Source organism: Streptococcus suis, from assembly GCF_019856455.1.
Taxonomy (GTDB): Bacteria; Bacillota; Bacilli; order Lactobacillales; family Streptococcaceae; genus Streptococcus; species Streptococcus suis_AE.
Genome location: NZ_CP082205.1, coordinates 1786384 through 1901726 on the forward strand (window position 1 = coordinate 1786384; position 115343 = coordinate 1901726).

113 protein-coding genes, 3 pseudogenes and 1 riboswitch (2 of these 117 only partly in view) are annotated in these 115343 nt (G+C 41.8%); of the genes and pseudogenes, 18 read left to right on the forward strand and 98 right to left on the reverse strand.

Annotated elements, in window-relative coordinates:
• The 3 genes from K6969_RS08555 to rplK form a co-directional block, all read right to left on the reverse strand.
• On the reverse strand, nt 1-12781 hold the 5' portion of the coding sequence (locus tag K6969_RS08555; RefSeq protein ID WP_321537394.1) for a Rib/alpha-like domain-containing protein. It extends 2927 nt beyond the left edge of the window; the window shows 12781 of its 15708 coding nt (coding positions 1-12781); the start codon lies at nt 12779-12781; the stop codon falls past the left edge of the window.
• A gap of 560 nt (nt 12782-13341) precedes the next feature.
• Nucleotides 13342-14031, reverse strand: a complete 690-nt coding sequence (rplA, locus tag K6969_RS08560) for a 50S ribosomal protein L1 (RefSeq protein WP_004194879.1) — start codon at nt 14029-14031, stop codon at nt 13342-13344.
• Nucleotides 14032-14071: 40 nt separating this feature from the next.
• The gene (gene rplK / locus K6969_RS08565) at nt 14072-14497 is read right to left on the reverse strand and encodes a 50S ribosomal protein L11 (RefSeq protein WP_002935890.1); all 426 of its coding nucleotides are present in this window, start codon (nt 14495-14497) and stop codon (nt 14072-14074) included.
• 154 nt (nt 14498-14651) lie between these two features.
• Here rplK and K6969_RS08570 point away from each other — a divergent pair, with 154 nt between their 5' ends.
• Complete coding sequence (locus tag K6969_RS08570; protein ID WP_004194874.1) at nt 14652-15020, forward strand: DUF3397 domain-containing protein; 369 nt, start codon at nt 14652-14654, stop codon at nt 15018-15020.
• 631 nt (nt 15021-15651) lie between these two features.
• On the opposite strand, the gene K6969_RS08575 is transcribed toward K6969_RS08570, so the two are convergent.
• The 11 genes and pseudogenes from K6969_RS08575 to K6969_RS08625 form a co-directional block, all read right to left on the reverse strand.
• The gene (locus K6969_RS08575; RefSeq protein ID WP_321537345.1) at nt 15652-16773 is read right to left on the reverse strand and encodes an IS110 family transposase; all 1122 of its coding nucleotides are present in this window, start codon (nt 16771-16773) and stop codon (nt 15652-15654) included.
• Nucleotides 16774-16995: 222 nt separating this feature from the next.
• Nucleotides 16996-17382, reverse strand: coding sequence for a VOC family protein (locus tag K6969_RS08580; protein WP_029174348.1), 387 nt, complete (start codon nt 17380-17382; stop codon nt 16996-16998).
• Nucleotides 17382-19751: an FtsK/SpoIIIE family DNA translocase gene (locus K6969_RS08585; protein WP_171942768.1), complete on the reverse strand. Its 2370-nt coding sequence runs from the start codon at nt 19749-19751 to the stop codon at nt 17382-17384. The genes K6969_RS08580 and K6969_RS08585 overlap by 1 nt, the downstream gene beginning before the upstream one ends.
• Before the next feature lie 122 nt (nt 19752-19873).
• Nucleotides 19874-21226, reverse strand: coding sequence for a glycoside hydrolase family 32 protein (locus K6969_RS08590; protein ID WP_171942767.1), 1353 nt, complete (start codon nt 21224-21226; stop codon nt 19874-19876).
• Between the two features lie 18 nt (nt 21227-21244).
• Nucleotides 21245-22860 (reverse strand): annotated as a pseudogene (locus K6969_RS08595) (ABC transporter substrate-binding protein).
• A 151-nt stretch (nt 22861-23011) separates the two neighbouring features.
• Complete coding sequence (locus tag K6969_RS08600) at nt 23012-23899, reverse strand: carbohydrate ABC transporter permease (RefSeq protein WP_023369721.1); 888 nt, start codon at nt 23897-23899, stop codon at nt 23012-23014.
• Between the two features lie 9 nt (nt 23900-23908).
• The gene (locus K6969_RS08605; protein ID WP_024379864.1) at nt 23909-24829 is read right to left on the reverse strand and encodes an ABC transporter permease; all 921 of its coding nucleotides are present in this window, start codon (nt 24827-24829) and stop codon (nt 23909-23911) included.
• 158 nt (nt 24830-24987) lie between these two features.
• A complete protein-coding gene (locus K6969_RS08610) occupies nt 24988-25974 on the reverse strand; it encodes a LacI family DNA-binding transcriptional regulator (RefSeq protein ID WP_029174344.1) in 987 nt (328 codons plus the stop codon).
• 156 nt (nt 25975-26130) lie between these two features.
• Nucleotides 26131-26676 (reverse strand): hypothetical protein, encoded by a 546-nt coding sequence (locus K6969_RS08615; RefSeq protein WP_029174343.1) that lies wholly within the window; start codon nt 26674-26676, stop codon nt 26131-26133.
• Entirely contained in the window at nt 26677-27054 is a 378-nt protein-coding gene (locus K6969_RS08620; RefSeq protein ID WP_024417350.1) for a VOC family protein, read from the reverse strand.
• Nucleotides 27055-27138: 84 nt separating this feature from the next.
• Nucleotides 27139-27531, reverse strand: a complete 393-nt coding sequence (locus K6969_RS08625) for a DUF2500 domain-containing protein (RefSeq protein WP_314733773.1) — start codon at nt 27529-27531, stop codon at nt 27139-27141.
• Nucleotides 27532-27634: 103 nt separating this feature from the next.
• Between K6969_RS08625 and K6969_RS08630 the strand changes: the two genes are divergently transcribed.
• Complete coding sequence (locus K6969_RS08630; protein ID WP_105129212.1) at nt 27635-28438, forward strand: peptidylprolyl isomerase; 804 nt, start codon at nt 27635-27637, stop codon at nt 28436-28438.
• 54 nt (nt 28439-28492) lie between these two features.
• Here K6969_RS08630 and K6969_RS08635 read toward each other — a convergent pair whose 3' ends face one another.
• The 19 genes from K6969_RS08635 to K6969_RS08725 form a co-directional block, all read right to left on the reverse strand.
• Nucleotides 28493-29038, reverse strand: a complete 546-nt coding sequence (locus K6969_RS08635; RefSeq protein WP_024376767.1) for an ECF transporter S component — start codon at nt 29036-29038, stop codon at nt 28493-28495.
• On the reverse strand, nt 29035-29883 hold the full coding sequence (locus K6969_RS08640) for a pyridoxamine kinase (protein ID WP_318816428.1): 849 nt from the start codon (nt 29881-29883) through the stop codon (nt 29035-29037). Before K6969_RS08640 ends, K6969_RS08635 begins: the two co-directional genes overlap by 4 nt.
• Nucleotides 29884-30079: 196 nt before the next feature.
• Nucleotides 30080-30769 (reverse strand): 5'-methylthioadenosine/adenosylhomocysteine nucleosidase, encoded by a 690-nt coding sequence (locus K6969_RS08645; RefSeq protein WP_318816429.1) that lies wholly within the window; start codon nt 30767-30769, stop codon nt 30080-30082.
• 8 nt (nt 30770-30777) lie between these two features.
• Nucleotides 30778-31098: a cell wall synthase accessory phosphoprotein MacP gene (macP, locus tag K6969_RS08650; protein ID WP_024376764.1), complete on the reverse strand. Its 321-nt coding sequence runs from the start codon at nt 31096-31098 to the stop codon at nt 30778-30780.
• Between the two features lie 10 nt (nt 31099-31108).
• Nucleotides 31109-31654: an NUDIX hydrolase gene (locus tag K6969_RS08655; RefSeq protein ID WP_318816430.1), complete on the reverse strand. Its 546-nt coding sequence runs from the start codon at nt 31652-31654 to the stop codon at nt 31109-31111.
• A gap of 8 nt (nt 31655-31662) precedes the next feature.
• Nucleotides 31663-33045, reverse strand: a complete 1383-nt coding sequence (glmU, locus tag K6969_RS08660; RefSeq protein WP_318816431.1) for a bifunctional UDP-N-acetylglucosamine diphosphorylase/glucosamine-1-phosphate N-acetyltransferase GlmU — start codon at nt 33043-33045, stop codon at nt 31663-31665.
• A gap of 110 nt (nt 33046-33155) precedes the next feature.
• Nucleotides 33156-33470 (reverse strand): hypothetical protein, encoded by a 315-nt coding sequence (locus K6969_RS08665; RefSeq protein WP_172020526.1) that lies wholly within the window; start codon nt 33468-33470, stop codon nt 33156-33158.
• Between the two features lie 66 nt (nt 33471-33536).
• Nucleotides 33537-34010: an ASCH domain-containing protein gene (locus K6969_RS08670; protein WP_172020525.1), complete on the reverse strand. Its 474-nt coding sequence runs from the start codon at nt 34008-34010 to the stop codon at nt 33537-33539.
• Nucleotides 34007-34288, reverse strand: a complete 282-nt coding sequence (locus tag K6969_RS08675; RefSeq protein WP_172015660.1) for a hypothetical protein — start codon at nt 34286-34288, stop codon at nt 34007-34009. Before K6969_RS08675 ends, K6969_RS08670 begins: the two co-directional genes overlap by 4 nt.
• Before the next feature lie 11 nt (nt 34289-34299).
• Nucleotides 34300-34998, reverse strand: a complete 699-nt coding sequence (locus K6969_RS08680) for a 3-oxoacyl-ACP reductase (protein ID WP_029174792.1) — start codon at nt 34996-34998, stop codon at nt 34300-34302.
• Entirely contained in the window at nt 34991-35227 is a 237-nt protein-coding gene (locus tag K6969_RS08685) for a DUF2829 domain-containing protein (RefSeq protein ID WP_004194840.1), read from the reverse strand. Before K6969_RS08685 ends, K6969_RS08680 begins: the two co-directional genes overlap by 8 nt.
• An 80-nt stretch (nt 35228-35307) precedes the next feature.
• Nucleotides 35308-36132 carry a hypothetical protein gene (locus tag K6969_RS08690; protein ID WP_248029794.1) on the reverse strand — a complete coding sequence of 275 codons (825 nt, stop codon included), beginning with the start codon at nt 36130-36132 and terminating at the stop codon, nt 35308-35310.
• A 1-nt stretch (nt 36133) separates the two neighbouring features.
• Nucleotides 36134-36928, reverse strand: a complete 795-nt coding sequence (locus K6969_RS08695) for a hypothetical protein (protein ID WP_172101315.1) — start codon at nt 36926-36928, stop codon at nt 36134-36136.
• Nucleotide 36929: 1 nt separating this feature from the next.
• Entirely contained in the window at nt 36930-37247 is a 318-nt protein-coding gene (locus tag K6969_RS08700) for a PadR family transcriptional regulator (RefSeq protein ID WP_172101316.1), read from the reverse strand.
• Complete coding sequence (locus K6969_RS08705) at nt 37244-37408, reverse strand: hypothetical protein (RefSeq protein WP_172101317.1); 165 nt, start codon at nt 37406-37408, stop codon at nt 37244-37246. Before K6969_RS08705 ends, K6969_RS08700 begins: the two co-directional genes overlap by 4 nt.
• Before the next feature lie 299 nt (nt 37409-37707).
• Entirely contained in the window at nt 37708-39720 is a 2013-nt protein-coding gene (locus K6969_RS08710; protein ID WP_321537395.1) for an ABC transporter permease, read from the reverse strand.
• Nucleotide 39721: 1 nt separating this feature from the next.
• Nucleotides 39722-40480, reverse strand: a complete 759-nt coding sequence (locus K6969_RS08715; protein WP_172101319.1) for an ABC transporter ATP-binding protein — start codon at nt 40478-40480, stop codon at nt 39722-39724.
• Between the two features lie 95 nt (nt 40481-40575).
• A complete protein-coding gene (locus K6969_RS08720; protein WP_228381415.1) occupies nt 40576-41574 on the reverse strand; it encodes a sensor histidine kinase in 999 nt (332 codons plus the stop codon).
• On the reverse strand, nt 41549-42232 hold the full coding sequence (locus K6969_RS08725; RefSeq protein WP_029174787.1) for a response regulator transcription factor: 684 nt from the start codon (nt 42230-42232) through the stop codon (nt 41549-41551). Before K6969_RS08725 ends, K6969_RS08720 begins: the two co-directional genes overlap by 26 nt.
• A gap of 137 nt (nt 42233-42369) precedes the next feature.
• Here K6969_RS08725 and K6969_RS08730 point away from each other — a divergent pair, with 137 nt between their 5' ends.
• Complete coding sequence (locus K6969_RS08730; RefSeq protein ID WP_321537396.1) at nt 42370-42801, forward strand: Mbeg1-like protein; 432 nt, start codon at nt 42370-42372, stop codon at nt 42799-42801.
• A gap of 373 nt (nt 42802-43174) precedes the next feature.
• On the opposite strand, the gene K6969_RS08735 is transcribed toward K6969_RS08730, so the two are convergent.
• The 3 genes and pseudogenes from K6969_RS08735 to K6969_RS08745 all read right to left on the reverse strand — a co-directional run bounded on the left by K6969_RS08735 (nt 43175) and on the right by K6969_RS08745 (nt 45250).
• Nucleotides 43175-44296: an IS110 family transposase gene (locus K6969_RS08735; protein WP_321537345.1), complete on the reverse strand. Its 1122-nt coding sequence runs from the start codon at nt 44294-44296 to the stop codon at nt 43175-43177.
• 103 nt (nt 44297-44399) lie between these two features.
• A pseudogene (locus K6969_RS08740) lies at nt 44400-44522 on the reverse strand (quinone oxidoreductase); the annotation flags it as partial.
• Between the two features lie 71 nt (nt 44523-44593).
• Complete coding sequence (locus K6969_RS08745) at nt 44594-45250, reverse strand: protein-ADP-ribose hydrolase (RefSeq protein ID WP_174851971.1); 657 nt, start codon at nt 45248-45250, stop codon at nt 44594-44596.
• A gap of 7 nt (nt 45251-45257) precedes the next feature.
• Here K6969_RS08745 and K6969_RS08750 point away from each other — a divergent pair.
• Nucleotides 45258-45383, forward strand: a pseudogene (locus tag K6969_RS08750) (winged helix-turn-helix transcriptional regulator); the annotation flags it as partial.
• Nucleotides 45384-45410: 27 nt separating this feature from the next.
• Here the strand turns inward: K6969_RS08750 and K6969_RS08755 are convergent.
• Genes K6969_RS08755 through hprK form a run of 4 tightly spaced genes read right to left on the reverse strand, consistent with a single transcriptional unit; the run spans nt 45411 to nt 48066 of the window.
• Nucleotides 45411-45947, reverse strand: coding sequence for a YtxH domain-containing protein (locus K6969_RS08755; protein ID WP_014637092.1), 537 nt, complete (start codon nt 45945-45947; stop codon nt 45411-45413).
• On the reverse strand, nt 45931-46341 hold the full coding sequence (locus K6969_RS08760; RefSeq protein WP_024381624.1) for a DUF948 domain-containing protein: 411 nt from the start codon (nt 46339-46341) through the stop codon (nt 45931-45933). Before K6969_RS08760 ends, K6969_RS08755 begins: the two co-directional genes overlap by 17 nt.
• Nucleotides 46342-46354: 13 nt before the next feature.
• Nucleotides 46355-47131: a prolipoprotein diacylglyceryl transferase gene (gene lgt / locus K6969_RS08765; RefSeq protein WP_029174781.1), complete on the reverse strand. Its 777-nt coding sequence runs from the start codon at nt 47129-47131 to the stop codon at nt 46355-46357.
• A gap of 2 nt (nt 47132-47133) precedes the next feature.
• Nucleotides 47134-48066, reverse strand: a complete 933-nt coding sequence (gene hprK, locus K6969_RS08770) for an HPr(Ser) kinase/phosphatase (RefSeq protein ID WP_002936769.1) — start codon at nt 48064-48066, stop codon at nt 47134-47136.
• Between the two features lie 216 nt (nt 48067-48282).
• On the opposite strand from hprK, the gene manA reads away from it, so the two are divergent.
• The gene (gene manA / locus K6969_RS08775) at nt 48283-49224 is read left to right on the forward strand and encodes a mannose-6-phosphate isomerase, class I (RefSeq protein WP_029174780.1); all 942 of its coding nucleotides are present in this window, start codon (nt 48283-48285) and stop codon (nt 49222-49224) included.
• A gap of 148 nt (nt 49225-49372) precedes the next feature.
• On the opposite strand, the gene K6969_RS08780 is transcribed toward manA, so the two are convergent.
• The 6 genes from K6969_RS08780 to K6969_RS08805 all read right to left on the reverse strand — a co-directional run bounded on the left by K6969_RS08780 (nt 49373) and on the right by K6969_RS08805 (nt 54601).
• The gene (locus K6969_RS08780; RefSeq protein ID WP_002936774.1) at nt 49373-49645 is read right to left on the reverse strand and encodes a PspC domain-containing protein; all 273 of its coding nucleotides are present in this window, start codon (nt 49643-49645) and stop codon (nt 49373-49375) included.
• Nucleotides 49635-50396 (reverse strand): hypothetical protein, encoded by a 762-nt coding sequence (locus K6969_RS08785; protein WP_171942690.1) that lies wholly within the window; start codon nt 50394-50396, stop codon nt 49635-49637. Before K6969_RS08785 ends, K6969_RS08780 begins: the two co-directional genes overlap by 11 nt.
• Nucleotides 50397-50465: 69 nt before the next feature.
• A complete protein-coding gene (locus tag K6969_RS08790) occupies nt 50466-50900 on the reverse strand; it encodes a SprT family protein (RefSeq protein WP_004194799.1) in 435 nt (144 codons plus the stop codon).
• On the reverse strand, nt 50887-53043 hold the full coding sequence (locus tag K6969_RS08795; RefSeq protein WP_171942691.1) for a Tex family protein: 2157 nt from the start codon (nt 53041-53043) through the stop codon (nt 50887-50889). Before K6969_RS08795 ends, K6969_RS08790 begins: the two co-directional genes overlap by 14 nt.
• 81 nt (nt 53044-53124) lie before the next feature.
• Complete coding sequence (locus K6969_RS08800) at nt 53125-53967, reverse strand: aldo/keto reductase (protein ID WP_029174264.1); 843 nt, start codon at nt 53965-53967, stop codon at nt 53125-53127.
• Between the two features lie 115 nt (nt 53968-54082).
• Nucleotides 54083-54601: a QueT transporter family protein gene (locus K6969_RS08805; RefSeq protein WP_004194794.1), complete on the reverse strand. Its 519-nt coding sequence runs from the start codon at nt 54599-54601 to the stop codon at nt 54083-54085.
• A riboswitch (PreQ1 riboswitch) is annotated at nt 54599-54700 on the reverse strand. It overlaps the preceding gene by 3 nt.
• A 28-nt stretch (nt 54701-54728) precedes the next feature.
• On the opposite strand from K6969_RS08805, the gene K6969_RS08810 reads away from it, so the two are divergent.
• Nucleotides 54729-55166, forward strand: coding sequence for a GtrA family protein (locus K6969_RS08810; protein WP_171942692.1), 438 nt, complete (start codon nt 54729-54731; stop codon nt 55164-55166).
• A gap of 46 nt (nt 55167-55212) precedes the next feature.
• On the opposite strand, the gene K6969_RS08815 is transcribed toward K6969_RS08810, so the two are convergent.
• The 8 genes from K6969_RS08815 to K6969_RS08850 form a co-directional block, all read right to left on the reverse strand.
• Nucleotides 55213-56136: a YihY/virulence factor BrkB family protein gene (locus tag K6969_RS08815; RefSeq protein ID WP_024376735.1), complete on the reverse strand. Its 924-nt coding sequence runs from the start codon at nt 56134-56136 to the stop codon at nt 55213-55215.
• A 47-nt stretch (nt 56137-56183) separates the two neighbouring features.
• Entirely contained in the window at nt 56184-57044 is an 861-nt protein-coding gene (locus K6969_RS08820) for a methionyl aminopeptidase (RefSeq protein ID WP_024376734.1), read from the reverse strand.
• Nucleotides 57041-57613 (reverse strand): GNAT family N-acetyltransferase, encoded by a 573-nt coding sequence (locus tag K6969_RS08825; RefSeq protein ID WP_044672162.1) that lies wholly within the window; start codon nt 57611-57613, stop codon nt 57041-57043. Before K6969_RS08825 ends, K6969_RS08820 begins: the two co-directional genes overlap by 4 nt.
• Nucleotides 57614-57707: 94 nt before the next feature.
• A complete protein-coding gene (locus K6969_RS08830) occupies nt 57708-58967 on the reverse strand; it encodes a UDP-N-acetylglucosamine 1-carboxyvinyltransferase (protein ID WP_171942693.1) in 1260 nt (419 codons plus the stop codon).
• Between the two features lie 129 nt (nt 58968-59096).
• Nucleotides 59097-60296, reverse strand: coding sequence for a methionine adenosyltransferase (gene metK / locus K6969_RS08835; protein ID WP_171942694.1), 1200 nt, complete (start codon nt 60294-60296; stop codon nt 59097-59099).
• A 612-nt stretch (nt 60297-60908) separates the two neighbouring features.
• Entirely contained in the window at nt 60909-61376 is a 468-nt protein-coding gene (locus tag K6969_RS08840; RefSeq protein WP_024411854.1) for a deoxycytidylate deaminase, read from the reverse strand.
• Nucleotides 61377-61394: 18 nt separating this feature from the next.
• Complete coding sequence (locus K6969_RS08845; protein WP_029174259.1) at nt 61395-62132, reverse strand: hypothetical protein; 738 nt, start codon at nt 62130-62132, stop codon at nt 61395-61397.
• A 1-nt stretch (nt 62133) separates the two neighbouring features.
• Complete coding sequence (locus K6969_RS08850; RefSeq protein WP_029174258.1) at nt 62134-63168, reverse strand: M42 family metallopeptidase; 1035 nt, start codon at nt 63166-63168, stop codon at nt 62134-62136.
• 64 nt (nt 63169-63232) lie between these two features.
• Here K6969_RS08850 and birA point away from each other — a divergent pair, with 64 nt between their 5' ends.
• Entirely contained in the window at nt 63233-64189 is a 957-nt protein-coding gene (gene birA / locus K6969_RS08855; RefSeq protein WP_029174257.1) for a bifunctional biotin--[acetyl-CoA-carboxylase] ligase/biotin operon repressor BirA, read from the forward strand.
• Here birA and K6969_RS08860 read toward each other — a convergent pair.
• The 7 genes from K6969_RS08860 to udk all read right to left on the reverse strand — a co-directional run bounded on the left by K6969_RS08860 (nt 64155) and on the right by udk (nt 70485).
• Entirely contained in the window at nt 64155-64343 is a 189-nt protein-coding gene (locus tag K6969_RS08860; RefSeq protein WP_029174256.1) for a DUF3272 family protein, read from the reverse strand. The genes birA and K6969_RS08860 overlap by 35 nt on opposite strands.
• A gap of 408 nt (nt 64344-64751) precedes the next feature.
• The gene (gene dnaX / locus K6969_RS08865) at nt 64752-66419 is read right to left on the reverse strand and encodes a DNA polymerase III subunit gamma/tau (protein WP_024386423.1); all 1668 of its coding nucleotides are present in this window, start codon (nt 66417-66419) and stop codon (nt 64752-64754) included.
• Nucleotides 66419-66916, reverse strand: a complete 498-nt coding sequence (locus K6969_RS08870) for a GAF domain-containing protein (RefSeq protein ID WP_024380064.1) — start codon at nt 66914-66916, stop codon at nt 66419-66421. Before K6969_RS08870 ends, dnaX begins: the two co-directional genes overlap by 1 nt.
• 97 nt (nt 66917-67013) lie before the next feature.
• Nucleotides 67014-68786, reverse strand: coding sequence for a hypothetical protein (locus K6969_RS08875; protein ID WP_171942695.1), 1773 nt, complete (start codon nt 68784-68786; stop codon nt 67014-67016).
• A 171-nt stretch (nt 68787-68957) separates the two neighbouring features.
• Nucleotides 68958-69227, reverse strand: a complete 270-nt coding sequence (locus tag K6969_RS08880) for a DUF1294 domain-containing protein (protein ID WP_012775285.1) — start codon at nt 69225-69227, stop codon at nt 68958-68960.
• An 87-nt stretch (nt 69228-69314) separates the two neighbouring features.
• Nucleotides 69315-69854, reverse strand: coding sequence for a PadR family transcriptional regulator (locus K6969_RS08885; protein ID WP_024376722.1), 540 nt, complete (start codon nt 69852-69854; stop codon nt 69315-69317).
• Between the two features lies 1 nt (nt 69855).
• On the reverse strand, nt 69856-70485 hold the full coding sequence (gene udk, locus K6969_RS08890; protein WP_002936217.1) for a uridine kinase: 630 nt from the start codon (nt 70483-70485) through the stop codon (nt 69856-69858).
• A gap of 83 nt (nt 70486-70568) precedes the next feature.
• Here udk and K6969_RS08895 point away from each other — a divergent pair, with 83 nt between their 5' ends.
• The gene (locus tag K6969_RS08895) at nt 70569-71555 is read left to right on the forward strand and encodes a Gfo/Idh/MocA family protein (protein ID WP_171942696.1); all 987 of its coding nucleotides are present in this window, start codon (nt 70569-70571) and stop codon (nt 71553-71555) included.
• On the forward strand, nt 71545-72627 hold the full coding sequence (locus K6969_RS08900) for a DEAD/DEAH box helicase (RefSeq protein ID WP_171942697.1): 1083 nt from the start codon (nt 71545-71547) through the stop codon (nt 72625-72627). Before K6969_RS08895 ends, K6969_RS08900 begins: the two co-directional genes overlap by 11 nt.
• A gap of 66 nt (nt 72628-72693) precedes the next feature.
• Here the strand turns inward: K6969_RS08900 and K6969_RS08905 are convergent, their stop codons facing one another.
• The 4 genes from K6969_RS08905 to K6969_RS08920 form a co-directional block, all read right to left on the reverse strand.
• A complete protein-coding gene (locus K6969_RS08905) occupies nt 72694-74091 on the reverse strand; it encodes a polysaccharide deacetylase family protein (protein ID WP_171942698.1) in 1398 nt (465 codons plus the stop codon).
• A 355-nt stretch (nt 74092-74446) separates the two neighbouring features.
• On the reverse strand, nt 74447-75733 hold the full coding sequence (locus K6969_RS08910; RefSeq protein ID WP_029174773.1) for a DUF6161 domain-containing protein: 1287 nt from the start codon (nt 75731-75733) through the stop codon (nt 74447-74449).
• A gap of 14 nt (nt 75734-75747) precedes the next feature.
• Nucleotides 75748-76731, reverse strand: coding sequence for an adenine-specific methyltransferase EcoRI family protein (locus tag K6969_RS08915; protein ID WP_029174088.1), 984 nt, complete (start codon nt 76729-76731; stop codon nt 75748-75750).
• The gene (locus K6969_RS08920) at nt 76718-77572 is read right to left on the reverse strand and encodes an EcoRI family type II restriction endonuclease (protein WP_029174087.1); all 855 of its coding nucleotides are present in this window, start codon (nt 77570-77572) and stop codon (nt 76718-76720) included. The genes K6969_RS08915 and K6969_RS08920 overlap by 14 nt, the downstream gene beginning before the upstream one ends.
• Before the next feature lie 689 nt (nt 77573-78261).
• Between K6969_RS08920 and K6969_RS08925 the strand changes: the two genes are divergently transcribed.
• Complete coding sequence (locus tag K6969_RS08925) at nt 78262-78444, forward strand: DUF4368 domain-containing protein (RefSeq protein WP_079269552.1); 183 nt, start codon at nt 78262-78264, stop codon at nt 78442-78444.
• A 67-nt stretch (nt 78445-78511) separates the two neighbouring features.
• Here the strand turns inward: K6969_RS08925 and K6969_RS08930 are convergent, their stop codons facing one another.
• Both K6969_RS08930 and K6969_RS08935 read right to left on the reverse strand, forming a co-directional pair.
• A complete protein-coding gene (locus K6969_RS08930; RefSeq protein ID WP_029173692.1) occupies nt 78512-78895 on the reverse strand; it encodes a VOC family protein in 384 nt (127 codons plus the stop codon).
• Between the two features lie 105 nt (nt 78896-79000).
• Nucleotides 79001-79693: a phosphoglycerate mutase gene (locus K6969_RS08935; protein WP_002936226.1), complete on the reverse strand. Its 693-nt coding sequence runs from the start codon at nt 79691-79693 to the stop codon at nt 79001-79003.
• A gap of 225 nt (nt 79694-79918) precedes the next feature.
• Between K6969_RS08935 and K6969_RS08940 the strand changes: the two genes are divergently transcribed.
• Both K6969_RS08940 and K6969_RS08945 read left to right on the forward strand, forming a co-directional pair.
• On the forward strand, nt 79919-81103 hold the full coding sequence (locus K6969_RS08940) for an acetyl-CoA C-acetyltransferase (protein WP_029174771.1): 1185 nt from the start codon (nt 79919-79921) through the stop codon (nt 81101-81103).
• 28 nt (nt 81104-81131) lie between these two features.
• Nucleotides 81132-82301 carry a hydroxymethylglutaryl-CoA synthase gene (locus K6969_RS08945; RefSeq protein ID WP_029173691.1) on the forward strand — a complete coding sequence of 390 codons (1170 nt, stop codon included), beginning with the start codon at nt 81132-81134 and terminating at the stop codon, nt 82299-82301.
• Nucleotides 82302-82988: 687 nt separating this feature from the next.
• Here K6969_RS08945 and K6969_RS08950 read toward each other — a convergent pair.
• Nucleotides 82989-84110 (reverse strand): IS110 family transposase, encoded by a 1122-nt coding sequence (locus K6969_RS08950; RefSeq protein WP_321537345.1) that lies wholly within the window; start codon nt 84108-84110, stop codon nt 82989-82991.
• A 175-nt stretch (nt 84111-84285) separates the two neighbouring features.
• On the opposite strand from K6969_RS08950, the gene K6969_RS08955 reads away from it, so the two are divergent.
• Complete coding sequence (locus tag K6969_RS08955) at nt 84286-85572, forward strand: hydroxymethylglutaryl-CoA reductase, degradative (RefSeq protein WP_029174056.1); 1287 nt, start codon at nt 84286-84288, stop codon at nt 85570-85572.
• Nucleotides 85573-85711: 139 nt separating this feature from the next.
• On the opposite strand, the gene K6969_RS08960 is transcribed toward K6969_RS08955, so the two are convergent.
• From K6969_RS08960 to xseA, 12 genes are all read right to left on the reverse strand, one after another.
• On the reverse strand, nt 85712-86179 hold the full coding sequence (locus K6969_RS08960; protein ID WP_024376715.1) for a GNAT family N-acetyltransferase: 468 nt from the start codon (nt 86177-86179) through the stop codon (nt 85712-85714).
• Nucleotides 86180-86301: 122 nt separating this feature from the next.
• On the reverse strand, nt 86302-86481 hold the full coding sequence (locus tag K6969_RS08965) for a hypothetical protein (protein ID WP_029174770.1): 180 nt from the start codon (nt 86479-86481) through the stop codon (nt 86302-86304).
• A gap of 198 nt (nt 86482-86679) precedes the next feature.
• Nucleotides 86680-86955 (reverse strand): HU family DNA-binding protein, encoded by a 276-nt coding sequence (locus tag K6969_RS08970; protein WP_029174769.1) that lies wholly within the window; start codon nt 86953-86955, stop codon nt 86680-86682.
• Between the two features lie 89 nt (nt 86956-87044).
• Nucleotides 87045-87641: a YpmS family protein gene (locus K6969_RS08975; RefSeq protein ID WP_029174768.1), complete on the reverse strand. Its 597-nt coding sequence runs from the start codon at nt 87639-87641 to the stop codon at nt 87045-87047.
• Nucleotides 87613-88446, reverse strand: coding sequence for an SGNH/GDSL hydrolase family protein (locus tag K6969_RS08980; protein ID WP_029174767.1), 834 nt, complete (start codon nt 88444-88446; stop codon nt 87613-87615). Before K6969_RS08980 ends, K6969_RS08975 begins: the two co-directional genes overlap by 29 nt.
• Entirely contained in the window at nt 88439-89272 is an 834-nt protein-coding gene (locus tag K6969_RS08985) for a DegV family protein (RefSeq protein WP_002936253.1), read from the reverse strand. The genes K6969_RS08980 and K6969_RS08985 overlap by 8 nt, the downstream gene beginning before the upstream one ends.
• Nucleotides 89273-89365: 93 nt before the next feature.
• A complete protein-coding gene (recN, locus tag K6969_RS08990) occupies nt 89366-91027 on the reverse strand; it encodes a DNA repair protein RecN (RefSeq protein ID WP_029174766.1) in 1662 nt (553 codons plus the stop codon).
• Between the two features lie 2 nt (nt 91028-91029).
• The gene (locus tag K6969_RS08995; RefSeq protein ID WP_002942941.1) at nt 91030-91455 is read right to left on the reverse strand and encodes an arginine repressor; all 426 of its coding nucleotides are present in this window, start codon (nt 91453-91455) and stop codon (nt 91030-91032) included.
• Nucleotides 91448-92269, reverse strand: coding sequence for a TlyA family RNA methyltransferase (locus tag K6969_RS09000; RefSeq protein ID WP_014637114.1), 822 nt, complete (start codon nt 92267-92269; stop codon nt 91448-91450). The genes K6969_RS08995 and K6969_RS09000 overlap by 8 nt, the downstream gene beginning before the upstream one ends.
• Nucleotides 92262-93134 carry a polyprenyl synthetase family protein gene (locus K6969_RS09005; RefSeq protein WP_014637115.1) on the reverse strand — a complete coding sequence of 291 codons (873 nt, stop codon included), beginning with the start codon at nt 93132-93134 and terminating at the stop codon, nt 92262-92264. Before K6969_RS09005 ends, K6969_RS09000 begins: the two co-directional genes overlap by 8 nt.
• Entirely contained in the window at nt 93134-93349 is a 216-nt protein-coding gene (locus K6969_RS09010) for an exodeoxyribonuclease VII small subunit (protein ID WP_014637116.1), read from the reverse strand. Before K6969_RS09010 ends, K6969_RS09005 begins: the two co-directional genes overlap by 1 nt.
• Nucleotides 93324-94667 carry an exodeoxyribonuclease VII large subunit gene (xseA, locus tag K6969_RS09015; RefSeq protein ID WP_014637117.1) on the reverse strand — a complete coding sequence of 448 codons (1344 nt, stop codon included), beginning with the start codon at nt 94665-94667 and terminating at the stop codon, nt 93324-93326. The genes K6969_RS09010 and xseA overlap by 26 nt, the downstream gene beginning before the upstream one ends.
• Nucleotides 94668-94832: 165 nt before the next feature.
• Here xseA and K6969_RS09020 point away from each other — a divergent pair, with 165 nt between their 5' ends.
• Nucleotides 94833-95741 (forward strand): neutral zinc metallopeptidase, encoded by a 909-nt coding sequence (locus K6969_RS09020; RefSeq protein WP_029178827.1) that lies wholly within the window; start codon nt 94833-94835, stop codon nt 95739-95741.
• A 208-nt stretch (nt 95742-95949) separates the two neighbouring features.
• Here the strand turns inward: K6969_RS09020 and K6969_RS09025 are convergent, their stop codons facing one another.
• The 3 genes from K6969_RS09025 to K6969_RS09035 form a co-directional block, all read right to left on the reverse strand.
• A complete protein-coding gene (locus K6969_RS09025; RefSeq protein WP_024418639.1) occupies nt 95950-96501 on the reverse strand; it encodes an isoprenylcysteine carboxyl methyltransferase family protein in 552 nt (183 codons plus the stop codon).
• Nucleotides 96502-96899: 398 nt separating this feature from the next.
• A complete protein-coding gene (locus tag K6969_RS09030) occupies nt 96900-98270 on the reverse strand; it encodes a sensor histidine kinase (protein ID WP_174852210.1) in 1371 nt (456 codons plus the stop codon).
• A gap of 1 nt (nt 98271) precedes the next feature.
• Nucleotides 98272-98922 (reverse strand): response regulator transcription factor, encoded by a 651-nt coding sequence (locus K6969_RS09035; protein WP_024376704.1) that lies wholly within the window; start codon nt 98920-98922, stop codon nt 98272-98274.
• 228 nt (nt 98923-99150) lie between these two features.
• Here K6969_RS09035 and K6969_RS09040 point away from each other — a divergent pair, with 228 nt between their 5' ends.
• Entirely contained in the window at nt 99151-99852 is a 702-nt protein-coding gene (locus K6969_RS09040) for a CPBP family intramembrane glutamic endopeptidase (protein ID WP_015647212.1), read from the forward strand.
• Between the two features lie 252 nt (nt 99853-100104).
• Here K6969_RS09040 and K6969_RS09045 read toward each other — a convergent pair whose 3' ends face one another.
• From K6969_RS09045 to K6969_RS09070, 7 genes are all read right to left on the reverse strand, one after another.
• Nucleotides 100105-100590, reverse strand: coding sequence for a hypothetical protein (locus K6969_RS09045; RefSeq protein ID WP_171942559.1), 486 nt, complete (start codon nt 100588-100590; stop codon nt 100105-100107).
• Between the two features lie 242 nt (nt 100591-100832).
• Entirely contained in the window at nt 100833-101405 is a 573-nt protein-coding gene (locus K6969_RS09050; protein ID WP_171942558.1) for a hypothetical protein, read from the reverse strand.
• Complete coding sequence (locus tag K6969_RS12395; RefSeq protein ID WP_079267632.1) at nt 101365-101505, reverse strand: YSIRK-type signal peptide-containing protein; 141 nt, start codon at nt 101503-101505, stop codon at nt 101365-101367. The genes K6969_RS09050 and K6969_RS12395 overlap by 41 nt, the downstream gene beginning before the upstream one ends.
• Before the next feature lie 240 nt (nt 101506-101745).
• Complete coding sequence (locus tag K6969_RS09055) at nt 101746-102594, reverse strand: bifunctional methylenetetrahydrofolate dehydrogenase/methenyltetrahydrofolate cyclohydrolase (RefSeq protein ID WP_029174040.1); 849 nt, start codon at nt 102592-102594, stop codon at nt 101746-101748.
• A gap of 233 nt (nt 102595-102827) precedes the next feature.
• Complete coding sequence (locus K6969_RS09060; RefSeq protein ID WP_002943067.1) at nt 102828-103562, reverse strand: amino acid ABC transporter ATP-binding protein; 735 nt, start codon at nt 103560-103562, stop codon at nt 102828-102830.
• Nucleotides 103555-104244, reverse strand: coding sequence for an amino acid ABC transporter permease (locus K6969_RS09065; protein WP_002938702.1), 690 nt, complete (start codon nt 104242-104244; stop codon nt 103555-103557). The genes K6969_RS09060 and K6969_RS09065 overlap by 8 nt, the downstream gene beginning before the upstream one ends.
• Nucleotides 104245-104369: 125 nt before the next feature.
• Entirely contained in the window at nt 104370-104600 is a 231-nt protein-coding gene (locus tag K6969_RS09070; protein WP_002938704.1) for a DUF1797 family protein, read from the reverse strand.
• A 223-nt stretch (nt 104601-104823) separates the two neighbouring features.
• Between K6969_RS09070 and K6969_RS09075 the strand changes: the two genes are divergently transcribed.
• From K6969_RS09075 to K6969_RS09085, 3 genes are all read left to right on the forward strand, one after another.
• On the forward strand, nt 104824-107052 hold the full coding sequence (locus K6969_RS09075; RefSeq protein ID WP_029174039.1) for an ATP-dependent Clp protease ATP-binding subunit: 2229 nt from the start codon (nt 104824-104826) through the stop codon (nt 107050-107052).
• A gap of 185 nt (nt 107053-107237) precedes the next feature.
• On the forward strand, nt 107238-107699 hold the full coding sequence (locus K6969_RS09080; RefSeq protein WP_029174038.1) for an NUDIX hydrolase: 462 nt from the start codon (nt 107238-107240) through the stop codon (nt 107697-107699).
• Nucleotides 107700-107753: 54 nt separating this feature from the next.
• On the forward strand, nt 107754-108062 hold the full coding sequence (locus K6969_RS09085; RefSeq protein WP_002938710.1) for a DUF1827 family protein: 309 nt from the start codon (nt 107754-107756) through the stop codon (nt 108060-108062).
• A 170-nt stretch (nt 108063-108232) separates the two neighbouring features.
• Here K6969_RS09085 and ileS read toward each other — a convergent pair whose 3' ends face one another.
• The 8 genes from ileS to ftsZ all read right to left on the reverse strand — a co-directional run.
• The gene (gene ileS / locus K6969_RS09090) at nt 108233-111022 is read right to left on the reverse strand and encodes an isoleucine--tRNA ligase (protein ID WP_171942557.1); all 2790 of its coding nucleotides are present in this window, start codon (nt 111020-111022) and stop codon (nt 108233-108235) included.
• Nucleotides 111023-111032: 10 nt separating this feature from the next.
• Nucleotides 111033-111476 carry a GNAT family N-acetyltransferase gene (locus tag K6969_RS09095; protein WP_171942556.1) on the reverse strand — a complete coding sequence of 148 codons (444 nt, stop codon included), beginning with the start codon at nt 111474-111476 and terminating at the stop codon, nt 111033-111035.
• 232 nt (nt 111477-111708) lie between these two features.
• Nucleotides 111709-112398, reverse strand: coding sequence for a DivIVA domain-containing protein (locus K6969_RS09100; RefSeq protein WP_029174035.1), 690 nt, complete (start codon nt 112396-112398; stop codon nt 111709-111711).
• An 8-nt stretch (nt 112399-112406) separates the two neighbouring features.
• Nucleotides 112407-113198, reverse strand: a complete 792-nt coding sequence (locus K6969_RS09105; RefSeq protein WP_043025131.1) for an RNA-binding protein — start codon at nt 113196-113198, stop codon at nt 112407-112409.
• 2 nt (nt 113199-113200) lie between these two features.
• Entirely contained in the window at nt 113201-113464 is a 264-nt protein-coding gene (locus K6969_RS09110; protein ID WP_002943042.1) for a YggT family protein, read from the reverse strand.
• A 4-nt stretch (nt 113465-113468) separates the two neighbouring features.
• Nucleotides 113469-114032 carry a cell division protein SepF gene (locus K6969_RS09115; protein ID WP_024379581.1) on the reverse strand — a complete coding sequence of 188 codons (564 nt, stop codon included), beginning with the start codon at nt 114030-114032 and terminating at the stop codon, nt 113469-113471.
• A 16-nt stretch (nt 114033-114048) separates the two neighbouring features.
• The gene (locus K6969_RS09120; RefSeq protein WP_171942555.1) at nt 114049-114720 is read right to left on the reverse strand and encodes a YggS family pyridoxal phosphate-dependent enzyme; all 672 of its coding nucleotides are present in this window, start codon (nt 114718-114720) and stop codon (nt 114049-114051) included.
• A gap of 6 nt (nt 114721-114726) precedes the next feature.
• Nucleotides 114727-115343, reverse strand: partial view of a cell division protein FtsZ gene (gene ftsZ, locus K6969_RS09125; RefSeq protein ID WP_024379583.1) — the 3' portion only. The gene runs 613 nt beyond the window's last position; only the last 617 of its 1230 coding nucleotides appear in the window; its start codon lies off the right edge, out of view — the gene reads right to left on this strand; the stop codon is at nt 114727-114729.

A 115343-nucleotide genomic window follows, 5' to 3' on the forward strand; every position in this document is an offset into this window, starting at 1 on the left:
TCTTAACAGCTTCTTTCTCTGCATCAGTAAGCTTGTCTGGGTTCTTCACTTCTACTGGCTCAGTTAGACTTGGGGTTAATTGACCTGCGCTATCTTGACCTGCTGGAGTTGAAGATGGATCTGTGGCATTTGTACCTGCTTTCTCCTCTTCCGTATCAGTGAAGCCATCCTTGTCTGTGTCCTTAGCGACTTTGACTGTCTCTGCTGGCTGGATAGTATCTGTGGACTTGTCTGGGTAAGTAACTGTAACTGTACCATTGTCTGAGACTGTAACCTCTGTTCCCTCTGGCAAGTCGTTTGAATCCTCAACAGCTTTCTTAACAGCGTCTTTCTCTGCATCAGTAAGCTTGTCTGGGTTCTTCACTTCTACTGGCTCAGTTAGACCTGGGGTTAATTGACCTGCACTATCTTGACCTGCTGGAGTTGAAGATGGATCTGTGGCATTTGTACCTGCTTTCTCCTCTTCCGTATCAGTGAAGCCGTCCTTGTCTGTGTCCTTAGCGACTTTGACTGTCTCTGCTGGCTGGATAGTGTCTGTGGACTTGTCTGGGTAGGTTACTGTAACTGTACCATTGTCTGAGACTGAAACCTCTGTTCCCTCTGGCAAGTCGTTTGAATCCTCAACAGCTTTCTTAACAGATTCTTTCTCTGCATCAGTAAGCTTGTCTGGATTCTTCACTTCTACTGGCTCAGCTAGGCTTGGTGTTAATTGACCGGCGCTATCTTGACCTGCTGGAGTTGAAGCTGGGTTAGTTGCGTCTGTACCTGCCGTTGCCTCTTCTGTATCAGTGAAGCCATCCTTGTCTGTGTCCTTAGCGACTTTAACTGTCTCTGCTGGCTGGATAGTGTCTGTGGACTTGTCTGGGTAGGTTACTGTAACCGTACCACTGTCTGAGACTGAAACTTCTGTTCCAGCTGGTAAGTCGTTAGTTTCCTCAACAGCTCTCTTAACAGATTCTTTCTCTGCATCAGTAAGCTTGTCTGGGTTCTTCACTTCTACTGGTTCAGTTAGACCTGGATTTAGACGATCTGCACTATCTTGACCTGCTGGAGTTGAAGATGGGTCTGTTGCGCTTGTACCTGCCGTTGCCTCTTCTGTATCAGTGAAGCCATCCTTGTCTGTGTCCTTAGCGACTTTAACTGTCTCTGCTGGTTGGATAGTGTCTGTGGACTTGTCTGGGTAGGTTACTGTAACTGTACCATTGTCTGAGACCGTAACCTCAGTTCCCTCTGGCAAGTCGTTTGAATCCTCAACAGCTTTCTTAACAGATTCTTTCTCTGCATCAGTAAGCTTGTCTGGATTCTTCACTTCTACTGGTTCAGCTAGGCTTGGTGTTAATTGACCGGCGCTATCTTGACCTGCTGGAGTTGAAGATGGGTCTGTTGCGCTTGTACCTGCCGTTGCCTCTTCTGTATCAGTGAAGCCATCCTTGTCTGTGTCCTTAGCGACTTTAACTGTCTCTGCTGGTTGGATAGTGTCTGTGGACTTGTCTGGGTAGGTTACTGTAACTGTACCATTGTCTGAGACCGTAACCTCAGTTCCCTCTGGCAAGTCGTTTGAATCCTCAACAGCTTTCTTAACAGATTCTTTCTCTGCATCAGTAAGCTTGTCTGGATTCTTCACTTCTACTGGTTCAGTTAGACCTGGATTTAGACGATCTGCACTATCTTGACCTGCTGGAGTTGAAGCTGGATCTGTTGCGCTTGTACCTGCTTTTTCTTCTTCCTTGTTGCTGAAGCCATCCTTGTCTGTATCAGTGTCCACTGGAACGAAAATCTTATCTTTCGAACCATCTTGGTAGGTCACTGTTACTTCGACACCTGCTTGGCCATTCTTCTGAAGAACAACTGGATTTTCAATTGAAAGATCCACAGCTGGCTTGTCACCATCTGCTGTCAAGGCAGGAACGTCAACATTTGCCAAGATCTTAGCCTGATCAGCTTCTGGAACAGCTGTACCATTGTCAGTCGCTACAGAAACCAGAACAGGATCAGTAGACTTCAAGACAGGAGTGTAGGTCACATTGTCCGCTGTCTTAATCGGAACAAGAATAGTATCTGCCGTACCATCTGGGTAGGTTACTTTAACCGCAACAGCTGGCTGGTTGTTTGGACCTTCTACAATCGTAGGATCCTCAATGCTTGCTGTACCACCCTTGGTATCTACATTGTTCTTGATCGCTTCAAGATCTGCTGGCTCTTCTACTTGAGCACCTACCGCCGGAGCATCCATAACGCCAACTGGAGTTTGGCTCTTCAAGCTTGGCTCTTTGGCCACATTGTCCGCTTGTTTCACAGGAACCTTGATGATATCTTTCGAACCATCTGTATAGGTCACTGTCACAGGAAGAACTGGTTGGTCACCATCCATTTCCACTACAGCGTCATCAGCGATGCTTGCCTTGCCACCTTCTGGAACGACAACCTTGTCAAGGATAACATTCTGATCTGCTGGATCAGTGATGCTTGCACCTGCTGTAGGATTTTCTGTAATAACAGCTTGAGCTGGTTTGCCCGCTTCAGCTTCTTTCAGACTTGGTTCCTTGGTTGCACTTACTTTTTGTACAATCGGAACATCCACTGTATCTGTCGTACCATCTGCATAGGTCACAATAGCCTTGACAACTGGCTGACCGTTAACTTCTTCTACCCGTGGATTTTCTGGAAGGCTGACAACAGGAGCTTTCTCACCAGCAGCCACTTTCGGTACTGGTACCGCTGCAATAATCGCATCCTTGTCATCCTGGCTAGTAATAGCTGTACCTGGAGCCGTCGCAGCATCAACCTGAACAGGATCTGTCACTTGACTTGGTGTGTACTTGCTATTGTCTGCACGTTTGACCGGAACAGAAATCGTATCTGTCGTACCGTCTGGGTAAGTCACTGTTACTGGCACAACTGGCTGACCATCTTCACGGACAACAGTAGCGTCATCAGCAATCGTAGCATTTGCACCTTCAGGAACTTTAACCTTAGCAAGAATAGCTTGCTTGTCATCCGCAGGAACTGTTGTACCTGTTGTTGCAGCTGCCTGGATTGGCACTGGAGTCTGGTCTGTCAAGCTTGGCTCTTTGACAACGTTGTCTGCCTGTTTAACTGGCACTTCAATCGTATCTTGAGTACCGTCTGGATAGGTTACAAGAACATTGACAACTGGTTGACCAGCATGAGGACCATCTTCCTTACCAGCAACAATGGTATTATTCACCACTTCAGCCTTACCTGTCTTCGGATCTACCTTAGCAACAATAGCATCCAAGTTGGCCTTATCTGACACCGTCAAACCAACAGTCGCTTCTGTCAGAATTGGCACTGGATTGGTATCTTTCAGACTTGGATCCATAGCCAAATTATCAGCCTGTTTCACAGGAACATTGATGGTTTCAGAAGTACCATCTGGGTAAGTCACTGTCACTGGAACAACTGGTTTGTTGGTCAATGGATCGTTGGCAACAACTGCACCATCCGCAACCTCAGCTGTCGTACCTGCTGGCAACTTGCTCAAGTCAACCTTAGCAGCAATAGCTTCCTTGTCCATTGGGTTGTTGATTGCTACACCTGGAGTTGGATCGATGGCTACCAAAACTTCAGCTGGTTTGCCAACTTCTGGATCTTTCAGGCTTGGAGTATTTGTCTGGTTATCTGCTTGTTTCACAGGAACTGGGACAATATCTTTAGTGCCATCTGGGTAGGTCACTTCTACATTGACAACAGGATTGCCAGCTTGATCCAGAACCACCTTAGCAGGTTCTGCTACTTTGACAGATTGAGGAGGGTTTGGAAGACCAGCTACATTGACCTTGTCTGTAATCAGTTTCTTATCTGCATCTGTCTCTACTGGAGTATTTTCAGCGACTGGAACACTGATTGGAGCTGGTTTTTCAGGAGCTGTAACCGTTGGGGTGTTGGCTTCATTGTCCTTCTGGTTAACTGGAACAGGAATCACTTCGCTGGTCTTATCTGGGTAAGTCACTGTTACTTCAACGAATGCCTTGCCATCAACCACCTTCACTGGTGATGTGATTTCCTTAGTAACCTTAGGAGCCTGACCACCATCTACAGCTGGGACTGTCACACTATTTAGGATAGCTGGCTTATCAGCTTCCGCAATCGGTGCATCTGGCGCATCTGAACCAGTAATGGCTACCGGTGCTTCTGCAGCTGGTGCTGTTGGGGTGTAGGTCTCGCTATCTTTCTGGTCAACTGGAACCTTGATGATTTCAGAAGTACCGTCTGGGTAGCTTACAAGAACTGGGACAACTGGTTTGTCACCATCAAGCTCAACCTTAGCTCCATCTGGAACCTTAGCTGTGGTATTTTCTGGCAACTTGCTCAAGTCAACCTTAGCCGCAATAGCTGCCTTATCTGTATCTTGTACAGGTGTTTCAGCCTTAGCTGGTGTATCGGTCAAGACAGGTTGATCCGCATCTGTCAAGCTTGGTGTGTGCTTCACACTGTCTTTTTGAACTACAGGAACATAAACTGTATCTGTCGTATTGTCTGGATAAGTCACGGTCACTGGAACAACTGGTGTACCATTTCGATCAATAACCTTGGCATCTGCTGGTAGGCTTGCTTGACCACCTGAACCTTCTGGAATCACCACAGTATCCTTGATGGCTTTCTTATCATCTTCTGACAAGGTGCCGTCTTGAACAGCTGGTGCATCCACTTGAACAGCCTTTTCTGGTACTGTTGGGTTGTGGGTTTCGTTATCTTTCTGGTTAACAGGGACATTGACGGTTTCAGAAGTGCCGTCTGGGTAGCTTACCTTCACTGTCACATACGGACCATCTGGGCCTTCTGTCACTGGCGAAGCGATTTCCTTAGTTACTTGAGGAACTTGACCACCATCTACAGCAGGAACTGTCACGCTATCAAGGATCGCTGCCTTATCTGTAGGATCAGTGATTTCTGTACCTTGAGTTTGTGGAGAAGTAATCGCTACAGCATTGTCCTTGTCCGGTGCTTCTGGGTTGTAAGTCAAGTCATCCTTCTGGTCAACTGGAACCTTGATGATTTCAGAAGTACCGTCTGGGTAGCTTACAAGAACTGGGACAACTGGCTTGCCATTTTCAAGCTCAACCACAGAATCATCTGGCACCTTAGTCTCTGTACCTGGAGGAAGAGTTGTCTTATCAACCTTGGCTGCAATAGCTGCCTTATCAGTTTCTTGAACTGGCTCATTTGCCTTAGCAGGTGTGTCGGTCAAAACTGGGCTGTTTGCCTCTGTCAATACTGGGGTATGCTTGGTGCTGTCTTTTTGGACAACAGGGACATCCACTGTTTCAGTCGTGCCGTCTGGGTAGGTCACAGTCACTGGAACAACTGGGGTACCATTTCGGTCAACAACCTTGGCATCCTCTGGAAGACTTGCCACACCGCCTGAACCTTGTGGAATCGTCACAGCATCCTTGACAGCCTGCTTATCAGCATCGGACAAGCTAGTGTCGGTCGTTGCTGCTACGTCCAATTGAACTGGCTTAGTAGGAGCTTCTGGGTTGTGGACTTGGTTGTCAGCGTGTTTGACAGGAACTTCAATCTTCTCTTTAGACTTATCTGGGTAAGTAATTTCTACTTCGACAACTTTCTTACCTTGATTTGTACCTGTACCGTCTTTGACTGGCGAAGCAATCGTCTTAGTCACTTCTGGCTTAGTGCCATCTGGAGTCGCTGCTGGGACATCTACATTGGCAAGAATAGTTGCGTCATCTGGGCTGGTAATCTGAGTGTCGTTTGTTGGCTCTACAGAGATAGGAACCTCTTTAGGATTTACCAAGTTTGGTGTGTAAACAGCTCTGTCATACTGGCGAACTGGTACCTGAACCTTATCAACTGTGCCATCTGGGTAACGAACTTCTGCTTCAACGACAGGCTTATCGCCAACCAATTTAACAGCTGCCTTTTCAGGGACATGAATCTCACCATTTGAACCTGCTGGTACATTGACACCGAACTTCAAGGCTTCTCTTTCTTCAGCAGAAAGGGTTTGACCTGGCGTCACTGGACTATCCAATGGTACTGGTGTTTCTTTAGCAGTCGCATCGTACTTGGTGCTATCTTTTTGGACAACTGGTACTTCTACAATGTCAGTCGTACCATCTGGGTAGGTCACCGTGGCTTTGACAACTGGATTACCGTTCACAAGCTCAACCTTAGCATCTGGTGCAAGACTTACCTCACCACCAGAGTTTGCTGGCACAGTCACTGCATTCTTGACAGCTTGCTTATCAGCATCTGATAGGGTGCTGTTGGCAGTAGCTGGGGCATCCAATTTGACAGATTCAGCTGGTGCTGTTGGGTTGTGGGTTTCATTATCCTTCTGATCTACTGGGACATAGACAGTGTCTGTTGTCTGGTCTGGGTAGGTCACCGTTACCTTGACAACTTGCTTGCCATCTCGTTCTTCAACCACAGGATTTTGGTCAAGACTTGGTGTGCCATTAGAACCTGTCGGAACAGAAACCTTGGCAAGGATAACATTCTTATCATCCTGTTCTGTGATTTGTGTACCAGTCTCATGGCTAGCCTTAATAGCAGCTGGAGTGTCTGGATTTGTCACAGTCGCATCATGCTTAGCAGTATCTCTCTGACGAACTGGTACTTCAACGTTTTCTCTTGAACCGTCTGGGTACTCAACTGTCGCTACAACAACTGGCTTGCCTGTATTGCCATTTGTGCCATCTGTCACACGAGCGTCCGCTGGAACTGTAACGGTTGGCTGACCACTACCTGAGTAGGTCGGAACAGTTACCGCTACCTTGACTGCATTGCGCTCTTCTTCTGTCAATCCTGTACCTGCCGTTGCAGCAGAGTTGATCGGTGTTTCAGTCACTACTGGTGTGTGCTGAGCACTGTCTTTCTGCTTGAATGGTACGGTCACCGTTTCAGATGAGCGGTCTGGGTAAGTGATGGTCACTCTGCCGTCTTCGGCAACACTAAAGTCTGTATTTTCAGGGAATTTAGATGTGCCTTCTGGAGTTTTGTTTGCCTCTTTGAGGGCATTGATCAAGGCAGTCTTATCTGCGTCTGTCGTTGGACGTGCGCTATCGATAAGGGCTGGAGCTGTGTCAGCTGGTGGGGCAACCTCAATGTGAGCTGCCTGAGTTGGCCATGTAGCTCGAACCGTCACTGTCTTTTCTTGAGATACAAAGGACTGCTTGAAGCTATCTGGTGCACTTGCATGGGCTTTTGTGCGAATGGTTACTGAAACCTCTACATTCTGACCACTTGTAGGAGTATTCGTTGGAATAATGACATCAAAATCAATCATATTGTTCTGACCTGTACCAACGTCGAAGTTGATCTTAGGTCTAACATCCTCAGGAGTCAGTGCTTGACCAAAGACTTTTGAAATAGCTGTCTCTGGCTGGTTAACAGTGGCATCAACAATACGAACAGCGAAATCATTTGTCGCAGCACTTGCTTGATCTAAGTTATCCAAGGCACGAAGCTTACGGGTATGTTTGCCGACAGCAGAATTTGTTTTACCAGAAATCAAGGCTGCTTTGCCATTATTTTCCTTGTCTTTTTCACCAACCGTCAAGCCCATCTCATCTGGAGTTCTTCCATCCGGAGAGACGATTTGGACATCCTTAATTGATTCGTTGTCCATAAAGCCTCCCAACTCCACTGGGGTGGTCATATCTGTATTTTTGAAGACAACCAAATCATGTGGTTGGGTAGTTACTGTTGGAAAACCTGATTTAAGCGGTACATTTACGACTTCACTAGACCCATCACTGTACCTAACCGTCACCGCACCATTAGGAGCAACATCATAATTGGTATCTGCTGGTAGTTTCCCTGGGTTGGCTGCTTTAAGTGCATCGATGATGGTTTGTTTTTCATCCTCTGCTACAGTTGTTCCCTTGACTTGAACAGCTTCTGGTGCTACCAAATCAGTACGAGCCGCAAGGGTATCTTGATAAACCACCTTCACATAGTTCTTAATGGTTTGTCCCCAAATGTTGGTCGTGGTTACTTCTGCAAAGTAGGTACCTTGGGTTGGAAGACCTGCTACACCATTTGTAACTGGTGTTACACCTTGTCCATCATTTGTAGAGCTGTAACCAGTAATGGTACGGGTGTACTGAGCTTTTTCAGCTGAGTTGCTGCCGTCTGGAACTGTAAAGGTCTCTGGAACAGAAGTATCACCACTGCGCGCATCAATGGTCAACTTTTCAAATATAGCTGTTTCCGTCAATGGCTGACCATAGGTACCAGCCACAGGATTTGCCTGAGTGCTATCCACCAACTTGTCGGTATAAGATCTGAAGTGGAAGTAAACTGGCGCACCTTGCTTGCCATGTTGGTCGACAGGCTTGACCATAGCAACCCAACCTTGACCTGGATTAAGAACATTGCTAGGTGTTCCTGATAGGGTGCCGTTTGGAGACACTTTTATACCGATTGAGCGACCATCAATGTTTATAATATTGATTTCTCGAAGGGTATCTCCATCTGGATCCGTCATCTTAAGGAAGCCCATATTGCCAGCTTCAAGTTCTTGTCTGGTCTTACTTGCACGACCTTCTGGAATTGATTGGTTTGCAAATACGAAGACAGTTGGACGGTTGTAGTCCGTACGATTATTATCTGGAATTTCATTAACGCTGATCCAACGTTTTGGTCCAAACTCTTCAACATGTGCTACTGGAGCTTGGTTGGTTTTTGATACCTGCTGTGCTGTAAGCGTATCTGTCTTGCCACCATGTGGGTAGGTAACGGTTACCTGACCGTTGTTTGCAACTACGATCCGTACTTGCTTAGATTGCTCGCCATTGGCAACAGCGTCAATCGCTGCGATGTGTGGGTTGGCAGTTCTGACAGCCTGCTCAATAGCAGCCTTCTCAGTAGGCGACAAACTGCTTGGGTTGTTGACAGAGACTTTGGCACTTTCTTCTGGCACTACCAGAGGAGCCACAACCGTGAAGGTGATATTGGCAAAGGATAGGTTTTCAGGCATCTTATGACCTTTATTACTATCCGCTACTCGCAACTGGTAGGTTGTCCGTGTCAAAGTATTTGTAGCAGTCCCTGAGAAACCGAGGGTCCCAGTGTTTGAACGATTTCCTCTATTAGGGAATGGCTGAGGATTGGTTGGGGTCACTGTCCAAGCATTGTTATTATCACCATTTGTAATACCCAAAACCGCTGGTGTCCGTGACTCAGCATTGGCAAGTTCACCATCACGATTTATCTTAATACTGATAGAATCTTTATCAATATTTCCATCCGTACCAAAGAGAGAGTTGTCACTGATTGGAACGCTGATGTTATACGATTGATCTTTAATCAAAACATGCTCCGTCTCAGCTACCGTCGGTGCAATGTCATCCTTCATATTGTACCTGAAGGTGAACTGATTAGAACGAGCATTGTCTACGTTTGCAACCGTGAATTTCAACTCAAGGTTTTCTGCACCTGTTTCTTTCAAGGTACCATTTGGATCAATGGTTGTGAAATAACCAATTGCTTTGTTTTCTTTTTGTTCTGGATAAGCTACAAACTTGATACCCACCATGGTCATCAAATTCTTAGACTCTTCTGTGAATTCCACACTAGCTGGACTCACTGCAGACTCATTATCGACTACAATCATCTCTACCAGACCAGTTGTGTTCTGACCATAATCTTCAGCAGTTGCTGTAGCTACTGTATCTGGAGTTGCTATCTTTTTACCAATGGTGCTGACACCATGGATTGGTACATCACTGTAATTCGTTAGATTTGCACCACCTAATTCAGACGGTGGAGTTTGATCCACTACTCGTTCTGGTGCATGACCATCTAGGGCAATTCGGGCTGCCTGAAGTTTCCCTAGGGCTTCGTCAACTTCAGCCTGAGTTGCTGCTGGGTTAGCCTTGTCATGAACTTCTCTAGCCTTGGTAAGGGCTTGTTCATAGGCTTGTTTCTTGTCCTCGCTAGCATAGATATACTCTGCATTGGCTGAGTCTTTCACCTGACTAGAGCGATCAATCTCAGCCTTGAGGTTGGTCTTGTCTACATCCTTGGTGACTGGTTGAGTTGAGCCACCCAAGCCACGGATTGCATCGGTCAAGTCTGAGATCAATTGGCTAACTGGTACCGTTGGTAATTCTCCGCCTTTTGGCGTTACCTTCTTGGCAGCATCCAAGGCAGTATTAAAGGCATTTTGCTTAGCACTATCTGCTCTTGAATAATCACTTGACTGCTTGATTGTTTCTGCTTGCGCCTCCAAATCCTTCAAGTGCTTCATATCACCATCTAAGCTACGGGCGGTCGCTAATGTATCTGTCACACCTTCTTGAGATTTATCCGCTTCCAATCTTGCTAACAAATCTTCTTTTTGTTTGTCATTGAGGTTGGTAAGTTTGTTGATTTCTTCCTTGGCTTTGACATAATCACTGTAAGCTCGGGCTTGATCTACCGCATTGGTAATCTCTGCTGGAGTTTGGGCGTTATCAACCGTTCGGATAAACTCATTTTTCTTGTCTTCTGGTAGACCAGAGATAGCATTGATATCACGTTTGGCCTGATCTTTCAGAACCTCCGCCTTGGCACTCTCTAGGATGGCTTCAATCCGTTCAGCTGGGGTTTTACCATCTGAGCTGATGTCATTACGGTTGATATTATTGAGATTTTGGAGCAATTCATCCTTGTTGCTTGGGGCTGAATCCATATTATTAAGCTGATCCAGAGCGTTTTGTTTTAAGTTATCAAAGGATGCTTCTTCAATAATAGCTTTGATTTCCTCTGGTGTATTTGCGCTGTTGATTCGATCCAAGAAAGGACGTTTTTGATCATCATTTAATTTATTAAGACCGTTGATGGTTTCCTTGGCCTTATTCCTCATATTTGTTTTGTTGAGGTTCTTGGCTTCATCGAGTTTCTGCTCAATTGCAGTAGTAGCCGTCGCACTAGTGACGGCATTGATTGCTTGGGTCTTCTCATCATTAGAAAGGTGAGGAAGGGCATTGATTTCCTTGATAGCCACTTCTTTTTTCTTATCTAAGGCATTCTTCTCATTACGTGCCTCGGCAATAATCGTTTCAATAGCCTGCTGGCTTTGAGCCTCATCGATTCTACGCTTCCATTCAGCAGATTTACCGTTGATGTTACCAATACTGTCGATGGTTTTCTTAGCTTCATCCTTAGTTGTCTTCAATGGATCTTCTTGGTAGAAAAGCATAGCTGGTGTCAAGAGACCGTAGACTTGCGTATTGACTCCATTACGAGGTTTTATATTCACATTCTCGTATTCCTTAGTAGGTCCGCTGAGTTCAATCCCCTGAATACGCTTATTGTTGCTTCCTTCAACATATTTAATCTGAGCTGTTAGAAACTCTGCCTTCCAGTTTTGTGTACCATACAAACGTGCTCCATTATAGAATCCCCACGCATTACTCCAGCTTTGGAACGTTTTGTTCAAGCCGAGGAATGCTGTCATCTGTTCATTCCACTTATTAAGGTAAAGATCTGCATTCTCGATGTTAATCAAAGAGTCAACTGGTTTCTTAGCCGGCAGGTTTAATTGATGGTTTTCATTAGCTAAACCAACCATCTCATATCCTGCTATTCCTTGTCCCTTATTGACAAAAGCAGTCTGTACCGGCGAAGCTGTTGCTGTTCCACCTGTCGCATTATTAATTTTATAAACCAACTGGTTCATCGGGATAGTCTTTTGTGATCCATCCTTGAAGTAAAGGGTAGCATTGCCACCGATACCATCAGTTGATACCGTCACATTTGTAACCAGTGGATGTATACCATAGAAGAGGTCTGGGTTGGCATTTTCGATATTTTGCTTGATAGTATTCCGTGTCTGGCTACCTAGGTCTTCTAGTTTGGTCACCCCATGACGAGCAGATGGGTTAATGATGGACTTGTCTGCTAAAGTGCGGGTATCTGGCGTTGTTCCATACTGAGCCAAGAAGTTAGCATGACCATTAGCAATATCAACATTGACACCCAAGATAAAGTTCATCGGAGCGTTGCCATCTTTGACACGTGCTCGGAACTTGTAGACAAACTTATCCGTTGACGCTGGATATCTATTGAGATAAAAAGTCCGTGATTTGTCTTTAAAATCACGATTCACAGTTTCACGAACATCTACACCATTGGTGTTGAAATACGAGAATAGGCGGGCCCAATCTTGGTTATTCCACTTATCTTCACTTTGCCAACCAATAGTATCCTTGACCGCATTGTCAGGGCCTGTAATTTTTTTGTATGAGTCTCCTGACAGCAAGTCTGGTCTACCGGCGATGAAACGGGCATCTGCATAAGCTGGCCAAGTCCCCCACCAGGTTGTCCCAACAGATGGCTGAGTATGCCACCATGTACTAAAGGTTGTTTTTTCTTTCAGTGCCTGATTTCCACCGGCATTGTAATAGATTTCCCTAGTAATAGACTCTGGTTCGTAGAGGGAATCCGGAATATTAAAACCGATAAAACGGCGGTTAGTATAGTTGTCTCCGTCTTCGTTAAATGTCAAGGTAACATCAACATAGTGTACTACTTGTCCATTTTCAAAAACCTCTACAGGACTAGTGTCAATTTTAAAGTCTCCTGCACTTGATAAGGCTTTAGGGGAACCGTTACGAGCATAACGAATTTCCACACCCGGCTCATAGTCAGTACCGGCATAGACTTGTTCAACACCATTTAACACCATTCCACTACCGATAACCAGTGAAACAACACCGATTGTCAACTTACGAATACCAAATCGACTGCGCTTTTCAAAGTTAAAAGCTTCTTGACGATTCAACTTATTTCGTTTAATTTTAAACAAATTCATTTCCTCCTATTTTTGGCATTGACGGAAAAGGAACTAGACTGTAGACAATTAAATCTAGAACTAGTTCAGTTCACACATCTTATAAGTATCCTCCTCTCTTTTCCAACTGAAGCAACGACAAAAGGCGGAAACTTCTGTCCGAAGTCCGCCACAAAAAAACTATAGAAGATTAAAAAGACAGTCTACACCTGTCTGTCTGTCTGTCTGTCTGTCTGTCTGTCTGTCTGTCTGTCTGTCTGTCTGTCTGTCTAATAGTAAGATAAATCATAAGAACTGTCAACTCCTTATATCAATGCACTACGCTTATTTTACCATACATTTTAATTTTTTTCAAATATTTTTGCGATCGATTACAGAATCGCAGACAAAACTTTCGAGCAAGCGTATGTTTTATAGTAATTTGAATTAAGAGAAAGACGTTTTTGAGTTATAGTATCAGTAACCCATTTCTAAAATAACTTTAGAGTTCTCAAATTGATAAACTCAGATGTGTACTGTTTCTAATTCCTATTCCTTATAGAAAAAAGATTGCCCTAAGACAATCTTTTTATTGATTAAAGTGAGTTAGGATCAACTTTGATACCAACACCTTGTGTTGTTGTAATAGATACTGAAGTCATGTAAGTACCTTTAGCTGTAGCTGGTTTAGCTTTAGCCATTACATCGTGGAAAGCTTTGAAGTTTTCAACGAGTTTGTCAGCGTCAAATGATACTTTACCGATAAGAGCTTGTACAATACCTGCTTTGTCAGCACGGTAAGTGATTTTACCACCTTTAGACTCTTCAACTGCTTTAGCAACATCCATTGTTACTGTACCAGTTTTAGGGTTTGGCATCAAGTTACGTGGACCAAGTACACGACCAAGACGTCCAACAACAGCCATCATATCTGGAGTTGCGATAACAACGTCGAAGTCCAACCAACCACCGTTGATTTTAGCAACGAGGTCATCTTCACCAACAAAGTCTGCACCAGCAGCTTTTGCTTCTTCTGCTTTAGCACCACGTGCGAAAACAAGAACGCGTGAAGTTTTACCAGTACCGTTTGGCAATACCATTGCACCACGGATTTGTTGGTCTGCTTTACGTACGTCGATGTTCAAGTTGTAAGCAACTTCAACTGACGCATCAAATTTAGCGAAGTTAGTTTCTTTTGCAAGAGCAACAGCTTCTTCTACGCTGTAAAGTTTTGTGCTGTCGATTTTTTCAAGAGCAGCACGCAAGTTTTTGCTTTTTTTAGCCATGTTATATGTCTCCTTGTAATCAGATAATCTTGGGTGCTACTTAGTCAGTAACAGTGAATCCCATAGAACGAGCAGTACCTTCGATCATACGCATTGCTGCTTCAAGAGATGCAGCGTTCAAGTCAGGCATTTTAGTTTCAGCAATTTCTTGTACTTGTGCACGAGTAACTGTTGCAACTTTAGTTTTGTTTGGTGTACCTGAACCTTTTTCAACACCTGCAGCTTTTTTCAAAAGAACAGCAGCTGGTGGTGTTTTAGTGATGAAAGTGAATGATTTATCTTCATACACAGAGATAACTACTGGGATGATCATACCAGCTTGGTCAGCTGTACGAGCGTTAAACTCTTTTGTGAATCCCATGATGTTGATACCTGCTTGACCAAGTGCTGGACCGACTGGTGGAGCTGGAGTAGCTTTACCTGCAGGAATTTGAAGTTTTACGAGTTTTTCGACTTTTTTAGCCATGATATAAAATCCTCCTATTGTGGTTTTGGCGGTAATTAAAGATTTTTACCTCCCACAAATATGTGTTTTACACATACCTTTTCATTATACACGAATTTCAAAGAAATGCAAGCTTTAGGTTTACTTTTTTTCACATTTTTTATAGAATGAATGTATGTTTGAATCGATTATATTTTTAAAAATAGTAGCCTTTCTATTTATCTTTCTAACCTTGGCCATTTCGATAATTGCTGTCAAGTTTTTTAGGTTGCAAAACCGAGGATGGAACTTTGCAGACATTGCCTTTCCTCTCTATGCAATTGAATTTTATCTGATTTCGGACAAGGCCTACTATAACAGTCTACTGCCTCAGCTTGTCCTAGCCCTCTCACTACTAGCGATTGGTCTTTGTGGTTTCTTCCTTTTAAAGAAAAAGAATTTTTTATATCGCCGTTTCTTCAAGGTTTTCTGGCGAGCTAGTTTTATCTTGACTTTTTTGATGTATCTAGCTTTGGTTATTGCGGTCTTCACTTTAAAATCCTAAAATCATCCATCCTTTCATAGATGGCATAATAAATCCCCATTGCAGGCGCAGTGGGGATTCTTTTTTATACTAAATCAGACAAGGCGACGTAGATGTATAGTCGAATGAATTAGCTTTCAAACAAGGAACTGAGGTGCAGGTTGCTAGCACAGCCTAGTGGCTGTGCTAGGTTGGAGATATAACTTGCAAAGCAAGTCACTTCTGCAGAGTACGGCAATCCGAAAGTGACGATGTTTCAAAGTTAATTCAAATGACTGATATGTAAAGCCCTTTGTCAAGTAAAAACAATCGAACTGATTAAAAAATGAAAAGTATCTAGAAAGAGCCTAGTTCTTAGCTTCGGGCATTGGCCACTCTGATATTCGTGGATTGGTTACCTACAGGTCAATGGTTCTGCCGCGAGTCCTACTCTCTATAAGCGTGGATCACAATTGTGCCACTTAGTCGTTTCGTAGATGACTCAAACCTTGAAGTCCTAAACTCCTTCAAGATACTTTCCATTCAAACATGATTTCAATCCTTATTTCTGTCCAAATTCACCCAGTGATTTTGGATAGAAATAGGGATTCCTCATCGCTCTGCGATGATAAAACTTAATGGTCAAAAGTGTACATGAAAACAAGCGCTAACTTCAAGCTATTCTTCCTGTCATCATCCCCCAAATAAAACCAGACAATTCTCGTGCAATAGCTGTTTTAGCAACATTTTGTTTCTTATTTTTTCCTAGAACAAGTGTGCGATAACGTCTTCTTAAGCGTTCATTAGCCTTATCCGCATAAGCAATCACCTCCACTCGGTTTCCACTTTGTCTCCTTTTCAATTCTTTGGATTTATACCCAATCGTCCCCTTAGCCAATGATTGTGCAGCTTCTATCAGAAGTCGTCTCACATGGCTATTCCCAGCTTTGGTGATAGCACCTCTTCTCTCCTTGTCGCCGCTAGAATTTTCGCTAGGAGTTAGCCCAAGATAAGAAGCAAAATGTTGAGCTGTCGCAAAGCGATTAAAATCACCGATTTCTGTCACAATGGAAAGAGCAGTTAGTGTTTTAATGCCAATAAAGCAAGAAAGCCGTGAGACCTTCTCTTGATAACTGTCGCTTTGACCCAGTTGCTCAATTCGTGCATCATACCGTTCTATTTGATCTACTAATTTCTCATAGGTCAATAGATATTCTGTCAAAATCTCTGCGTAAAGTCCCTCAGGTTTTAGGGAACGGAGCCAGCGAACATGTTTCTGTGTCCAATTACTGCTTCCCTCGGTATAGCGAAAATCATGTCGGAGACAGAAGGCAAGAATTTGTTGTTTGATTTTCTTCAGAGCCACTTTGTGGTCTGTTCTCATACGGATATATTCTTTGACTTGTTCATCCTCAGCAGTAGGAATATGAACAGGCTGATAGCTACGAAAGGCCAGAGCTTTTGCGAGCTGAGCCGCATCTTTCTTATCAGTCTTAACACGCTTAGATCCTTCCTTCATTACCGTTGTAGGTGCCATCACGATACAGGGAATCCCGTGAGCTTGTAGCTGGTGATATAGGGTAAATCCGAGGCATCCAGCTTCGTAGCCACATAACACTTCTGCATCTTGACCATATAAACGACGAAGCTCATTCACATAGTTCACAATATAGCTAACATTTGGACTAACTTTAGTGCTATGTTTGAATTGATTGGTCATCATATCATAATAGCAGAGTGAAAAACTTTCTTTGTGAACATCCATTCCGATGAAAAGTGTGGTAAAATGAAACATATAAGACCTCCAATTGAGTGTGGTAATTCCTGTTAGAAGTTGATTGTTTTTTTATTCTAGTGTACAGGTAAATCCACGAATTCTCAACTGGGGGTCTTTACATATTGTCTATAGATAGAACTGACGTTCATCAAATCAAGTCAACAGCGTATGATTTTGATTTTCTAAGAGTATTAATTAGTTGTCATATTGATAGGCCTCTCTGGGCATGAAAAGATGGACTTATTCATGAATTTCAAGTGGCAGACCATCAGGGTCAAAGAAGAAGGCCATCTTCTTCCCATCAAAATCATCTGTACGAAGGGCTTCGTGTCGAATGTCCAAACGGTCAAATTCTTCCAGACAGGCTTCCACATCTGCAACCTGGAAGGCTAGATGGCGTAGACCTGTATGTTCAGGATTGGGCATGGCCGGACGCATTGGCGCATCTGGTTTGATGAAAATTTCCAAGACCATATTTCCCTTTTTGACATTGAAAAGAATGTCATTTTTTTCTGGTCGGATATGTTCATCCACCTGTTCAAAACCTAGTTTCTCAACATAAAACTCTCTTGTTTTGTCATAGTCACTACCGATAATTGCAATATGATGAACTGCATCAAATTTCATTATTGTGTTTCCAATACCTTTCTAGGTTTTGTTCCTTCAGCTGGACCAATGACACCCGCTGCTTCTAGCTCTTCCATAAGGCGAGTTGCCCTGTTAAAACCAACAGACAAGCGTCGTTGAATCATAGAGGCACTGGCTTTTTGTGTCTCAACTACCAAGGCACGTGCTTCGTTGAAAAGTGGATCTCCTCCAGCATCACCAAAACCTGCATCGCCATCACCTTCTGCCACTTCACCTGGATCAAAGGATTCATCATAATCTGCATCTGCCTGATCCTTGATAAAGCCAACTATTGCTTCTACATCATCATCGGATATAAAGGAACCTTGCAAGCGGACAGGATGGTTTTCATCAATCGGTTTAAAGAGCATGTCACCGCGGCCCAAGAGTTTTTCAGCACCATTTTCATCTAGAATCGTCCGACTATCTGTACCGCTTGATACGGCAAAGGCGATACGAGATGGTACATTGGCTTTAATCAAACCTGAAATAACATCAACAGATGGTCGCTGGGTAGCAAGAATCATGTGGATACCTGCTGCACGAGCCTTCTGTCCCAAGCGAATAATGGCATCTTCCACTTCCTTGCTGGCTACCATCATCAAGTCTGCCAACTCATCTACGATTACCACAATGAGAGGAAGTGGAATCTGTTTTTCTTCTGAACGGCTATTAAATTCTTCGACCTTCGCATTATAACCTTCCAAGTTTCGGACACCAATCTGGCTAAACAACTCATAGCGTTTCTCCATTTCATCCACTACTTTTTGAAGAGCTCGAGCAGCCTTGCGTGGGTTGGTCACAACGGGAATCAATAGGTGGGGAATATCATTATAGACCGATAACTCGACCATTTTGGGGTCAATCATCATGAACTTAACTTGGTCTGGACCAGCTTTCATGAGAATTGAAGAGATGATACCGTTGACAGCAACAGACTTCCCTGAACCAGTTGAACCAGCCACCAATAGATGGGGCATACGTGCTAGGTTAAAGGAACGGACGGAACCATTGACAGCCTTACCGAGAGGAATTTCCAGAAGTTTGTCTGGGTCTGTTTTAGATTGTTCCCAGAGCTCACGGAAAGGTACTGTAGCCACTTCGGAGTTTGGAACTTCAATACCGACCAGTGATTTTCCCGGGATAGGAGCTTCAATACGGACATCTTTAGCCGCAAGGGCTAGAGCCAAATCATCAGCTAGGTTAGAAATCCGATTGACACGGACGCCGACTGCTGGTTTGACTTCATACTTGGTTACCGATGGTCCAATCTCAGCACGCTCAACTACTACCTTGATTCCAAAACTGGCAAAGGTGTCTTCTAAAACTTTAATATTCTGACGAACAATTCGTTTTTCATTGGACTGACTCTTAGCTTTTATAGGAGCAAATAAGTCTATGGACGGAAGTTTATATGCTAGTCTCTGCTTAGGCTTGAAATCAATCTCCACATCTGTCTCGTCCTTCTCAAACTCATTTGGTTCAGAAGCCTGGCTTGCCGAGTTTGATTGTGCTGGTTGGTCATCTTCTGCCAACATAATAGGAAATTCATCTTCTATGTCTAAGTGGTCATATTCTGAAATAATCGGTACTTGAACAGGCTCTTCTTCGAGGATTTCACCCGTTTCTAAATCGACATGTCTATCTACCAGTGCCAAAGCCCGAGCTGACTCTTCCTCTTCCTCTAGACGAAGGCGTTCCTCTTCTAGACGAGCTAATTCTTGCTGACGTTTTTCTTCTCGTTCAGCCTTCTTCTGTGTTCGAAGCTCTGCTCTTTTTACCTGCGTCTCCACCAACTTATCTTTGGCAACCGCCAAGCCATCGGCAACATCATAAACAGACCATGGGCTTACAAAAAAGATACCAAATGCTATCACTAGAAGACCGATGAAGAAGGAACCGACATTTGCAAAGAGGAAGGAGACTGGCAGATAGAAGATACTTCCAATCATCCCTCCGCCTAGAAATGCTGTTACCTGAAACTTAGCTAGGTCTGACAAGGCCAATTTTAGAGTATGACCGAATAAGTCACTCCCTTGATAGGTCCAGTCTAAGTAAGCCTGAAATTCAATCAATAACCCGATAACAATCAGCCAGAAGCCCGATATGGTCCCTTCTCTTTCGCGTAAGACTTTGGGAATAAGAAGGTAGATAAATGCACTCGCCAATAATAGATAGGCCAGACTACCAAATAATAGCCGGAAAATATTGTAGCTGGTCACTCCAAACACACCTAGGCGACTGGCTGCAAAGGCAATGAATAAAAGCCCCAATACTCGAAGGGTGATATTTTTAACACGTTCTTGCTGTGCTAATTCTGCCTTGGTTGGTCGCCTCGTAGCCTTTCCTTTTTTACTTGTCTTTCTCATAGATACCTCAACTTTCTCAATCTCTTTATTTTATCATAATCGGGAAGAATTTTCATGATAGAAAAAACCCTGCAAATACAGGGTTTCTCTTGGAGTGAAAGAATAATTTAGGGGGGACAATGTTATTTAATTGCCCGCTCACCTTCTACATAGAAGGTTGAAGTCAAGGTTTCTTGACCGTTGTTGACAAGGATTTCCACACAATTGGTGTCAACCAAGACCAACAAGTCTGTCGCTTTTACAGTAACTGCTCGGCGAACAGTTGACCATTCCTCCTCACCAACTTGCTGGATTTTGAGAGAGCTACGGTCGATATAGACTTCTTGGCTTTCCTTATCGTAGCCGAATTGCAGGTAATCTTGGTCGCTTCCAAGTTTTAGTTCCAAACTGTCTTCCAGTCTAAGAGAGAGCTTGCTTGGACCTTGGATACTTTGTCCAATTTCAATATCGCTGAAGGCTTCCAAGACACTTGTTGGCAGAACTTGGTGCAATCCGTTTTCAGTCTTCTTGAGAATGCGTGGAAGGGTCATCTGACCGTACCACTTATGGCCTAGGTCATTGGTCACCAACTTGCGTCCCCAGGTATGCATCCAAGCAATCATAACACGTTCGCCTTCTGGACCTTCGGTAGTCTGAGCTGCGTAGAAGTCATGTCCGTGGTCGATTTCCTTGAAGGAATCCGCCACAAAGACTTTCTTATCCCAGTCCACATGACCTGTCACAAAGATGTTGGAATTGATATTGATAAAGTCATTCCCGTCTTTTTGGTAACGCATTGGAGAGATAATCAGGTACTCTTGACCGTCCACTTCAAAGTAGTCAGGACATTCCCAGACAAAGCCTTGGTTGGCATCACCTTTCAAGAAGATAGACTCAAATTTCCAATCCGTCAGGTTGGGAGAGCTGAGTAAGACGATACAGCCGACATTATCCTTATGCTTGGTTGCGACAACAGAATAGTAGTGACCATCCTTCTCAAAAATCTTCGGATCGCGGAAGTCATTGGCAATGACTTCTTCTGGCAGTCCTTCTGCTGTTGCGACTGGATTCTGCTCGATTTTTTCAAAGTGAATACCGTCAGTCGAGAAAGCCATGTTCTGAACTTGGCTAACTGTCCCGTCTTCATTGACGATATGACCTGTGTACATGAGCCAGAGGACATCATCTTTGACAATGGCAGAGCCCGAGAAACAGCCGTCTTTATCGTAAGCTTTATCAGGAGCTAGGGCAACTGGAAGGTGTTCCCAGTTGACCAAGTCCTTACTTTTCGCATGCCCCCAATGCATTGGCCCCCAGACACTTTCATAGGGATTGAATTGATAAAAGAGGTGGTATTCTCCACGGAAATAGATAAATCCATTTGGGTCGTTAATCCAGCCTGTTTCTGGTGTTAAATGGGCGTGTGGTTTGAAAATCGGATTGACATTTCCTTTTTCTGTTTGAATAAATTGATTGGCTTCTACTACTGTTTTCACAGGCAGCCTCCTTTTAAATTACTGATTTTCTTTGTACTGATCGTAGTATTTTTGCTTGATAGCCAACCAGTCAGAAAGACCATAGCTTTCCAATTCTTTCAAGTAGCTATCCCACTCTTCTTCGATACCACCGTTTACAATCCATTCTGCACGTTTACGGTAGATGAAGTCGTTCATATCTGCTTCAACTTGGGCAATCTTATCCAAATCTTCTTGTTCCATGAAGACACGAGGGTAGATGTCATCGTTGGTCACATAATCAAGATAGGTTGCGTGCATCAAGTCCAAACGCCATTTCGCATCGTCTGGCATAGTTGTCACAGTTCCGTAGTACTCATCAAGAATAGCTAGCGGTCCACCAACTTCTGTCTTCTGACGCAATTCGCCTGGAGCTGTCCCCTCTAATGGCAAGTGTTTTAAGCTATTGGTTGCTTTGTCAAGTTCAAAAATATTTTGCTGTGTTTCATCCCCATAGGTACCCCAGTTGTTTTGGACCGATTGGAGCGGAGCGGAGCGTATTGGGCATCAATCCATTTAGCAGTTAATTCCAAGTTTTTATTTGCCGAGGTGATAACCATGCGGTCACGCTGGAAGCCCATACCGTTTGTACGTGTGATGTGCTTGGTTCCGTCAGGCCCTGCCAACACAGGCAAGATATCATAAGTATCGTTCATACCTGTAATGTTAGCTTTATCCCAAGTGAAGTAAACACCGTATAGATTTTCACTACCTTTGGCAATGTAAGTATTCCAATCTTGTTCAAACGCTTCCGGATCTAGAAGACCTTTTTCTTGAAGGGTACGCATGAACTCAACACCTTCTTTGTAGTCTTCATTGTCCGCTGTGAAGTCAACAGTTCCGTCATTGCTAACAACTAAGTGATCATCATTATCACCAACACCGAATGCCCCAAAAAGAATTTTGAAGTCTTCATTTCCTCCACCATTAATGAAGCCCATCGGAATTTCATCCGCCTTACCATTGCCATTTGGATCCTGTGTTTTAAAGGCTTCAAGGACCTTAATCAAGTCATCTGTTGTTTTTGGCATTTCAAGACCGAGTTTGTTCAACCATTCCTTGTTAATCCAAGCAATGTCATTAACGGTATGGATAGACTCCTTGCCCTCTCCTAATTCTTCAATCCATGGGAATGAATAGATATGACCGTCTGGTGCTGTAATCATGGAACGGTACTCTGGATTTTCATCCAAAATTTTCTTGAGGTTTGGCATATGCTCATCAATCAAGTCTTCAACTGGTACGATAACCCCTTGTTTTGCCCAGTTCATCAATTCCACATCGGAAGCACCATCATTATGGATGGCGTCTGGCAAATCACCTGAAGCAATGTCCAAGTTCCGCTTTTCACCAAAATCTGACTGGTAGTTTGTCCAATCGATATGCACACCTGTTTCTTCTTCTAAACGCTTGAAAATTAATTTTTCATTTGGATCTGCTGGAGCTAGAGGTGAACTAGCTGTCATGAACTTAAGCGTCACAGATTTCTCCAGCGGGAATTGAACATTTTTCAATTCATAATCAGGGCTTGATGCAGTATTTTTTGAGCCACAAGCAGCCAACAACACGGTACTTGCTAGAAGCGTAACAACTGTTTTTCCAAATGTGTGTTTCATCAGAAACAACCTCCTATATTGTTTTCTAAAAAATAATTAATACTTATTATACTCAATGAAAATCAAAAACAGACTAGGCGACGCAGATGCAGATAGAACTGACGTTCATCAAATCAAGTCAACAACGTCTGCTTTTGATTTTCGAAGAGTATTAACCTTTTAATGAACCAGCCATAATACCCTTGTCAAAGTATTTCTGGAAGAATGGATACATGACAATGAGTGGCAAGCTTGAGATGACAATGGTCGCATACTTAATCATTTCTGCGATGCGTTTCATTTCATTCATGGCGGCCTGGGCTCCAATCATGTCCTTAGCAGGCTCGCTTTGAATGAGGATTTTACGAAGTACTAGTTGGAGTGGCTCCAAGTCTGGATCCTTGATGTAAATCATGGCATCAAAGTAAGAATTCCATTGACCTACAAAGGCATAGAGGAAGAGCACAAACATAATTGGCTTAGCTAGTGGAATCATGATTTTCCAGAAAATCTGAAATTCATTGGCACCATCCATTACCGCTGCTTCTACTAATTCATCTGGCAAGCCTTGGAAATAGGTCCGTGCCAAGATGATATTCCAAACATTGACTGCACCAGGGATAATAATGGCCCAAACGGTGTTCAGCATTCCCAAATCTTTAACCAAGAGATAAGTCGGAACAAGTCCACCACCGAAGAACATGGTAAAAACGAGGAAGGCATTAATCCATTTTTTCCCAACCAAATCTTTTTTAGAGAGCGGGTAGGCAGTCATGACTGAGATAGCCACGGTCACGAAGGCAAAGGAGAAGGAATAAAAGAGGGAGTTGAAAAATCCGCGTAGGATAGACTTGTCTGAAAATACCCGTTGGTAACCTTCTACTGTCCAGTCCTTTGGATCAAAGCTAATTCCCTTGCTGACCAAGGCCTGCGGATCCATAAAGGAAGCGACTAAGATATAGACCATAGGCACAACTGTTATGAGAACAAGAAATGCCAGCAAGATTTTATTGACAATCAGCATTCGCTTGTCAAATTTTGTGTACATTTGTGTATTCATACGAACCTCCTATAAGCCTTGTCCATCATTGATGCGTTTGACAATCTTATTGACTGCAATCAGCAGGATAATATTGATAAGTGCGTTAAATAAGCCAACCGCTGTTGAATAAGAGTAGTCCCCTGACACCAAACCGATTTTATAGACATAGGTTGAAATGATTTCAGAACTGGTTAGGTTGAGGGAGGTCTGCATCAGGAAGGCTTTTTCGTAACCAACGTTCATGATGCCCCCAGCTGCTAAGATAAACTGAATGACCATAACTGGTTTTAGTGCTGGTAAGTCAATATGCCAGATACGTTGGAAGATATTGGCACCGTCTAGCTTCGCTGCTTCAATCAAGGCCGGATCGACATTGACCAAGGTAGCCGTGTAGAGTGTTGACGCCCAACCCATTCCCTGCCAAATACCACTGAGGATGTAGAGGGGTCTAAAGAAATCAGGGTCTGTCAGGAAGTTGGCTTCAATGCCAAACATACCTAGGATGGAATTGACCGGTCCTCCTACTGAGAAGAAGAGGAAAATCATACCGACAATGACCACGACTGAGATAAAGTTTGGAGCGTAGAGCACCAACTGAATCCGTTTTTTAGCCTTATCGCTCAATAGTTGGTTGAGCATGATGGCCAAAATAATGGGTGGGAGAAATCCTAGGAGTAGGCCGTAGACACTCAATTTCAAGGTGTTGGCAAGTAAGGTGCCGAAATTTGGAGAAGAGAGAAACTTGGTAAACTCTTCAAATCCAATCCACTCACTACCAAGCACCCCCTTTAAAGGATTATAATCTTTAAAGGCAATCAGCACTCCGTACATGGGAATGTAACGGAAGATGAAAGTCAAGACCAAGCCTGGTAGTAACATCAGTAACAAGAGTTTCTGTTGCTTGATTCTATCGAATAGACTAGCTTGTTGCAGTTTTGATGTTTTCATAAGAACTCCTTTTTGAAACGTTTCAAATTTATTGATTTTAGAAAGAGGTCTAACCCTCCGTTTTTTTAAAACGTTTCATTTTTCTTGTAAAAATAAAACCAACTGTTTATTGATGATTTTATTTTACCATTGTAACCGTTTTCTGTCAACCCCTATTTTCAATTTTTTGTCGTTTTTCCTTCAACATAGGAAATCGGCAAGGTGATTTGTTGTGGTTGCCCTTTTCTATCAATGATATCAATCAAACAAGCCACTGCTTCTTGAGCCATTCTTTCTAACGGTTGACGAATGGTGGAAAGTTCTAGAGAGCGTTCACTTGCCAACTGAATACCATCATAGCCAATCACCTGCACATCTTCTGGAACCCGTCGTCCCAGTTTTTCCAAAACAGCAAGTGTGTCTAGGGCCGTAAAATCATTGATGGTGAAAATGGCGTCAACCTGTGGATTGTTAATTAGAAACTCTTCGACTTGACCGACAAAGTCATCATATGGCTCTTCCAAGTCCAAGACATGACAAGGAAAACCTGCCTCTAAAATTCGCTTTTCAAAATACAATCTACGCTTCTTGGTTTCATTGATGGTTTTATTGTGCCCACCAATAAAGGCAAATTGGCTACCACCTTTTTCAATCAAGGTGTTCGCTGCTAGTTCTGCACCAGCTTGGTTGTCCGAGCTGACACAGGCTATAGCCTTATTCTCATAGGTGCGATCGATACTGACAAAGGGGATATTGGATGATAGATAATCATCAATAGGACTATAGGTAATGGCGATAATACCGTCCACCTTATTTTGCTGGAGCATGGTTAGGTAGTCCAGTTCCCGCTTAGGGCCTGAGATATTGCAAAGCAAGAGTTTGTAGTTCTTCTTGCTCAGGGCTACTTCGACATGGTAGGCAAACTCTCCAAAAAATGGATGCCAAACTGTCGGAATAATCAAGGCGATGGTTTCGGTTTTGTTCTTCTTCATGCCACGAGCATAGACATCTGGGATGTAATTCAATTCCTTGATGGCTGCTTTGACTTTTTCAAGCGTACTTTCCTTAATACCTGGCTCATTGTTGATAACTCTTGATACAGTCCCAACGCTTACACCAGCAACTCGCGCAACGTCTTTCATGGTGATTGATTTTTGCTCTTCCATGGTTTACCCCTTTCTTTTGAAACGTTTCAATAATTTACACTAGAATATCATTGATAGCGTTTTCTGTCAAGAAAAATTGACTTGTTAGCACATAAAAACACCCAAAAAGCTAGAATAATTCCAACTTTTGGGTGCCGTTCCAAAATCTTTTCTATTTTACTTGTACATCTTCTTCATTGGGTGTTTTGCAAGCACTTCTGGGTGATTATCGAGTACAGCTCTGCCTTTTTCCGTCAGGGCATAGCCACGGACAGTAAAGTATGGAGCCAGCTTTTCTTCTGTCAAGTTGTCCTTGAGGGCAGTGTCGAGGTCTGCCGCCTTCATCTTGGACAGGCCTGTCACGCCTTCTGCCTTGAGGATATTCTTCTTGGCAGTGGAGGTGATGTGGTCCAGCGAATCAAAGGCCGATTCCACATAAGCATAACCGTCTACGATCAACTGCTCCATGTGAGCAGGACCGTTGATACCATACATGTACTCAAAGTACTTGGAGTAGGGCGTCGTCGTTTCAAAAGAACCCAGGCTAATCCGCCATAGCAAAATTATATCACCTGGCAAAATACCTTCTTGCAGACGAACCATATTGCGTTTGGGCACTGGCTTAGCTTCTAAGAGCCAGGTCGCTAGGTCGCGTTCTGGGGAGATATAGGGTTTGACCTCGTGGTCTTTATACATTTCTTCAACACGATTCTGGAGTGACATTTACTTTACCTCACGAATTGCGTAATAATTTCCATCATTGTCTGCAAAGCTAATTACCTTCATGAAACCAAGGTCCATGACTGGATTCGTTGTGACACCACGTTCAACAAGTTCTTCGTAAGTTTTGGCTACATCTACTGATGTCATTAAGATTGATGGTGTACCTAAGTTTAATTCTGGCTCCATTTCAGCAACCTCCGCCTTATCATGAAGTACAAATTGTACCTCACTATCTGATTTAGGTGCAATAATGTAAGAAGTTTGGGGGCCTTGCACCTGTTTTTCTACACGTTCAAATCCCATTTTCTCTTTCCAAAATCGAGCTGAAGCCTCAATATCATTCACATATAACATAACTTGTCCGATTGATTGAATCATCTTAAATACCTCTTTTGCGTTGTACGAACATGTGTTCAAACCATTATACACTAGATAGGGATATTCTCCAAAGAAAAACGACTCTTAGAGCCGTTCAAAACCTAGGAAACGAGTCCCTTGAAAATGCAGGGTGCCTACATCTCCCTCTGCTAAAAGGGCATATTCATCTGAACGAAGGCGAAATTCCTGCCGTTTTCCCTCCCATTCAAACGTTACATAATAATTGGTTCGTGCTACTTCGTTACCAAAAACATGGGTTCGTTTAGAGACAAGCTTAGCCTTGCAAGATTCTTTGGGCGCCCGATTGTTGTGGTGCCATTCCATAAAATTTTTAATAATATGGAAACAAACCGTCGCTAATATGATCGCGGAAAAACTGTAGAAAAGGACCGTATGCCATACTAGGCTTCCATCTGGGGCAAACAAGTTCTCAAACATCATTATTCTCCTTTTGTATCTGTAAATATAGTATATCATATTATTGTTTTAGATACGCTTTTTATACTAGATAAAAATTGAAAAAATCCATATTTCATGGTAGAATGAGCATAATTTTGAACAAGACAAGAAAGGATTTTCAATGAAAAAAATACTAGCTCTTGCTCTAGCTTCGAGCATCTTGCTAACTGCCTGCACAAACAACTCGACAGCTAACAGCTCATCTTCTACAGCGTCTAGCTCTAGTTCAAGCTCGACTACGACAGCTGATACAACTGCCTCTAGCCAATATGCCAAAGATTTGGCATACGCCATTAACAATCCCAAAGCTACATTCCCCCAACTTTCCAATGAAATTGGTGAAAATGAGGCTGCTGTTAAAATAAAAACAACCGAAGGCGACATCACTATAAAACTCTTCCCCGAGCAAGCACCACTAACTGTGGAAAACTTTCTGACTCATGCGAAGGAAGGATACTATAATGGAACGATCTTCCATCGTGTCATTAAGGATTTCATGATTCAAGGTGGCGATCCTCTTGGAAATGGTACTGGTGGAGAGTCTATCTGGGCCGGAAAAGATACTACTATCGATGCTGGGAATGGTTTTAAAGACGAGATTTCAGCTTTCCTTTATAACATTCGTGGCTCACTTTCTATGGCAAACGCTGGCGCGGGAACAAATGGAAGTCAGTTTTTCATCAATCAAAATACAACAGACATGTCTAGCCAACTCTCCAGTTCTAGCTATCCTGGTAAAATCATTGACGCTTATAAAAACGGAGGCAATCCAAACTTAGATGGCAAGCATACCGTATTTGGTCAAGTCATTGAAGGGATGGACATCGTGGATAAAATCGCTTCAGTCGAAACAGACACTAGCGATAAACCTAAAACAGATGTTAAGATTGAGTCAATTGAGATCATTAAAGACTACACTAACTAGGTCAGACCAATAAAAAATGAAAACTTGAGAATTTCCTCAAGTTTTCATTTTTTATTACAATTGCTTTCCTTGTTTTCCATTATATAAACCCTTGAATACTTGATAGAGGATTGGTACAGCAATGATGGTCGTAATTGCAGTGCCATAGGTTCCTAAGATTCTACCCAAAGCTGCGAGGAAGGAAGCTGAGAAGGTTAACCCTCCGACAAAACTTCCCGTTAATGTATACTTCAATAGGTTCAAGATAATTTTTGTAATTGCCGCAACAATTCCAACCAAAATAATATTGGTTAAGCGATCATTTTCCTTGAGGAATTTCTCGTAAAACAAATGCAAAATGAAGCAGACGATGAGCGATTCTAAAATGGTAATCCAGGCAACGGAAGCATATCCCGACAGTAAATCAAAGATGCCTAGACCGAGTGAGGCTGCCAGCGCCCCTTTTTTGGCACCAAAGATTAATACTCCTACTACCACCAGAGCATTGCCTAGATGGACAAATTGACTCCCAAAAGGAATACGAATAAAGAAGACAACCACACAAATAAGGGCTGCAAATAGGCTAATTTCTGTTAATTGACGTAATTGACTCTGTTTCATAATTTCTCCTTTAATGTTTGAAATGCCTGTTGTAATTCTGCTAAAAATGGTTCGAAGTAAATCCCAAATTTCAAGTCTCTATCCAAAGCGAGAGTACGCTCTAAGCTCTTGTCGATAAAATCTAAAGCTAGAGGGATAGCTTGATGGAGATTGATTTGTTGGATGGTTGCTACTGCCAACAAGGTAGATAGAATGTCACCTGTTCCAAAGAAATTTGCTGGATATTTTTTAGACATATAGGTAGTTATTTCCCCTGTTTTCTGCTGAAAATAGACTACACCTATTTGGCTATCATCAAAGGAAATCCCTGTCAGTACAATATCTGCAGACACATGCTCTGCTAAAGCTTCCAGTAAGTCCTCAATAGCCGCCCTATCGTAGCAAGTTCCCAAATAATCCCTCCCTGTCAAAAAAGCTGCCTCTGTTACATTTGGGAGAATGAGCTTTGCCGACTGGATCAACTCTTTCATGGCTTCTACATAGGTAGATGTGAAACCTGAATACAACTTCCCTCCATCCCCCATGACCGGATCAACAATCAATGGTGTCTCTGTTTGTTTAGCATACATAGCCAATTGACTTAGTTGCTGAGGATTTCTACAGTAGCCAGACAAGATGCCTGCCAACTCCAAATTCAAGTTCTTCCACTGTTCAAAATAGGCTCGATTCAAGTCAGTCATATCTTCAACGACAACATCTGGAAAACCACCCGTATGAGAAGAAAGAAGTACCGTTGGTAAAAGAATCGTTTCTACCTGACAGGCTGCTGCAATTGGGATGCTAGTGGCTAGGGCAACCTTACCCACACCGGGCAAATCATTTGCAAGCAATAATCGCTGAACCATAACAACCTCCTAAATTATTTTTCTTAAACAAAATTGTAAAGTATTTTCACGAGCTTTTCAATAACTCTTATCAGAAATTGTATGGGGACAGATGGCTGAAACCTTATAATATCGGGCTCAAATTACTGCATAAGAAAAACAGTAACAACTTTTTGCTACTGCCATCCTATTTCAATGTATTGTTGTCAAAATCTGCTTAATTTTTCTCCAGAAAGGCAATCAGGATCTGGGCAGAACGTTCTCCTGCTTGAATGATAAATTCATCAAAGGTGATATTGGCATCTCCCTGAGCTGTGTCACTCATGGCACGGATAACCAAGAATGGCTTACCTGTATTGACAGCCGCTTGGGCGATGGCCGCTCCCTCCATCTCCACAGCCAGAACTTCTGGAAAATGTTCCTTGATGCTGGCAATCCTATCTTGACCTGCGATAAAACTGTCACCTGTCACAATCAGACCCACATGGCTAATCATTTCCTGCTCTGCTAAAACGGTTCTTAGCTGTTCTAACAAGACTTGGTCGGCTGGATAATACAATTCCTGCCCTGCCATTTGCCCGTAAGCATAGCCGAAAGCCGTTACATCCACATCGTGGTAAGCCAATTGATTCGCTACAACCACATCACCGATAGCAATACCTTCGGCAACAGCTCCTGCCGAACCTGTATTGACAATGACATCAACCGAAAAACGATCTGCCAAAGCAGCTACGGACATAGCTGACATAACCTTACCGATACCTGACTGAACAAGAACAACTTCATGTTGACCGATTCGTCCCTGATAGTAAGTTCGACCCAAGACATCGATTTCAGTTGCATCTTGTAGATGTTCGACCAAAATCTTTAATTCCTGAGGCATGGCTGCGATAATTCCAAATTTCATCTCTTCTCCTAAATAAATAATACTGCAATGATAAACATTATCAGTAAGATGATGACCCAAAAAAGGATTTTGTTTACCTTACTGCGGAAAGCTTCTCGCTTGATGGTTTCGATACGGCGACTTTTTACTACAGTAGGTTTGACCGGGATTCGGATCGTTTGTCCCTCTTCATATCCCTGATAATCTTCTTCTAGATATGGATCGAATAGAGCATCATCCATTGATATATCCTGGTTTGGACGATAGTGTCCAAACTGGCTAGATTGGTCGGAATACTGTTTCTTTTTCGCTTTCTCTAAAATTTCATCCGTCAACAAGGGCTTGCCCATTGCTAGTTTCCTACTTTCTCATGAGTTGTAAATATTGGATAGCCATGATGGTCTTTGCATCACAAATATCGCCAGTAGCCAACAAGTTCAAAGCCTCTTCCAAGGTTACCTCATGTAATTCGATAACCTCATCTTCATCCATTGGACGAGGATTTTCAACCTTGATAAGGTTATCTGCTAAATAAAGGCGAATTCGTTCATTACAGAAACCGATGGCTGAATAGAAATCTGCCAACAAGATCAGTTTGTCACTAGTATAGCCTGTTTCTTCTTCTAATTCACGCAAAGCAGCATCTTCAAGCGTATCTTCTTCGCCTAGCTCCAACTTTCCTGCTGGAATTTCATAGATAGCCCGCTCGATAGCCTTGCGGTATTGTTTAACCAAAATCATCTTACCCTCTGGAGTAACTGCTAAGACACAGACCGCTCCCTTGTGGAAAATCAGTTCGCGCTTACCAGTTCCACCATTTGGCAAGGCAACATCATCTACTACTACATCAAAAATGTGCCCTTTAAAAATTTCTGTCCGCTCAATGGTTTTTTCTTCAAAATTCATACGATTACCTATTTTTGATTTGGATGGAACGGAAAACGAGTCGCATAACCTTCTTTATTTTCTTGACGACCACGACCAATACCGATGGCATCCTCTGGAATGTCTTTTGTAATGACAGAACCTGCAGCCAACAAGGCGTTGTCCCCAATAGTTACCGGTGCGATGATGGTTGAGTTTGAACCGATAAAGGCATTGTCGCCAATGGTAGTCTTGAATTTATTTTTACCATCATAATTAACCGTAATAGTTCCTGCACCGACATTAACATTGCTACCGATGGTCGCATTGCCCAAATAAGTCAAGTGACCTGATTTGGTTCCCTCACCAAGTGTAGAAGCCTTAACTTCTACAAAGTTTCCAACGTGAACATCTTTTTTCAGAAGACTATCTGGACGGATATGAGCATAAGGCCCCACTGTCACACCCTCTTCGATAACAGATTCTTCAATGTCTGAGTTGCTAATGACCACATCTGCAGCGATTTTAGAATCACGTACACGAGTACCATTGGTTAAAACAGTACGTTCACCAATTACCGTTTGCCCCTTCAAGACAACGTTGGCTTCGATAACTGCTTCTGCACCGATTTCCACATCGATGTCAATATAAGTCGCTTCTGGATTGACAAAGGTGACGCCGTTAATCATGTGTTTTTCATTAATCCGCTTGCGCATAACTGCCTCTGCAGTCGCAAGAGCTACACGGTCGTTAACACCCAGGCTTTCATCAAAGTCTTTGAGGACATAGGCCCCAACTTTTTCGCCAGCCTGACGGAAAATGGAAATAACATCTGTCAGATAATATTCACCTTGGACATTGTCCGTGTTGATGTCCTTAAGGGCTTCAAACAGACGCTTGTTGTCAAAGAGATAGGTTCCTGTGTTGATTTCCTTGACCTGTTTTTCGAAATCGTTGGCGTCTTTCTGCTCAACAATCTTCAAGACTTCGCCGTCTGCATTGCGGATAATCCGACCGTAGCCGAAAGGATTGTCAGCCTGGGCTGTCAAGATAGTCGCAACATTCTTGTGGCTGACATGAAAGTTAATGAGGTTCTTCAAGCTTTCTCCTGTAATCAGCGGTGTATCACCTGCAATGACCAGAGTCTGACCTTCCAAACCTGCAAGAGCTGGCTCAGCCATCATGACCGCATGGCCTGTTCCCAACTGTTCTGACTGGAGGGCAAATGCTGACTGACCTTCGAGAACTGCTTGGACCAATTCTGCCTTGTGCCCCACAATGGTCACAGTCTTCGCAGGTTCCATAGCATCAACCGCACGTTTGACATGCTCCAACATGGTAATTCCTGCCACTTTGTGTAGGACCTTTGGCAAGTCAGACTTCATGCGAGTTCCCTTACCCGCCGCTAGGATAATTGCATAGTTATTGCTCATAGTTTTCTCTCTTTTCAATGATATACTCCTATTATAGCAAATTTTGATGTTTTTGGAAAATAGCGGAAGTGTGCCAAGTTTTAAGTCAAGCAAAAAGGAGCCTGAGCTCCTTAGATCGTTAAGTGAAGACCTCGCAGGCCGTCCTCTCCTGCTTTTTCCGTCAAGGCTTTTAGTTCTTCCCAGACAGGACCTTCTTGGTCTGTAAAACGTAGATTGGCGCCAGGCAAGCTAGCATTGGAAATGGCCTGAACAAAGCCTGACAAACTGGTTGCCAAGGCCACTCCGTCCTTACTGACCACATCTTCCTTGGTCACAAGCAAGGCTGACTGCAATTTCTCCGTCAGTTCTTTGCCGATTGTTTCCTCTTTTCCAGCAAGAATGGGAGAAAGTTGTTCCAACAAATTAATAACACGCTGTTTATCCATAGAATCCTCCTTGTTTTTGTTTTTTATATTATTATATCAAAAAACCAGGAACTAACAAGAAAAAACTTATATTTTAGGGTAAACTAATTCAAATTCTTCACAGACAACCAGCATGTCTTCTGAGAAGGTCAAACCTGCTTCGGCCAGCCAAATAGTGAAGGGTTCCTCATGGACCTGCCGCCAGTGGACCAGACTTTTCTCTTTTATGTCAGACAAGTTACCTCCCTGACGGAACTCGCCCTCCTTATAGGCATGTTCTTCCGTCACTTGGGAAAAGGGCGTCACATAGATCTTGGTGGTCTGGATAATGCAAACAGCCTGACCTTGTCCGTCCAGAATGATGTCATAGCCACCAGCTGTTGGAATTTCTTCTCCCTCTACTTCATAGAGGGCATGGGCAGAGCTGGTTGAGGTTTTGATGCCTCTAGCCACCAAATCAGCCAGTCGATCAGCTTCCGCCCCAAAAGCCCAGGCCTCTGGTTCAGGACCAGCTTGGGAATTGATGGCAAGAAATTCTTGCCAGAGTTGTGTAGGGGTCATAGGGGGTCCTTTCTAGAAATTTGCCAATTCTTCGCTTGATCAAGTAAAGCCTCAAATCCATAAGGGATTTGATTTAGAAGTGTTTCGGTTATCCCAAACTGGAGTATCTCAACTAAAGCAATTAATTGAGCATCTGCAATGTCATGAATATCTCCACAAAGAAATTGCCACATCCCATCTTCCAAATCGTGACTGATGTAGGTTATCGGTTTATTCTCTTCACTTATGTGTTTACAGATTACTACTGCTACATGAGGATTATCATCAAAGATCAACATCACTTTCCTCCCTACTTCAAACTCCAGCCGCCGTCGATGGTGATAATCTGGCCTTGCATGGAAGCGAGTTTTCCAGTAGCCAGCATGAAGGTCAGCTCTGCTATTTCGCTGGGCTGGGTCCAGCGTCCGATAGGGGTCTGGTCTGCCACCCAGTCCGCCAGGCCACCAGGCTCAAAGTCCTTCTGGGTCATTCCTGTCTGAACGGCACCAGGAGCAATGCCGAAGACCTGGACCTTGTCCTTGGCATAGTCCAGTGCCAGCTGCTTGGTAAAACCTGCCAAAGCATGCTTGGAGGCGGTATAGGCTGAGCCTCCTCCACCTGCTAGACTGGAGGCAATGGAGCACATATTGATAATGATGCCTGACTGTCTATCCACCATTTGCTGCAGATAGGGACGGGTCAGTCTAGTCACCGCAAAAAAATTGACCGTAAAGATGCGAGCTAATTCATCCTCCTCAATATCGAGGTGGGGACGGTAATCGTCTAGTATGCCTGCGGTGTTACAGAGGACATCGACTGTCTGGCACCATGAAAAGACGGGCGATAAATCGCCTGTCAGGTCCAGCTGTAGAAAGTGGAAATCGCCTGCCAAATCAGGCTTGCTGGCCTGATCAATCCCGTACACACGCCAGCCATTTTCCAAAAAAATCCCTGCCTGCGCTAGTCCGATACCGCTGGAAACTCCTGTGATGAGGGCTGTCTTAGTCATGGACTTCTACCCAGTCGGTCGCAAGGACGTCGCAAGGGGTCGGGCTCCACATGGAAAAGCCCTCGCCCTCTCCGGTTACGTTGATGAGGAAATAGGGCGTCGCCTCTAGCTTCTGCCCGTGGACCTCAATGGTGTCAAAGAGCTGGACGTAGTTCTCCGCCCCGCCCCAGCCTGTGCGAACGTACTTTTTCTTGGCCTTCAAGCCTGGTAAAATTTCTTCAAATGTCATTTGAAACTCCTTTATTCTTCTGTCTTTCAATCATTATACCAAAAAATCGGACTACTCTAAAGAGTTGCCTGATTGTATTTCTACACCATATTCTCCTTTTTCAATAGGAAAAATGTGCCTGCAAGCGTTGAGAAAAAGGCAAGAACCATAAAGAGCAGAGGCATCCAACCTGTCCAGTCCTGTGGTCCGTAGCCAAACTGACTAGCCAGCAGCTGACTAAAGCCGCTGAGCACCGTTAGCACATAGGCTGGAATCAAGGTATCTACAATTGCTGACTTACTACGATAGTAGAAGAGACCAGCTGCGATTCCTAAGATTATCAAGAGACTGGCCCACAAGGGCAGGGGAACTCCTTCATAAAACTGACGGCTAATCCAAAAACGCAAGACAATCAGCCCCACAAAACTAACCCCCCACGTCCCCATCAGCAGATAGGACTTGATTTTTGACCGTTCATAGACTAGGTTCTTTAGGATGAAAAAAGCAGAGCTGGGCAGAATGAGCGCCAGAAGCAAATCGCACAGCAAGCCCCGCCATTCTAGGACCATTTCACCAGTCACTCCAAACAAACCTAAGAAAAACCAGCTAATATAGACCAAGGAAATAATTCCTGTTAACCGCAGACCATAGTACCAGCGAATGGGCGGTAGGTCAGACAAGAGTTCATCCGCCATCTGCTTGCTGTCTTTGCCTAAAAAATCCTCTGCCGACTGACCATCTGCTTGAGCATCCAAGACATCTTGATAAATAGATAGCAAGAGTTCGGTCGCCCTCTCCTCCTGCTCATGAAAGGCTGACGCCAGTATCAAGTAAGCATGGAGCTTGCGCATATAGGCCTTGTTTTCCTTGGTCAACTTCCCCTGTAAGCTGCTAATAGCATTCAAATGTTCCTGTTGCTTGTTCATCTTACTTCTCCTTTTTCCATACCAACAACCAAACACCTAGCCAACTAGAAATTGCAGGAATGAGCAACAATAGTAAGTTTAGCCAAACTGGGACGGTCATGACCATATGCAATACACCGCCAACAATCAGAAAGAGATAGGTCGGTAAAAAGACATAGCGGACCAACTTTTCCTTTTGGAAAAATAGCAGAGCTAAACCGAGAACGGTAAGTGGCACTGCAAGCCCCCAGCCAGTCAAGACTAGGTCAGGTTCCTTGGGCATTGCCCAAAGACGAAGGCCACAAATCAGGAGAAAAAGAAGGGGAATGCAAAGAACGCTTGCCCAAACCTTGATTTTGCTGGTCTGGTAAATCAGACCGCGAATGATGAGGAAAATCCCTGCAGGCAGGAGGAAACTGAGAGCCGTGTCACACACCAAGCCCAGCCAGTTGAGCGAAATGGTGCCTGTCCCTGCAAAATCCATCAGCCATTGGCTGCCGAGGTAAATGATGAGCATGAGGCCACTCAGGTTTGCGACTTCCATGAAACCAATTGGAGGAAGGTAGCTGAGTAGGTCGTCTGCCATTTGCTTGCTGTCTTTGCCCAGAAAATCCTCCGCCGAAAGCCCGTCATTTTGGGCTTCCAGAACATCTTGGTAAATGGATAAAAGCTGGGCAGTCACTGCTTCTTCCTGCCTGTGAAAGACAGAGGCAATCATCATATAACCATTGATACGGCCCATATATTCCTTGTTTTCCTTGGTCAGCTGGTTTTCAATCACTTCAATCTGCTTGCGGTATTCCATTTGTTTGCTCATCTTATTCTCCTTTCAATCGCTGAACCTTTTGGACCAATTCCGTCCACTGGCTCCAAAAATCTTCTAGATAAACCTTTCCCTGGTCTGTCAGATAGAAATACTTTCTGTCTGGTCCGTCTGGTGAGGGCTTGTTTTGGCTGAAAATTAAGCCATTTTTTTCTAACTTCTGGAGCAGAGGATAGACCGTTCCTCCGACCATGTTTTCAAAGCCCAGCTTCCTCAGCTCTTGGACCAACTCATAACCATAGATTTCCTGTCGGGCAATGACCTGCAAGACACAGCCGTCTAGGACGCCTTTGAGCATTTGGGTTTCTTTCATAAGCCCTCCTCATCATCTGTAAAAAATCCAAACAATAGGTCTGATACTAACAGGATGCCTAAGATCAAAATAGAATCCAAAGCCCATCCAGTTATTATAGCCGTCACAATCGTGATACCTGCTAGTTCCAAATCTTCTCGTCTCATCTTGTCCAATTTCATATTTAATCTCCTACCTAGTTTGTAATACCAACTAGTCTGATAAAAATAAAAGTGATTTTCTTTGTCCTCTATCACTAGTTTGTTTTACCTATTAGCTTTGTATCTATAGTATAACACAAGGCGACTAGTATGTAAAACAAAATAGTAGAAAATGAGTAAAAAAATCAACACTACTACTCAAAGTTAGTATCAACATCTCAGCACAGTGATTGCTTCAACAGTCTGGGGAGAGACTGTTGAAGGTGGGAAATAAAACAAACGCAGTTTGTGTCCAATAAAAAACTTGGGTTGCCCCAAGTTTAGGAAATAATCTGTTTGTAAGACCGTGTTGTGATGGCATAGACCACTAGATAGAGGAGGAGATAGCCACCACAGATGCCTGCTGTCACCTGCAACATAAGCCCTGCATTGACCACGCCGATAGACAAAAGAATGGATGATAGCATCTTGTAGGCAAAGGCAAGATGGACAAAGGCAAGTAAGATAGGTAGGAAAAAGACGGTCAGCAATTGCTTGCGAATGGACTGTCTCGTCTGATCCTCATCCAGACCAACCTTGGTCATAATGACGAAGCGATCTCTGTCTTCATAGCCTTCTGAAATCTGTTTGAAGTAAATCACCAGCACCACCGCCATCAAAAAGATGAGCGACAGTAAGAGGCCTATGAAGAAAAGTGAACCTGCAAAACTGAAGAAACTACGCATCGCATAGGCACGATAGGCGAGACTGATGGCGTTGGTTCCATCAGGTAATATATTGGACTCCCAAAGCTCACTTTCAAAAGTACCGAATAAGAAGACCTCCTGGCTATTTACCTGTTCTTCTTCTGATAGACTGCTTTCAAAGCCCATATAATAGCGATTTTCGGCTTGATTTTCAAATATTGTCAAATCTTGAACAACAATGACCAGATACTGGCTGAGAAGGAAGGAACCATGGTCTGGTAGATGTCCTAAAGTCACATTCTTGGGCAAGACTTGGGCAACTTCCATCTCCTTTTCATCAAAAGTGAGGGTTTGACCAGCTTGATACTGGACTCCCTTACTATAAATGGCCACTTGGTCAGATGCCAACTGGAGTTTTTCTCCCGTCATCTTTTCATAGCTGGCTTGATCAAGGACAAAACCGATCCCAACTCGATCAGAGAAATCCATACCAGCGGCTTCTTCATCCGTCAAAAATCTTACTTGCTGGTTTGTCACCTCAGAAAAATAGGCTTGCTGATAAGGATAGACTACCTTACTTTCAACAGGAATATCTGTCTCTTCTAAGATAGCTTCCGCCCACTCCTCCCACTTCTCCGTTTGATCTTTTGAAGTGCTTGGTTGCATTCCAACATCAATCGAAAAGTCATTTGGATTTTGATTGGCAATATAATCCTTGCCACCGATGTAAATATTGAGCCCTCCAACCATGGTCACCAAGAACATGCTAGAGAGGATGGTAATGGTCGCAAGACCCAGAACATTTTTCCGCATACGGAAAATCAAGTTAGACACAGAAATAAAATTATCTGGCTTATAATAATAGGTCTGACGGTTCTTTAACCAGTTTAAGAGACTGATGACACCTGCGTGGAAGAGCAGGTAGGTCCCAAAGATAACCAGAAGAGTCGCTCCAAAGAAACTTGGAATAGCTGTCAGCGGACTGGTCACTAGTTGGGCAATGGTATAGCCTGCCCCCAATAAGATAAGAGCTAAGAGGGTCTGTAGCCAGAGTAAGCCTGATTTCTTATCCCCACGCTTCTTACCTTGAACCAGTTTGAGTGAGTCGGTCAAGCCCAATTTTCCAATATTAAAGAGGCTGACCAAGGCAAAAATCCCAAAGAGATAGATAAGTACAGTGACTAGACTTTTCAACTGGAAGGTTGAAGCCAAGACAACAGGCATCTGCATGGCTTTCAGCAAGAGCGCATAGAAGAGCTTATCTAGAGCTAGTCCCAAGAGTAAGCCTAACAGAATAGTGCTGGCTGAAAAGACCAGATTTTCCAAAAACGTCATCAAGAGAAGGTGTTTTTTCTCCAAGCCTAGGATACTATAGACACCAAACTCTTTTGACCTCTGCTTCATAACAAAACTATTGGCATAAAAGACCATGATGGCAACGGCCAGCATGACCACAATCATACCGAAGCCAAGCACTTGAATCACCCCATTGGCCCCCTTGACCTGACCTAAATCAGGATGAAAGGCAAGCGAGGCAAATATATAGGCAATGGCTGTAGACAAAATAGTCATCAGGGCATAGGGAAAATAGAGTCTGCGGTTCTTTTTGAGATTGGTCAGAGCCAATCGAACGGTTAGTCCAAACATACTACTCACCTCGATTCGCCATAAGTGTCAAGGTATCTGAAATCAACTGATACATTTCCTGACTAGTTCGCTCACCACGGTAGATTTGATTGTAGAGGATGCCATCCTTGATGAAGAGAACCCGTTTGGCACGACTGGCCGCTGCAGTTGAGTGGGTCACCATCAAAATGGTTTGCCCCTCTTGGTTGATTTTTTCAAAAATATCGAGAAGGGTTGCCGTTGATTTGGAGTCGAGGGCTCCAGTCGGTTCATCCGCTAAGAGGATTTCTGGCTGAGTAATGATGGCACGCGCCACCGCAACCCGCTGCTGCTGACCACCCGAAATCTCGTAGGGCATCTTGTCTTGCAAGGTCGCAATTCCCAGGCTATTGAGCGTATGAACGAGTCGCTTGTTCATCTCATCAATCGGATAGCGAGACAAAACCAGAGGCAAAAGCACATTGTCCTTGACAGAGAGGGTGTCCAAGAGATTGAAATCCTGGAAGACAAAGCCCAATTTCTCCCGACGAAAGACTGCCGCTTCCTTGCTCTTGATAGATTGGGTATCCAATCCGTTAAGCAAAACCTTGCCCTGCGTTGGCTTATCAAGGGTCGCCAAAATATTGAGCAAGGTGGATTTTCCAGAACCAGACTCACCCATAATGGCGACATATTCACCCTTTTCCACTGTAAAATGAATATCCTTCAAAGCCTCAACCTGTCCCGCCTTAAAGAGAGAACTGTATATCTTTTGAACGTGTTGAACATCTAAAACTGACATAACTTGACTCCTTTTCTTTTTCTACCCCCATTCTAGCTCATCCTCCGACAGTCTGCCATAGCCCTAGCTTTCATTTGCGTGACAATTTTGTAAGATTAATCAAAAATCAACTCCACTTCTTTGATACCGATACGCACTTCTGTTCCCCGACCCACTTTTGATTTTAGCTTTAGGGAATAGCCCAGCTCCGCAGCAATTTTCCGTGAGAGATAGAGCCCCAGCCCCGAAGATTGCTGGGTTCTGCGGCCATTGAAACCTGAGAAACCACGCTCAAAGACCCGTTCCAAGTCGCTCTCAGCAATCCCAATTCCCGTATCGCGAATAACCAAATCATCCCCATCCAAAACAATCGAAACGCTTCCCCCCTGACAATACTTGAGGGCATTGGATAAAATTTGCTCAATCAAGAGACCCAGCCAGCGTTTGTCTGTCTTTACGCTCCTATCCAGCTGCCCCAAGTCCAAGCTGGTATTGGCCTGAATGAAAAAGAGGGAATATTTCTTGACCAGACTTCTGACCAGCTCTTCCAAATTGACGGCTTCGATAACCAAATCGTCATGAAAGGACTGTAAACGCAGATAGTTCAAGACCAGAGCTGTGTATTGTTCGATTTTAAAAAGTTCTGATTCTAGCTGATGACGGACTGGACTACTATCTACTTCCTTGACCAAAAGCTGACTGGCTGCAATCGGCGTTTTCATCTGGTGGGCCCAGAGGGTGTAGTAGTCGTCTAATTCTGTCTGTTCCTGACGCTGTTTTTCAATCAAGAGCTTGTTCTGGACTTCTAGTCGCTCCACCTTCTCCAGTAACAAACGCTCACTGGCTGTCCCAGTAGCTACTTTTTGACCACGCCAGATTTTTCCAAAGCGGGAAAATTCCCTGACAAAATCCCAGAGGAGGGCGAGGAGCCAGCAGATAGTGAGCAGGGTGAGGGCGTAGAAAACCAGATTTCTTTGGATGTCAAAGAGGCTACTATAAGCCAGAATGGTCGTGGCAAAAAGACAGTAGCTGACCAGAAATAGCCAACGATGACGGAGCCAAGAAGTTAGAAAATCAGACAACATTTCCTTATTCATGTGTCCACACCAGGCCATAGCCTACTCCTTTCTTGGTCGCAATCACATCTGGCAGACCCAGCTCTGCCAATTTTTTACGCAGGCGTGCAATGTTTACCGACAAGGTATTGTCATCCACAAAAATATCACTGTTCCAGAGTTCTCTCATCAGCTCCTCACGGCTGACCACTTCCTTGCCATGTTCAAAAAGCACCCGTAAAATCTGAAATTCATTTCGGGTCAATTCCTCTACATCCTGTTTATAGGATACCTGCATGGTCTTCAAATCCAAGGAAACTTCTTCAAACCAGAGCAAACTTTGTTCGCCGACAAAGTCATAGGTTCTTCTGAGAAGCCCCTGTATTTTGGCTAGGAGAACCGTCATTTCAAAGGGCTTGGTCACATAGTCATCCGCCCCCATATTGATCGCCATAACAATATCCATTGGCTGGTCATGGGAAGACAGAAACATAATAGGCACACGGGATGTCTTGCGAATTTCCTGACACCAGTAATAGCCATTGAAAAACGGCAGACCAATATCCAGCAAAATCAAATGGGGCTGAAACTCTTCCATCTGTTCCAAAACCATCTGAAAATCTTGGACCTCTTGTACCTGGTAACCCCAGTTTGTAAGGTTCTTGGCAACTAATTGGCTAATCGTTTTATCGTCCTCGATAACTAAAATCTTTTGCATCGCTCTCTCCCTTTTTCATATATACTATATATTATAGCCTATAAATCACAAAATGGTCCGATTTTTCTAAATCTCAAACTAAGATTTGTCAGACCAATCATATTTCGTTATACTAGATAAAAAAGGAAAGGACTACTATGCCGAATTTATTGACCTATCTTGAAGAAACTCAATACGATAATTTTTATGATAAACCTATCAATAAGCTAGATATTCTGGCTCTGACCGAACTTTCCTACCTCCCTTTTGATAATCTGGTCCCCTACTCTTTTACAGAAAATGGTGTACGACTTGATCGGTTGGCAGCGTCCTTTGAAGAGACCTACAAAAATAATTTCCCTCCCTTTTCTATGGTGACCAAAAACCGCCTAGCCTTACTTGGACTTCTAGCCAAATCCATACGCTTCAAGTCTATCAAGGTATTTGGATTCGTTGACGATTATCAGTTGGAACAGGAAAAGCAGTTTTCAGCAATTAGTTATCGCATTGACCGAAAAACGATTGTGACTTGCTTCAGAGGGACAGATGATACTATTATCGGTTGGAAGGAAGATTTCCACATGACCTGATATGTAAAGCCCTTTGTCAAGTAAAAACAATCGAACTGATTAAAAAATGAAAAGTATCTAGAAAGAGCCTAGTTCTTAGCTTCGGGCATTGGCCACTCTGATATTCGTGGATTGGTTACCTACAGGTCAATGGTTCTGCCGCGAGTCCTACTCTCTATAAGCGTGGATCACAATTGTGCCACTTAGTCGTTTCGTAGATGACTCAAACCTTGAAGTCCTAAACTCCTTCAAGATACTTTCCATTCAAACATGATTTCAATCCTTATTTCTGTCCAAATTCACCCAGTGATTTTGGATAGAAATAGGGATTCCTCATCGCTCTGCGATGATAAAACTTAATGGTCAAAAGTGTACATGAAAACAAGCGCTAACTTCAAGCTATTCTTCCTGTCATCATCCCCCAAATAAAACCAGACAATTCTCGTGCAATAGCTGTTTTAGCAACATTTTGTTTCTTATTTTTTCCTAGAACAAGTGTGCGATAACGTCTTCTTAAGCGTTCATTAGCCTTATCCGCATAAGCAATCACCTCCACTCGGTTTCCACTTTGTCTCCTTTTCAATTCTTTGGATTTATACCCAATCGTCCCCTTAGCCAATGATTGTGCAGCTTCTATCAGAAGTCGTCTCACATGGCTATTCCCAGCTTTGGTGATAGCACCTCTTCTCTCCTTGTCGCCGCTAGAATTTTCGCTAGGAGTTAGCCCAAGATAAGAAGCAAAATGTTGAGCTGTCGCAAAGCGATTAAAATCACCGATTTCTGTCACAATGGAAAGAGCAGTTAGTGTTTTAATGCCAATAAAGCAAGAAAGCCGTGAGACCTTCTCTTGATAACTGTCGCTTTGACCCAGTTGCTCAATTCGTGCATCATACCGTTCTATTTGATCTACTAATTTCTCATAGGTCAATAGATATTCTGTCAAAATCTCTGCGTAAAGTCCCTCAGGTTTTAGGGAACGGAGCCAGCGAACATGTTTCTGTGTCCAATTACTGCTTCCCTCGGTATAGCGAAAATCATGTCGGAGACAGAAGGCAAGAATTTGTTGTTTGATTTTCTTCAGAGCCACTTTGTGGTCTGTTCTCATACGGATATATTCTTTGACTTGTTCATCCTCAGCAGTAGGAATATGAACAGGCTGATAGCTACGAAAGGCCAGAGCTTTTGCGAGCTGAGCCGCATCTTTCTTATCAGTCTTAACACGCTTAGATCCTTCCTTCATTACCGTTGTAGGTGCCATCACGATACAGGGAATCCCGTGAGCTTGTAGCTGGTGATATAGGGTAAATCCGAGGCATCCAGCTTCGTAGCCACATAACACTTCTGCATCTTGACCATATAAACGACGAAGCTCATTCACATAGTTCACAATATAGCTAACATTTGGACTAACTTTAGTGCTATGTTTGAATTGATTGGTCATCATATCATAATAGCAGAGTGAAAAACTTTCTTTGTGAACATCCATTCCGATGAAAAGTGTGGTAAAATGAAACATATAAGACCTCCAATTGAGTGTGGTAATTCCTGTTAGAAGTTGATTGTTTTTTTATTCTAGTGTACAGGTAAATCCACGAATTCTCAACTGGGGGTCTTTACATATTGTCTATACCAAATCCTTTGATTTTTACCAAACACCAGCCTGTTTTCACCTGCGGTTTGGCAACTTCTTTTACTTCCAAAACCTCTGGCCCACCAGCCTGTGATACGACAACAGCCTTCACAGGAACTTCCTTTCATTAGTCAAACTTTTTTACTATTATAACAGAAAAAGAAGAATAGTCAATGTTTTTGACTATATAACTCCTAATAATTCTTGATAAATCTCCCTATCCTCATCTTTGAAGACATTGAAAATGACCTGTAATTGCGGGTGGTCATAGACAAACGCTCTCACAGTTTTGATTGCAATTTCCGCTGCACGTTTTTGTGGAAAACGAAACTCACCCGTACTAATGCAACAAAAGGCGATGCTGGTCAGCCCCTTTTCCACTGCTAATTCCAAACTTTTTCGATAGGAGGAAGCCAGCAGTTCCTCGTCTTGAGGCCCGACCTCCGTTTGAATAATCGGCCCAACCGTATGTATAACATAGTTGGCTGGCAGATTGTAGGCTGGTGTTATTTTTGCTTGGCCTGTTGCTTCCAAGTTCCCCTGAGCCTTCATGAGTTGGTAGCAAGCCAACCGCAGCTGAAGCCCAGCCTGCGAATGAATCGCATTGTCAATACAACGATGATGAGGTACAAAGCACCCCAAGAGCTGACTGTTGGCCGCGTTGACAATCGCATCGACTTCTAGGCTAGTAATGTCGCCCTGCCAGAGATAAATCTGTGGCTCCACTTCCTGTAAGTCGGAAAGACCTAGCACCCTTTTATGAGTTAATTTTTCCTGTAAATAGGCATCTTGCAGGCTCCAAAACTCCGCTGGCATGACCTTGGGCTCCCAAATGTTCATCAAGGCTCGCAAGGTCTATCCAGAAGTCCCGCCCCGTGTAGAATACTCTCTGACCGAACTGGGGCACTCTTTGAAACCCATCCTTGATTCTATGTGGGACTGGGGAGAATGGTACAAAGCACAACAAAACTAGCCTAGAAAATTCTAAGCTAGTTTCATTTTATCCTTCAACTGTTTCTGAGGCAGTTTCGCTTGCTACTTCTGAAACGGTTTCTGATACAGGTTCGATGATGACATCATCAATTGTAAGCTCAATATCTTCAGACACAACTACAGCATCCTCAATATCTTCTTCTGTCAAATCCACTGTCGGAGCTTTAGCAGTTTTTGCCTTGATAGCTTCCAAAATATCAGCCGTTGACAAGTTTTGTTCCGCAATTTTTTCCTTGATTTGCTCAAAGGTTTCCAAGGATTTTTCCTTACCAGACTTGACCAAATCTTCTACTGTCAATTCACCAGTTTCAAGTTGAGTTTTTACTTCGGTAAATCGTTCAGTCGCTTGTTTGCCTAAATCTTGTGCCTTAGTGACAAAATCAGCATTGATTTCTTCATGGTTTTCCTTATAGTCATTAGCAAAGTTTACAACTTTTTCTTTGACTGTTTTACCAGTTTTACTTGCTAGAAAGGCAGCTGCAGCAGCTCCGCCTGCTGCCCCTAACAAAAGGCTAGTCCACACGCTACTAGATTTTTTTACCATTTTTGTCTCCTTTCTTACCTAAGAGAGATGAAAGAGTTGACAGAGCTGAAAGAGCTCCGCCAGCTTTTACAGTACTTGCTCCAGCAGACTTAGCTTTGACTGTCAAATCACGCGCTGAAGCATTCAAATCTGATACAGAAGTTGACAAGTCAGCTACCGCTACAAAAAGAGGATCAAGGGTCGAAACCTTACCATTTACATCTTCGACTAAGACATTGGTTTTAGCCAAAAGCTCGTTGGTCTGATAGAGAGTCACATTGACATCGCTGGTCAAGACCTTAAGCGTTTGCTGGGCTTCATCTGTCACCGTACCCAATTTTTTCAACAACAAAACAATATATACTGCCACCGCCGCGATGGACAAGGCAATAATCAAGACAGAAATTTCAATAATCATATCTTCTCCTTTAGGGTTGATAGAATGGAATAGAAGACTTTCTTCTCCGCAACACAACCATGATAATACCAACGAGGATTAACACCCCAGATAGCCATTGGGAAACACGTATTCCCAAGAACATGAGGCTGTCCGTCCGCAAGCCTTCTATCAAAAGGCGACCACAACCATACCAGACTAGGTAGAAAGCCGTTATTTCTCCCTGTTTAAGGAATTTGGGCTGTCTACGTAACACACAAACCAAGCCAAAGCCTAGCAAATTCCAGAGAGACTCAAACAAGAAGGTTGGTTGACGGTAGGCACCATCAATATACATCTGGTCTCGGATAAAGGCTGGCAGGTAGTTCAAACTTTCTACTGCCTTACCATAGGCCTCTTGGTTAAAGAAATTTCCCCAACGACCGATTGCCTGAGCAATCATGACCGATGGCGCTACAATATCCAAAAAATCCAGGGTATTAATAAAGCGATACTGGGTAAAGAAATAAAGGATAATCGCACCTGTAATCAAACCACCATAGATGGCAATACCACCGTTCCAGATAGCGAAGATAGATAAAATGTTATCCTTATATTCACTCCACGAAAAGGCGACGTAGTAAATCCGTGCCCCTATGATAGAAAGCGGAAATGCGATTAGAATAAAATCTAAAATATCATCCTGACGAACTTTCTTTCGCGGACCCTCTTTTGTCGCCAGATAAACACCTAGAATCAGACCAAGCAAAATACAGATTGCATACCAACGAATTTCTAAGGGACCTAATTTAATCGCAATAGAATCCATAATTAAACCTCTTCTCTATTGTGTTCAATTAGATTAGACAAGCGTTCTTCGAAGATTTTCGTTGCATCAAATCCCATCTGTTTGGCACGGTAGTTCATGGCTGCTGCTTCAATTACAACAGAAATATTTCGACCGGTTTTTACAGGAATACGTATTTGTGGAATAGCAATTCCTGCTATTTCGATACTATCGCCAGAATTTCCCAAACGGTCAAATACCTTACCTGTTTCAAAATTTTCTAAGTAGACAGCCAACTGCACTTCTGATGAATCTTTCACGGCACTAGCACCATATAGACTCATAATATCGATAATGCCAACTCCTCGAATCTCTAATAAGTGGCGCAGAATTTCTGCAGGTTCACCCCAGAGAGTAACATCGTCTTTTGCATAGACATCAACACGGTCATCAGCCACCAATCGGTGTCCTCGTTTAACCAACTCAAGACCAGTCTCACTCTTACCGATACCAGAATCGCCCTGGATAAGCACTCCCATACCGTAAATGTCCATCAAGACACCGTGTACACTCGTCCGCTGAGCCAGGCGACTATCCAAGTAAGAAGACAATTCTCCCGATAGACGACTGGTTGCTGTCTTGCTTCGACAGATAGCAATTTGTTTTTCTTTTGCAGCCTTGTACATCTCCTCAGGTATTTCCAAGCCACGTGCCACTATGACAACAGGGGTTTCTGGCTGGAACATCTGAGAAAGAACCTGATAGCGGTTATGGGCAGTCATGGCCATCAAATAAGACCACTCCTTCATCCCTATCAACTGGATGCGCTCTGGAGCATAGTAATCAAAATAGCCAGTCATTTCCAATCCTGGTCGGGTAATATCTGCCGTCGTAATTTGCTTTTGCAGGAGCTCTTCCGTACTGTAAGCACATTCAATCCGCAGATTATCGACCAAATCTTTCACATAAACGGTCATTTCTTCCCTCACTTTCAGTTTTATTATATTATACCATAAGCTAGGGGTTGGGGGAAAAACAAGGGGCTGATTTGGTAAAAAGAATGAGTTCTTTCTTTTTCTCACAAAATTAGCAAAACTTCTACAGATTAAATGCACTTCTCTTCCTTCGCTACATATTTTTAACAAATCTGTTATACTTTATATAGATTAATACTTACTATTAAGGAGAAAAATATGGAACCCTTATTTCTCACACCTGTTATGCACGAAAAAATTTGGGGGGGCAATCGCCTAAGGACCAACTACCACTACGACATTCCTAGTGAAAAGACTGGGGAATGTTGGGCAATCTCTGCCCACCCAAACGGCGTAACAACTGTCTCAAACGGTCAATATAAAGGAAGAGGACTGGATGACCTCTATAAGAATGAAAAACATTTATTTGGCAATCCAACAGATGATGTCTTTCCATTATTAACAAAAATCCTTGATGCAGACGATTGGCTTAGCGTCCAAGTCCATCCCGATGATAGCTATGGCTTAGCTCACGAAGGGGAACTGGGCAAGACAGAATGTTGGTACATTTTGGAAGCCGAGGAAGGCGCTAAGATCATTTATGGTCACAATGCCCAATCCAAAGAAGAACTCCGTCAGCAAATCGAAGCTGGAGATTGGGACAAGCTGTTGACCCATGTACCCGTTAAAAAAGGTGATTTCTTCTTTGTACCAAGCGGCACCATGCACGCCATCGGTAAGGGAATCCTGATTTTAGAAACCCAACAATCTAGTGATACAACCTACCGTGTCTATGACTTTGACCGCCGTGACGATGCAGGCAACCTCCGTGAACTACACATTGAGAAATCGATCGATGTGCTGAACATCGGACCTGTTGCTAATTCCACGCCTGCCCACTTCAAAGCAGGCAATCTTGACTCGACACTTCTGGTTGCCAATCCCTTCTTTACCGTATATAAATGGAATATCCAACAAGAAATCAAAATGGAACAGACAGTTCCTTACCTGCTGGTCAGTGTCATTGAAGGGGAAGGTGCCATCCAAGTCGGTGAAACCAGCTACCCTCTTCAAAAAGGAAGCCACTTTATCTTACCAGCCGATGTGACAGACTGGACATTTACAGGACAAATGGACATCATCGCAAGTCACACAAACTAATACTCTTCGAAAATCAAAATTATCCGTTGTCAACTTGCCTTGATGAACTCCAGTTCTATCTTCGACTTCGTTTCCTAGGCTACTTTTGATTTTCATTGAGTATAAGCATACAAAAAAACTTGAGCCTTTAAACTCAAGTTTTTTTGCATTATTCAAACCAAGACTTATTTATCTTTTCCGCTTCTTTTATCTTACGTGGACCTGTTCCATAGCGTTCCGCGTCCCTATCTTCCTTATATGGTAAAAAATAAGCTGCTGCAATATAGAGAGCAATCAGAAGGAGGAAGGATTTGCCTAAGAGGAGACCTGCAATAAATATCGCGCGTGTTACCCAGGATTCCCAGCCCAATTTATGCGCTATGCCGGCAAGAACCCCTGATACTATCTTCCCCTGCCTTACTTTATACAATTCAATTGACATCTTTTATTCCTTTCACGTAAAAGCCTCCTTGACCTGTTTGTACCTTCAAGAAAAGTAAATCATTACCAGATTTTTCAAACTGATAGGGACTATTTTTCTTTTTCCGGTTAACCAAGACATGTCCTGATTGCGACTCAATCTGCCCCCGAATTCCCTGGCCTTTGCCAGTTTGTAAAGTCAAGGGAGCCTGAGCTAGTTGCACATACAAGTGTTGGGGATAACCACCGCAAGTCGTCAAGCGAATATCCTGTTGTTTTTTATCCCTTGAACTGCGGATAGAAATATCTTCAAATGGTAAGTAATCCAAGCGAGCATCTGCCTGACCAAGTTCCAAATCCAGCACTGACATCCATTCCTGAGGCAAGTTGATTGTCAAACGACAGGCCAAGCCACTGCTGAAATAGAGGCATTTTTTTTCTACATAAAGATGAGGAAGTCTATCTTCTGGTGCATCTTGATTGTAGCAAATCTCCACACTAATCTGATTATTTTTAGACTTAGCCAAAGTTAGACGTCCCTCAGATAATTTTAAAAAGAGTGATTCAATACCTTCAAAACTATAGGATTGTTTCAATTTGGAGGAAGCAAAGACCTTAAAACTTGGCAAGGTAAAATTCAATTTTACTTTTTCTTCCACAAAAAGAAAGTCTGGTTCTTGATTCATTTCCTTAAAACAGGCACGCGCCTCTTCCTTGGTCAAGACACCTTTTTCATATAACTCAATTAAGCGTTCTTCTCTCTTTTGCGTCATAGACTCACCTCAATTCTACTCTAGTATATCACATTTCTCCACAAAAAAATCAGCCCGAAGACTGATTCTCTATTCTTTCAAAGTAAGTTTGCCCCTACACTTCCCACATCGGTATTTTTTTAGGTCAATGCGGCGCTTGCGCTGGTAGACTTGTCCACAGGACTGACAGGTATACAGCAGGCTTGGCTTGGCAGCTTGTTCCAGTTTGGGAGCATAGCGCAGGCCGTCCACAGCAGCCAGCAATTCTTTAAAATCCCTGTCTCCGTGCCGATAGCCCTTCTTCTCAAAGTAGAGATGGTAGTGGCAGAGCTCGTGGCGGACAATCTTCCGAAAGACTTCTAAACCTTGCTCCTCCAAATGCTTGGGATTGAAGTCCAAATGCCCATCCCTTGGAAAAAAGCGACCACCCGTTGAGCGTAATCGCCTGTTCCAGATTGCTACATGCCGAAATTCCTTACCGAAGTCTTGCAGGGAGACTTCTTGCACATACTTATTCAGATCCATTTGGTTTCAAGAGGCTAAGACCGATACGATTGCGTTTGATATCCACTTCGACCACCCAGACGGTTACGATTTCCCCAACAGCGAGGACTTCGCTAGGATGCGGTAAGGCTTGTTGGCGTCCATTTTTATCCCGTTTACGTTTGACCATGCGTGAAATGTGGACCAGACCATCCTCGTGGACACCGATATCCACAAAGGCTCCAAAGTCCACAATATTGCGGACCGTGCCTTGCAATTCCTGTCCGACTACCAGGTCCTTGACATCCAAGACATCTTGACGAAGGACTGGTGCTTCAAAGTCATCCCGTAAATCACGACCAGGTTTGAGCAAGTCTGCGATGATGTCCTTCAAGGTTTCCTGACCGACACCGATTTTTTCTGCCGTATCTGCAATAGCAACCTGCTTTAATTTTTCCTGCGCAGCCTCATCTAAGTGGTCAATCGCTAGAAGTTCTAACAGGTTTTCCACAGCCTTGTAAGACTCGGGGTGCACGCCAGTATTGTCCAAAAAGTTAGTCGCATCAGGGATGCGCAAGAAACCAGCTGCCTGCTCAAAGGCCTTGTCACCCAGACGAGGCACCTTTTTGAGTTGCTGACGAGAGGTCAGAGCACCATTTTCCTCGCGGTACTTGACAATGTTCTCCGAAATGGTCTTGTTGAGACCAGCCACGTGAGCCAAAAGGGCAGGACTGGCCGTATTAACATTGACACCGACCTGGTTGACCACCGTATCGACCACAAAATCCAGACTTTCAGACAGAGACTTCTGGTTGACATCGTGCTGGTACTGGCCGACACCGATGGACTTGGGATCGATTTTGACCAGCTCAGCCAGAGGGTCTTGCAGACGGCGGGCGATGGAAATGGCAGAGCGTTTTTCCACAGGTAGGTCTGGAAACTCATATCTGGCCAGTTCAGAAGCTGAATAGACAGATGCTCCGCTTTCATTGACGATAACGTAAGAAACATCTGGGAAGTCCTTGAGTAAATCAGCGACGAAGGCTTCAGATTCACGGCTGGCCGTTCCATTTCCGATAGCAATGATTTCCACCTGGTATTGCCCAATCAGGTCTGCCAAGTCTTTTTTTGCCTGAGCAATTTGTCGCTGACCAGCCGGCTCAACTGGATAGATGACCTGAGTTGTCAAGAGTTTTCCAGTCTGGTCCACAACCGCCAGCTTAGCTCCTGTCCGAAAGGCAGGGTCAAAACCAAGGACAATCTTGCCTTTTAGAGGAGATACAAGGAGCAGATTTCGTAGGTTTTTAGAGAAGAGCTGGATAGCTCCTTCTTCTGCTTCTTCCGTCAATTCTGTCCGAATCCGACGCTCCATAGCAGGCAAAATTTTCTTCTTGATAGCCTGCTGGATGACATCTTTGATGTAGTTATTAGACTGTGGAAAACGCAGCTCAAAGAAGCGGATCATTTTATCCACATTGTGTTCAAAAGAAACCTTGAGAACACCTAATTTCTCCCCACGATTGATGGCCAAAGTCTTATAACCCTGCATTTTTGCCACTTTCTCAGAAAAATCATAGTAAATCTGAAAGACTTCTTTTTCATCTGCTTCTTGATCTTTTAGCTCTGAAGTAAGGTTTGAATTGGTCTGTACTTCATGGTAGACCCAGGCCCGAAGTTTGTTGTCTTCTGAGATAGCTTCGACCAAAATATCCACAGCCCCAGCCAAACAAGCCTGAGCAGTATCAAAACCTTCACAGATGAAACTAGCAGCCTGTTCTTCCAAGTCAGCCACATTCTGCAAAATTAGACGAGCCAGCGGGAACAGTCCAGCCTCACGCGCCACCGTTGCCTTGGTCCGACGTTTTTCCTTATAAGGCAGGTAGAGTTCTTCCACATCTGCCAACTTTTCTGCTTCCTCGATAGCCTGACGAAGCTGATCTGTCAACTTGCCCTGCTCTTCAATCTTGGCAAGGACAGTAGCTTTGCGTTCTGCCAGAGCAGTCAAGGCCTTATCACGATCAATGATAGACTTGATGACCACCTCGTCTAAGTTCCCCGTCACGTCCTTCCGATAACGAGCGATAAAGGGAATGGTGTTGCCTTCAGCCGTCAAAGAGAGAACCGTATCAATCTGTTTTAAACTAACGCCCAATTCCTGAGCAATTTTCAAATATTTTTCTTCCATAGCTACTATTATAGCATGAAAGCGGTACAAATGACTCAATAGAAAAAGCACGTAGATAAACTACATGCTCTCAATAGCTAATTAAAATTCAGCCTGATCCGGGTCAAGTCGACCTTTTACTCCTTCTAGTTTATCCAACTTTGCAACTGCTGTCGGACTAATAGCCAAGCCATCAATTTCCAAATTCGCCTTAATATTTTCTGGACTAGTTGATTTCGGGAGAGGGAGAAAGCCTTTATCTAGAGACCAAGCCAATGCTAACTGTGCAACACTACAACCAGCTTCTTTAGCCAAATCGGCTGCTTCTTGGCTTTGGAAAAGGCTTCCTGTACCAAATGGGCTATAGGCCTCCAAGAGAATCCCTTTTACTTTGCAGTAAGCAACTAATTCTGACTGAGGAGTTCCTGGAGCTAACATAATCTGATTAGCCATCGGGATAATCTCAGCCGTTTCCAGCAAAGCTTCTAGATGGTGTTCCATAAAGTTAGAAACTCCAATTACTTTCACTTTTCCAGCACGATAGAGCTCTTCTAATGCCTTCCAAACCTGGGCATTGCGTTCCTTCCAGCCAATGCTGTCGCGAATAGCCTTTGGATTTGGCCAATGGATTAGTAACAAATCCAGATAATCCACCTGAAGTTTTTGCATGGATTCTTCTACTGAAGCAAGGGTATCTTCATAGCCAATCTTGTCATTCCAAACCTTAGTTGTTAAAAAAATGTCCTCACGAGCTAGACCACTATCAGCTATAGCTCGACCAACACTAGCTTCATTGCCATAAATTTGAGCAGTATCAATATGGCGATAACCAGCTTCCAATGCATAAGAAACCGCACCGTACGCCACTTCACCATCGGGTATCTGCCAAGTTCCAAAACCAATTTTAGGAACAGTTACACCATTTGAAAACGTATATCTTGTCATAAAAGACCTCCTATTTCTTCTATCCCCAGTATAAACTAAATTGTCAATCAATACAAAATAATGCGACCTAAAAATAAAAGACACCCGAAAGTGTCTGCTCACATTTATTGTATACTTACTTTTCAAAATTTATTTTCTTGGATAGTTTGTCGATAACAACAGCTCCAACTAATAGAGAAAGCAATTCTCCTGCTGCTGTTGTCAACCAAGTTAGAAAGAATGGTAAATCATATAAGACTTTTAATTCTAAAGCAATGGTAAACATAGTTGCCGCAAAAAAGAATGAGAAATAAAAGAAAGCCTTGTTAAATAATCCACCGAATAGATAGTCCTTCTTGTATTTTTCAAACAGGATAACTCCCAACGTAACGAAAATTAATGTCGAGAATCCACCCACAAAAAGGTCAATCACGCCAAAACCAATCAAGTTGGAAATCATGCAACCAATGGTCACGGCGATAATATACTTACGATTATAAAAAGCCAAGAAATTGAGCATTTCAGACAAACGAAACTGAACAGCCCCGAAGGAAATAGCATTCAATGGCGGTGTCAAGGTAAGAGCGACATAAATCGCCGCTACAAGAGCAATTTCTGCCATATCTCTGGCAGTCCATTTATTAGATGTATTCATAAAATTCTCCTTTAGCGAAAAAGCTTAAAATATGCTTGGGTAAAGTGAGCAAGCCCCAAGGGTCATTGAAAATTCAACAACGTTGATTAGTATAGCATATTTTTTCTAAAAATGATAGACTAGTCCTATGAAAAAACTATTTTATCAACTCATCAATAACGAAGTTATTCTCTATTTGATTGCAGGTGTGGCAGCAACCCTGGTTTATATGGTCACTCGAATGGGACTATTTCTGTTCATCCCATCCATTCTACTAGTAACTCTTTTAGCCAATGCAGTAGCTATCCTCTTTGCCTTTTGGACCAACGACCGTTTCGTTTTCAAACAAGCCAGAGAGGGTTGGCCTCAACGATTGATCAAGTTTGTATCTGCCCGCATCGCGACCTTGGTCATGGATATGGCCCTAGCCTATCTATTAGTACAAGCCTACCCACAATTGATTGGGCAGTTTGTCAACCATGATTTGACACTTGTTAACGCCATCGCCACACTCTTCTCTCAAGTCTTGGTCATTGTGGTCAACTATTTCTTGAGCAAACTCTTTATCTTTAAAAATACGAAATGAGGCTCCAACGGAACCTCATTTTTATATATAGCTTGATTTTCCTGCTTCATTCTTTATCTATCGCTGTAAATCTTGCCTTTAGCCTATTCAAGATAGAAACAATATCCCCATCTCTAGCATGAAACTCTTCTACCTGCATACTTTGAACCGTAGCATTAATCATTGCACCAATGATGAGTACTTGAGCCATAAAAATGAACCAAAGCATAAAAACAAGAAAGACGACAGCTGTTACTATTCTAAAATCCAGCAACTTATTAGCATAATTATCAACATAAATCGAAAATAACTTTCCAATAGAAGTCATCGTCAACAGAACAAACAACGTTCCTGGAAAAACATATCGAACTTTTTTTATCCGAACATTTGGCAAAAAGAAATAAAGCATAACCAAGGCGGCAAACAGAGCCATTAAACCTACTAACTGTGTTTGACTAAGAAGCCCCTTCAGCCAGGCGTCTTCAATAGGAACCAGCTTATTAATATAAGAAAAAACTGCCTGCCCGAAAGTCAAAAGCGTAATACTTAAGAGGATAATTACCTGCAGACCAATTCCTAAAAATATGCCAATCAAGTGCCCAATAATAAAATCACGGTGTTCATTGATGCCATAAGCCTTATTAAAGGCCTTCTGCAAAATAGTCATACTACGTGACAGGGTCCAAAGAGTTGTCAGAATTGAAATCCCTAACCATGATGACGACGGCTTTGTTAATACAGAAGTGATAAAAGATGAAACCGAAGGATAGAGCTTGTCTGGCACAAATTCAGCTACAACCGATAAAATCATATCCACATCAAATGGATAATATGGCAGTAAATTCGCAAGAGTTAGAAGAATAGGGAAAATAGAAATTAACAAATAGTAAGCTACTGCAACACTTGTTACATCGCTATCAGCAGAACGATAAAAAGAAAAGAAGGTTGAGCAGAATGTTTTCAAACCTTCAACTATTCTGGTTTTCTTCATTCTCTCCTCCTTTCTCATTCATCTATTATTCACGACCACACCGAGAATTAATAGGTCCCTTCTTCACCTTGACTGGTCAAAATAACCGGTCCATCTTTGGTGATGACAAATTGGTGTTCGTATTGACAAGACAAACCACCATCAAGTGTTTTGTGAGCCCAACCAGTCTTCATATCCGTATCAATTTCCCAAGTCCCTGTATTAATCATAGGCTCGATAGTCAAAACCATGCCCTCACGCAAGCGAAGACCTCGACCTTTAGTTCCATAATGAGGAACCATCGGCTCTTCGTGGAAAGTTGGTCCAACGCCGTGACCCACCAAGTCACGAACAACACCGTAGCCAAGACCTTCTGCATATTCTTGAATGGCTGCACCAATATCACCGATACGATTGCCAACAACTGCTTGCTCGATACCGCGATACAAACATTCCTTAGTCACGTCCATCAAGTTTTGAACTTCCTCAGAGACCTGACCAACTGCATAAGCCCAGCAGGAATCCGCACAACCACCACGATAGGTCTGGGTGATTTTCTTCATAGCCTTGACATCATTAAAGTTGAGCTTAGAAACATCAACTACCGCTTTATCCAAAGGCTCGCTCAAAACCATATCGACCTTCAGTAAATCACCTTCTTTAAGCTTGTAATGACGTGGAAAGGCATGAGCGACCTCGTCATTCAATCCACAACAAGTCGCATAAGGATAATCCATCAATTCTCCATCAACACCAATTTGGAGTGGCAAAACATTCTTTTCCTTACACGTTTTACGGACATATTCCTCTACTTCCCACATGTCCACACCTGGCTTGATAATCTCTCGCAAACCAATATGAATACCAGCCAGAACATCTCCAGCACGTTTCATTGCATCAATTTCTCGTTGTGATTTAATGGTAATCATTTATTCTCCTCATACATTTCTAAACTAAATTCAGCCCTCTTCAAGCTAAATTTTAGATAATTTCTTGTTTTATGGCTATAGCGGTCACTTCCGCGATACTGCGCAACCTGTACCAAACCAGCTTTTTTCGCCACCATCTGACTGGCCACATTTTCCTCATGAGTGACGATAACCAGCTCCCTCAGACCAAACTCATAAAAAGCTAGATAGACTAAAGTCCTCACTGCTTCCGTCATTAAGCCTCTTCTCCAGTAGTCTTTTTTTAGGAAATAGCTGAGCTCCGCAGAAAGTTGACGTTCATCTACCTTTTCAAAGCAAAGCGCACCAATCATCCTCTCCGAATGCTTATCAACTAAGGCCCAGTTTCCCAATGGTGAACGCATAAATTTTTCAACCATTGTCGAAAAAGCAATATTTCTGTCCTCCAAAGCTGGAAAGATAAAAGGAAGATTTTCGGGATTTGATACAATTTCATAGAAACTTTCTCCATCTTCAAAAGAAAATGGTCGTAAATACAAACGGTCCGTTTCAAAGTAAGCAAACTTCGCTAGTCTTGTCCAAAGTGTCATAGTGTACCCAAGGGGCTGAGAATTACTCCCAGCCCCAGATTGTTTTGTTTTTAAATCGATTACGTTTTGAGAAAGTAGTTCTCAATTAGACTCTCTAATCCTCAATCAATTGAATATCTGCACCTAATTCTGTCAGCTTATCAACAATATTTGAGTAACCACGTAGAATAAACTCAATGTTTGTAATTTCTGTACGCCCTTGAGCCATTAAACCAGCAATAACCATTGCGGCTCCCGCACGCAAATCGGTAGCTTTAACAGATGTACCAGTCAGTTGATTTGGACCTTCAAAGGCAATATGGTTGTTACGAGTAGAGATTTTTGCTCCAAGATTAGCAAGCTCCTGCACATGACCAACACGTTTTTCATAAATCGTATCAACAATCGTACCAGTCCCTTCTGCCTTAAGCAGTAAAGGTGTAATGGGTTGCTGCAAGTCTGTCGCAAAACCTGGATAAGGTGATGTTTTGATATTCACTGCCTTTAAGGTTTCTTGCTTTTCAACAAAAATACTATCTTCAGAAATAGTCATGCGAACACCCATTTCTTCCAACTTAGCGATGTAACTCTCTAAGTGTTCATAAAGGACATTATCGATACGAATACCTTCACCAACAGCAGCAGCAAGGGCAATATAAGTCCCTGCTTCAATACGGTCTGGAATCACTTGATGACGTGTTCCTTTTAGACTGTCTACGCCTTCAATGGTGATAATATCTGTACCCGCACCACGGATACGTGCCCCCATATTATTAAGCAAAGTTGCCACGTCAATAATTTCAGGTTCACGCGCCGCATTTTCAATAACTGTACGGCCTTCTGCTTTGACAGCTGCTAAGATAGTATTAATGGTCGCACCAACGCTGACAACATCCATGAAGATATGTGCCCCTTGAATACGCTGACCATTAGTTGCCAACCGCATATAGTCACCTTCATAGGTTGTCTCAGCTCCCATAGCTGCGAAAGCCTTCAAGTGCAAATCAATCGGACGCGGTCCCAAATCACAACCACCTGGCAAGCCAACAACAGCTTGACCAAAGCGACCAAGGAGGGAACCGTAAAAATAGTAGGAGGCACGCAAGCTATTAATTTTACCAAATGGCATAGGCATGTCTTTTACACCACGAGGGTCAATCTCCAAGCTTTCACCATCACGCTTGACCGTCGCGCCCATTGTTTCCATAATATCAACTAAGCTATCTACATCCGAGATTGCAGGCACTCCGTCCAGAGTAACAATCCCATCTGCAAGAATAATGGCCGGAATAAGAGCAACAACTGAGTTTTTGGCACCACTAACGGTAACCGACCCTTTCAGTGTTTTTCCACCATTAATTACAATTTTTCTCATACTAGCATTCACTTTCTTAATTTGCCTAAAAAGGCATACGTTTCATTTTACCACAATGGGTGGTAAAATGCTAGTTATTTGATATATAAAAAACAGGAGGCAAGTCTGTCTCCTGTTTTGCAACTGTTCCTACTTAATCTTTTGTAACGCCGTTTGCAAAGCTGCTACCTTATCCAAACGTTCCCATGGCAAGTCAATATCCGTACGTCCCATGTGTCCATAGGCTGCAGTTTGCTTGTAAATCGGACGTTTGAGGTCCAACATTTGAATAATACCAGCTGGGCGTAAATCGAAAATCTGACGAACAGCTGCTTCTAATTTGCTTTCCGCTACTGTGCTCGTACCAAAGGTATCGATGCGAACTGAAACTGGGTGAGCAACACCTATAGCATAGGCCAATTGAACCTCAGCCTTTTTAGCCAAACCAGCAGCTACGATATTTATTGCGATGTAGCGTGCCGCATAAGATGCAGAACGGTCCACTTTGGTCGCATCCTTACCAGAGAAGGCACCGCCGCCATGACGAGAATAACCACCATAGGTATCAACGATAATCTTACGGCCTGTCAAACCAGAGTCCCCTTGAGGTCCGCCAATGACAAAGCGACCAGTTGGGTTGATAAAGTAGTTGGTTTGGTCATCCAGATAATGAGCTGGAATGATTTCCTTGATCACACGCTCAATGACATCCTGACGAATTTGCTCCTGGCTAACTTCTGGATCATGCTGGGTCGAAATAACGACTGTATCCACACGAACAGGTCGGTTGTCTTCATCGTATTCAACTGTTACCTGTGACTTAGCATCTGGACGCAGATAAGCAATTTCACCAGATTTTCTCAACTCGGCCAAACGACGCACCAATTTGTGACTAAGTGAAATTGGCAAGGGCATAAGCTCAGGTGTTTCATCTACTGCAAAACCAAACATGAGCCCCTGGTCACCTGCACCAATCAAATCCAACGGATCTTGACTAGCATCTTGACGAGTTTCCAAAGCTTCATTGACACCTTGGGCAATATCTGGCGATTGCTCTACAAGTGACGGATGAACTCCAACCGACTCAGCTGAAAAACCATACTCACCTTTTGTATAGCCAATCTCCGCAATCGTATCACGTACCACACGGTTAATATCCACGTAGGCAGTGGTTGAAATCTCTCCAAAGACATGAACACTACCTGTATAAACAGCCGTCTCTGCCGCTACGTGCGCATCTGGATCCTCTGCTAAAATAGCATCCAAAATAGCATCTGAAATCTGGTCTGCAATCTTATCCGGATGCCCCTCCGAAACAGATTCAGACGTAAACAACTTACGTTCTGACATAAAAATGTCCCCCTTAAAATAAATTGTTACTAAGGTTACAAAGAACTAGTCGAAGACTAGTTCTTTGCGAAAGACACCTGTCTTGAGCAAAGGAAAAATCCTATTTGTGAAAGACTTTTGTCTTGTGCAAAGGAATAATTTCAGGTACTCAGGGAGAAAGACAATTCTAGACTATATGAGAGTAGTCTAACTATTAAGAAAATGGTGACTGAAATGTAGTAAAGATTTTACAATTACTATTCAATGTTACCAGCTTCTTTAATTGTGTTTCAAGTGTTTCTGCAAATATTAACTAGTCTATAAACTACCTTTTCGGGACTTAATAACGTTTCTAGTATAGCATAGATTAACTGACTATCCTAGTATTTTCTAAAAAATAAAGAGGAGGCTGGGCAAAAAGCCCAGGACCACTACTCAGAGTTCGTGTCAACATCTCAGCGCAGTGGTTGATTGGGTTTAACAGTCCAGTGGACTGTTGGAGCTATGCGGGGGTGGGAGTGAAACAGTCTGGGGATAGACTGTTTCAGCTCAACAACTTAAAACGAAAAATTGTTGACGAACTCTTCTATGAATGGTCGAGTTCTTTCCCACTCCCACTCTTCTACAAAATCATTAGATAAATTCGGCATCTGCAATTGCCTGTTTAACCACCTCTAGAGGCAAATGAACCAACTCGCATCCTTTTTCCTTATAAAGATACTGGGCATAGTCGTCCATTCGGTATTCATTGATATAGACAACCCGCTTACAACCAACCTGTAACAATTGTTTGGAGCAGTTAAGGCATGGGAAATGGGTCACATAGGCAGTAAAACCTTTTGGAATTCCCCGCTCCGCTCCTTGTAAAATGGCATTGACTTCCGCATGCAAGGTTCTAGCGCAATGACCATCAATCATAAGACATTCCTGATCCAAACAATGTTCGGTTCCTGAAACAGAACCGTTGTAGCCTGTTGCGATAACCTTATTGTCCTTAACCAAAACCGCACCGACCTTTGCTCTCTTACAGGTCGCCCGATTGGCAATTAAAAGCGCCTGAGCCACAAAATACTCATCCCAAGCTAAACGATTTGTTGACATGATTTCTCCTTTCTCCACTCAATCCACCATCCCATAAATCTCTGCCAAGTCCTGGGCTGTGACAATACCAACAAGATCCTCTGGCGAATGAAGCTTCCCACTCGCCTGACGACTGACTAGGATGGTTGTGCGCCTACGCCCCTCAAAATGATTAATTACCTGATAAAGATGGGCTGTTATTGGTAGAACAATCACCTGAATACTATCTTCCTCACAAGCTAGTACGTCTTCAAGACTAGCCTCCACCAATTTTTCACGTATAGAGCCCGTTTCCTTGCTTGCCTTGGCCAACCAATTTGTCAATCCCTTGTCAGAAACCAGACCTTGATAAACCTTATCAGAAAAAATAGGAAACTTAGAAAAATGCTCTTGCTCCACAATTTCTAAAGCCTTTATCAATTTGTCCTTGGCCTCAAAAATAACTGGCTTAATTTTCTCGGTCTTTTGCAAATAGTCAGCAATGGCAATCGGTTCTTGGTACTGGGCTATCACTTTTTCCAAAACAGTGATCAATTCCTGCGAAGGTTGGGCTACTTCCTTCAAACCTGTTCGTTTCTCATGAACCATGAGATTACGCAACTGACGAGCCACATAGAGTTTATCCCAGTTCGCCTCAACGGGATTATGTCGCGTCAATTCCTTTGCCTTGGTCAACATAGAGCCTACATCTGCATATTCCCCATCCGCAACACCGCACACCTTACGCAAGACCTTATCCAAGTCATTGAATAACTCTAAAAAACGGGTTTCATTCATCTTAATCTACCATTGCTGATTTCAAATAGGCATCTACCATCCGCTCAGTCGCAACTACAGAATCCAAATGGGTCCGCTCGTAGGAATGGCTGGACTCAATACCAGCCCCCAATAGGGCATGCTTAACATCTGCACCTGCTCGCATAGCTGCCGAAGCATCGGAACCATAGTAAGGATAAATATCCAGCTTGTAAGGAATACCATCCCTCTCTGCCAAGGCTACCAAGTGCTGACGAAGTTCGTAATGATATGGACCTGAACCATCTTTGACACAGATAGAAACTGTGTACTCATCTGTCTGCTGATCATCTCCCATTGCCCCCATATCGACTGCCAAATATTCAACCACCTGAGCAGGAATGCTGGAGTTGGCACCGTAGCCAATCTCTTCATTATTTGAAAAATAGAAATGTATCGTATAAGGCATGGTCGCTCCCTCTTCCTTATAGACCTTCAAAAGATGAAGCAAAATAGCTGCGGATACCTTATCATCCAAGTGACGACTCTTGATAAAGCCAGTTTCTGTCACGACGGTACGAGGATCAAAGGAGATAAAATCTCCGACTTCAATACCCAAGGCCCGCGTCTCGTCCGCATTGGTCACTTTTTCGTCCAAACGAATTTCCATGTTGGTCTGATTGCGCTCAGCGGTACTGGCATCCCGATAGACGTGGACAGAGGTCTGGTGCATGAGAATAGTACCTGTGAAAGTCTTGCCATTTTTAGCGCAATGAATCAAACAATTTTCTCCCTCAATAGAAGGGTATCCAAATCCTCCCACCAAATCCATTTTGAGTCGACCATCTGGTTTCACTGCACGAACCATGGCACCCAAAGTATCCAGATGAGCAGTCACCATGCGGTGCTGCTGGTCATTTTCTCCAAAAACAGTAACCAAAACACCACCCTTAGCAGTTTTGACAGCTTCATAGCCGAAACTTTCAACCTCTGCCTTGATGTAATTCATAATATCCGTCGTAAAACCAGTTGGCGACGGAGTGTTGGTCAATGTAACAATGTAATCAAGTGTCTTCATGAAAACCTCCTTATTTGAAACTATTATATCACGTTTTAGGTGAATTTTTTGCTATAATGAAGGTATGAAAACCTACCAGAAGATTTATTTACTATTAAAAGAAAAAGACGACTACATGAGCGGAGAAGATTTGGCTCAGGAATTGGGTATTTCTCGGACTTCAGTTTGGAAAGCCATTCGCCAGTTAGAAACGCATGGTTTAACTATTGAGGCTGCCCGTAATCGTGGTTACAAATTGGCCGATGGGGATTTGCTACTGCCAGACTTGATTGCAGAGGAACTCCAACTGCCTGTCTACCTGAAAGCTGACAGCGATTCGACCCAACTAGATGCCAAACAAGGTATTGAATCAGGTCATACTAGTCCTGCCCTATATCTAGCTCCCTATCAGAATAAAGCCAAGGGGCGATTTGGGAGACCCTTTTATGCATCCAAGTCAGGTGGCATTTATATGTCGCTTCGTCTCTCTCCCAATGTTCCTTTTCTAGAATTTAAGCCCTACACCATTTTAGCTGCAGCTGCTGTTATCAAGGCCATTCAATCCCTTTGCGACTTGGACGTCCAAATCAAGTGGGTCAATGACATCTATCTCGGACACAAAAAGGTCGCTGGCATCCTCACTGAGGCTATCTCTTCTATGGAAAACCAACGGGTAACCGATGTCATTATCGGTGTCGGCATCAATGTCCGCATAGACGATTTCCCTAAGGAATTACAACAATCTGCAGGAAATCTTTTCGAGGAACAACCACCATTTACCCGCAACCAACTCATTACTGCCATCTGGAAAGCCTTCTTAGAAACCGATGAGAAGGAACTAATTGCCCTTTACAAAGAAAAATCACTTGTCGTTGGCCAACAAGTGAGCTTTGTAGAAAATCAAGTTGAATTTAAGGGGACTGCCATCGCTGTTACTGATACAGGAAACCTAGTTATCCAGTTAGATAACGGCAAAGCAAAAATTATCTCCAGCGGAGAAATCAGCCTTACTTCTTGGTCTGATTCTCCACCAAACGAATAAATTTAGTCACCTTGTAAGCAAAATGAAGATTCCGATAGGCGATAAAGGCGTAGATACCTGCAATCAAGAAATCTCCTGTCAAAATCGATGCATTCATAAAATAAACAGCTAAAATAGTTGTAATGGCTAAAAAAAGAAATTGTGGAAGTTTCATAAAATAGATTATACCAAAAATTCAGTCAACTGGCTGAATTTTTATATGCTTTCTTGATAGGTTTCGATTCTTTTCTAAACAAGAAAACACCAATCTAATTGGTGCTTTCTTAAGGAGATATGAAAAATATTTAGGATTGAATATAGTATAAAATATCTATCAAAACTATTCGGGAGTGGGAAAGAACTCGACCATTCATAGAAGAGTTCGTCTTCCCACCCCCGCATAGCTCCAACAGTCAGAGTAGTGACTGTTGGAGGTTGGAAATAAAGCGAACTCTGTTCGCATCAGTCGTAATGGTCAGATTTGGAGTGTAAAACACGAACAAATCTGCCAATCAACCACTGCGCTGAGATGTTGACACTAACTTTGAGAAGCGGTGCTGAGCTTTTTGCTCAGCCTCATTTTCTAATCATTTCTAATCTCAACTGTATCTGCGAGAAAGCCAAATTCTTCTGGGACTGGACTGGCTTCTTTTTCGATTTCCTGTGTCTTTTGCCCTTTTGCTTTTGCCGAAAATTCAGCACGAATACTTACCCAATCTTCCTGAGCAATAGCTAAAATCTGTGGGGAAAAACCAGCTGCCTTGCTGAGAATATTTCCAAACATGGTATTGAGATTGTCACGCTTCATCGTCTGTTCAGCATTAAGTGGAGAATCAAAGGCTAGAATTGCATGATTTTCATTGGCAGCAACTGGTTGGGAACCAACCAACAAGGCACGATCAGCCCCAGATAAGCTCTCGATAATTTCTCCCCAAGCATTCTGCAAGCGAGTCAAATTTTCACGCGCCAAGGTTGGATTTTCCATAGCTTCCTGCAAAATTGCATGAACCTTGCTGGTATCCAATCGGTACTTCTTCGGAGCCTGTGGCTTGCGTGAAACTGGCTTAACAGCACTTGGTTGACTAGATAATTGACCTAGTTGTTTCTGTAAATCCGCAACTTGTTGTTGCAGACTGGCTAGTTGACCCAGTAAATCAGCTGGCAGCTCTGCCATTGCCCCCGAAGGAGAACTATCTTCAGCCAAACGAATAGTCATCATTTCAGCGTAAATCTTGGGTTGAGGACTGGACTTGATGTCCGCCAAGCCCCTGGTCACCATCTCAATCATGGTAAAAATCCGTGCCTGCTCAAGAGCTAGATTTTCTGAAAAACCTGTTGTTAAATGCGTATCCTCACCACCCGTCTGCACGATAAGGACATCTCTCAAATAGTGCAAAAGATCTGTCGCAAAACGGCTCATACTCTTTCCTTGGTCAAACAAGGTTTGTAGATGCTGGAGAGCTGTGACACTATCCCCTTGACGAAGACTTGCCACATAGTCATCCAAGGCACGCAAGCTGATAGATCCCGTAATTTCCTCAGCAATTTCCAAGGTCACTTGCTGGTCCTGACTAAGGCTGAGAGCCTGATCCAAAATGGATAGGGCATCCCGCATCCCCCCCTCTGCCCGACGCGCAATGATCGTCAGAGCCTGCTCGTCAAAGATTAGCCCTTCCTTGGTCAAAATTGCAGCCAAGTGCTCCTGAATGTCCGTCACCTTGATGGACTTAAATTCAAATCGTTGCACCCTTGACAGAATGGTAGCAGGAATCTTGTGCAATTCCGTCGTTGCTAGAATAAAGACCACATTTTCAGTCGGCTCTTCCAAGGTCTTCAAGAGGGCATTGAAGGCTCCAGTAGACAGCATGTGGACCTCGTCGATGATATAGACCTTATAGGTCGCAAGACTAGGTGCATAGGTCGATTTATCACGAATATCACGGATTTCATCCACACCATTGTTGGAAGCAGCATCAATCTCAATGACATCTTCCAGACTGCCCTCGGTAATGGCCTGACAGATATAGCAATCGTTACAAGGCTCGCCTCCAACCTGATTAGGACAGTTCATGGCCTTGGCAAAAATCTTAGCTGCCGATGTCTTACCCGTACCACGAGGACCTGAAAAGAGATAGGCATGACTGATTTTCCCCTGTTCAATGGCCTGTTTGAGTGTGGTCGCAACCACCTCCTGCCCCACCATCTCCCCAAAGGTCTGGCTTCGGTACTTCCTATATAAAGCTTGGTACATTAGCGTTTTTCTCCAAACATAGCAAAATTCCAGTCCGTCTTCTCAACCAAGTGAGCAACGAACTGCTCTAGGTATTCTTGATCAATGGCATCGTAATCAGCTACCAATCTCGAATCCAAGTCCAAAACGCCCAGCAACTGGTCGTTTTTCACCATTGGCACAACGATTTCTGATAGGGCTGTCGCATCGCAGGAAATATAGTTATCATGTAGACGAACATCGTCTACGAGAATAGTCTGGCGCTTAGCTGCAGCCTCACCGCAGACACCCTTTCCAAGTGCAATATGAACACAGGAAACGCCACCCTGAAAAGGCCCCAAAATCAATTCACTACCATCATACAAGTAAAATCCTGTAAAGACAGAGTTTGGTAGAGCTTGATTGAGCAAAGCAGAAGCATTTGATAGATTGGCTAAAGCATTGGTTTCACCATCAAGAAGAGCTTCCAATTGAGCCAATAATAGTTGATAATTTGAAATTTTTTCTTCTTTAGTCATAAAAACATTATAGCATAGAAAGACGGAGCTTGACAGTAGGTATTGTTAGAAATCAGCAAAAAACGAGACCTGTCGATCTCGTTTACAGGGTTCTTAATTAAGATGACTTGCCTGAACGTCTTTTCACGACCAGACCTGCTAGTCCCAATAAGCCCATACCTGTCAGATGTAGGACGGAGCTGACTTCACCAGTAGCTGGTAAAGTTTTTGTCTGTGACTGACTAGTTGATGCAGGTTTGACAGTTGACTGTTTGCTTTGGCTTGCTGGTGCCGCAGGCTCCTTATCTCCCTGTTTGGTTGCTTGTTTTTCTGATGCTGACTGACCAGTTGGACTTGCAGTTGGTCTTTCAACCAACTTCTCAACTGGTTGTTCAGTTGGTTTTTCAACTAGCTGTTCGGCCGGTTTTTCAGTTGGGGTTTCAACTGGTTTCTCTGTTGGCGTTGCCCCCTCTTCTATGTAATAGAAGTAGTATTCCTTGTTAGGTCTTGCCTTAGCTTCTTCGTAAGTAACTGTTTGACTTTCTTGAACTACTCGTGATGTCCAACCTTCAAATGTTAGAGGTTCTAGAACAACACTCTCCCCTGGTTTGAGTGTATACTCAATTTCTTTTAACACATCAACTTTTTGGCCAGGTTCAATTTGTTCCTCAGTATAGACGGCCTTAATCGTGATCGATTGATCTACTGGAATTGTCGGTATTGCCTTTGATGCAGCAATGTTAGCCATTGCTTTTTCAAGTTTTTGAGTAATTTCTTTATGGTAAGCGATTTGATAATCCCAGTATTCAGGAGTCCAACCAATAGCGTTGATAATATCTTGATCTGTCAAGACTAGACCTACTGGTTCGTTAAATAAATTTTCAACTAAAATTAACTCTAATTGTAAAGTAGTTAAATCCTCTGATTGAGTAATCTGATTAAACTTAGCTTCATCCTCTGTCAGGCGGATAATATGGTCTACTCCCAACTCTTTCTTATAGACTTCAAAAGCTTTCAAGACAGTGGTATGGAAGGTATCAAAAACTTTCTGATACTCCACACGTTGTTCAGGTCTAATTAATGAGTCAATAGAAGGAGCTTTGTCATAGTATACCTTAACAGTCTTATTGGCAACTAGTCTGAAAGTACCACCTTTCCCATAGGTCCATGAGTCAAAGCCCTCAGTCTTACCTACTCTATAACCTGATATTACCGGAAAGTCAAAGCTTACCTCAGTTCCTTCAACTCCACTCTGCTGAATGGTTTGGAGAACTTGACCGTCTTGATCTACTAATTGGATAGTATAGTTTACTGTATTCGTATCAGTAGAGTTAGTATCACCCGCAGGTTCTGGCTGTTCCACTGGGTTTTCAGCTGGTTTGTCTGTCGGAGTTTCAACCGATTCTGATACCGGGACTAAATCTGCCATTGCTTGCTTCAAGACTGGGATAGAATTCTCAACATAAATATATCCAAACATATAGGTTGCATTTAACTCATTTAATGTTTGGTGACTATCAACCCCATCTAAGCTCAATGAAGAAAAGGTTAAATCATCATTGTAAGCAGTAGCAATACTTTGTGCTCCAAGATAAATCCGAACATCGCCATCATAGTTCTTATTCCACGATTCTTCCGTATAGTCCGCTGGATTAAGAGCTTTTATCTGACCGACTAGATCACGGTAGCTCTGGATCATGGTCTTGATTTCAATCTTTCTGGCTTCCAAAGCTGGATCTGCCTGTTCTGTTGCATAAACCTTGGTCAAACCAAAATTTGTCAGTCCCACCGGCTCAACCAAGCCTCCCAAAACAGTGACCGCTGCTAATCCAACACCCAGCTTGGTCCACTTATGAAGTTGTTTCTTGCTAAAACTTCTTTTGATTTTCATACGAAAAACCTCCATTTATATAAAACTTTTATGCCAAAAGGCACGCTTACCAGTATACTAAAAAAAAAAAGCAACCTGTCAAGAAATTATGCGCTTAATATTCAAATATTCGGTTCTTTCTTGGTTTTCAGTCGATTTTTCATATTTTCGGAAAAAGAAAAAGGCTTGCGCCTATTTCCACATCCAGTACATAATCACTGCATCAATCAATACCCCTATAGCCCAGGCTAGTTGAAAATACTTTTTCTGTGTCTTATGCCGAAAATGGGTTCCACCTGCCCAGGCACCTAGCCCACCACCAAAATAGGACATGAGTAATAAGGTCTTTTCTGAAATCCGATAGGCGTTCTTTCTTGCCTTCCCTTTATCCATACCATAGGTAATGAAGACAAGTAAATTCCACACTACTAGCGCCATACTAACCATCTGTTTGATTGACATACATTCCTCCAATTAAGTCACATTTCTTCTTACTCTAACATAATCCAAAACAGGACACAAGAAAAAACGATTCGGAAATCCGAATCGTTACATTTCTGCCAGTGTATCCTCTAACCATTTGAGCTGGGCACGGTTGCGTTCAATAGACCGTGTCAAAATCAAATAGTGTCCATAATTGTCTTGGATACTTTCCTTGGTTGAGAACAGCTCAACTTTACGACTGTCTAGGTGTTTTAAGTGCTTGGTGACTAGTTCAATTTGACTCTGCAACAAACCAGGAATCCGTGGGTCATCCTTTTCACGAATAAAAAACATCTTGATTGAAAACAAGTCTTTTTGCTGAGGCGTTTCTTCATTTGGAATGGATAGCCATTCGTCTAAAATCTGACGACCAGTAGCCGTCATCGCATACTGCTTTTCCTTTTCATTTCCAGGTACTGCATGACAAGTAATCAATTCTTCCTTGGTCATACGTTTTAATTCTGGATAGACTTGGCTATGGGCAACCTGCCAAAATTCGCCTAAATCACGTTGAACATAGTCGGTAATCTGCTTGCCAGTTACCATTTGACCGCTAGCACCCATAATCCCTAATATGATATGAGGTAATATTCTTTGCTTCGGCATCTTAACCACGCTCTCTTAATATACTCTCCACCTTGGTGTTAATCAAGTCGATGGCTACAACGTTGCTGACGCCTTCAGGAATGACGATATCTGCATAGCGCTTGGTTGGCTCGATAAACTGGTGATACATTGGTTTCACCACCGAGGTGTACTGCTCAATGATACTATCTAAGCTACGGCCACGCTCTTCCATGTCTCTCTTAATGCGGCGAATGATACGAATATCGTCATCAGTATCGACGAATATCTTAATATCCATTAAATCCCGCAACCGTTTGTCTTCCAATACTAAAATACCTTCCACAATAAATACATCTTGTGGTTCCTGACGATAGGTCTTCTCTGAACGTGTGTGCTGAGTGTAATCATAAATCGGAATATCCACTGAACGTCCTGCTAATAGCTCACTGATATGATAAATCATCAAATCCGTATCAAAAGCCAGTGGATGGTCATAATTGGTCAGTATCCGTTCTTCAAAGGTTAGGTGTGACTGATTCTTATAGTAAGAATCGTGTTCAATCATTGATATGCGAGCATTTGGGAAATTATCCAGAATGGCACGCGACACACTTGTCTTGCCACCCCCAGATCCGCCGGTTACGCCAATAATAATGGGTTTCTGAGTCATCATCATCTCCTTCTATTTTCAATACTATTTTACCATGAAACATGGTATAATGGAAAGGATAACACATAAAGAAATGAGAATTTATGCTAAATTTTGGTATTATTGGTACCTCAGACATCAGTCACAAGTTCATTTCCTCCGCTCATTTGAGTAAATATCTTCAATTATCAGCGATATTTTCAAGAAAACTGGAAACTGCTTTGTCATTTTCAACAAATTACGAAAATGTAAAATTATACACAGAATGGATAAAATTCCTTTCTGCACCGATTGACTTGGTCTATATTGCCAGTCCAAACGCCTTGCATTTTGAACATGCAAAAGCTGTTCTCAAGGCCGGCAAACACGCTATCGTTGAAAAGCCTATGGTGTCCACACCTCAAGAATTGGCCCAACTTCGTCAGATTGCCAAGGAAAATGGTGTCTTCCTATTTGAAGCTGCCCGCAATTACCACGAGGAAGCCATCGCTATTATTAGGGACTTCTTGAAGGATAAGACTGTTTTTGGGGCCAACTTCTCCTATGCCAAATACTCTTCCAAAATGCCTGACCTCTTGTCAGGACAGACCCCAAATATCTTTTCAACTGATTTTTCAGGCGGAGCCTTAATGGATCTGGGTATCTATACCCTCTATACTGCCATTGGCCTCTTTGGCAGACCAAATGCAGCCCGATACACTGCTCAACAACTCCCTTCATCCATTGATTTGAATGGGACTGGGCAACTGATTTATGATGATTTTCTAGTAAATATTCAGGCTGGAAAGAATATCACTAGCAATCTACCAAGCGAAATATATACCAGTGAGGGAACTCTCACCCTCAACGCCTGCCAGCATATCAGCTCTGCTATTTTCACAAAACATGATGGTAGCCAAGTAGTCCTACCTATCCGAGCTCAGGAAGATGCTATGCTGGAAGAGGTACAAGCCATTGCCCAAGCTATACAGACAGGCAATCACGACCTAGCCAATGAATGGCTGGATGTGGCAGAAAGCGTCCATCAAACACTTTACACCATGCGTCAAGACGCAGGAATAATCTTTAAGGCGGATAACAATGAAATCTAAATTTCCCTCCAGCTGGACGGACCAGCTTACCCTACTTGGCTTTGAGGACTTTACTCCTATCCAAGTCCAGGCCTTTGAGCCTATTGCAAACGGCAAGTCCCTTCTAGCTATCAGCCCAACAGGTACAGGAAAAACCCTTGCCTACCTCTGGCCTAGCCTATTAGCCCTAACTCCTAAAAAAGCCCAACAATTGCTCATCCTCGCACCCAATACAGAGCTGGCTGGTCAAATATTTGATGTTTGTAAGACTTGGTCGGAGACAATTGGGCTGACTGCCCAACTATTCTTATCTGGTTCCAGTCAAAAACGCCAGATTGAGCGACTAAAAAAAGGACCAGAAATCCTGATTGGAACACCTGGTCGTATTTTCGAGTTGATTAAATTGAAAAAAATCAAGATGATGAATGTCAATACCATTGTCTTAGATGAATTTGACCAACTCTTCTCAGATTCCCAATACCAGTTTGTGGAAAAAATTATCCACTACGTACCTCGTGACCACCAGTTGATCTACATGAGTGCAACAGCTAAATTTGACCGTCAAAAAATTGCTGAGGACATTGAAAGCATTGATTTATCTGAGCAGAAATTGGATAATATCCAACATTGCTATATGATGGTAGATAAGCGTGACCGTTTGGAAACTCTACGTAAGTTTGCCAATATCCCTGATTTTCGTGCTCTTGCATTTTTCAACAGCCTATCAGACCTTGGTGCAAGCGAAGATAAACTACTCTATAATGGTGTGAATGCAGTTTCATTGGCTTCTGATGTCAACGTAAAATTCCGTAAGGTCATCATCGAACGTTTCAAAAATCACGAACTCAATCTTCTACTTGCTACAGATATGGTCGCACGCGGTATTGATATTGATAACTTAGAATGTGTCCTCAACTTTGAAGTTCCTTTTGACCAAGAAGCCTACACTCATCGTTCTGGACGTACTGGACGCATGGGCAAGGAAGGTCTTGTCATCACCCTAGTATCTAGTCCTAGCGAACTAAAACAATTGAAAAAGTATGCCTCCGTCCAAGAAGTCATTCTCAAGAATCAAGAGCTCTACAAAATATAATGAACAATATACAAAAGGCTTAGAACCAGTGTTTCTACTAACATGATTCTAAGCCTTTTATCATTCTTACTGGGCTGGACCAGATAATTCTTGTGAATAATAGATTAATTGAGGATTGAGAGGACTGGCGAGTAAGTCTGTTACAGTAACCATATTGTAGCTCTCGCCTGTTAAATATTGCAATACAGACTCGAGGCTATCAACTGTTGTCTGATGAATATCATGCATTAGGATAATACTTCCTGGACAAGTCTGTTCTTTTATTTCTTTCAAAATAGCTTGGGGATTGCGACTCTTCCAATCTTTAGAATCGACCGACCAATAAATCGATGGAAGTCCCATCTGATTGACAACGGCCTGGTTAACCGAACCATAAGGAGGGCGAACCATTGTTGGTACAATACCTGTAGCTTCAGTAATAGCTGCCTGTGTATCTTGAATTTCTCTCTGTACTTGCTCCCCAGAAATAGTGACTAGATTGGGATGATTCCACGTATGGTTGGCGATGACGTGCCCTTCTGCTACCATTCTACGGAGAATAGCTTCATTCCCAGCTACAGCCTTACCAACAACAAAGAAAGTTGCTTTGGCATTATATTTTTTTAGTAAATCTAAAACTACCGGTGTCGTGTTCGGATTTGGTCCATCATCAAAGGTTAGAGCGACCTGTCTCAAATGTTTCTTATCCACAACTTGTGCAGCCATATACTCATCATAGCCAACCTTATCAGCATCTACTAGATAATCACTCTTCACTACTGGGTACAAATCTGAAATTGGTAGAACCAACTGGTTGATGCCGTAACCATCTGGTAATTGTAAGGTTAATTGGCTGTCTCCATAACTAAAGGAAATAGCATTTAAGTCTAGTGTTTCAAATTTTTTGACAATCGCTTCTACATCAGTCTCTTTCATTCCTTGAGCAAGTAAGGCTTCTCTTAGATGATCAACAATAATCCTTGCTGTAGAGGATAAATTAGGTAATAAATCTTCCAGGGTAAACAATTCATTGTCCTGCGTCAACAACACACGCTCAGACGGGAGTTTATCCTGCTTTTTAATTTGCAAGTTGTCTACTTTATAGTGCTCCGCTTGAATTTCACGAGCTGTTACATTTTTAAAATTTGTTTTTCCCTCTATTGATGAAACAAAGACCAGTTTTTGAATTTTTCCTGCTGGTTTTTTATGACCAAAGCGTCTTTGAACATAGGAAATCATTCGACTTTCTACAGGTCCTAAGACATGACCTGCATCATCTGTAGGTAAGGCAGCCACAACATGGGTCGTATCAATATTTCCCTCTTGAATCTTGCCCTTGCCTTTAGCGAGGATGGTTTGTTGTTTTTCCTCGATAAACTGACTAACCTGTCTTTCTTGAAGTCCTGCAAATAACCATACAGCCAAACTTACCATTATGCCGAGCAAGGCGATGTTGATTCCCAACCAAAAACTAACTTTTTTCATCTCCAACCTCCCATTCAAAACATATATAAACTATGCTAAATCATTTAAAGGCTCTTGTCAAGACAGTTCTATAAAAACTCATAAAAAGATTAGGTAATACTCTTCGAATAATCAAAATTATCCGTTCTCAACTTGCCTTGATGAACTCCAGTTCTATCTTCGGCTTCGTTTCCTGGGCTACTTTTGATTTTCATTGAGTATAAATAATTGATTTGCTTCCTAATTCCCTCCCTCCTGCCATTTTCTGATTTTTTTTGAAAAGAAAAAGACTGCCTAATAGCAGCATGACACTCAGCAGTCTAAATAACCTGAGTTCATACATCTTATATAACGATAAAAACGGCAAAAAGCCGTTTTATCTTATATTTTTAGATAGAATAGCTAGAATCGTATCCGTATCACCTGAATTATCAGTTTTCACTAAACCTGTTTCAACCTTACTAAATAGAGAATTAATGATGATTAGTCGCTCATCTTTGTCAATATCTATTCCAGAATAAATCAATGATTGATAAAATCTAGTCATAGCTGCTTTTTGCTTGTATTCAGTAGCTAAATGATGGTTTGACATTACTATCTTTATTAATATCCTAATTATATAAATAAAGAAGGATATAACTGTTATCAGAATAAAGGATTCTGATATGAATGGAATAGCTTTGGTGATATTCTTCGAATAATCGTAAACTACAAGCACTAATATTGCGGAGGATAGAATCAAGAGGATGGCAGCAACAATTAAGACTATTGTCCAGTTTCGAGCTCGTTTTTGATGTTCTACCGCTCGGTCATTCCAAAGCTGTTCAGGAGCCTCAAGAGACAGCTTGGCATTATAAGTTTCCTCTAGCTCTTGTAGTCTATTCTGCTTTTCTTCTTGCCAATTATCAATAGAATCTTGAAATTCTTTAAGTTCATCAACTTTATCATCAAACAGTTGTTGAATCTCGTCGTTCTTAGTCTGCGTAAAAGCTGTAATTTCTCTATATTGTTCATCCGAATCTGCTGAGAGTTCCTCTAATTTTCTAGTTATCGGAACTACTATATTGTTTTCAAAATCCGAAACATTTTCTCTGATATTTGAAAAGTTTTTTCGAAGCAAATACAAAGCTGGATAAAATTGATACTGGGAGGAGTTAGAAAAGTAGCTACCAACAAGATGTGGATTTTTAGATAATCGTATGAAACATTTTACCGCTTCTTCAACAGAAGTGTCAGTTTGTTGAACATAAAATGATACAAAACTTTTTATCTTACGGATTTCATCATCTCTATCAATCGGCGAAGAAATTGCTAAAATATAAGTTAAATTGCCTTGCTCTCTAGATTCTCGGCTAGTAGATAGGTTGTAGTAAAGATAATTGTTAACATTGTCTAAGTTAAACTCTTCAAGCTCGGTAAAATATTGCCGAATAGCCACGATTTTATTACTTAAACTTTGCCAATTTGAATAGAAATTATTAGGTACTTCATCCGAAATTGATTTCCAATAATCTAAATTACTTTTTACAACTTTTTCGATCTCGTCAAAAGTAAAAAGCTTCTCGCGTTCATTAAACGTTATAACGAAATCATCTGAAATAGCAAATCTGAAAAGAATTTTATCACCCAAACAGTTCACTATTTGTTTTTTTGTTAAACTCATATACACCCTATAACTTAAATATATTTAGGTTTCTTATTTTTTATTAGTATTCTAAAATAAGTGCTCTTTCCGTTAATTGATAAGTCCTTGCCATCAAGACCTTTTCGGAATCCAACAATTTCAAACTGACTAGGGTTAAATTTATGAAGAAAAGTTATCGGAACCCCCATAACACCTTGATAATCGTAAGGAATATCTACTGTCTTATTAACATTAATACCATCGTAATTATCATAGATAGGATACTGTTCCTCATTATTGTGATATGTCTTTGTTAAAACAATATCCTTGTGTCGTTGGAAATTATCTAAGTTGGTGAGCCATAAACAATTATTAGGAGAAATAATCTTCTCGCCTCGTTCATTTATTTTTGTTTCTGTCCCATAAAGCTCATAATGGTCTGGAACAATAAATCCAGAAATACCTCTTCCCATATTAATGCCCATCCAAACTTTATTTTCTCCTATTAATCGAAATGTTTCTTTGTAGGTGATTGCATTAATATTTCCTATTATTAAAAACTGTTTATTGTGGTACATAATTTGGGCAAGAAATTCTCTAAAAAGGGAAAATGGCGGATTTGTTACGACAATATCAGCCTTTTTCAATAATTTTATACTTTCACCACTGCGAAAGTCCCCATCACCATTGAAAAAAGTTACATCATTTAAACTAGGAATAACTGGCTCAGATTCCTTTCCTGTATATTCATAGTAAAAACCACTAGATATTTCAGAATCTATATTAAATAAATCAAGTGATTGCTCTTTATAGCAAGAGGCGATTAATTTTTTTAGTCCTAACTTTTTGAAATTTATCGCAAAATAATGATAGAAGTAACTTATAGTGGGGTCATCACAATTACAGAAAACAACTTTACCATTAAAATGAGGTTGATAATGTTGAAGCTCTCTTTCAATATCTTCAAGCTGAGTATAAAATTCATCATTTTTATTTTTTTTTGCTTTCCTCAAAAAATCATTTTCATTCTTTCTCATTTTTTTCCTCTTCGATTGTTAATTGGTTAAAAAGATCGCTTCCTAAAATATTGAGAGAAGTTTGAGCAACATCCAGCATAATTTCTAACATAGCCTGCGATTCCCAATGGCTACCATTTCCAGTTGTATACATTGAGGCTGCTTGTAACATGATCGATCTATTCTCACACTTTACAAACTTATTTCGACATAAATTTGTATTGAAAGGTAAGCCATAATTAGCAGCAGTCAATCTATCTAATCGGTTGAGTATTCCTGAATTATATTCAAGAGTGACAACTCTTCCATCTGGACGCTCAACAGAAATGGTTTCAGTTAAGAAATTAGAACCTTCCAAAAATATGACGTAAGGAAAATGAATTTCAGAAAGCATAAAATTAGCTAACTCAGCAATATTCTTATGAGAGCGTTCAATAGCATTACCGGCAGCCATAAGATCTTGGTCATTATTCTTCCCCACCAATTTACCTGCTCTGATATTCTCAATATCTTTACCCTGATGTTTAGCTTCTGTAACTAAAATAACTCGCCAATTTCCGTAATCATCCCTTACTTCAATAATGCCACCATCGGGTATAATATTAGCATTATGATTGAACAAAGTCTGGCCGAGTTCACTATCTATCTTTCTCAGAGAATCATTGATTTCCTTTTTACTGATTGATTTTCTAAAACGAAATTTAAGTTTTGGATACTTCTGTTCTAACTCGTATTTTACTAAATGAGAAATAGTGCCTACAGCACTATCGTGCGTTCTTGCTTCGTCGCCGAATATACCAACAACACCTTTTGATGCTTTGTGTTGATTCGTTAAGCGACTAGATTGATTCTTTTTTGCCATGAAATATTCCCTTAATTAAATTTTATGAGCAGTATTACTTACTTAATTATACCACATTACAAATATCATCAAGATAATTGCCTCACTTAAAATCCTTCACACTATAGAACTCTGCAATAACCCTAGACCCAGTTAGATGTTAGCTAAACGATGAAAAACTCACCATCCGCTAAATCTCCAAAATATAAATCAAAGCTTAGGCAATATCTGTTTAGGAAAAAGCACAATACTCTAAAGTTTTTCTTTCATCAGAATAGACGAATAATATTGAGGCTAGGCTATCATTCTGAAGCCCGGATAATTCCCGCTTCTAACAATCGTTTCATGTCCACCACCAGAAATCAAACGTATTCTTTTAACCTTGAAATGCTATTTCCTTCAACGTCATACATTAGTAAAAACCAGAAAGGAGCGCGAGAAACAAGGTATTGAAGAGTTCAGAAAATGTGCGAAGAATAGATAGTCGGGGAAAGTAGTATTCTAATCGGTCTTCGAATCGTGTAGATGTAGAAAAATTCTTTCAATCCCGTAAAATGAGACTTTTAAGCCTAATCTATCACATGAAATACTGCAAAACTTAGACTAGATTTGTCGGTTCAAATCATACCTAGTGTTACTTTAATCCTTTTTCTACCTGAACAGAAAAACTCGCCAAACAACAAGAAGATAGCTTGAATATCTCCAAGTTTATGACGAGAATTTCAAAATATACACAAGTTTTAGAATTAACCGTCGAAATGGTAAATGAACTGATTAATAAGATTGTGATTCACAAGCCAACTAGCACGAAACGCAATCGAATTATCCTGATAGACATTTATTACAATTTCATCGGAAAACTAAATAACGAAAAAGCGAGTCAGGCGGACTGACTCGCTACTATTACACCTTAATAATTAAACTGCTAGGTGTCAGATCGGCCAAGCAATCTTTTCTAAATTAATCTGCACGAATGACTTCCACACGGTAGCCATCTGGATCTGTCACAAAATAATAACGACCTGGACTTCCTGGCAAGCCCTTGATGTCTGTCGTTGGATAGCCCAGCTCCTTATGTTTCGCATTATCCCCTTCTAAATCATCTGAAGAAAGAGCTAGATGCGAGAAGCCGTCGCCTACGATATAGGGACCATGCTCATAATTGTAGGTCAATTCAATCTCAAAGTCATCCTCTTCAAGTGCTAAGTAAACCAAGGTAAACTTGTGCTCTGGATAGTCCTTGCGACGGGTTTCCTTAAATCCAAATGCTTCTTCATAAAATTTTTGAGATGCTTCTAAGTCCTCAACACGCAAACATGCATGTAGCATTTTTTTACTTGCCATAATAAATTCCTCCTACCATTTAATACCACCAGTATACCATACTCTCTATGAAAAATCCGATATTCAAAACTAAAAAAGCCTGAGCGAACTCAGGCCTTAAATGAATTATGCTTCCAAGTAGTACTCTTTCACAATGTTCAAGTTTTCATCCAATTCGAATACAAGTGGTGGGAAGTTTGGAATTTCCACATCCATGATTTCATCATCAGACAATTGTTTGATGTGTTTTACAAGGGCACGGATTGAGTTACCGTGTGCACCTACGAATACGTTTTTACCGTCTTTCAATGCTGGAGCAATTTTATCTTCCCAGAATGGAAGGGCACGCTCAAGCGTTACTTTCAAGTTTTCTGCATCTGGAATAACGGAATCATCAAGGTGTGCATAGCGACGGTCAGTGTGTGCTGAATGCTCATGATCTTTAGCCATTTCTGGTGGCAAAGTATCATAAGAACGACGCCAGATGTGAACTTGCTCATCACCAAATTCAGCAGCTGCTTCAGCTTTGTTCAAGCCAGTCAAACCACCGTAGTGACGTTCGTTCAAACGCCATGATTTTTCAACTGGTACCCACAATTGATCTGCAGCTTCAAGAGCCAAGTTTGTAGTCTTGATAGCACGTTTCAATACAGATGTGAAAGCAAGGTCAAATTCGATACCTGCTTCTTTGATCAATTTACCTGCATCGATTGCTTGTTGTGTACCTTTTTCAGACAAATCAACATCAGCCCAACCAGTGAAAAGGTTAGCTTTGTTCCATTCAGACTCACCATGGCGAGCAAAAACCAATTTTACCATTTATGGATTCTCCTTTAAATTTTGAGGTTTCCCTCTTATACTTCTCTATTTTACACGAAAAGGTAAAAAAATGCCAGCCTTTCCACAATCTGTGTACGCTTTCATTACTCTTTCATGTAAATTCAGTCTCTAGACCTATCTTTCTTCTTAGAAAAAATACAAAATAATGGTATAATAGTAAGGCTGAACACGACAGTTCAAAACGATACCACTATAGGAGTTATCATGAAAAAAGTAGCTATCGTGTCTGCCTATCGTTCTGCCATCGGCAGTTTCGGAGGTAGTCTGAAAGATATTGAAATCGCTGATTTAGGGGCGCAAGTCCTCGAAACAGCCTTAGCTAATAAAAACATCCCTGCAGACAGCGTTGATGAAGTTATCTTCGGAAATGTTCTTTCAGCAGGACAAGGACAAAATATTGCACGTCAAATTGCTATTCGTGCAGGCATTCCTCAGACAGCCTCTGCCTATGCAGTCAATAAAGTCTGTGGTTCCGGTCTCAAATCAGTCCTCCTGGCTGCCCAGTCAATCATGCTAGGTGACAATGATGTAGTTGTGGCTGGGGGCATTGAAATCATGAGCCAGGCACCTTATCTATCCAAAACTAGCCGGTTTGGTAGTAAATTTGGTCATATTACTCTAGAAGATTCTATGCTGACAGACGGTCTAACAGATGCCTTCAACGACTATCACATGGGTATTACTGCAGAAAATGTTGCTGAACACTATCAAGTCAGTCGCGCAGAACAAGATGCTTTTACATACAGTAGCCAAGAGAAGGCTGCGAAAGCTATTGCTGAGGGAAGATTTGTTGACGAAATTGTTCCTATTAGATTAAAAAATCGGAAAGGCGAAACTATTTTTGCCACAGATGAGTACCCTCGTCTGACGCCAATTGAAAAATTGGCAACACTTCGGCCATCTTTTAAAAAGGATGGAACCGTCACCGCAGCCAATGCTTCTGGCATCAACGACGGCTGTGCTGTCTTGGTACTCATGTCTGATGAAAAAGCCAGTGAGCTAAATATCCAGCCACTCGCCTATATTGAGGCCTATGCAACAAGCGGTTTAGATCCTGCCTATATGGGGTTAGGTCCTATTACTGCTAGCCAAAAAGCGCTACAAAAACTGAATAAAACAGTCGAGGATATCGATCTATTCGAACTCAACGAGGCATTCGCAGCCCAATCAATTCCAGTTGTCAAACAACTCGGCATTGATCCTGCAAAAGTCAATGTCAATGGTGGTGCTATAGCCCTTGGACATCCAATCGGAGCTAGTGGTAGTCGAATCCTAGTCACTCTGATTCACGAATTAATCAAGCAAGAAAAAGAGCTTGGTCTTTGCTCACTTTGTATCGGAGGCGGTCAAGGCATCTCCCTAATCGTTTCCAATGCGCAAACAAGTTAACCTATCATTTGTACACAAAGGATATATTATGAACATCGGTATTGATAAAATCGGATTTGCGGCACCCGATTATGTTTTAGATTTGGCTGATTTAGCCCAAGCCCGCAATGTGGACCCAAATAAATTTAAGATTGGTCTTCTTCAGTCTGAAATGGCTGTAGCTCCTGTCACTCAAGATATTATCAGTCTTGGGGCAAAGGTTGCCGAAGCCATTCTGACAGAAGAAGATAAACAAACCATTGACATGGTTATTGTCGGTACAGAATCTAGCGTAGATCAAAGTAAGGCTGCCGCCGTTACTATTCATGGATTACTCGGTATTCAGCCCTTCGCTCGCTCCATCGAGATGAAGGAGGCTTGTTACGGTGCAACGGCTGGACTAAGTCTTGCCAAAAGCCATATCGCTCAATTCCCAGAATCAAAAGTCCTAGTCATTGCTAGTGATATTGCAAAATATGGAGTCGCTTCTGGCGGTGAACCTACCCAAGGTGCTGGGGCAGTTGCCATGTTGGTAACCGCAAACCCACGAATTTTGGTCCTCAATAATGATAATGTCTGCCAGACACGTGACATCTACGACTTCTGGCGTCCCAACTACGACAAATATCCACGTGTTGATGGTAAATTTTCAACTGAACAGTACACCGATTGCTTGACGACAACTTTCGACTACTATCAACAAAAAACAGGCAAAACCCTCAACGATTTTGCTGCCATGTGCTTGCATATCCCTTTCTCCAAACAAGGCCTTAAAGGACTGCAAGCTATTGCTCAGGAGGAAGAAACTCTTAGTCGCTTGACAGAACGTTTCCAGGAAGCTATCGTCTATAATAAAGTCGTCGGCAACATCTACACTGGCTCTATCTTCCTCTCTCTTCTTTCCCTTTTGGAAAATAGCAGAGCGTTAGAGACAGGGGATCAAATCCTCTTTTATAGCTATGGTAGTGGCGCTGTCTGTGAAATTTTCAGCGGTCAACTCGTTGAAGGTTATCGCGACCACTTACAAGAAAATCGTTTAGAACAACTCAATCAGCGTACAAAACTCAGCGTTAAGGAATACGAACAAGTCTTCTTTGAAGAAATTACACTTGATGAAACTGGTTCATCCCTTGACCTACCAGAAGACCAAAGTCCCTTTGCCCTTATCAAAGTGGATAATCACAAACGTATCTATCGTAAATATAGTCGAATGAATTAGCTTTCAGACAAGAAACTGAGGTGTAGGTAGCTAGAACAGCCTAAAGGCTGTTCTAGGTTGGAAATGAAGCGAACTCTGTTCGCATCAGTCGTATAGGCCAGATTTGGAGTGTAAAATGCGAAGTGCTGAGATTTGCTTCGCAAATCTTATCTCCAACCTTTAACAGTCCACTGGACTGTTAAACCCAATCAACCACTGCGCTGAGATGTTGACACTAACTTTGAGAAGCGGTGCTGGGCTTTTTGCCCAGCCTCACTTTCGCAGAGTACGGCAAGCCGAAAGTGACGATGTATCAAGCTAATTCAAATGACTGATATGTAAAGCCCTTTGTCAAGTAAAAACAATCGAACTGATTAAAAAATGAAAAGTATCTAGAAAGAGCCTAGTTCTTAGCTTCGGGCATTGGCCACTCTGATATTCGTGGATTGGTTACCTACAGGTCAATGGTTCTGCCGCGAGTCCTACTCTCTATAAGCGTGGATCACAATTGTGCCACTTAGTCGTTTCGTAGATGACTCAAACCTTGAAGTCCTAAACTCCTTCAAGATACTTTCCATTCAAACATGATTTCAATCCTTATTTCTGTCCAAATTCACCCAGTGATTTTGGATAGAAATAGGGATTCCTCATCGCTCTGCGATGATAAAACTTAATGGTCAAAAGTGTACATGAAAACAAGCGCTAACTTCAAGCTATTCTTCCTGTCATCATCCCCCAAATAAAACCAGACAATTCTCGTGCAATAGCTGTTTTAGCAACATTTTGTTTCTTATTTTTTCCTAGAACAAGTGTGCGATAACGTCTTCTTAAGCGTTCATTAGCCTTATCCGCATAAGCAATCACCTCCACTCGGTTTCCACTTTGTCTCCTTTTCAATTCTTTGGATTTATACCCAATCGTCCCCTTAGCCAATGATTGTGCAGCTTCTATCAGAAGTCGTCTCACATGGCTATTCCCAGCTTTGGTGATAGCACCTCTTCTCTCCTTGTCGCCGCTAGAATTTTCGCTAGGAGTTAGCCCAAGATAAGAAGCAAAATGTTGAGCTGTCGCAAAGCGATTAAAATCACCGATTTCTGTCACAATGGAAAGAGCAGTTAGTGTTTTAATGCCAATAAAGCAAGAAAGCCGTGAGACCTTCTCTTGATAACTGTCGCTTTGACCCAGTTGCTCAATTCGTGCATCATACCGTTCTATTTGATCTACTAATTTCTCATAGGTCAATAGATATTCTGTCAAAATCTCTGCGTAAAGTCCCTCAGGTTTTAGGGAACGGAGCCAGCGAACATGTTTCTGTGTCCAATTACTGCTTCCCTCGGTATAGCGAAAATCATGTCGGAGACAGAAGGCAAGAATTTGTTGTTTGATTTTCTTCAGAGCCACTTTGTGGTCTGTTCTCATACGGATATATTCTTTGACTTGTTCATCCTCAGCAGTAGGAATATGAACAGGCTGATAGCTACGAAAGGCCAGAGCTTTTGCGAGCTGAGCCGCATCTTTCTTATCAGTCTTAACACGCTTAGATCCTTCCTTCATTACCGTTGTAGGTGCCATCACGATACAGGGAATCCCGTGAGCTTGTAGCTGGTGATATAGGGTAAATCCGAGGCATCCAGCTTCGTAGCCACATAACACTTCTGCATCTTGACCATATAAACGACGAAGCTCATTCACATAGTTCACAATATAGCTAACATTTGGACTAACTTTAGTGCTATGTTTGAATTGATTGGTCATCATATCATAATAGCAGAGTGAAAAACTTTCTTTGTGAACATCCATTCCGATGAAAAGTGTGGTAAAATGAAACATATAAGACCTCCAATTGAGTGTGGTAATTCCTGTTAGAAGTTGATTGTTTTTTTATTCTAGTGTACAGGTAAATCCACGAATTCTCAACTGGGGGTCTTTACATATTGTCTATAAAAGCCAAAACGGCGCCCTTTGGCTCTCACCAAGGGGCGCTTTCCTATAGAAAGAGGAACCTATGTCAACTTTTTCCGGATTTTATAAAAAATCACGCCAAGAGCGCATTGATATTCTCCGTCAGAATCGTTCCCTATCCGAAGATAGCTTAGACGTTCTATACAAAGACGAAAACCTGCCAGAAGCAATTGCGGGAAAGATGGCAGAAAATCATCTAGGAACGTTTTCCTTACCTTTTTCTGTACTTCCAGAACTTCTAATGGATGGACAAACTTATTCTGTACCGATGGTTACTGAAGAACCTTCTGTGGTTGCAGCTGCATCTTTCGGAGCCAAAATCATCGCTAAATCTGGCGGTTTTACAACGACTATTCACAACCGTATCATGATTGGACAAGTTGCCCTCTACGATATTTCAGACCATAGTAGAGCGACACAGGCGATTCTTGACCAGAAGGAGAGTATTTTAGAAACTGCCAATCAAGCACACCCTTCCATTGTCAAACGAGGGGGCGGTGCAAGAGAATTGACTGTTGAGAGTAAGGATGAGTTTTTGATTGTCTATCTTCAGGTTGATGTACAAGAAGCCATGGGAGCCAATATCCTCAATAACATGTTAGAAGCTGTTAAGGATGACTTAGAAGAGCTCAGCAAGGGACAGGCTTTGATGGGAATCCTCTCCAACTATGCAATGGAGTCACTGGTCACCGCCAAATGCCATATTGCCATCCCTAGTCTGGCTATTAGCTCTGCCATTGCTCAAGAAACTGCTCAAAAAATAGCCCTGGCAAGCAAACTGGCGCAAGTGGACCCTTATCGTGCTGCGACACATAACAAAGGGATTTTTAATGGTATAGATGCTGTCGTTATCGCTACAGGAAATGACTGGCGGGCAGTCGAAGCCGGGGCCCATGCTTATGCCAGCCGTGATGGGCAATACAAGGGGCTTTCTACTTGGTCCATTGATGGCGAGCACTTGGTCGGCTCCATCACCCTACCTCTTCCGATCGCCTCCGTCGGTGGCTCTATCGGGCTCAATCCAAAGGTAGCAGTCGCTTTTGACCTTCTCCAACAACCAAAGGCACGCCAATTAGCTTCTATCATCGCTTCTGTCGGTCTCTGTCAGAACTTTGCTGCCCTGCGTGCTCTTGTTACTTCAGGGATCCAGGCTGGTCACATGAAGCTCCACGCAAAATCCCTAGCGCTACTTGCTGGCGCCGAGGAGCATGAAGTAGACCAACTAGCCCAACTCCTGCGGAAAGAAAAGCACAGCAACCTAGAAACTGCTCAAAAATTATTGGCAAAAATGAGAGGACATTGGGAGTGGGAAAGAACTCGACCAAGATAAAAAGAGTTCGTCTTCCCACCCCCGCACAGTTGATTAGGCCAGATTTGGAGTGCAAAACACGAACAAATCTGCCAATCAACCACTGCGCTGAGATGTTGACACGAACTCTGAGTAGTGGTCCTGGGCTTTTTGCCCAGCCTCACTCTATTATTTGCTCCATACGGAACTTTTGTGGTTTCATTCCTTGGCGTTCATAAAAACGGACAGCTCCTGCATTGTCAGCCCATACATCCAAGGTAAGATTGTGGCAACCCTGCTCCTTAGCATAGGAAAGAGCAAATTCATAAAGCTGCTCGCCAATTCTTTGACCACGCGCAGAATTGGCTACACATAAATCATCAATAAACAAGGTTTTAACTGGTTCTAAAACACCGCCTGTTGCGGTAGATAATTCACAAAAAAGATGCCCAACCACTTGTCCCTCTAACTCAAAGACAAAAATAGGCTTATCTGGATTTTCCAAAAGTGCTACTAATTCAGCCTCAGAAAATTTTTGACCTGCACTTTTAAAAATATCTGGTCGTGCCTGGTGATGCACCTGTAAAATATCTTGTAATAATTCATTTAAAACTGGAATATCAGATTGTCTGGCTTTACGGATTGTCATAAAAAATCTCCCCTTTTTTATTTTTTCTATTATAGCACATGTTTATTTTTTAACAAAATAGGTCTGCAGACCGATGAAGAATCTGAAAATTCATGTATACTATAAGTGTATCCTAAAATTTTTCATAAATCTCCTAAAAAATCAGCTGCCCAAGGCTGGTTTTTTGTTGTATTAAAACGAGAATGTGTAGTGTGGAAAACTACTAATACTCTTCGAAAATCAAAATTATCCGTTGTCAACTTGCCTTGATGAACTCCAGTTCTATCTTCGGCTTCGTTTCCTAGGCTACTTTTGATTTTCATTGAGTATAAAGTTTTGCTCCTTATTTGCCGCTTAAACAAGAAAAAAGCCTACTGCACGACGTAGAAACGTTGATACAATAGGCTTTTTTCACGTTATTCCTCGCTCTTTTATTTCTAGGCGAGGGATAAAACAGTCTATCCCCAGTTTTGCTCTCCCGTTTTCAAGCAAAAGATAAAAAGGTCCACTGGACCTTTTTATTATTTAACAGCGTCTTTGAGAGCTTTACCAGCTTTGAATGCTGGAACTTTTGAAGCTGCGATTTCGATTTCTTTACCAGTTTGTGGGTTGCGACCTGTACGTGCTGAACGCTCACGAACTTCAAAGTTACCAAAACCGATCAATTGTACTTTTTCACCAGCTGCAAGGTAGTCTGCTACTGCTCCGAATACTGCATCAACAGCTACTGCTGAGTCTTTTTTAGTCAATGAAGTTGCTTCTGCAACTTTTGCAATCAAATCTTGTTTATTAGCCATTTGCTAAGTCCTCCAATAATTTTCTGAGTTATTACTCACTTCTATATAGTACCGAATTTTAGGCGTTTGGTCAAGTTTTTAATGCTATTTCACTGTCTTTTTCTGTAGATATCAACAATGAATTGGTCGTTGTACAAATCAATCGTATTCGCCTTTCCATACAGACCAAATTTGTTCTTCAGTTCTGTCAGTTGAACCTGTACTTGCGCTTGTTCGAAGTCTATTTTTACAAAGGCAGGTAGTTTATAATTTTTTTGTAAATAAGCTAATACCTCTGCTTTCGGCAAGGATAAACTTCCAACTGATATTTCTGTTATCCGTAACAAAATACTGCCATCTTCCATTTTGCTAGGTTGAAAATAAATGTAGAGTGGGATAGTCACACCAAAAACCTGATAGCTGCCTTCAAAAACTACTTGTTGACTCGTTATGAATAATTGATAGGAAAACTCTTCCGTCTGATACTCTTTTAGATAGTTAGTGATGGTTTGGTTGAGCTGTTCCCTATTAGTGGAGAAGGTCCCAACCTTGGTATCTTCTCCACTAGTCTGAACGAGCTTTGTTAAATCCTCTCTATCTGTTTGAATCCGTGTATAGAGGACTATTCCGCAACCAATCAATAAAGCCAACTGGGCTAAAAATAGCCATTTCCAAATATTAAGGTTCCCAGCTTTCCGTGGTCTCATTCATTCTCTCCAATATCGCTTTTTTCATAATCTCATATCTAGTATTATTGGGATGGAAACTGTCTTCCTCATACAGTAAATTATTGGTAACTTGGCTACCATTTTGACTAATACCAGCCTCCCCTTCCAATCCTTTATAGAGCAAATCATTAATCGGAACAAAGTAGACATGCTGATATTTTTCAGTTATCTGTTCTGTCATCGTATTCCAATTATCAACAATTGTCTGCATTTCTGTCAATTCAGGAAAATTGAGGTAGAGTGGATTGTAAATCCCGACAACATAGATGGGAAGATTTGGATTATTCTTACGCGCTGTCTTAATAATTGTATCCAATCGTTTTCCGTAATCTTTTGCGGGCTTATCAAAAGTTGAAACTTTGAGATTGGCAATGTTTTTAATAATAGCCTTGCGCAAATCGTTGCCACCAACTGTCAGAGTTAACAGATCTGCTGTTTTTAAGTAACTTATCAGCTCGCCATCTTCCTTCATTCGCTTAAGAATCTGATTACTGGTATTCCCAGAAACTCCGAAATTTTTATAATCTACTTCATAACCATAATCGTTAGTTAGAGATTGAGCCAACAAGGGAACAAAGCCCCCCTGTCCAGTTGTATCTCCAACACCTTCTGTCAAAGAATCACCAAGTGCCACATATCGAAAACTGATTTTTTCTGATACGGTAAGCTCTTGTCTGGAGATGCGAGATGAGGCAACAGGAATGAGTTGATGAAATAGAAAAATCGACCCTAGAATTGCCAGAAAAAAGAAAACAAAGCCTTGAATCAACTTCCTGTTATTCATAACGAATCAAAATAGCCCAGGCATCCTCACCGGTATGAGTTTGAATGATGGAACCTGTCTCTAAAACAGAAATTTCTTTTGAGACGTACTCTTGTAATTGACTCTTCATTTCATTTGCAAAATCAGCCGTTCCTGAATAGGAAATACCAATCTCGGCTACTTTTTTATCTGCTAGAGTTGCCGTGAACTCTTCCAGCCATTTTTTAAAGGTCTTATTACCTCGTCCTTTGACAATCGGAGTCAGCTGATGGTCTTTCATTTCCATGATGACACGGATATTGAGTAGGCTACTCAGCATCCCTTGAACACGTCCAATACGACCACCCTTGACCAGATTTTCTAGGGTTGATACACCGATGTATAATTCCGTTTTTTCTTTGACTGTTTCAATAGCTGCAAGGATTTCTTCTTTGCTTGCACCAGCTTGTGCCATACGTGCTGCTTCTACAACTTGGAATTTTTCAGCCTGATCTGTAAAGCTTGAATCGAGTATTGTCACATCAGCACCTGATAGGGTTGCTCCTTGTCTAGCAGCTTCTACTGTCCCTGACAAGGCATGCGACAAGAGAATAGCAATAATCTGACTGCCATCTTTAGCCAAGTCAGCAAAAGTTTCCGCAAAGAGTCCTACTGGGGGCTGGCTTGTTTTTGGCAAGTTTTTCGACCCACGCATGAGCTCTAAGAACTCTCCTTCTTTTAAATCGTTGTCAGAGTATACGACTCCGTCAACCATTACAGATAATGGAACAACTGTTATATTCAATTCTTCGACCAAACTGGGTTCGATAGTCGTACTTGAATCCGTAACAATCTTAATCTTTGACATATTTCATCCTACAATTCTCTTCAATTTTGCCATCTATTATAACAAATTTTAACTAAAAAATAAACTTTGGACATAAGCAAAAAGGCTAGTCGCCTAACCTTTTTCTACTAATTCTTTTGCTTGATTACGGGCTGCATCTGTGATTTTGTCACCGGCTAACATCTTGGCAATTTCCTCAATACGCTCTTCTTTGGTCAAGAGACGGACACGAGAAACAGTCGAATGTTCGTCGGATATTTTCTCAATAAAGAACTGATAATCTGCAATAGCAATGACTTGTGGTAGATGAGAAATCGCCAATACTTGACCATATTGTCCGATTTTATAAATTTTCTGGGCAATTGCCTGGGCCACACGTCCAGACACCCCTGTATCCACCTCATCAAAGACAATAGAAGTTTTACCTTCTTTACGGGCAAAGGCTGACTTAATGGCCAACATCAAGCGAGACAATTCTCCTCCAGAAGCTACCTTAACCAGTGGTTTGAAGTCTTCACCTGGGTTGGTAGAGATGTAAAATTCTACTGTTTCATTTCCTTCTCGATTAAATTTTCCTTTAGTAAATCGAACTTGGAAACGAGCTTTCTCCATATACAAGTCTTGCAATTCTTGGCGAATAATATCTTCTAAAACAAGAGCCAATTCATGGCGTGATTGGCTGAGCTGACCTGCTCGTTCAACCAATTCTTTCTCTAAGTTCTTAAGCTGAACTTCCAAATCATCACCAGATAAATCATTGCCTGTCAATAGATTGTATTCTTCACTGATTTTACTAAAATAGTCCAAAACATCATCGACAGTTCCACCATATTTCTTCGTAATGGTATTGAGCAAATCCAGGCGACTTTCTAATTGCAAGAGACGATTGCCGTCAAAGTCTAGATTATCCACCACATCGCTGAGACGCTTGGTCACATCTTCAACGACATAATAAGCTTCTGTCAGACTAGAAGAGAGCTGTTTGTAGTCTGGATCAAATTCTTCCAGACTTTGCAAGTCACTCATTGCTGAGCGTAGGTTGTTCAAGCTTGAAAAATCTTCATTGTCTAACAGTGCATAGGCATTGGTCAGTGTATCTGCAATTTGTTTGTGGTTGAGCAGTTTATCGCGTTCCTGATTGAGTTGAATATCTTCACCAGACTTCAAATCCGCTGCTTCGATTTCAGCAATTTGGTATTCTAGCATCTCAATCCGCGCCTTGTGTTCTTGCTCATTTTTTTGCTTTTCAAGAACTCGTTTGCGAAGACTACGGTAAGCATCAAAGGTTGTCTGATAACGGTCTTTAAGACTCCAAAATTCATCTTCTCCGAAACTGTCCAAAAGACGGATATGGTGTTGGGACTTCATCAATTCTTCCTGGTCATGTTGACCATGAATATCTACTAAATATTGCCCAATCTGTTTCAAGACAGATAAATTGACCATTTGTCCATTGACACGACTGACCGAACGGCCATTTTGTAGGATTTCACGACGGATAATGAGCTCGTCAGCTACTTCAATCCCCTGTTCAAGCAAAATCTGCTCGAGAGCTCTGCTATTTTCAAAGGAAAAAAGCCCTTCAATCTCAGCCTTGGCGGCCCCATGTCTGATAACATCTGTCGTCGCACGCGCCCCTAGCATCAGGTTCATGGCGTCGATGATAATGGATTTACCTGCACCTGTTTCACCAGATAGGATGGTCATCCCGTTTTCAAAATTCAGTGATACCTGCTCAATAATGGCGAAGTTTTTAATGGACACTTCTAGTAACATGGCTACCACCCTCTAACCGTCTGTTCGATTTGCGAAATAATGCCTTCGTTTGTAACAATGAGCAGAATACTGTCATCATCAGCAATCACTGAAAAAACATGTTCTTGAAATTGTTCCAAAATCCGGCGTTTGACCACAGCAGAGCTTCCAGGTACCAGACGGAGATTAATCATTTTATCCATCACTGAGACTTCAAAAACATTCTGCGATTTTACCTTAACAAGACCTGCCTTTGGTAAACCATAAATATATCCCTTATCCGCTGATGGAACCTTAATAATGCCAAGTTCCTTGATATCACGTGAAACCGTTGCTTGTGTCGCATTGACACCCATTGCTTCTAGACGTTCAACAATTTCTTCCTGTGTATCAATAGGAAATCGGACTACCAAATCTTTAATGACTTCTAATCGTTCTCGTTTATTCATCCTTTTTAAATTCCTCATGTGCTTGATAGACTGTAGTTGTTATGACCTCTTTATCAATCTGGTTTGGTTGTGTTGATTTTTCTAAGTGCGCTAAAAATTCGATATTGCCATGACCGCCTTGAACAGGGGAAAAGCTAAGGGCTTTGACTGAGAAGCCTGTTTCCACGGCCATTTTTGTCACATCTTCCAAGACTTTCAAGTGAACGGATTTATCCTTGACAATGCCATTTTTCCCAATCTGTTCACGTCCAGCCTCAAATTGAGGTTTGACCAAGGCTACAACCTGACCACCATCCACTAATATACGATGGAGTGCTGGCAAAATCAGACTCAATGAGATAAAGCTGACGTCAATGGACGCAAAACTTGGTTGACCAAGTTCGAAATCTTCCAACTCAGCATAGCGGAAATTGTACTGTTCCATGCTGATCACGCGATCATCTTGGCGCAATTTCCAAGCGAGTTGATTGGTACCGACATCCACAGCATAGACCTGCTTGGCACCAGCCTGCAACATGACATCTGTAAAGCCACCTGTTGAGGCTCCAATATCAATCGTCGTTTGCCCCTCAACTGCTAGGTCGAAAACCTGCAAGGCCTTCTCCAATTTCAGACCGCCACGGCTGACATACTTGAGTTTTTCACCTTTGAGTTTGAGCTCAATTCCTTCATCAATCTTCTCACCAGGTTTATCGTAGCGTTCCCCGTTGATGACGGATACAACTAAGCCAGCCATAACACCACGTTTGGCCTGCTCCCGCGTCTCGAAAAGCCCCTGTTTAAAAGCTAGTACATCTACTCTTTCCTTAGCCATTGATTCGTAAACTTTCTATCAATTGATACACTTCTTGCCCCTTAAAGCCATTGTGTTCTTCTAATTCCTTAAAAATGGCCACGGCCTTATTCAATGAATCCTGAACAATGAATTTGGACTCTTCTAACCCTAACAAGCTTGGATATGTTGCTTTTTCAGCCGCCAAATCTTTCCGAGGCGTTTTGCCCAATTCATCAAAATCTGCCGTTACATCTAAAATATCATCTCGAACCTGGAAGGCATGACCAATCAACATCCCAGCTTGCCACAAGGAACCGACAACGGAACTAGGCTGTTGCGTAATAATCCCTACTGCATGAAATGGGAATGTCAATAATCGACCTGTCTTGTTGCTATGGATATTTATCAGGTCAAAAATTTCCAATTTTTTTCCTTCACCTAGCATGTCCAGCATTTGACCACCGACCATCCCAAAGGTTCCAGATGCTAATGACATAAGCTGTACCAATTCAAGTAAAACCTGGTTTGGCAAATCAGCCAGAGACAGGAGGCCAAAAGCGTCCAAAAAGAGGCTATCGCCTGCTAAAATAGCTGTCGCTTCGTCAAATTTCTTATGATTGGTGAGTCGACCTCTACGGTAATCATCATCATCCATGGCAGGAAGATCATCGTGAATCAGGCTTCCCGTATGAATCATCTCTAAGGCAGCGGCCACTTGGTAGTGGGCTTGCTGTAATTCTACCCCAAATCCTTCCACGATTTGAAGCAATAAGACCGGTCGAATCCGCTTTCCACCACCATCAATCGAATACAAAATCGCATCAATTAATTCTTCCGAAACAATTGTTCCACGGTTGTAATAAAAATCGCGAATTTCCTGATCAATCCGTTTCACATCAACCATTAATCCATCTCCGCTTCACTGCCATCCGCCTGCATGACCTTGACCAAGGTCTTTTCAGCTGCAGCTAGTGTCTTTTGTAGATCTTTCGATAGAACCATCCCTTTTTGAAACTCAGCAAGTGCTTCTTCCAGAGCCACATCGCCTCGCTCTAATTTGGTTACGATTCCTTCTAATTCAGCTAGATTTTCTTCAAATGTTTTCGTCTGTTTGGACATGTTTTACCTCCACATCAAGTTGACCATCCTTCATCTGGATGGTTAGGTTTTCACCAATTTGTACATTTTCTACACTATCGATCACCCGACCATCTTGACGAATCATGGCGTAGCCACGGGCCACGATGCGACTGGTATCCAGCATAGTCAAGGCCTCAATCAGCTTGTCCGCCTTGGCCATCTTATTGTCATAGATATTAGCCATATTGCTCTTCAAGAGTCGTTCTTGCTGGATAATTCTCTCTTGGAAACTCTCTACTTTACGACCTGGATGCACACCTTGTAATCGTTGCTGTAGTAGGAGACTAGCCTGTTTCTGCTGGCTGTAGAGTTCTTTCATCCGTGTCTGCAATTGATTGGTCAAGCGGTCTAATTTTTGTAAATAACCATCATACAAGCGTTCAGGCTGGCGGAACATGACTGACTGGCTAATTTTCTCAAGCTGGCCTCTTAGGAATTTCAAACGATTGGTCATGGCCTGATAGGCTCTATTTTCCTGCTGATTGAGGTAGCCCAGTAAGTCTGCCTTGGTCACAGGTGTTGCTAATTCTGCGGCAGCTGTTGGAGTGGCAGCTCGTTTATCTGCTACAAAATCAGCCAGAGTCGTATCAGTTTCATGACCTACGCTGGAAATGATTGGAATACGGGATTCAAAAATAGCCCGAACCACAATTTCTTCATTAAATGCCCAAAGGTCTTCGATAGAACCACCACCACGGCCAACAATCAGAACATCCAAGTCATCCCGTTCATTGGCTCTTTGAATATTGGCGACAACTTCTTGAGCAGCCCCATCTCCTTGCACCTTGGTCGGATAGAGAACAATCTCTACGCCTGGAAAACGTCGGCTAACGGTTGTAATAATATCCTGAATAACAGCTCCACTCGGACTGGTAATGACACCGATTTTCTTGGTAAACCGTGGCAAGGCTTGCTTGAATTCTTCTTTAAATAAACCTTCCTGTGTCAGAGCTTGTTTGAGCTGTTCAAACTTGATTGCCAAGACTCCAATACCATCTGGCTCAGCTTTTTCAATGACAATGGAATAGGAACCATTTGGTTCATAGAGCTGAATGCGCCCAATGACATTGATTTTCATTCCCTCTTCAAGCTCAAAGCCCAGATTCTTATAGACGCCTGCCCACATGGTCGCTTGGATGACTGCCTTGTCATCCTTGAGCGAAAAATATTGATGGCTAGGGCGTTTACGGAAGTTGGACACTTGACCTGTCAAATACACCTTCTCCAAATACGGATCGCGGTCAAACTTTAATTTTAAATACTTAGTTAGATGACTAACCGATAAATATTCAACCATGTCCACTCCTTCTATATTGTATCCCTACTATTATACCAAATTTTGCACTTTTATACAGAACTATGCCTATTATTTCCGATAGCTTTCCTGTGTTTTTTCTGCGTTTTACTATATAATAGCTTGTGAGAAAATAAGAACTTGTTGACAGGTTCTAAGGAGATTTATATGAAAATTGATGATTTACGAAAAAGTTCTAACATTGAGGACCGCAGGGGACAATCCAGTTCTAACTCATCTTTCTTGTCTGGTTCATCTGGAGGAAATGTTCTATTGGGACTACTCTTTTCACGACTTGGTTGGAAAGGAAAACTACTTGTTCTTGTCCTTTTAGTAGCCTTCGGAGGCATGTCAAACCTTGGTGGGCTGCTTTCCCCCTCAACAAGGACTAATCCTTACCAATCGAGTCAAGTCACAACAACTGGTACAGATATGTCTGATGCAGATGCTGAATTCATGAGTAAGGTTTTAGGATCGACAGAAGATTTTTGGGTCCAAGAATTTAAAGCCAATGGTTTAACCTACAATGCACCGACTATGGTTTTCTATACTAACCAGACCCAAACTGGATGTGGAGTGGGTTCCGCCCAAGCCGGTCCATTCTATTGCTCTGCTGACCGCAAGATTTATATTGATACTTCTTTCTATCAAGAATTGTCTAGCAAGTATAAGGCTGCTGGTGACTTTGCCATGGCTTATGTCATCGCTCATGAAGTTGGTCACCATGTCCAAAATGAATTAGAAGTTCTTGGGGCCTACCATCAAAAACGGGCTCAACTATCCGATAAGGAAGGCAATGCGCTAAATGTTCGCTTAGAATTGCAAGCTGACTATTATGCAGGAGCCTGGGCCAAATATGTTGATGGACACGGCATCTTGGATGCTGGTGATATTGACGAAGCTATGAATGCTGCCCACGCAGTTGGTGACGACACTCTTCAACAGGAAGCCTACGGTCGTACTGTTCCAGACAGTTTTACCCACGGCACTTCTGAGCAAAGGAAAAAATGGTTTAATCTCGGTTATACCTATGGTGACCTTGCTCACGCCGATACATTCTCCGTAGAGAAACCGTAAACATCCATAGCCTCTCGTAGCAATAAAGAAACTCTTGCAACATACACTTTTGCAAGAGTTTCTTTATAATATACAACTGACAGAAGCCAATTTACACATACGGTACCACTTTTAAATATGAAAACTGAATCATGTAAACTTACTCATCAACTCTAATTAGAGCGGTATCCTAGTTTCAAACAATATCACAATTATTATTTAGCAAACTTTAATTATTTCCAGTTATCTCTGCTGCAGACTGCACAGTTCCGTTTGGAATAATCACTGTTTTCAACAAGTTATTTTCCTCGTGAATACGTCTGTATAAGATAACCATGTAGACTGGAAATAAGATGAGAAAACTATATGTTGCATGACACAATAAAGCTAAACCGATTAATTCTGGTATAATATTTAGGAAATAGTTAGGATGCTTTACAACACGAAACAACCAATGATCAACAAAACGATGATCTTTTACCAACATGAGCTTAACTGTCCAAATATCACCTAACAATCGTGTTACCCAAAATAACATTCCCATTGAAAACAGCAAGAATATCAAACCTAAGCTACTAAGCGTATCAAACTTGGCGTGTCGCACTACTGCTTCAACCAAACATGATAAATAAAATAGAATATGTACAACTGTTAATAATTTAGTATTTTGAACACCAAATTCTGAACCGCCGTTTTTCAAAATCCGTTTTTCGTTTTTAATGGAAATCTTCAAAAAATAGATTCTCACCAAAAAAATACAAATAACCAAAAAAACAACCATAAATCCCTCCTGTATTTTAACAGATTTTATCAAACACATTCATTATACAAGGTTAGACTGTCGCCATTCTATTCCTCTCCTGTTTTTTTCCTATTTTCCATTTTTCCATTTGAGACTACAATAAAAGAGACCTGTTTTCAAAAATGGATGAAATCATGTCTCTTTTATAGTCTTTTAGTTTACTTTTAGTACTAGGCAACGAGCTGCAGACAGCTTGTACAGTCGAGTGACTGTGCAAGGTTGGAGATAGCACTTGCGGAGCAAGTCACCCCTGCAGAGTACAGCAAAGCGAGTTCAAACAATCCAGCGGAGTGTTTGAAGTTGGAAATAAGGAAACGGAGTTTCCTCTTACGTCGAAGTAATAAAAGAAAAACTAAATGTCTATATTATAATTTTACCTATATCAATTCATTAGATTGCAAATGAATCATAAAACGCATAGTTTGTGTATCAGAAGCATAAAAAGTGTACGGAAAGCCGTGTTTTTCTAATATTTTCTGTACAATAAACAAACCAATCCCTGTACCACCATCTTTCTTATCACGGCTGTAGTCTGGACGATAGAATGGACGAAAGACTTGATCCAATTCCTCGTCACTTAAAACACGTTCAACCTGATTTTCGATTATTAATTGATTTTGGCGTAGTACTACACGAATAATAGCTTCTTTACATGAGTACCGAAAGGCATTATCTAAAATATTCTTAATAGCTTTTAAAAAATAAACAGGATTTCCTTCAATGAGAACCGGTGATAGTTCTACTTCAAATTGATATCCCTTAACCTCTGCCAAACTCTGATAACTTGTTAAAGAGGAATCAATCAACCGATCTAATCGGATTTGTTCTCTGCTTTCCTTTAAAGCCATATCAAGATTTGTAGCTTCTAAAATAGAATGAACTAGCTCAGATTGTTCCTGCAAGATTTCCTTGCACTTTTTTAAATATGTATCATGGTCCTTAAATGGTCCCACATTATAAATCATGCCTTCGACTAACCCCAACATACTAGCTATTGGAGTTTTTAATTCGTGTGATGTGATACGGAGGAAATCAGACTTCTCCTTCTCACGTGCCATAGCACGTTCATTTTCCGTTCTTAATTCATCGATACTTGACAATAACTTGCTATACAGGCTGTTAATATCCTGAGCCAATGCTGTTATTTCATCTGTTCCTACAACAGCACAACTGATTCCGGATTCTAACGATTGCATCCGTCTTGTTGTTTCTGAAATTCTTGCTATTCTACGAGTGGACAGCCTACTGTAAACAAAAGCTACCGAAACTGCCAGAACAATAATCAACAGCAATATGAATGGATAAAAAGTTACCAATGTTTGACTGACATCCGATAATGAGTGGAATCCATAATTAAATAACAGATAATATGTAACTCCTTCTGCCGATGCTATCTCGACGCCCCCAGAACCAATTTCATCAAAATCTCCATTTTCTAAATACTCTTTCTCATACTTTTTGGCCATTTCATCATTGGGGTCTGGATAAATAATTTCTCTATCACTCGAAAAAAGACTAATAATAATCTTCGGAGTTTTTCTGTCGTAATCATCAATCTCAGATATAATCTTAGCTTCTGGCATCCCATCCAATTGTTTAGCCACAGTCATATAATCATGTCTCAATTCCTGTTTCTTAACCTGATTATAATATATAGGCATAGCATAATACAATAACCCTAACAATGTTACAGAGATGAAAGAAATCATCACAGCAACAACTATGAAATTTTTTCTAGCAATCCCCATATCAAGTATCCTCTATTTGATAACCACGACCAACAACTGTCTTCAAAGGAAGTGACGGCAATTTTTTACGTATATTCTTGATATGATTATCTAAGACACGACTATCCAATTCCGTATATCCCCATATTCCCATCATCAAGTTATCACGACTAACAATTTTCCCACGTCGTTTAGCTAAATATAGTAAAACTTCATATTCTTTTTTTGTTAATTGAACTTCTTCTTCTTCCATATAAACTGCCCCACTAGTTGGTTGAATAAGAATTGTTCCTATCTCAATGCTATCTGTATCTCCTTTTCCTCTCAAAATATTCTCAATCCGTTTTACCAATATAGTTGGTGAAAATGGTTTAACAACATAATCACTTATAATCTGATTAAAACTAATAAGCTGTGTATATTCGTCACCCATGGCTGTCAGCATCAAAATTGGAATCTGAGAAGTTTTGCGAATTTCCTTCAGTACTTCCAAACCTGTCATAGACGGAATCATGATATCTAAAACAATTAAATCGAATTGTTCTTCTTGAAACCTTTCTAAAGCAACCTTTCCATCAAAAACAGATTCTACCTGATAACCATATTCTTTTAAAAACTCACAAACAACTTGACTAATAACTATGTCATCCTCGACAACCAAGATCCTTGACATTTTTATACCTCCTCGTAAAGTTCTATTATAAAATATTATTATACAATTATATACCGATTCGTACAATGGTGCAACTCTATCATAGATAAATAGAGCATCATGTTCTGCTATTTCAGCTTTCTTTTGACTTCTTCTGTTTAAAACAGATAAAAAACAGATGAAACCAAGGACATATATAGATTTGTTTGATAAACTGAACTAAACAAAAATGAAAGGAGCTATCCCATTATGTGGAGTCCAAAAAAATTAACCGTATTAAAATGGTTTGATATTCTCATTCTAACAATTATTTTATTTGGAGATGGAATCATCAACTCTACTCTCCAATACATAGCCTTACAAAATCAAACTACAACTCTTCAAGAAAATTTGACATTTTCAACAATGGACAATTATAAGGCTTTGGCTCTACAGTTAGTTTGGCTCACAATAGCCATCTTCTATCTATTACTCCGAAATTTTGATTTCTCAATTTGGAAAAAACATATTTTTATTACTCCTTGGGTTCCATTACAAGCTGTTGCCTTATTCATTTTCTCTGCATTATGCTTGGATATCTATCATTTAGTATCCTATCAGTTTCTAGCTTCCAACACTCCATCCATGTTTCAATTATTTCCTAACATTGATTTATCACTGATTTTGTACTCATTGTTGAACGGATTTTATGAAGAAATTTTCTTCCTTAACCTGTGCTTACTGGTTAACCCTAAATATGCAAAATGGGCATTTTTATATTCATTAATTATTCGATGCAGTTTCCATACCTATCAAGGTTTAATTAGTGCACTCGGTTTAGGCTTAATTCTAGGAACTATTTTCTATCTACTTTATCAAAAAATAAAACCTAAAAATTTATTACCATTTTTCCTAGCACATGCTGTGGCTGATGTTATCGGTTTAACTATTCTATCATATATTCTATACTAGTTATCTAACAGATAATTTGAACACAAGCTATCCTCATATCACCAAAGACTGAGTGGATACCTACTAGTCATGACCACCCGTGAAAACGGGTGGTTTATTTTATGTAATTTAGAGAAAAGAGTGCCAAAAAACGCATAAAATCGTGTTGCTAAGAACGTTGATTTTATGCATTTTATTATCAATATTTTTATTGAAATTTATATTTATGCCCAACTATACTTCTCAGAATCAATGTCCATATCTCATCTCAGCCTATAGATTGACAGACTCTAATTTATAAGTAACGGTCTGTACATCTCTGCGGTAGTCTCGAAAGAGAATTTTTGAGAAACGATTTTCTTCCTTCCATTTATTAAATATAGCATTGTCCATAAACCCTGCAGACCGACCCCATTGCGCATCAAATTCTCCCTTTCCATTTTCAAACGCCCTATACTCATCCCCACCAGCACCTTCTGACTTATAGTGATTTAAAATATCCGTGTTACTCTGATCTACTAACTTAGTTAGTTTTAAGCCATCTGGAATGATAAAATAGTATCCACCAATTGATTCATAGAATGCCCAGTCTCTAAATTTGAAAGTCACTTCCCACTCAATTTTTTTATCGGTTACGGAAGTTGATTCTATCGAAACGGATTGCTGTATTTGAAATGGTTTGCCTGGATAGTTCGTATCTTGGATGTAAGCCGGTTGTTTCTCATTCGGCAATTCTGGAGTAACAGGGAGGGATTCCATATCCAAATTATTTTCAGCTGACCTTACAGCACGCGATGTAAATTCAGAAAGGGTTGAATCCTCAACCTTTGTTTCTGGGGTTGCTTCAGCCTTTGGCTCAGAAATGACATTCTCGATTTCCTCTAGGTTAGCAGACTGGTTTGGAACTTCATCGTCTTGATTTCCTCCATTCTCAGCTCCTTTTGTAGCTTACTCTTCAACTGTCAATGGCTGTTCTTCTAACGTTTGATTAGATTCTATTGTCACAAGGCTTTCATCGGTTGATGCCTCCGTATCCGCCTTGATATTTGATCTGATTGTATTACATTATTCTTATCATCTACCCATTTCGAAACCCTGTAACCTTTTTTTAGAATAACATCATTCGGTTTTCGATCATTATCAAGCGGAGCTTCTTTAATAGCAATTTCTTTCAAAAATTCTGCTAACGTTGTCCCTGCAGAAATTGTTCTTTGGAAATTACCTTGATAAATATAATAACGGAAATCCAAATCCGTAATTTCTGAGTTTTCCCCTCCTTTAACTGTAACGGTAATCTTATCTTTTGATTTTAAACCTTTTATAGGCGCTTCAGTTTCTTTGTCTACCTCAGGAACTGAAAGGGCTTTCTTTTCTGGTTTCTCAGTGTTTGGATTTTTATTCGACTTTGGATTTACCTGCTCTAACTTCTTAAGAGTCAATTCTAAACTAGCAACCGAAACGATTTGCTTAAATAGATGATTCTGATGATCAAAATATTTCATTACTACAACTAGTGAAATATTTTTCAGTGACTTATCTAAAATCTTTCCTTTTAACCGATAAGTTACTTTCATCAACTTTTACAACTGTTCCAAACCACATAAGCGCAATCATAACAGAAGCTAATCCAACCTTACTCTTTCTCAACGAAAAAATTTCAGTCTGTCTATTCATTTTTTCTCCTTGTTTTCTATCATTTAATACTCAACACACAGTGCCTACTCTAATTATAGAAAACCAATCTCACATAGTATTATGTTTCGTTTGTTTTTTATCTAATCTGCCCATGCTCATTCCTAAGAATATGCCTCAAAACAAAGCTGGGCTCAAGCCCAGGACTACTACTCAGAGTTCGTCTTCCCACTCCCAAAATAAAAAATACCAGCTACACCACATAGCTGATATTTCAGATAATTATTTTGTACTTCTGAAACAAGCTTCATAGGTCTGTTCCATCAACATGGTAATAGTCATCGGACCAACACCACCTGGAACTGGGGTAATATAACTTGCCACTTCTGATACCTCATCGTATTTGACATCACCGATTAGCTTGCCATTTTCATCACGATTCATACCAACATCAATCACCACGGCACCTGGCTTAACAAATTCTTTGGTCACAAAATGACCACGACCAATGGCAACAACAAGAATATCGGCCTGACGAGCAAGCTCTGGCAAGTTTTTGGTGCGAGAATGCGCAATCGTTACAGTAGCATTGGCATCCAGCAGCAGCTGTGCCATCGGTTTACCAACAATATTAGAACGACCAATAACTAAAGCTGACTTCCCTTCCAGCTCAATCTGATATTCCTTGAACATTTCCATAATTCCTGCTGGAGTAGATGGAATCATGACAGGATGACCTGACCAAAATTTCCCCATATTAGTCGGATGAAAACCATCCACATCCTTATCTGGGTCAATGGCCAACAAGACCTTCTCCTCGCTGATGTGGGCTGGTAAGGGCAATTGCACCAAAATACCATGCCATTCATCATCCTGATTATAGCGCTCAATCAAATCCAACAAGTCTGACTCAGAAATCGTATCTGGAACGCGAACAACCTCACTCTTGAATCCAGCAGCTAGAGCTGACCGCTCCTTATTCCGTACATAGACCTGACTAGCAGGATTTTCGCCAACTAAAATAACTACAAGACCTGGTACCAATCCCTTTTCTTCTTTTAATCGAGCAGTTTTCTCCGCCAAGGCAGCCTGCAATTTTACACCTAGTGCTTTCCCATCAATGACTGTCATACCTACACTCCTTTTGTTTTTTCTATTATACCCTAAAATTCTCCGACTGACTATACTTGTACAAAGTAGACTATAGCATATAGCAAAAAACTCCGAACAATGTCGGAGTCGTACTTATTTGTTCATTTACAGTCATTTGAATTAACTTTGATACATCGTCACTTTCGACTTGCCGTACTTTAGTACAGCCTGCGCCTCAGTTCCTTGTCTGAAAGCTAATTCATTCGACTATATTACAAGACCTTAGACAAGAAATCCTTGGTCCGTTCTTCCTTGGTATGTTCAAAGACTTCTTCAGGCGTTCCATCCTCCACGATGACACCGCCATCCATAAAGATAACCCTGTCAGCTACCTCACGCGCAAATCCCATCTCATGAGTCACGATAACCATGGTCATCCCTGACTTGGCCAAATCCTGCATAACAGCAAGAACTTCACCAACCATTTCAGGATCTAGTGCAGAGGTCGGTTCATCAAAAAGTAGGACATCTGGGTCCATGGCCAGACCACGTGCAATAGCGATCCGCTGTTGCTGACCACCTGAAAGACTTTGTGGATAGGCATTCGCCTTATCTGGCAATCCTACCTTTTCAAGTAATTCCTTAGCCTTCTTCTCAGCCTCATCCTTTGCAATTCCCTTTGTCTTAATAGGTGATAAAGTAATATTATCTAATACCGTCATATTTGGAAAAAGATTGAACTGTTGAAAAACCATTCCCATCTTTTCACGCATCTTGAAAATATCATTTGACTTGTCAGTAATATCAACACCTTCAAATGTAACAGTTCCCTTGGTTGGTACTTCTAAGAGGTTCATTGTACGTAAGAAAGTCGATTTCCCTGACCCTGATGGACCGATAATAACAACCACCTGACCTTGTTGAATATCTAAATCAATTCCTTTTAGAACCTCATTCTTTCCGAAGTACTTATGTAAATCCTTGATAGAAATAATCGCATTAGACATGGAACTGCCCTCCCTTGTTCAACTTTTTCTCAAACGACTGAATAATCACTGTTAGCACCGTTGTCATAATTAGATAATAGCTCGCTGCAAATACAAGTGGTGTTAAAGGAATATAAGAAGTGGATTGAACTGTCTGAGCACCGTTCCATAATTCCATCACACCGATGGTTGACAAAAGTGAACTATCCTTAACAATAGTCACAAATTCATTTCCTAAGGCTGGAAGAATATTCTTGATAGCCTGTGGCATGATAACGTAACGCATCGCCTGCTTTGGTCTAATACCAAGCGAATAAGCTGCTTCCAGCTGTCCTTTTGGTACAGCATTAATACCTGCACGAACAGTTTCAGATACATAGGCACCCGAGTTCATCGAAATAACAATGATACCTGGAATCAAGCGCGTCAAATCAACCGTCAAAATTCCAAGCTGAAAAGTTGGTGCTACAAAATGTGTCATCGCAAAAGCAATCATAATCTGGACAATCATCGGTGTCCCACGGAAAATCCAGACATAGATATTGGCAGTCCAAGCTAAAACTTTATACTTACTACGCTGAGCAAAGGCAAGCAACACACCTAAAATACTACCAAAAAATACTGAGAAAAATGCAATAATGAGGGTAACAATTGCCCCATAATTAAAATAAGCCCAATACTCAGGCAAAAAAGAAAAATTCATTCATCTTACTCCAATTCTGTCATTTAGAGTCTATTATACCATTTTTGAATATTTATGCAATACTTTTATTTATAATATTCAATTTACACAAGAAAAAAGCACCCTTAGGTGCCTCTCACTTCTTCTTAGTACAATAGCTCATAGATTTCCATTGCAATCAAGTCAATGCTGTCAAACGCGTACGTTTCACGAGCAGCAACATCACGCAAGGTAAATACTGAACCATTTTCCTCGTCATAGCTATAAGCCACTTCTGCAACAACAATACCATCACGTTCGAAATTACGTTTCAACGTACCGCCGTCATTAGCCATAGCCTCCAGACGATTGATAATTCTCACCAAATGTGATTCCATATTCGTTCTCCTAATCCTTTTTATAGGAATATTTTACCACATATTGCCAAAAAAGTCTTATTTTTTCCCTATTTTCTTCCTATCGCCCTATTTTTCATAGAAAGTTTTTCCAAGCGTAGCAGTTTCTTGATTTTTCTATGAATCTTGTTATAATAAAGCTAGAACTGACCTTTTTTGACTATTTAACAATAGGTCACATTTTTTCACAGAAAGAGGTAGAATTATGCTCTGCAAAAATTGTAATATCAACGACGCAACGATCCATCTCTACACCAACTTAAACGGTAAACAGCAGCAGGTAGACCTCTGTCACAACTGCTACCAAATCATGAAAACAGACCCTAATAATGCCATCCTACGTGGGTTGGGAGATTTAACAAATCCTAACAATATGGATCCCTTTAGTGAATTTTTCAATCACCTAGGTGGCTATCCTGGCAATACCCCTGCTGGAAAAAATCGCGAACAGACTCCTCCCACTCAAGCCGGTGGGCATAATGGACGTGGTGGACAGACCCCTCCTCCGCAACAACCCCAACAACCAAATGGACTCCTTGAAGAATTTGGTATCAACGTTACCGAAATTGCCCGTCGTGGGGATATTGATCCAGTAATCGGTCGCGATCAAGAAATTACCCGTGTCATCGAAATTCTAAACCGTCGTACAAAAAACAACCCTGTTCTTATCGGTGAGCCTGGTGTAGGTAAAACAGCGGTTGTTGAAGGCTTGGCTCAAAAAATTGTCGATGGCGATGTCCCACAGAAATTACGAGACAAGGAAGTCATTCGTCTGGATGTTGTCAGCCTCGTACAAGGAACAGGTATCCGCGGACAATTTGAAGAACGCATGCAAAAACTCATGGAAGAAATCCGTAATCGTCGCGAAATCATTCTTTTTATTGACGAGATTCATGAAATTGTCGGTGCTGGCTCTGCAGGCGATGGTAACATGGATGCAGGCAATATCCTCAAACCAGCCCTCGCACGTGGTGAAATGCAACTAGTCGGTGCAACAACGCTCAACGAGTACCGTATCATTGAAAAAGATGCCGCCCTAGAACGCCGTATGCAACCTGTAAAAGTTGAAGAACCAAGTGTCGAAGAAACCATTACTATTCTCAAAGGTATCCAAAATAAATACCAGGATTACCATCATGTTAAATACTCCGATGCTGCTATCGAAGCTGCCGCAGTACTGTCCAACCGCTACATTCAAGACCGTTTCCTACCAGACAAAGCTATTGACCTTCTGGATGAAGCTGGTTCAAAAATGAATTTGACCCTCAACTTTATTGATCCAAAGGAAATTGACCAACGCCTGATTGATGCCGAAAATCGTAAAGCACAAGCTACACGGGATGAGGACTATGAAAAAGCGGCCTATTTCCGTGACCAAATTGCTAAGTACAAGGAGATGCAAAAGGCAACTATCAGCGAAGAAGATATTCCACTCATTACTGAAAAAGAAATTGAAGCCATCGTTGAGCAAAAAACAAATATCCCAGTTGGTGATTTAAAAGAAAAGGAACAGTCCCAGCTTGTGAACCTCGCTAGTGACTTAAAAGCCCATGTTATCGGACAAGATGAAGCAGTTGACAAGATAGCTAAAGCCATCCGCCGTAATCGTGTCGGTCTCGGTGCTCCAAATCGTCCCATTGGATCCTTCCTCTTTGTCGGACCAACAGGTGTCGGTAAAACCGAATTGTCTAAGCAATTAGCTATCGAACTCTTCGGTTCGGCGGACAGCATGATCCGCTTCGACATGTCCGAATACATGGAAAAACACGCTGTCGCTAAACTCGTCGGAGCTCCTCCAGGCTATGTAGGCCATGAGGAGGCTGGACAATTGACTGAAAAAGTCCGTCGTAATCCTTACTCACTCATCCTCCTTGACGAAGTTGAAAAAGCCCACCCAGATGTCATGCACATGTTCCTTCAGGTCTTAGACGATGGGCGTCTGACAGATGGACAAGGTCGTACTGTCAGCTTCAAAGATACCATCATCATCATGACATCAAATGCTGGTACTGGAAAAGTTGAAGCAAGTGTCGGTTTTGGTGCGGCTATAGAAGGGCGGACTCAATCAGTCCTTGGCCAACTTAACAATTTCTTCACACCTGAATTTATGAACCGATTTGACGGTATTATTGAGTTCCAACCACTGAGCAAGGAAAACCTACTTGAAATCGTCAGCCTCATGCTAGACGATGTAAACAAACGCCTTTCTCACAATGGCATCAGCCTCCATGTAACAGATAAAGTTAAGGAGAAATTAGTGGAGCTTGGCTACGATCCAAAGATGGGAGCTCGTCCACTACGCAGAACCATCCAAGATCAGATTGAAGATGCTATCACCGACTTCTACTTAGAACATCCAGCAGAAAAAGACCTACGTGCTGTCATGTCAAGTAAAGGTACAATTCAAATCAAGGCACAAACAAAGACAAAATAAGAAAATAGAGCTGCTCCCTACGAGTAGCCTATTTTACTGTTTTGATACTCTATTTTTCTAAATTCTTCCCCATCTCCATCCTATAAAAAAACTTTACTTTGTAAAGCCTATCACAAGGAAAAATAATAAAAAAGTGGTATAATGTATACAACTCATTCCAATTATGAAAGAGGATAGAATTGCCTATGGAGAAAATTGCTGTATTTGGAGAAAAGAAGGCTGGCGTCAGCTACCAGAGTCGCTTTGGTGTTTACGCAGTTATCCCAGATGAAAAGAAAGAACAGATTATACTCGTTCAAGCACCAAACGGAGCTTGGTTTCTTCCTGGTGGAGAAATTGAAAAGGGAGAAAATCACCTCATTGCTTTGGAGCGCGAATTGATGGAAGAGCTTGGATTCACCGCTGAAATCGGAAAATACTTTGGTCAGGCTGACGAATACTTCTACTCTAGCCACCGCGATACCCATTTCTATAATCCAGCCTACATCTATGAAGTAACTAGCTACCATCAAATAGGACAACCACTAGAAGATTTCAACCATATTGCCTGGTTCCCAGTCAATGAAGCCATCTATAAACTCAAACGTGGTAGTCACAAATGGGGCATTGAACAATGGAAATTGCAAGAAAATTCATTCAATAACTAGTAAAAACACTCTAATCGTGCTATAATGTAGCCAAAGAGATAGAGGAGGTTCCACATGAAAATCATTAACACGACAAATAGTCATCCCAATCTTGTCCAAAGCCAGTTGGCTAATACTGATGCTTTCCTAGTAGAGACTTATTCTGCAGGTAATACAGACGTTATTTTCACACAGGCACCCCGTCATTATGAACTCTTGATTAGTAATAAATACCGTGCAGTACAACAAAATGAAATCGAGCAAATTCGTGATTTCTTCCTTCATCGAAAAATTGATGAACGAACTATTAACAAGGCTGCCATTCAAACGATTCACACAGACCGTTTGATTGAAATGTCTATTCCCATTATCGCAGAAGTGTAAGAAGCCAGATGGCTTCTTTTTTCTATTTATATCAAAAGTAGCCTAGGAAACGAAGCCGAAGATAGAACTGGAGTTCATCAAGGCTCTTGACAACGGATAATTTTGATTTTCGAAGAGTATTACAAAAAAGCCTATCGCTAGATAGACTTTAACAAATGTATTGTGATTACTTAAGCTTCAAAACCTTGAGCTACTGCTTCAGCAAAGTTTTCTTCCACTACGCTTGCACAGTGGTCACAGATTGTCGCACCATAGCTGCGCTCTGCAACACTAGTATCAATGCGGCGGCAACGGTCACATACTTCACCGCTTGCACGCTCTACAGTAAAGGCAACTTCTTCTACCAGAACAGCACTTTCAGGAGCTGCTTCCGTGGTTACTGTCAAGTTTGAAACGATAAGCAACTGAGCAAGGTCTACATTCAAGCTCTCCAAGAAGGACTTGGTTTCAGCTGAGACATAGGCAGTCAAATGAGCTTCAAGTGACTTACCAATCACTTTTTCATTACGCGCTTCTTCCAAGGCTTTTTGTGCCTGAGTACGGAAGTTCATAAAGTTTTCCCAGTCAGCCAAAAGCTGCGCTTCATTGGCAAAGGTTTCCACCTCTGGCATTTCCGCCAATTGTACGAACTCTTCTGCTTCGTGTTCCAAGTATGACCAGATTTCCTCTGCCGTGTGTGGTAAGATTGGGGTCAAGAGCTTGGTAATTTTCACCAAGATGTCATAGAAGACTGTCTGCATCTGACGACGAGAAAGTGATTTAGCACCATCAATGTAGACGACATCTTTGGCAAAATCGAGGTAGAAGGCTGACAAATCAAGGGTCACAAAGTTGACAACAGACTTGTAAATAGCCATGAAGTCATAGTTATCGTAAGCTTCACGGATTTGAGCTACCAATTTATTGAATTTCACCAAGAGATACTGGTCAACAGAACGAAGCTCTTCGTATGCCACCGTATCACTTGCAGGATTGAAATCAGAAGTGTTGGCAATCAAGAAGCGAAGGGTATTACGGATTTTACGGTAGGTTTCAGAAACCTGTCCAAGAATATCCATAGACACACGTACGTCGTTTGAAGTATCAACGGAAGTTACCCACAGACGCAAGATTTCTGCACCAAATTGTTTCTCAACATCACTTGGAAGAATGGTATTGCCAAGAGATTTAGACATCTTCATGCCTTTACCGTCCAATACAAAGCCCTGTGACAAGACAGCCTTGTATGGCGCATGACCATTTACGGCTACAGAGGTAATCAAGGATGAATTAAACCAACCACGGTATTGGTCAGAACCTTCTAGGTAGAGGTCTGCTGGGTAAGCAAGGTTTTCACGGGCGTTCATGACACCATTCCAAGATGAACCTGAGTCGAACCATACGTCCATGATGTCTGTTTCTTTGGTAAATTCGCCATTTGGTGAACCTGGATGAGTGAAACCAGCTGGCAAAAGATCTTTGGCTTCAGATTTCCACCAGATGATAGAACCATGTTCCTCAAAGAGAGCTGCTACATGGTCTGTAACTTCCTTGGTCATGATGGCTGTGCCGTCTTCAGCATAGAAGATAGGGAGTGGCACACCCCAAGCACGTTGACGAGAGATGACCCAGTCACCGCGGTCACGGATCATGTTGTAAAGACGCGTTTTACCCCAAGATGGATTGAAAGTTGTTGCTTCGATTTGGTCCAAGATTTCCTGACGGAATTTAGAAACAGAGGCAAACCACTGTGGCACTGCACGCCAGATGATTGGCTTCTTGGTTCTCCAGTCAAATGGGTAGGAGTGATTGATCACTTCACTAGCAAGGAGCAAGTCACCCAATTTTTCCTTAACAGTTGGCACAACCTTGTCATAGAATTGACCTTCAAAATCAGGACCAGCAGCCTCGTTCATGATTCCACGCTCGCTAACCGTTACGGCAACTTCCAAGTCATATTTGACACCAACATTGTAGTCATCCTCACCAAAGCCTGGAGCCGTATGGACGATACCAGTACCTGAGTCCGTTGTAACATGCTCACCCAAGATGACCAATTCATCCACTTCTCTATCCCATGGGTGTTCGGTCACGATATATTCAAATTCAGCACCCTTGTGTTTTGAAATCACTTCGAAGGATTCCCAACCGAATTTGGCTGCCAAGCTATCAACCAAGGCTTCTGCCAAGACATACTTACGGTCAGAGCCAGCAGGTTGAACCAAGACATAGTCAATGTCTGCTCCCATTGTCAAACCGCGAGAAGCCGTTACCGTAAATGGAGTGGTTGTCCAGACAACGATGTAGCTATCCGTATCCAAGAGCCCCTTGCCATCTTTGACCTTGTTAGCATAGTAAAGAGATGTCGAGTCAATGTCGTGATATTCAATTTCAGCTTCTGCAAGGGCAGACTCAGATGACCATGACCAGTAGACAGGCTTAGCACCGCGGTAGATATAGCCCTTGTCTGCCATGGCACCGAAGACACGGATTTGAGCTGCTTCGTAGTCTTTAGTCAAAGTGATATATGGATTTTCCCAGTCTGCAGAAACACCCAAGCGTTTAAAATCATCACGTTGCTTGTCAACTTGACTAAGAGCATAATCACGACACATTTCAAGATATTCAACCAAGTCCATTTCCTTGCGTTTGACACCTTGTTTTGCCAAGACCTGCTCAATCGGAAGACCATGCGTATCCCAACCTGGTACAAATGGAGCACGGAAACCAGACATTGACTTAGAGCGAACGATAATATCTTTAGAAATCTTGTTCAAAGCATGTCCAACGTGGATATTTCCGTTAGCGTATGGAGGGCCATCGTGGAGGTGGAAGGCAGGTTTGCCTTCATTGAGTTCTTGGCGACGAGCATACAAGTTTGCTTCATCCCAGGCCTTTTGCCATTCTGGCTCACGTGTTGGTAAGCCTGCACGCATAGGAAATGCTGTCTTACCTAAGTTGAGTGTTTCTTTTAGTTTCATCATAACTCCTTTATCTTATAATTAATTCCATTTTCATTTCTTGGCCTTCTAAACCAACGGATTGAAAACCAAGTTTTTCTAAAATGTACCTCATTTTATGATTGCCGATTACATAATTTACGGTAACCTTATGGCACTGCTGATCATCCTTTGCTCGTCGCAACACTTGCCGAATGACCTCCTTGCCAAAGCCCTGATTTTGATACTTCTGATCAATGAGCAAGCGCCAGATATAATAACTGTTTTCCATGGGCTGATAGGACAACAAAAGAAATCCCACTGTTAGCTGTCCAGATTTAACAGCATATGGAAATAGGACTTCACTATCTCGATACAGCCATGCCTGAGCTAATGAATATTCAACTGACGCCACTCGGCGCTGATCTTTAGGTGCCACTTCAAGATCTAGCACCTGATCAAAATTATCTTTGTTTACCAGTTCTAATCGTATCATAAAAAATATAAAAAACTCCCGCCAAATAAGGACGAAAGTTCGTGGTACCACCTTAGTTTAGATAGAGTTTCCCCTATCCCTCTATGTTCGTAACGTGAACGGGCGTCTTTCCTTACTATTTTCAGGAAAAATCAAACAAAGTGATGATCCATAGAAAGAGATTGTAGGGCTTCCACCATCTCCTACTCGCTATAAATATTTCTACCGACCGTGTCTCTGCTTATGATCTTTATTATTCTTCTGTTGAAATTTCTACAGAATCTCCACTCTCAAAAGCCGCTGCCTGACGAGTTAATTCTGCAATTTCTTCTGGTGTCAATTGACGTGTATAATCCAAACTTTCTTCTTCAACAGGTAATTCTTCATCCAAAGCCTTATGAAGAACATCACGGAAAGCCTCATCACTTGTTTGAATGTAACTTGCTGTTGGGCGAAGGATTTCCTCCCATTCAGATGAATTAACCAATGATAATTGGCTTTCCACTGTTGATTTCAGACGCTGATGGAAAATACGTGTCTTGTTTTTTAATTCTTCAGTCTCAATGACAACTTTTTGCGCGTTGTCAGTCGCATTACGAAGAATTTCATTTGCCTTATCTTTAGCTTCATGTAACAATGTTGCCGCATCATAGTCAGCTTGTTTAATAATATTTACCGCTTGATCTTCGGCCGCAACCTTTACTTTCTCAGCTGTATCTTGAGCTAAAAGAACTGATTTACTCAATGATTCTTTCATCTCATCAAAATAAGCCAAACGTTCCCGCAAATTTTTCAATTCTAACTCTTGGTCATGATTTTTACGAATTAAATCCTCATAATCACGTGTTACAATGTCCAAAAAGTCATCAACTTCATCTGCGTCGTATCCTCTAAATTTTGTAGCAAAGGTTTTATCTTTTAATTCTAATGCTGTAAGTGCCATCTTTCCTCCTAAGTTTTAACAATGTCTAACTTTAATTTTATCTTCCCTTGCTTAGAAAAACCTAAAAATTCATTTAGGCGAACTCTACCATATCTCCTAACACTAATTAATTGCCCTATTTCAACTAATTTACTGGTTTGTTCTGTCAGAACATAATCCAACTTCACATGTCCAGCCTCAATCAACTTGTTTGCAGTTGCCCTTGAAAGGTTAAATGCGACCGAAATCAATTTATCCAATCTCATACTAGAAACCAACACATCCTTTGAACGCCATTCCTGTCCAATCGGTAGTCGAACAGTCGTCCATTCTTCTTCCTTTCCCTTAACAGGGACACGAGCAACTTTAGTGATAGATTGTAAGGCAATCTGCCCAAATTTCTGATCGATAAAGACAATCAATCGTTCATCATCAATCAAAATATCACCCAAATACTCCCTTTTAATCCCTAGTTGATTGAGAAAAGTTCCAAGAACTTGTGAATGGGATAAGGTGTGAAATTTTCTAGCATAGGACAAATGAAGAGCGGTTAACTCAAAGTCCTTGATGTCCAACTCATAATAAGCTGGGGCAATAATAACCCGCGAATGTTCAGTCGAAACAAAGTCCCGACTAGAAAACGTTTGTACCTGGTAGTAGTTAGCAATTTTGCATACAATTTCATCTTGTCTAGGATGTAAAAACTGAGTTAATCTGTATGAATACGTATCTTCAACTTGCTGACACATATCCATTATTTTCTCTACAAACTCTCTTTCTTCCCTAGAAAAATGTTGCAATAAGTTTTTGTCATTTTTCATAACTATGCTAACAGGAGCAATAATTGAACCAAGAAGCGTGTTCCCATATTAAGCGCAATCATGGCTGCCATTACAGTCCAATCCAACCCCATAAATTGCAGATTAAATCGCCTAAAGGGTTTTAAAATCGGTGCTACCAGCCATTGAATCAAACGTCCAATAGAGCTTGTGTATAGGCTAGGAAACCAACTTAGCAAAGCGTAAGCCAATAAGAGATAGGAATAAATTTCTACAATTTTTAATAGTAAAAAAATCAAAATTTGCATAGCGTTACCGTTTTATATCAAAGTCAAAATTTGAATCAGCCACACCAGTACTTGTACCAGCATTGCGCAATTCTTCAATATTGACTGTGACATTTACTGGAGTTAACAGCCACATGGTATTTGAGACCTTTTTCAAATTTCCAGATAATACTGAACGAGCACCATCCAAGTAGTCTAGGCAACGTCTAGCTTGTTGCTCCGACATATATTGAAAATCAATGAGAATACTCGCATTATCTAATAAAAGATTTACCATCTCTGGTGCATCTTCATAACGTTTTGGAAACTTAATATCAATTGTAGTTTTGACAATCTCTTTTTCGTTATTATTAGTCATCAATTCTTGCTGCCTTTCATGTAGGCGTTGAAGTTGACTTTCTGAACGTGCTTCCCGACGCGTCTCTACTTTTGGCTGCTGTTCGCGCACAGGTGCAGCTGTAGTATTGGCAACACGCATTTTAGGACGATCATTAGGCATTGAATAGGCATCTGCCTGTTCTTCAACTTCATTGACTTCGTCAACTTCAAAGTAATTAAATAAGTTCTTAAATGTATCTTTTAATGCCATATTTTCCCCCTCTCCATTATTCAAAGAATGCTGAGCCAATTCTCACATATGTAGCTCCGTGAGCAATGGCGCGTTCAAAGTCCCCACTCATTCCCATACTTAACTCTGTAAAGGGCATACGTGGTAAGTTCCTTGTAGCTAGTTCTTCTTGGATTTCCTGCATTTTAGAAAAGATCTCGTCTAATTCATCATCTGTAGCATCAATCGGTACCATCGTCATCAATCCAACAAGTTCAATGTTCTCCAATAAGCTAATTTCAGCAAGTGCCGCATCAATCTCAGATACTGCAAAGCCATGCTTACTCTCCTCACCAGAAACGTTGACTTGGAGGAAACACTTGACTATTTTAGTCGCACGTTTATCTATTTCCTGAGCTAGTTTGACAGAGTCTAGGGCGTGGAAATAATCAACAAATGGAATAATGTCCTTGACCTTTCTTCTCTGTAAAGTCCCTATCAAATGCCAGGTCAATTGTTTGTCTGCTAGGGCATTATACTTTTCTAAGAACTGATCGACTCGATTTTCTCCAATATGGGTAATCCCAGCATTCACAAGCTGATTAGCAATAGAGCTGTCAACATATTTGGTGACAGCTATTACCTTTACTGATTCACTTGGACGACCTGCCTTCTCAGCAGCTTTTGCCACTGCTGAAAAGATAGCATCCTTATTCTTTTGAAAATTCATTTTAGTTTAGCGATTACGGAAGAATGGTGGTGTATCCAATTCATCCTCATCTTGATCCATTGTAAATTTTTCGACTGAAACAGTGGATGTTGGTTCTGTGTCAGTTGGACGAATCAAGTTTTCACGACGCAAATCCCACTCTCCGAAGGCAGAAGCTTTCGGCGCTTCAGTTTGTTGTGCAGCTCCACGAGTTGGTGCTGATGCTACTGAATAATCAAAGCGTTGAGAAGGGCGTGGTGAAACAGCTTCCGTGCGATGGCGGGTTGGTTTATCAGCAGTATCTTGACGAACACCTGTAGCCACAACAGTCACACGAATCTCATCTTTCATTGTTTCATCAATAGATGTCCCCAACCAAATGTTAACACCTTGACCCGCAGCTTGATTAACGATTTCTGAAGCATCTTCTGCTTCTGTCAGAGTCATGTCATAACCACCTGTAACATTGACAATGACATCCTCTGCACCATCAATTGTTGTTTCAAGAAGAGGAGAATAAATCGCTTTACGAGCCGCCTCAATCACTCGGTCCTCACCAGTACCGATACCGATACCCATCAAGGCGTTTCCTTTGTTTTCCATAACTGTCTTCACATCTGCAAAGTCCAAGTTAATCAAACCAG

What these genes read in the sequence shown, in the direction of transcription:
- rplA (WP_004194879.1), bottom strand. Translation starts at nt 14,031, where the DNA reads ATGGCTAAAAAAAGCAAAAACTTGCGTGCTGCTCTTGAAAAAATCGAC.
- rplK (WP_002935890.1), bottom strand. Translation starts at nt 14,497, where the DNA reads ATGGCTAAAAAAGTCGAAAAACTCGTAAAACTTCAAATTCCTGCAGGT.
- K6969_RS08570 (WP_004194874.1), top strand. Translation starts at nt 14,652, where the DNA reads ATGTTTGAATCGATTATATTTTTAAAAATAGTAGCCTTTCTATTTATC.
- K6969_RS08575 (WP_321537345.1), bottom strand. Translation starts at nt 16,773, where the DNA reads ATGTTTCATTTTACCACACTTTTCATCGGAATGGATGTTCACAAAGAA.
- K6969_RS08580 (WP_029174348.1), bottom strand. Translation starts at nt 17,382, where the DNA reads ATGAAATTTGATGCAGTTCATCATATTGCAATTATCGGTAGTGACTAT.
- K6969_RS08585 (WP_171942768.1), bottom strand. Translation starts at nt 19,751, where the DNA reads ATGAGAAAGACAAGTAAAAAAGGAAAGGCTACGAGGCGACCAACCAAG.
- K6969_RS08600 (WP_023369721.1), bottom strand. Translation starts at nt 23,899, where the DNA reads ATGAATACACAAATGTACACAAAATTTGACAAGCGAATGCTGATTGTC.
- K6969_RS08605 (WP_024379864.1), bottom strand. Translation starts at nt 24,829, where the DNA reads ATGAAAACATCAAAACTGCAACAAGCTAGTCTATTCGATAGAATCAAG.
- K6969_RS08610 (WP_029174344.1), bottom strand. Translation starts at nt 25,974, where the DNA reads ATGGAAGAGCAAAAATCAATCACCATGAAAGACGTTGCGCGAGTTGCT.
- K6969_RS08615 (WP_029174343.1), bottom strand. Translation starts at nt 26,676, where the DNA reads ATGTCACTCCAGAATCGTGTTGAAGAAATGTATAAAGACCACGAGGTC.
- K6969_RS08620 (WP_024417350.1), bottom strand. Translation starts at nt 27,054, where the DNA reads ATGATTCAATCAATCGGACAAGTTATGTTATATGTGAATGATATTGAG.
- K6969_RS08625 (WP_314733773.1), bottom strand. Translation starts at nt 27,531, where the DNA reads ATGATATACTATATTTACAGATACAAAAGGAGAATAATGATGTTTGAG.
- K6969_RS08630 (WP_105129212.1), top strand. Translation starts at nt 27,635, where the DNA reads ATGAAAAAAATACTAGCTCTTGCTCTAGCTTCGAGCATCTTGCTAACT.
- K6969_RS08635 (WP_024376767.1), bottom strand. Translation starts at nt 29,038, where the DNA reads ATGAAACAGAGTCAATTACGTCAATTAACAGAAATTAGCCTATTTGCA.
- K6969_RS08640 (WP_318816428.1), bottom strand. Translation starts at nt 29,883, where the DNA reads ATGGTTCAGCGATTATTGCTTGCAAATGATTTGCCCGGTGTGGGTAAG.
- K6969_RS08645 (WP_318816429.1), bottom strand. Translation starts at nt 30,769, where the DNA reads ATGAAATTTGGAATTATCGCAGCCATGCCTCAGGAATTAAAGATTTTG.
- macP (WP_024376764.1), bottom strand. Translation starts at nt 31,098, where the DNA reads ATGGGCAAGCCCTTGTTGACGGATGAAATTTTAGAGAAAGCGAAAAAG.
- K6969_RS08655 (WP_318816430.1), bottom strand. Translation starts at nt 31,654, where the DNA reads ATGAATTTTGAAGAAAAAACCATTGAGCGGACAGAAATTTTTAAAGGG.
- glmU (WP_318816431.1), bottom strand. Translation starts at nt 33,045, where the DNA reads ATGAGCAATAACTATGCAATTATCCTAGCGGCGGGTAAGGGAACTCGC.
- K6969_RS08665 (WP_172020526.1), bottom strand. Translation starts at nt 33,470, where the DNA reads ATGGATAAACAGCGTGTTATTAATTTGTTGGAACAACTTTCTCCCATT.
- K6969_RS08670 (WP_172020525.1), bottom strand. Translation starts at nt 34,010, where the DNA reads ATGACCCCTACACAACTCTGGCAAGAATTTCTTGCCATCAATTCCCAA.
- K6969_RS08675 (WP_172015660.1), bottom strand. Translation starts at nt 34,288, where the DNA reads ATGTTGATCTTTGATGATAATCCTCATGTAGCAGTAGTAATCTGTAAA.
- K6969_RS08680 (WP_029174792.1), bottom strand. Translation starts at nt 34,998, where the DNA reads ATGACTAAGACAGCCCTCATCACAGGAGTTTCCAGCGGTATCGGACTA.
- K6969_RS08685 (WP_004194840.1), bottom strand. Translation starts at nt 35,227, where the DNA reads ATGACATTTGAAGAAATTTTACCAGGCTTGAAGGCCAAGAAAAAGTAC.
- K6969_RS08690 (WP_248029794.1), bottom strand. Translation starts at nt 36,132, where the DNA reads ATGAACAAGCAACAGGAACATTTGAATGCTATTAGCAGCTTACAGGGG.
- K6969_RS08695 (WP_172101315.1), bottom strand. Translation starts at nt 36,928, where the DNA reads ATGAGCAAACAAATGGAATACCGCAAGCAGATTGAAGTGATTGAAAAC.
- K6969_RS08700 (WP_172101316.1), bottom strand. Translation starts at nt 37,247, where the DNA reads ATGAAAGAAACCCAAATGCTCAAAGGCGTCCTAGACGGCTGTGTCTTG.
- K6969_RS08705 (WP_172101317.1), bottom strand. Translation starts at nt 37,408, where the DNA reads ATGAAATTGGACAAGATGAGACGAGAAGATTTGGAACTAGCAGGTATC.
- K6969_RS08710 (WP_321537395.1), bottom strand. Translation starts at nt 39,720, where the DNA reads ATGTTTGGACTAACCGTTCGATTGGCTCTGACCAATCTCAAAAAGAAC.
- K6969_RS08715 (WP_172101319.1), bottom strand. Translation starts at nt 40,480, where the DNA reads ATGTCAGTTTTAGATGTTCAACACGTTCAAAAGATATACAGTTCTCTC.
- K6969_RS08720 (WP_228381415.1), bottom strand. Translation starts at nt 41,574, where the DNA reads ATGGCCTGGTGTGGACACATGAATAAGGAAATGTTGTCTGATTTTCTA.
- K6969_RS08725 (WP_029174787.1), bottom strand. Translation starts at nt 42,232, where the DNA reads ATGCAAAAGATTTTAGTTATCGAGGACGATAAAACGATTAGCCAATTA.
- K6969_RS08730 (WP_321537396.1), top strand. Translation starts at nt 42,370, where the DNA reads ATGCCGAATTTATTGACCTATCTTGAAGAAACTCAATACGATAATTTT.
- K6969_RS08735 (WP_321537345.1), bottom strand. Translation starts at nt 44,296, where the DNA reads ATGTTTCATTTTACCACACTTTTCATCGGAATGGATGTTCACAAAGAA.
- K6969_RS08745 (WP_174851971.1), bottom strand. Translation starts at nt 45,250, where the DNA reads ATGAACATTTGGGAGCCCAAGGTCATGCCAGCGGAGTTTTGGAGCCTG.
- K6969_RS08755 (WP_014637092.1), bottom strand. Translation starts at nt 45,947, where the DNA reads ATGGTAAAAAAATCTAGTAGCGTGTGGACTAGCCTTTTGTTAGGGGCA.
- lgt (WP_029174781.1), bottom strand. Translation starts at nt 47,131, where the DNA reads ATGGATTCTATTGCGATTAAATTAGGTCCCTTAGAAATTCGTTGGTAT.
- hprK (WP_002936769.1), bottom strand. Translation starts at nt 48,066, where the DNA reads ATGACCGTTTATGTGAAAGATTTGGTCGATAATCTGCGGATTGAATGT.
- manA (WP_029174780.1), top strand. Translation starts at nt 48,283, where the DNA reads ATGGAACCCTTATTTCTCACACCTGTTATGCACGAAAAAATTTGGGGG.
- K6969_RS08780 (WP_002936774.1), bottom strand. Translation starts at nt 49,645, where the DNA reads ATGTCAATTGAATTGTATAAAGTAAGGCAGGGGAAGATAGTATCAGGG.
- K6969_RS08785 (WP_171942690.1), bottom strand. Translation starts at nt 50,396, where the DNA reads ATGACGCAAAAGAGAGAAGAACGCTTAATTGAGTTATATGAAAAAGGT.
- K6969_RS08790 (WP_004194799.1), bottom strand. Translation starts at nt 50,900, where the DNA reads ATGGATCTGAATAAGTATGTGCAAGAAGTCTCCCTGCAAGACTTCGGT.
- K6969_RS08795 (WP_171942691.1), bottom strand. Translation starts at nt 53,043, where the DNA reads ATGGAAGAAAAATATTTGAAAATTGCTCAGGAATTGGGCGTTAGTTTA.
- K6969_RS08800 (WP_029174264.1), bottom strand. Translation starts at nt 53,967, where the DNA reads ATGACAAGATATACGTTTTCAAATGGTGTAACTGTTCCTAAAATTGGT.
- K6969_RS08805 (WP_004194794.1), bottom strand. Translation starts at nt 54,601, where the DNA reads ATGAATACATCTAATAAATGGACTGCCAGAGATATGGCAGAAATTGCT.
- K6969_RS08810 (WP_171942692.1), top strand. Translation starts at nt 54,729, where the DNA reads ATGAAAAAACTATTTTATCAACTCATCAATAACGAAGTTATTCTCTAT.
- K6969_RS08815 (WP_024376735.1), bottom strand. Translation starts at nt 56,136, where the DNA reads ATGAAGAAAACCAGAATAGTTGAAGGTTTGAAAACATTCTGCTCAACC.
- K6969_RS08820 (WP_024376734.1), bottom strand. Translation starts at nt 57,044, where the DNA reads ATGATTACCATTAAATCACAACGAGAAATTGATGCAATGAAACGTGCT.
- K6969_RS08825 (WP_044672162.1), bottom strand. Translation starts at nt 57,613, where the DNA reads ATGACACTTTGGACAAGACTAGCGAAGTTTGCTTACTTTGAAACGGAC.
- K6969_RS08830 (WP_171942693.1), bottom strand. Translation starts at nt 58,967, where the DNA reads ATGAGAAAAATTGTAATTAATGGTGGAAAAACACTGAAAGGGTCGGTT.
- metK (WP_171942694.1), bottom strand. Translation starts at nt 60,296, where the DNA reads ATGTCAGAACGTAAGTTGTTTACGTCTGAATCTGTTTCGGAGGGGCAT.
- K6969_RS08840 (WP_024411854.1), bottom strand. Translation starts at nt 61,376, where the DNA reads ATGTCAACAAATCGTTTAGCTTGGGATGAGTATTTTGTGGCTCAGGCG.
- K6969_RS08845 (WP_029174259.1), bottom strand. Translation starts at nt 62,132, where the DNA reads ATGAATGAAACCCGTTTTTTAGAGTTATTCAATGACTTGGATAAGGTC.
- K6969_RS08850 (WP_029174258.1), bottom strand. Translation starts at nt 63,168, where the DNA reads ATGAAGACACTTGATTACATTGTTACATTGACCAACACTCCGTCGCCA.
- birA (WP_029174257.1), top strand. Translation starts at nt 63,233, where the DNA reads ATGAAAACCTACCAGAAGATTTATTTACTATTAAAAGAAAAAGACGAC.
- K6969_RS08860 (WP_029174256.1), bottom strand. Translation starts at nt 64,343, where the DNA reads ATGAAACTTCCACAATTTCTTTTTTTAGCCATTACAACTATTTTAGCT.
- dnaX (WP_024386423.1), bottom strand. Translation starts at nt 66,419, where the DNA reads ATGTACCAAGCTTTATATAGGAAGTACCGAAGCCAGACCTTTGGGGAG.
- K6969_RS08870 (WP_024380064.1), bottom strand. Translation starts at nt 66,916, where the DNA reads ATGACTAAAGAAGAAAAAATTTCAAATTATCAACTATTATTGGCTCAA.
- K6969_RS08875 (WP_171942695.1), bottom strand. Translation starts at nt 68,786, where the DNA reads ATGAAAATCAAAAGAAGTTTTAGCAAGAAACAACTTCATAAGTGGACC.
- K6969_RS08880 (WP_012775285.1), bottom strand. Translation starts at nt 69,227, where the DNA reads ATGTCAATCAAACAGATGGTTAGTATGGCGCTAGTAGTGTGGAATTTA.
- K6969_RS08885 (WP_024376722.1), bottom strand. Translation starts at nt 69,854, where the DNA reads ATGCCGAAGCAAAGAATATTACCTCATATCATATTAGGGATTATGGGT.
- udk (WP_002936217.1), bottom strand. Translation starts at nt 70,485, where the DNA reads ATGACTCAGAAACCCATTATTATTGGCGTAACCGGCGGATCTGGGGGT.
- K6969_RS08895 (WP_171942696.1), top strand. Translation starts at nt 70,569, where the DNA reads ATGCTAAATTTTGGTATTATTGGTACCTCAGACATCAGTCACAAGTTC.
- K6969_RS08900 (WP_171942697.1), top strand. Translation starts at nt 71,545, where the DNA reads ATGAAATCTAAATTTCCCTCCAGCTGGACGGACCAGCTTACCCTACTT.
- K6969_RS08905 (WP_171942698.1), bottom strand. Translation starts at nt 74,091, where the DNA reads ATGAAAAAAGTTAGTTTTTGGTTGGGAATCAACATCGCCTTGCTCGGC.
- K6969_RS08910 (WP_029174773.1), bottom strand. Translation starts at nt 75,733, where the DNA reads ATGAGTTTAACAAAAAAACAAATAGTGAACTGTTTGGGTGATAAAATT.
- K6969_RS08915 (WP_029174088.1), bottom strand. Translation starts at nt 76,731, where the DNA reads ATGAGAAAGAATGAAAATGATTTTTTGAGGAAAGCAAAAAAAAATAAA.
- K6969_RS08920 (WP_029174087.1), bottom strand. Translation starts at nt 77,572, where the DNA reads ATGGCAAAAAAGAATCAATCTAGTCGCTTAACGAATCAACACAAAGCA.
- K6969_RS08925 (WP_079269552.1), top strand. Translation starts at nt 78,262, where the DNA reads ATGACGAGAATTTCAAAATATACACAAGTTTTAGAATTAACCGTCGAA.
- K6969_RS08930 (WP_029173692.1), bottom strand. Translation starts at nt 78,895, where the DNA reads ATGGCAAGTAAAAAAATGCTACATGCATGTTTGCGTGTTGAGGACTTA.
- K6969_RS08935 (WP_002936226.1), bottom strand. Translation starts at nt 79,693, where the DNA reads ATGGTAAAATTGGTTTTTGCTCGCCATGGTGAGTCTGAATGGAACAAA.
- K6969_RS08940 (WP_029174771.1), top strand. Translation starts at nt 79,919, where the DNA reads ATGAAAAAAGTAGCTATCGTGTCTGCCTATCGTTCTGCCATCGGCAGT.
- K6969_RS08945 (WP_029173691.1), top strand. Translation starts at nt 81,132, where the DNA reads ATGAACATCGGTATTGATAAAATCGGATTTGCGGCACCCGATTATGTT.
- K6969_RS08950 (WP_321537345.1), bottom strand. Translation starts at nt 84,110, where the DNA reads ATGTTTCATTTTACCACACTTTTCATCGGAATGGATGTTCACAAAGAA.
- K6969_RS08955 (WP_029174056.1), top strand. Translation starts at nt 84,286, where the DNA reads ATGTCAACTTTTTCCGGATTTTATAAAAAATCACGCCAAGAGCGCATT.
- K6969_RS08960 (WP_024376715.1), bottom strand. Translation starts at nt 86,179, where the DNA reads ATGACAATCCGTAAAGCCAGACAATCTGATATTCCAGTTTTAAATGAA.
- K6969_RS08965 (WP_029174770.1), bottom strand. Translation starts at nt 86,481, where the DNA reads ATGAAAATCAAAAGTAGCCTAGGAAACGAAGCCGAAGATAGAACTGGA.
- K6969_RS08970 (WP_029174769.1), bottom strand. Translation starts at nt 86,955, where the DNA reads ATGGCTAATAAACAAGATTTGATTGCAAAAGTTGCAGAAGCAACTTCA.
- K6969_RS08975 (WP_029174768.1), bottom strand. Translation starts at nt 87,641, where the DNA reads ATGAGACCACGGAAAGCTGGGAACCTTAATATTTGGAAATGGCTATTT.
- K6969_RS08980 (WP_029174767.1), bottom strand. Translation starts at nt 88,446, where the DNA reads ATGAATAACAGGAAGTTGATTCAAGGCTTTGTTTTCTTTTTTCTGGCA.
- K6969_RS08985 (WP_002936253.1), bottom strand. Translation starts at nt 89,272, where the DNA reads ATGTCAAAGATTAAGATTGTTACGGATTCAAGTACGACTATCGAACCC.
- recN (WP_029174766.1), bottom strand. Translation starts at nt 91,027, where the DNA reads ATGTTACTAGAAGTGTCCATTAAAAACTTCGCCATTATTGAGCAGGTA.
- K6969_RS08995 (WP_002942941.1), bottom strand. Translation starts at nt 91,455, where the DNA reads ATGAATAAACGAGAACGATTAGAAGTCATTAAAGATTTGGTAGTCCGA.
- K6969_RS09000 (WP_014637114.1), bottom strand. Translation starts at nt 92,269, where the DNA reads ATGGCTAAGGAAAGAGTAGATGTACTAGCTTTTAAACAGGGGCTTTTC.
- K6969_RS09005 (WP_014637115.1), bottom strand. Translation starts at nt 93,134, where the DNA reads ATGGTTGATGTGAAACGGATTGATCAGGAAATTCGCGATTTTTATTAC.
- K6969_RS09010 (WP_014637116.1), bottom strand. Translation starts at nt 93,349, where the DNA reads ATGTCCAAACAGACGAAAACATTTGAAGAAAATCTAGCTGAATTAGAA.
- xseA (WP_014637117.1), bottom strand. Translation starts at nt 94,667, where the DNA reads ATGGTTGAATATTTATCGGTTAGTCATCTAACTAAGTATTTAAAATTA.
- K6969_RS09020 (WP_029178827.1), top strand. Translation starts at nt 94,833, where the DNA reads ATGAAAATTGATGATTTACGAAAAAGTTCTAACATTGAGGACCGCAGG.
- K6969_RS09025 (WP_024418639.1), bottom strand. Translation starts at nt 96,501, where the DNA reads ATGGTTGTTTTTTTGGTTATTTGTATTTTTTTGGTGAGAATCTATTTT.
- K6969_RS09030 (WP_174852210.1), bottom strand. Translation starts at nt 98,270, where the DNA reads ATGGGGATTGCTAGAAAAAATTTCATAGTTGTTGCTGTGATGATTTCT.
- K6969_RS09035 (WP_024376704.1), bottom strand. Translation starts at nt 98,922, where the DNA reads ATGTCAAGGATCTTGGTTGTCGAGGATGACATAGTTATTAGTCAAGTT.
- K6969_RS09040 (WP_015647212.1), top strand. Translation starts at nt 99,151, where the DNA reads ATGTGGAGTCCAAAAAAATTAACCGTATTAAAATGGTTTGATATTCTC.
- K6969_RS09045 (WP_171942559.1), bottom strand. Translation starts at nt 100,590, where the DNA reads ATGGAATCCCTCCCTGTTACTCCAGAATTGCCGAATGAGAAACAACCG.
- K6969_RS09050 (WP_171942558.1), bottom strand. Translation starts at nt 101,405, where the DNA reads ATGAAAGTAACTTATCGGTTAAAAGGAAAGATTTTAGATAAGTCACTG.
- K6969_RS12395 (WP_079267632.1), bottom strand. Translation starts at nt 101,505, where the DNA reads ATGAATAGACAGACTGAAATTTTTTCGTTGAGAAAGAGTAAGGTTGGA.
- K6969_RS09055 (WP_029174040.1), bottom strand. Translation starts at nt 102,594, where the DNA reads ATGACAGTCATTGATGGGAAAGCACTAGGTGTAAAATTGCAGGCTGCC.
- K6969_RS09060 (WP_002943067.1), bottom strand. Translation starts at nt 103,562, where the DNA reads ATGTCTAATGCGATTATTTCTATCAAGGATTTACATAAGTACTTCGGA.
- K6969_RS09065 (WP_002938702.1), bottom strand. Translation starts at nt 104,244, where the DNA reads ATGAATTTTTCTTTTTTGCCTGAGTATTGGGCTTATTTTAATTATGGG.
- K6969_RS09070 (WP_002938704.1), bottom strand. Translation starts at nt 104,600, where the DNA reads ATGGAATCACATTTGGTGAGAATTATCAATCGTCTGGAGGCTATGGCT.
- K6969_RS09075 (WP_029174039.1), top strand. Translation starts at nt 104,824, where the DNA reads ATGCTCTGCAAAAATTGTAATATCAACGACGCAACGATCCATCTCTAC.
- K6969_RS09080 (WP_029174038.1), top strand. Translation starts at nt 107,238, where the DNA reads ATGGAGAAAATTGCTGTATTTGGAGAAAAGAAGGCTGGCGTCAGCTAC.
- K6969_RS09085 (WP_002938710.1), top strand. Translation starts at nt 107,754, where the DNA reads ATGAAAATCATTAACACGACAAATAGTCATCCCAATCTTGTCCAAAGC.
- ileS (WP_171942557.1), bottom strand. Translation starts at nt 111,022, where the DNA reads ATGAAACTAAAAGAAACACTCAACTTAGGTAAGACAGCATTTCCTATG.
- K6969_RS09095 (WP_171942556.1), bottom strand. Translation starts at nt 111,476, where the DNA reads ATGATACGATTAGAACTGGTAAACAAAGATAATTTTGATCAGGTGCTA.
- K6969_RS09100 (WP_029174035.1), bottom strand. Translation starts at nt 112,398, where the DNA reads ATGGCACTTACAGCATTAGAATTAAAAGATAAAACCTTTGCTACAAAA.
- K6969_RS09105 (WP_043025131.1), bottom strand. Translation starts at nt 113,198, where the DNA reads ATGAAAAATGACAAAAACTTATTGCAACATTTTTCTAGGGAAGAAAGA.
- K6969_RS09110 (WP_002943042.1), bottom strand. Translation starts at nt 113,464, where the DNA reads ATGCAAATTTTGATTTTTTTACTATTAAAAATTGTAGAAATTTATTCC.
- K6969_RS09115 (WP_024379581.1), bottom strand. Translation starts at nt 114,032, where the DNA reads ATGGCATTAAAAGATACATTTAAGAACTTATTTAATTACTTTGAAGTT.
- K6969_RS09120 (WP_171942555.1), bottom strand. Translation starts at nt 114,720, where the DNA reads ATGAATTTTCAAAAGAATAAGGATGCTATCTTTTCAGCAGTGGCAAAA.